The organism is Alexandriicola marinus (assembly GCF_004000435.1).
GTDB classification, from domain to species: Bacteria; Pseudomonadota; Alphaproteobacteria; order Rhodobacterales; family Rhodobacteraceae; genus Alexandriicola; species Alexandriicola marinus.
Genome location: NZ_RBVZ01000001.1, coordinates 223,869 through 339,211, shown reverse-complemented (window position 1 = coordinate 339,211; position 115,343 = coordinate 223,869). Strand labels below are relative to the sequence as shown.

Annotated in this window: 100 protein-coding genes, 2 tRNA genes and 1 pseudogene (1 of these 103 only partly in view); 51 read left to right on the top strand and 52 right to left on the bottom strand. The window is 64.3% G+C overall.

Features of this window, described 5'->3' with window-relative positions; all coding sequences use genetic code 11:
• The 3 genes from rsmH to EP376_RS01670 all read right to left on the bottom strand — a co-directional run.
• On the bottom strand, positions 1–293 hold the start of the coding sequence (gene rsmH, locus EP376_RS01680) for a 16S rRNA (cytosine(1402)-N(4))-methyltransferase RsmH (protein ID WP_127653798.1). The gene continues 685 nt to the left of window position 1, outside the view; the window shows 293 of its 978 coding nt (coding positions 1–293); it begins with the start codon at positions 291–293; its stop codon lies off the left edge, out of view.
• Positions 294–296: 3 nt separating this feature from the next.
• Positions 297–800 carry a division/cell wall cluster transcriptional repressor MraZ gene (gene mraZ, locus EP376_RS01675; RefSeq protein WP_127653797.1) on the bottom strand — a complete coding sequence of 168 codons (504 nt, stop codon included), beginning with the start codon at positions 798–800 and terminating at the stop codon, positions 297–299.
• 651 nt (positions 801–1,451) lie between these two features.
• Positions 1,452–2,549, bottom strand: a complete 1,098-nt coding sequence (locus tag EP376_RS01670; RefSeq protein WP_127653796.1) for an Mrp/NBP35 family ATP-binding protein — start codon at positions 2,547–2,549, stop codon at positions 1,452–1,454.
• 306 nt (positions 2,550–2,855) lie between these two features.
• On the opposite strand from EP376_RS01670, the gene EP376_RS01665 reads away from it, so the two are divergent.
• From EP376_RS01665 to EP376_RS01655, 3 genes are all read left to right on the top strand, one after another.
• Entirely contained in the window at positions 2,856–3,074 is a 219-nt protein-coding gene (locus tag EP376_RS01665) for a DUF1127 domain-containing protein (protein ID WP_127653795.1), read from the top strand.
• Positions 3,075–4,361: 1,287 nt separating this feature from the next.
• Entirely contained in the window at positions 4,362–5,510 is a 1,149-nt protein-coding gene (locus tag EP376_RS01660) for an MFS transporter (protein ID WP_238928548.1), read from the top strand.
• Between the two features lie 31 nt (positions 5,511–5,541).
• On the top strand, positions 5,542–6,144 hold the full coding sequence (locus tag EP376_RS01655; protein ID WP_127653794.1) for a LysE family translocator: 603 nt from the start codon (positions 5,542–5,544) through the stop codon (positions 6,142–6,144).
• A 3-nt stretch (positions 6,145–6,147) separates the two neighbouring features.
• Here the strand turns inward: EP376_RS01655 and EP376_RS01650 are convergent, their stop codons facing one another.
• Positions 6,148–8,547 (bottom strand): ATP-dependent helicase, encoded by a 2,400-nt coding sequence (locus tag EP376_RS01650; protein ID WP_127653793.1) that lies wholly within the window; start codon positions 8,545–8,547, stop codon positions 6,148–6,150.
• A gap of 149 nt (positions 8,548–8,696) precedes the next feature.
• On the opposite strand from EP376_RS01650, the gene EP376_RS01645 reads away from it, so the two are divergent.
• A complete protein-coding gene (locus EP376_RS01645; RefSeq protein ID WP_127653792.1) occupies positions 8,697–9,110 on the top strand; it encodes a hypothetical protein in 414 nt (137 codons plus the stop codon).
• Positions 9,111–9,135: 25 nt separating this feature from the next.
• Here the strand turns inward: EP376_RS01645 and EP376_RS01640 are convergent, their stop codons facing one another.
• The gene (locus tag EP376_RS01640) at positions 9,136–9,546 is read right to left on the bottom strand and encodes a hypothetical protein (protein ID WP_127653791.1); all 411 of its coding nucleotides are present in this window, start codon (positions 9,544–9,546) and stop codon (positions 9,136–9,138) included.
• A 177-nt stretch (positions 9,547–9,723) separates the two neighbouring features.
• On the opposite strand from EP376_RS01640, the gene EP376_RS01635 reads away from it, so the two are divergent.
• The 3 genes from EP376_RS01635 to EP376_RS01625 all read left to right on the top strand — a co-directional run bounded on the left by EP376_RS01635 (position 9,724) and on the right by EP376_RS01625 (position 14,207).
• Complete coding sequence (locus EP376_RS01635) at positions 9,724–13,164, top strand: pyruvate carboxylase (RefSeq protein WP_127653790.1); 3,441 nt, start codon at positions 9,724–9,726, stop codon at positions 13,162–13,164.
• A complete protein-coding gene (locus tag EP376_RS01630) occupies positions 13,148–14,035 on the top strand; it encodes an NmrA family NAD(P)-binding protein (protein WP_203330893.1) in 888 nt (295 codons plus the stop codon). Before EP376_RS01635 ends, EP376_RS01630 begins: the two co-directional genes overlap by 17 nt.
• Before the next feature lie 97 nt (positions 14,036–14,132).
• Positions 14,133–14,207: transfer RNA gene (locus tag EP376_RS01625), tRNA-Gly, on the top strand.
• A 71-nt stretch (positions 14,208–14,278) separates the two neighbouring features.
• On the opposite strand, the gene EP376_RS01620 is transcribed toward EP376_RS01625, so the two are convergent.
• The 7 genes from EP376_RS01620 to EP376_RS01590 all read right to left on the bottom strand — a co-directional run bounded on the left by EP376_RS01620 (position 14,279) and on the right by EP376_RS01590 (position 22,903).
• Entirely contained in the window at positions 14,279–14,806 is a 528-nt protein-coding gene (locus tag EP376_RS01620) for a glutathione peroxidase (protein ID WP_127653789.1), read from the bottom strand.
• A gap of 33 nt (positions 14,807–14,839) precedes the next feature.
• The gene (locus tag EP376_RS01615) at positions 14,840–15,850 is read right to left on the bottom strand and encodes a cytochrome d ubiquinol oxidase subunit II (protein WP_127654693.1); all 1,011 of its coding nucleotides are present in this window, start codon (positions 15,848–15,850) and stop codon (positions 14,840–14,842) included.
• 13 nt (positions 15,851–15,863) lie between these two features.
• A complete protein-coding gene (locus EP376_RS01610) occupies positions 15,864–17,255 on the bottom strand; it encodes a cytochrome ubiquinol oxidase subunit I (protein ID WP_127653788.1) in 1,392 nt (463 codons plus the stop codon).
• Between the two features lie 175 nt (positions 17,256–17,430).
• On the bottom strand, positions 17,431–18,384 hold the full coding sequence (locus EP376_RS01605; RefSeq protein ID WP_127653787.1) for an ABC transporter ATP-binding protein: 954 nt from the start codon (positions 18,382–18,384) through the stop codon (positions 17,431–17,433).
• Positions 18,381–20,267 (bottom strand): dipeptide/oligopeptide/nickel ABC transporter permease/ATP-binding protein, encoded by a 1,887-nt coding sequence (locus EP376_RS01600; RefSeq protein WP_127653786.1) that lies wholly within the window; start codon positions 20,265–20,267, stop codon positions 18,381–18,383. Before EP376_RS01600 ends, EP376_RS01605 begins: the two co-directional genes overlap by 4 nt.
• On the bottom strand, positions 20,264–21,211 hold the full coding sequence (locus EP376_RS01595; protein ID WP_127653785.1) for an ABC transporter permease: 948 nt from the start codon (positions 21,209–21,211) through the stop codon (positions 20,264–20,266). Before EP376_RS01595 ends, EP376_RS01600 begins: the two co-directional genes overlap by 4 nt.
• A gap of 117 nt (positions 21,212–21,328) precedes the next feature.
• Positions 21,329–22,903 (bottom strand): ABC transporter substrate-binding protein, encoded by a 1,575-nt coding sequence (locus EP376_RS01590; protein WP_127653784.1) that lies wholly within the window; start codon positions 22,901–22,903, stop codon positions 21,329–21,331.
• A gap of 97 nt (positions 22,904–23,000) precedes the next feature.
• Here EP376_RS01590 and EP376_RS01585 point away from each other — a divergent pair, with 97 nt between their 5' ends.
• The gene (locus EP376_RS01585) at positions 23,001–23,660 is read left to right on the top strand and encodes a DUF1028 domain-containing protein (protein WP_127653783.1); all 660 of its coding nucleotides are present in this window, start codon (positions 23,001–23,003) and stop codon (positions 23,658–23,660) included.
• A gap of 13 nt (positions 23,661–23,673) precedes the next feature.
• Here the strand turns inward: EP376_RS01585 and EP376_RS01580 are convergent, their stop codons facing one another.
• Positions 23,674–24,435, bottom strand: a complete 762-nt coding sequence (locus tag EP376_RS01580) for a FadR/GntR family transcriptional regulator (protein WP_127653782.1) — start codon at positions 24,433–24,435, stop codon at positions 23,674–23,676.
• A gap of 91 nt (positions 24,436–24,526) precedes the next feature.
• On the opposite strand from EP376_RS01580, the gene EP376_RS01575 reads away from it, so the two are divergent.
• From EP376_RS01575 to EP376_RS01565, 3 genes are all read left to right on the top strand, one after another.
• On the top strand, positions 24,527–25,735 hold the full coding sequence (locus EP376_RS01575; RefSeq protein WP_127653781.1) for a M20 family metallo-hydrolase: 1,209 nt from the start codon (positions 24,527–24,529) through the stop codon (positions 25,733–25,735).
• 198 nt (positions 25,736–25,933) lie between these two features.
• Positions 25,934–26,788: a phytanoyl-CoA dioxygenase family protein gene (locus tag EP376_RS01570; protein WP_127653780.1), complete on the top strand. Its 855-nt coding sequence runs from the start codon at positions 25,934–25,936 to the stop codon at positions 26,786–26,788.
• Positions 26,785–27,750, top strand: coding sequence for a glycosyltransferase family 2 protein (locus tag EP376_RS01565; protein ID WP_164744837.1), 966 nt, complete (start codon positions 26,785–26,787; stop codon positions 27,748–27,750). Before EP376_RS01570 ends, EP376_RS01565 begins: the two co-directional genes overlap by 4 nt.
• A gap of 134 nt (positions 27,751–27,884) precedes the next feature.
• Here EP376_RS01565 and EP376_RS01560 read toward each other — a convergent pair.
• Together EP376_RS01560 and EP376_RS01555 are read right to left on the bottom strand one after the other, a co-directional pair.
• Positions 27,885–27,960: transfer RNA gene (locus tag EP376_RS01560), tRNA-Thr, on the bottom strand.
• Between the two features lie 43 nt (positions 27,961–28,003).
• The gene (locus EP376_RS01555; RefSeq protein WP_127653778.1) at positions 28,004–29,659 is read right to left on the bottom strand and encodes an ABC transporter permease; all 1,656 of its coding nucleotides are present in this window, start codon (positions 29,657–29,659) and stop codon (positions 28,004–28,006) included.
• Between the two features lie 114 nt (positions 29,660–29,773).
• On the opposite strand from EP376_RS01555, the gene EP376_RS01550 reads away from it, so the two are divergent.
• The gene (locus EP376_RS01550; RefSeq protein ID WP_127653777.1) at positions 29,774–30,649 is read left to right on the top strand and encodes a hypothetical protein; all 876 of its coding nucleotides are present in this window, start codon (positions 29,774–29,776) and stop codon (positions 30,647–30,649) included.
• 19 nt (positions 30,650–30,668) lie between these two features.
• Here EP376_RS01550 and EP376_RS01545 read toward each other — a convergent pair whose 3' ends face one another.
• Positions 30,669–30,926 carry a DUF2312 domain-containing protein gene (locus tag EP376_RS01545; RefSeq protein WP_127653776.1) on the bottom strand — a complete coding sequence of 86 codons (258 nt, stop codon included), beginning with the start codon at positions 30,924–30,926 and terminating at the stop codon, positions 30,669–30,671.
• Positions 30,927–31,054: 128 nt separating this feature from the next.
• On the opposite strand from EP376_RS01545, the gene EP376_RS01540 reads away from it, so the two are divergent.
• Positions 31,055–31,270, top strand: coding sequence for a hypothetical protein (locus EP376_RS01540; RefSeq protein WP_127653775.1), 216 nt, complete (start codon positions 31,055–31,057; stop codon positions 31,268–31,270).
• Positions 31,271–31,285: 15 nt separating this feature from the next.
• Here EP376_RS01540 and EP376_RS01535 read toward each other — a convergent pair whose 3' ends face one another.
• On the bottom strand, positions 31,286–32,620 hold the full coding sequence (locus EP376_RS01535; protein ID WP_164744836.1) for an enoyl-CoA hydratase/isomerase family protein: 1,335 nt from the start codon (positions 32,618–32,620) through the stop codon (positions 31,286–31,288).
• A gap of 214 nt (positions 32,621–32,834) precedes the next feature.
• Between EP376_RS01535 and EP376_RS01530 the strand changes: the two genes are divergently transcribed.
• Positions 32,835–33,260 (top strand): protein tyrosine phosphatase family protein, encoded by a 426-nt coding sequence (locus tag EP376_RS01530; protein ID WP_127653773.1) that lies wholly within the window; start codon positions 32,835–32,837, stop codon positions 33,258–33,260.
• Between the two features lie 173 nt (positions 33,261–33,433).
• Here the strand turns inward: EP376_RS01530 and EP376_RS01525 are convergent, their stop codons facing one another.
• The 5 genes from EP376_RS01525 to EP376_RS01505 all read right to left on the bottom strand — a co-directional run bounded on the left by EP376_RS01525 (position 33,434) and on the right by EP376_RS01505 (position 39,287).
• Complete coding sequence (locus tag EP376_RS01525) at positions 33,434–34,417, bottom strand: FliM/FliN family flagellar motor switch protein (RefSeq protein ID WP_127653772.1); 984 nt, start codon at positions 34,415–34,417, stop codon at positions 33,434–33,436.
• Positions 34,418–34,507: 90 nt separating this feature from the next.
• A complete protein-coding gene (locus tag EP376_RS01520) occupies positions 34,508–37,195 on the bottom strand; it encodes an ATP-binding protein (protein WP_127653771.1) in 2,688 nt (895 codons plus the stop codon).
• Positions 37,192–37,521 carry a hypothetical protein gene (locus tag EP376_RS01515; RefSeq protein ID WP_238928546.1) on the bottom strand — a complete coding sequence of 110 codons (330 nt, stop codon included), beginning with the start codon at positions 37,519–37,521 and terminating at the stop codon, positions 37,192–37,194. The genes EP376_RS01520 and EP376_RS01515 overlap by 4 nt, the downstream gene beginning before the upstream one ends.
• Before the next feature lie 3 nt (positions 37,522–37,524).
• Positions 37,525–37,893 (bottom strand): response regulator transcription factor, encoded by a 369-nt coding sequence (locus tag EP376_RS01510; protein WP_127653770.1) that lies wholly within the window; start codon positions 37,891–37,893, stop codon positions 37,525–37,527.
• Between the two features lie 95 nt (positions 37,894–37,988).
• Positions 37,989–39,287, bottom strand: coding sequence for a helix-turn-helix domain-containing protein (locus tag EP376_RS01505; RefSeq protein WP_127653769.1), 1,299 nt, complete (start codon positions 39,285–39,287; stop codon positions 37,989–37,991).
• A 223-nt stretch (positions 39,288–39,510) separates the two neighbouring features.
• On the opposite strand from EP376_RS01505, the gene EP376_RS01500 reads away from it, so the two are divergent.
• From EP376_RS01500 to aat, 10 genes are all read left to right on the top strand, one after another.
• Positions 39,511–40,875 (top strand): substrate-binding protein, encoded by a 1,365-nt coding sequence (locus EP376_RS01500; protein ID WP_127653768.1) that lies wholly within the window; start codon positions 39,511–39,513, stop codon positions 40,873–40,875.
• 75 nt (positions 40,876–40,950) lie between these two features.
• The gene (locus tag EP376_RS01495) at positions 40,951–41,982 is read left to right on the top strand and encodes a branched-chain amino acid ABC transporter permease (RefSeq protein WP_127653767.1); all 1,032 of its coding nucleotides are present in this window, start codon (positions 40,951–40,953) and stop codon (positions 41,980–41,982) included.
• Between the two features lie 3 nt (positions 41,983–41,985).
• Positions 41,986–43,185: a branched-chain amino acid ABC transporter permease gene (locus EP376_RS01490; protein ID WP_127653766.1), complete on the top strand. Its 1,200-nt coding sequence runs from the start codon at positions 41,986–41,988 to the stop codon at positions 43,183–43,185.
• 12 nt (positions 43,186–43,197) lie between these two features.
• Complete coding sequence (locus EP376_RS01485) at positions 43,198–43,956, top strand: ABC transporter ATP-binding protein (RefSeq protein ID WP_127653765.1); 759 nt, start codon at positions 43,198–43,200, stop codon at positions 43,954–43,956.
• Positions 43,957–43,985: 29 nt separating this feature from the next.
• Positions 43,986–44,741, top strand: a complete 756-nt coding sequence (locus EP376_RS01480) for an ABC transporter ATP-binding protein (RefSeq protein WP_127653764.1) — start codon at positions 43,986–43,988, stop codon at positions 44,739–44,741.
• Between the two features lie 98 nt (positions 44,742–44,839).
• Positions 44,840–46,789: an acetate--CoA ligase gene (acs, locus tag EP376_RS01475; protein WP_127653763.1), complete on the top strand. Its 1,950-nt coding sequence runs from the start codon at positions 44,840–44,842 to the stop codon at positions 46,787–46,789.
• A gap of 269 nt (positions 46,790–47,058) precedes the next feature.
• Positions 47,059–47,409 carry a hypothetical protein gene (locus EP376_RS01470; RefSeq protein ID WP_127653762.1) on the top strand — a complete coding sequence of 117 codons (351 nt, stop codon included), beginning with the start codon at positions 47,059–47,061 and terminating at the stop codon, positions 47,407–47,409.
• Between the two features lie 151 nt (positions 47,410–47,560).
• Complete coding sequence (gene accB, locus EP376_RS01465) at positions 47,561–48,049, top strand: acetyl-CoA carboxylase biotin carboxyl carrier protein (RefSeq protein WP_127653761.1); 489 nt, start codon at positions 47,561–47,563, stop codon at positions 48,047–48,049.
• A gap of 10 nt (positions 48,050–48,059) precedes the next feature.
• Positions 48,060–49,403: an acetyl-CoA carboxylase biotin carboxylase subunit gene (gene accC / locus EP376_RS01460; RefSeq protein ID WP_127653760.1), complete on the top strand. Its 1,344-nt coding sequence runs from the start codon at positions 48,060–48,062 to the stop codon at positions 49,401–49,403.
• A gap of 25 nt (positions 49,404–49,428) precedes the next feature.
• Positions 49,429–50,076: a leucyl/phenylalanyl-tRNA--protein transferase gene (aat, locus tag EP376_RS01455; protein WP_127653759.1), complete on the top strand. Its 648-nt coding sequence runs from the start codon at positions 49,429–49,431 to the stop codon at positions 50,074–50,076.
• Here aat and EP376_RS01450 read toward each other — a convergent pair.
• From EP376_RS01450 to EP376_RS01410, 9 genes are all read right to left on the bottom strand, one after another.
• Complete coding sequence (locus tag EP376_RS01450) at positions 50,040–50,399, bottom strand: DUF2155 domain-containing protein (protein ID WP_127654691.1); 360 nt, start codon at positions 50,397–50,399, stop codon at positions 50,040–50,042. The two genes, aat and EP376_RS01450, sit on opposite strands and share 37 nt — an antisense overlap.
• A 5-nt stretch (positions 50,400–50,404) precedes the next feature.
• Entirely contained in the window at positions 50,405–50,782 is a 378-nt protein-coding gene (locus EP376_RS01445; protein WP_127653758.1) for an NADH:ubiquinone oxidoreductase subunit NDUFA12, read from the bottom strand.
• 144 nt (positions 50,783–50,926) lie between these two features.
• Entirely contained in the window at positions 50,927–52,189 is a 1,263-nt protein-coding gene (gene clpX / locus EP376_RS01440; protein ID WP_127653757.1) for an ATP-dependent Clp protease ATP-binding subunit ClpX, read from the bottom strand.
• 116 nt (positions 52,190–52,305) lie between these two features.
• Positions 52,306–52,929, bottom strand: coding sequence for an ATP-dependent Clp protease proteolytic subunit (locus EP376_RS01435; RefSeq protein ID WP_127653756.1), 624 nt, complete (start codon positions 52,927–52,929; stop codon positions 52,306–52,308).
• 124 nt (positions 52,930–53,053) lie between these two features.
• Complete coding sequence (locus EP376_RS01430; RefSeq protein ID WP_127653755.1) at positions 53,054–54,223, bottom strand: beta-barrel domain-containing protein; 1,170 nt, start codon at positions 54,221–54,223, stop codon at positions 53,054–53,056.
• The gene (locus EP376_RS01425; RefSeq protein WP_238928617.1) at positions 54,223–56,328 is read right to left on the bottom strand and encodes an ATP-binding cassette domain-containing protein; all 2,106 of its coding nucleotides are present in this window, start codon (positions 56,326–56,328) and stop codon (positions 54,223–54,225) included. Before EP376_RS01425 ends, EP376_RS01430 begins: the two co-directional genes overlap by 1 nt.
• Positions 56,329–56,630: 302 nt before the next feature.
• Complete coding sequence (locus tag EP376_RS01420) at positions 56,631–57,938, bottom strand: TolC family protein (RefSeq protein WP_164744835.1); 1,308 nt, start codon at positions 57,936–57,938, stop codon at positions 56,631–56,633.
• A gap of 110 nt (positions 57,939–58,048) precedes the next feature.
• Entirely contained in the window at positions 58,049–60,892 is a 2,844-nt protein-coding gene (locus EP376_RS01415; RefSeq protein ID WP_420837115.1) for an Ig-like domain-containing protein, read from the bottom strand.
• 103 nt (positions 60,893–60,995) lie between these two features.
• Entirely contained in the window at positions 60,996–61,916 is a 921-nt protein-coding gene (locus EP376_RS01410; protein ID WP_127653752.1) for a YihY/virulence factor BrkB family protein, read from the bottom strand.
• 157 nt (positions 61,917–62,073) lie between these two features.
• On the opposite strand from EP376_RS01410, the gene EP376_RS01405 reads away from it, so the two are divergent.
• The 8 genes from EP376_RS01405 to EP376_RS01370 all read left to right on the top strand — a co-directional run bounded on the left by EP376_RS01405 (position 62,074) and on the right by EP376_RS01370 (position 73,039).
• Complete coding sequence (locus tag EP376_RS01405) at positions 62,074–63,126, top strand: LacI family DNA-binding transcriptional regulator (protein ID WP_127653751.1); 1,053 nt, start codon at positions 62,074–62,076, stop codon at positions 63,124–63,126.
• A gap of 123 nt (positions 63,127–63,249) precedes the next feature.
• Positions 63,250–63,891, top strand: coding sequence for a nucleoside/nucleotide kinase family protein (locus EP376_RS01400; protein WP_127653750.1), 642 nt, complete (start codon positions 63,250–63,252; stop codon positions 63,889–63,891).
• 38 nt (positions 63,892–63,929) lie between these two features.
• Complete coding sequence (glgB, locus tag EP376_RS01395) at positions 63,930–66,125, top strand: 1,4-alpha-glucan branching protein GlgB (protein ID WP_127653749.1); 2,196 nt, start codon at positions 63,930–63,932, stop codon at positions 66,123–66,125.
• 26 nt (positions 66,126–66,151) lie between these two features.
• Positions 66,152–67,417, top strand: coding sequence for a glucose-1-phosphate adenylyltransferase (gene glgC, locus EP376_RS01390; protein WP_127653748.1), 1,266 nt, complete (start codon positions 66,152–66,154; stop codon positions 67,415–67,417).
• A gap of 13 nt (positions 67,418–67,430) precedes the next feature.
• Entirely contained in the window at positions 67,431–68,858 is a 1,428-nt protein-coding gene (gene glgA, locus EP376_RS01385) for a glycogen synthase GlgA (protein ID WP_127654689.1), read from the top strand.
• On the top strand, positions 68,855–70,987 hold the full coding sequence (glgX, locus tag EP376_RS01380; RefSeq protein ID WP_127653747.1) for a glycogen debranching protein GlgX: 2,133 nt from the start codon (positions 68,855–68,857) through the stop codon (positions 70,985–70,987). The genes glgA and glgX overlap by 4 nt, the downstream gene beginning before the upstream one ends.
• Positions 70,984–72,615: an alpha-D-glucose phosphate-specific phosphoglucomutase gene (locus EP376_RS01375; protein ID WP_127653746.1), complete on the top strand. Its 1,632-nt coding sequence runs from the start codon at positions 70,984–70,986 to the stop codon at positions 72,613–72,615. Before glgX ends, EP376_RS01375 begins: the two co-directional genes overlap by 4 nt.
• A 94-nt stretch (positions 72,616–72,709) precedes the next feature.
• Positions 72,710–73,039: a protein tyrosine phosphatase family protein gene (locus tag EP376_RS01370; RefSeq protein WP_127653745.1), complete on the top strand. Its 330-nt coding sequence runs from the start codon at positions 72,710–72,712 to the stop codon at positions 73,037–73,039.
• Here EP376_RS01370 and EP376_RS01365 read toward each other — a convergent pair whose 3' ends face one another.
• The 15 genes and pseudogenes from EP376_RS01365 to EP376_RS01295 all read right to left on the bottom strand — a co-directional run bounded on the left by EP376_RS01365 (position 73,040) and on the right by EP376_RS01295 (position 91,207).
• Entirely contained in the window at positions 73,040–73,606 is a 567-nt protein-coding gene (locus EP376_RS01365; RefSeq protein WP_127653744.1) for a PqiC family protein, read from the bottom strand. It abuts the gene before it with no gap.
• A gap of 5 nt (positions 73,607–73,611) precedes the next feature.
• Complete coding sequence (locus EP376_RS01360; protein ID WP_127653743.1) at positions 73,612–76,614, bottom strand: MlaD family protein; 3,003 nt, start codon at positions 76,612–76,614, stop codon at positions 73,612–73,614.
• Entirely contained in the window at positions 76,611–77,294 is a 684-nt protein-coding gene (locus tag EP376_RS01355) for a paraquat-inducible protein A (RefSeq protein ID WP_127653742.1), read from the bottom strand. Before EP376_RS01355 ends, EP376_RS01360 begins: the two co-directional genes overlap by 4 nt.
• A complete protein-coding gene (locus tag EP376_RS01350) occupies positions 77,291–77,926 on the bottom strand; it encodes a paraquat-inducible protein A (protein ID WP_127653741.1) in 636 nt (211 codons plus the stop codon). Before EP376_RS01350 ends, EP376_RS01355 begins: the two co-directional genes overlap by 4 nt.
• Before the next feature lie 71 nt (positions 77,927–77,997).
• On the bottom strand, positions 77,998–78,927 hold the full coding sequence (locus EP376_RS01345; protein ID WP_127653740.1) for a metal ABC transporter permease: 930 nt from the start codon (positions 78,925–78,927) through the stop codon (positions 77,998–78,000).
• Positions 78,927–80,129 carry a metal ABC transporter permease gene (locus EP376_RS01340; RefSeq protein WP_127653739.1) on the bottom strand — a complete coding sequence of 401 codons (1,203 nt, stop codon included), beginning with the start codon at positions 80,127–80,129 and terminating at the stop codon, positions 78,927–78,929. The genes EP376_RS01345 and EP376_RS01340 overlap by 1 nt, the downstream gene beginning before the upstream one ends.
• Positions 80,126–80,950: a metal ABC transporter ATP-binding protein gene (locus tag EP376_RS01335; protein ID WP_127653738.1), complete on the bottom strand. Its 825-nt coding sequence runs from the start codon at positions 80,948–80,950 to the stop codon at positions 80,126–80,128. The genes EP376_RS01340 and EP376_RS01335 overlap by 4 nt, the downstream gene beginning before the upstream one ends.
• Positions 80,947–81,926 (bottom strand): annotated as a pseudogene (locus tag EP376_RS01330) (metal ABC transporter solute-binding protein, Zn/Mn family). The gene EP376_RS01335 and the pseudogene EP376_RS01330 overlap by 4 nt, the downstream one beginning before the upstream one ends.
• Before the next feature lie 120 nt (positions 81,927–82,046).
• The gene (locus EP376_RS01325) at positions 82,047–85,649 is read right to left on the bottom strand and encodes a hydantoinase B/oxoprolinase family protein (protein ID WP_127653737.1); all 3,603 of its coding nucleotides are present in this window, start codon (positions 85,647–85,649) and stop codon (positions 82,047–82,049) included.
• An 80-nt stretch (positions 85,650–85,729) separates the two neighbouring features.
• Positions 85,730–85,924 carry a DUF2065 family protein gene (locus tag EP376_RS01320; protein ID WP_127653736.1) on the bottom strand — a complete coding sequence of 65 codons (195 nt, stop codon included), beginning with the start codon at positions 85,922–85,924 and terminating at the stop codon, positions 85,730–85,732.
• A 4-nt stretch (positions 85,925–85,928) separates the two neighbouring features.
• Positions 85,929–86,834 carry a protease modulator HflC gene (gene hflC / locus EP376_RS01315; protein WP_127653735.1) on the bottom strand — a complete coding sequence of 302 codons (906 nt, stop codon included), beginning with the start codon at positions 86,832–86,834 and terminating at the stop codon, positions 85,929–85,931.
• Positions 86,835–86,837: 3 nt separating this feature from the next.
• Positions 86,838–88,025: an FtsH protease activity modulator HflK gene (gene hflK, locus EP376_RS01310; RefSeq protein ID WP_127653734.1), complete on the bottom strand. Its 1,188-nt coding sequence runs from the start codon at positions 88,023–88,025 to the stop codon at positions 86,838–86,840.
• Between the two features lie 83 nt (positions 88,026–88,108).
• Entirely contained in the window at positions 88,109–89,563 is a 1,455-nt protein-coding gene (locus EP376_RS01305) for an FAD-dependent oxidoreductase (protein WP_127653733.1), read from the bottom strand.
• Positions 89,564–89,658: 95 nt separating this feature from the next.
• Positions 89,659–90,447: a ribose-5-phosphate isomerase RpiA gene (rpiA, locus tag EP376_RS01300; protein WP_127653732.1), complete on the bottom strand. Its 789-nt coding sequence runs from the start codon at positions 90,445–90,447 to the stop codon at positions 89,659–89,661.
• A gap of 88 nt (positions 90,448–90,535) precedes the next feature.
• Complete coding sequence (locus EP376_RS01295; RefSeq protein ID WP_127653731.1) at positions 90,536–91,207, bottom strand: DUF2238 domain-containing protein; 672 nt, start codon at positions 91,205–91,207, stop codon at positions 90,536–90,538.
• 28 nt (positions 91,208–91,235) lie between these two features.
• Here EP376_RS01295 and EP376_RS01290 point away from each other — a divergent pair, with 28 nt between their 5' ends.
• The 4 genes from EP376_RS01290 (at position 91,236) to EP376_RS01275 (ending at position 94,352) form a co-directional block, all read left to right on the top strand.
• Positions 91,236–91,955 carry an endonuclease/exonuclease/phosphatase family protein gene (locus EP376_RS01290; protein WP_127653730.1) on the top strand — a complete coding sequence of 240 codons (720 nt, stop codon included), beginning with the start codon at positions 91,236–91,238 and terminating at the stop codon, positions 91,953–91,955.
• A 99-nt stretch (positions 91,956–92,054) separates the two neighbouring features.
• Complete coding sequence (locus EP376_RS01285) at positions 92,055–92,582, top strand: glutathione S-transferase family protein (RefSeq protein WP_127653729.1); 528 nt, start codon at positions 92,055–92,057, stop codon at positions 92,580–92,582.
• Positions 92,582–93,955: an L-serine ammonia-lyase gene (locus EP376_RS01280; RefSeq protein WP_127653728.1), complete on the top strand. Its 1,374-nt coding sequence runs from the start codon at positions 92,582–92,584 to the stop codon at positions 93,953–93,955. Before EP376_RS01285 ends, EP376_RS01280 begins: the two co-directional genes overlap by 1 nt.
• Positions 93,956–93,983: 28 nt before the next feature.
• A complete protein-coding gene (locus tag EP376_RS01275; protein ID WP_127653727.1) occupies positions 93,984–94,352 on the top strand; it encodes a hypothetical protein in 369 nt (122 codons plus the stop codon).
• A 13-nt stretch (positions 94,353–94,365) separates the two neighbouring features.
• On the opposite strand, the gene EP376_RS01270 is transcribed toward EP376_RS01275, so the two are convergent.
• A complete protein-coding gene (locus EP376_RS01270; protein WP_127653726.1) occupies positions 94,366–95,079 on the bottom strand; it encodes a thiamine diphosphokinase in 714 nt (237 codons plus the stop codon).
• A gap of 111 nt (positions 95,080–95,190) precedes the next feature.
• Between EP376_RS01270 and EP376_RS01265 the strand changes: the two genes are divergently transcribed.
• Positions 95,191–97,749 carry a hypothetical protein gene (locus tag EP376_RS01265; protein ID WP_420837114.1) on the top strand — a complete coding sequence of 853 codons (2,559 nt, stop codon included), beginning with the start codon at positions 95,191–95,193 and terminating at the stop codon, positions 97,747–97,749.
• Positions 97,750–97,885: 136 nt separating this feature from the next.
• A complete protein-coding gene (locus EP376_RS01260; RefSeq protein WP_127653724.1) occupies positions 97,886–98,734 on the top strand; it encodes an AraC family transcriptional regulator in 849 nt (282 codons plus the stop codon).
• Here the strand turns inward: EP376_RS01260 and EP376_RS01255 are convergent.
• Together EP376_RS01255 and EP376_RS01250 are read right to left on the bottom strand one after the other, a co-directional pair.
• Positions 98,714–98,989 carry a DUF2842 domain-containing protein gene (locus EP376_RS01255; protein ID WP_127653723.1) on the bottom strand — a complete coding sequence of 92 codons (276 nt, stop codon included), beginning with the start codon at positions 98,987–98,989 and terminating at the stop codon, positions 98,714–98,716. The genes EP376_RS01260 and EP376_RS01255 overlap by 21 nt on opposite strands.
• Before the next feature lie 3 nt (positions 98,990–98,992).
• The gene (locus tag EP376_RS01250) at positions 98,993–100,285 is read right to left on the bottom strand and encodes an adenylosuccinate synthase (protein ID WP_127653722.1); all 1,293 of its coding nucleotides are present in this window, start codon (positions 100,283–100,285) and stop codon (positions 98,993–98,995) included.
• A 138-nt stretch (positions 100,286–100,423) separates the two neighbouring features.
• On the opposite strand from EP376_RS01250, the gene EP376_RS01245 reads away from it, so the two are divergent.
• The 3 genes from EP376_RS01245 to EP376_RS01235 all read left to right on the top strand — a co-directional run bounded on the left by EP376_RS01245 (position 100,424) and on the right by EP376_RS01235 (position 103,069).
• On the top strand, positions 100,424–100,819 hold the full coding sequence (locus EP376_RS01245) for a DUF6524 family protein (protein WP_127653721.1): 396 nt from the start codon (positions 100,424–100,426) through the stop codon (positions 100,817–100,819).
• Positions 100,820–100,896: 77 nt separating this feature from the next.
• Positions 100,897–101,259: a preprotein translocase subunit SecG gene (gene secG, locus EP376_RS01240; protein WP_127653720.1), complete on the top strand. Its 363-nt coding sequence runs from the start codon at positions 100,897–100,899 to the stop codon at positions 101,257–101,259.
• Between the two features lie 166 nt (positions 101,260–101,425).
• Positions 101,426–103,069: a CTP synthase gene (locus EP376_RS01235; protein ID WP_127653719.1), complete on the top strand. Its 1,644-nt coding sequence runs from the start codon at positions 101,426–101,428 to the stop codon at positions 103,067–103,069.
• An 18-nt stretch (positions 103,070–103,087) separates the two neighbouring features.
• Here the strand turns inward: EP376_RS01235 and EP376_RS01230 are convergent, their stop codons facing one another.
• Positions 103,088–103,744: a hypothetical protein gene (locus tag EP376_RS01230; RefSeq protein WP_127653718.1), complete on the bottom strand. Its 657-nt coding sequence runs from the start codon at positions 103,742–103,744 to the stop codon at positions 103,088–103,090.
• 186 nt (positions 103,745–103,930) lie between these two features.
• Here EP376_RS01230 and EP376_RS01225 point away from each other — a divergent pair, with 186 nt between their 5' ends.
• The 5 genes from EP376_RS01225 to EP376_RS01205 all read left to right on the top strand — a co-directional run bounded on the left by EP376_RS01225 (position 103,931) and on the right by EP376_RS01205 (position 107,474).
• Positions 103,931–104,374: a tellurite resistance TerB family protein gene (locus tag EP376_RS01225; RefSeq protein WP_127653717.1), complete on the top strand. Its 444-nt coding sequence runs from the start codon at positions 103,931–103,933 to the stop codon at positions 104,372–104,374.
• Between the two features lie 3 nt (positions 104,375–104,377).
• Positions 104,378–105,133, top strand: coding sequence for a phosphate/phosphite/phosphonate ABC transporter substrate-binding protein (locus EP376_RS01220; RefSeq protein ID WP_127653716.1), 756 nt, complete (start codon positions 104,378–104,380; stop codon positions 105,131–105,133).
• 97 nt (positions 105,134–105,230) lie between these two features.
• On the top strand, positions 105,231–106,004 hold the full coding sequence (locus EP376_RS01215; RefSeq protein ID WP_127653715.1) for an ABC transporter ATP-binding protein: 774 nt from the start codon (positions 105,231–105,233) through the stop codon (positions 106,002–106,004).
• Entirely contained in the window at positions 106,004–106,723 is a 720-nt protein-coding gene (locus EP376_RS01210; protein ID WP_127653714.1) for an ABC transporter substrate-binding protein, read from the top strand. Before EP376_RS01215 ends, EP376_RS01210 begins: the two co-directional genes overlap by 1 nt.
• Positions 106,724–106,748: 25 nt before the next feature.
• On the top strand, positions 106,749–107,474 hold the full coding sequence (locus EP376_RS01205) for a transporter substrate-binding domain-containing protein (protein ID WP_127653713.1): 726 nt from the start codon (positions 106,749–106,751) through the stop codon (positions 107,472–107,474).
• A gap of 57 nt (positions 107,475–107,531) precedes the next feature.
• Here EP376_RS01205 and EP376_RS01200 read toward each other — a convergent pair whose 3' ends face one another.
• Positions 107,532–108,602 carry an NAD(P)/FAD-dependent oxidoreductase gene (locus EP376_RS01200; protein WP_164744833.1) on the bottom strand — a complete coding sequence of 357 codons (1,071 nt, stop codon included), beginning with the start codon at positions 108,600–108,602 and terminating at the stop codon, positions 107,532–107,534.
• 134 nt (positions 108,603–108,736) lie between these two features.
• On the opposite strand from EP376_RS01200, the gene EP376_RS01195 reads away from it, so the two are divergent.
• The 4 genes from EP376_RS01195 (at position 108,737) to EP376_RS01180 (ending at position 112,573) form a co-directional block, all read left to right on the top strand.
• Positions 108,737–109,624: an ABC transporter permease gene (locus EP376_RS01195; RefSeq protein WP_127653711.1), complete on the top strand. Its 888-nt coding sequence runs from the start codon at positions 108,737–108,739 to the stop codon at positions 109,622–109,624.
• Positions 109,621–110,430, top strand: a complete 810-nt coding sequence (locus tag EP376_RS01190; RefSeq protein ID WP_127653710.1) for an ABC transporter permease — start codon at positions 109,621–109,623, stop codon at positions 110,428–110,430. Before EP376_RS01195 ends, EP376_RS01190 begins: the two co-directional genes overlap by 4 nt.
• 110 nt (positions 110,431–110,540) lie before the next feature.
• Entirely contained in the window at positions 110,541–111,224 is a 684-nt protein-coding gene (locus EP376_RS01185) for a type 1 glutamine amidotransferase (protein WP_127653709.1), read from the top strand.
• On the top strand, positions 111,221–112,573 hold the full coding sequence (locus EP376_RS01180) for a glutamine synthetase family protein (protein ID WP_127653708.1): 1,353 nt from the start codon (positions 111,221–111,223) through the stop codon (positions 112,571–112,573). Before EP376_RS01185 ends, EP376_RS01180 begins: the two co-directional genes overlap by 4 nt.
• 184 nt (positions 112,574–112,757) lie before the next feature.
• Here EP376_RS01180 and EP376_RS01175 read toward each other — a convergent pair whose 3' ends face one another.
• Positions 112,758–113,840, bottom strand: a complete 1,083-nt coding sequence (locus EP376_RS01175) for an alcohol dehydrogenase family protein (protein WP_238928545.1) — start codon at positions 113,838–113,840, stop codon at positions 112,758–112,760.
• 123 nt (positions 113,841–113,963) lie between these two features.
• On the opposite strand from EP376_RS01175, the gene EP376_RS01170 reads away from it, so the two are divergent.
• The gene (locus EP376_RS01170; RefSeq protein WP_127653707.1) at positions 113,964–115,268 is read left to right on the top strand and encodes an NAD(P)/FAD-dependent oxidoreductase; all 1,305 of its coding nucleotides are present in this window, start codon (positions 113,964–113,966) and stop codon (positions 115,266–115,268) included.
• The last annotated feature ends 75 nt before the right edge of the window (positions 115,269–115,343 follow it).

Below are 115,343 nucleotides of genomic sequence, written 5' to 3'. Positions count from 1 at the left end.
AGAACGATCCCGTCAAGCGGTTCGCCTGCCAATTCATCAAGTCGCGAAAACGTGCCCTGCTGCATCACCAGCCGGTCGCCGTAACCCGCCGCCCAACCGGCGGCCAGATCGAAGGCCAGTGGATCGCGGTCGACCGCGATCACCTTGTCTGCGCCCGCATCAAGAAGCCTGCGCGTGTAGCCACCCGCACCGAAGGTGCCGTCCAGCCAGACCCCTGTCACCGGCGCGACAGTCTCGATCAGAGGATCGATCAGAACAGGTATATGCGGGGGATCGGCGGCAGCACTCCCCATTGGTCAGCCTCCGTTCGGGGTGTCTAGCAGGCTCAGGGGATCGAAATCATCTGGCAGCGTTTCGAGCCATTCGTCGGTCTCGGCGGCCTCGACCTCATCATAGGTGGCCGCGTTCCAGATCTCGAAATAGTCGCCCATGGCGACCATGACGGCCTCGCCGTCCAGCCCGATCTGCTGGCGCAGGCGCTGTGGCAGGACGATCCTGCCATCCTTGTCGACCTCGGTGTCCCAGGACTTGCCCAGGATCATGCGCGCGGCGCGTTTGCGCTCGACCGAACCGCGCGGCAGGCGTTTGATGCCCTCTTCGATCTCTTCCATGGCTTCGATCGTGTAGGCATGAAGACAATTCTTGAGGTGGGGCCCATGCAGCACAACGAGGCGGGGCAAGGGATGTTCGGGGCAGCGGGGATCGCCATCGGCGAGCACGGCACGAAAATCAGCCGGGATCGACACCCGGCCTTTCGCGTCAACCTTCTGGTTGAACTCGCCTCTGAAACTGAGAGCCACCGAACGAAGCCCCTTTTATCCTGTCCCCCGGCGGGTGGCCGGATGTGAAAACGGCGGATCAAGCTGCTGCCACTGCTTGATCCGCCGCCATACCCCTTTCGGGGTTAGTCCGACTGCGCGCGCCACCTGGGGGGATGTCTGCTCGCTCGCGCGCCGGATCTCTTTGTTCGGAAAGGAGGGGCGCCTGTATGAAGCTGCCTCGTTTACCTGTGGGATTCTTTTGATGTCCCTTGTGAGTGTCTGCCCTCGTTTCCTTGGGTAAATGAATGACATGAGCCCGCCGGCCGATCAAGGGAATTCATGGAACTTACTGGGAAGTCACAGCTGATTTCGAAAAGAGACACGATTGAAACAATTTTGATTGACCCACAAAATGTTGATAACCCGTCAAATCACATCAATATCTAGTATATCTTTCGCGCAAGAGGCCGAACGAACGGCGGATTTTCCCCATTTCGACGCGTTCCACGAATTCCCGGTCACCTGCGCAAGACTGGCAAGGATCACATCCTGCCTCGCAGATTCCCTCGAATCAATGGTGCAAACCAAGCTGATTCAGCTGATTCCTGCCAATCAGCCGGCAGGTTCCATGCATTCCCGATAGCGAGTGCCATGATTTCCCGACGAGGTCGGGCAATCGGACCGCGGGCGTCAGGCCATCCCGCCCTGGATCAGACCCCGGGCGATCCGGCGATAGGCATCGGACATGATCCCCTCGCCCGCCGCGATCGGCGTGCCCCCATCACCGGCCAGCCGGGTGTCGAGGTCGATCGGCAGACTGCCCAGAAGCGGGACGCCCATCTTCTCGGCCTCCACGCCGACGCCGCCATGGCCGAAGATATGCGCCTCGTGTCCGCAGTTGGGACATATGTATAGAGACATGTTCTCAACCAGCCCGAGGATCGGCGTCTTGAGCGTGCCGAACATGTCGATGGCCTTGCGCGCATCGAGAAGCGCCACGTCTTGCGGGGTCGATACGACGATCGCGCCGGTCAGATGCGTCTTCTGGCACAGGGTCAGCTGCACATCGCCCGTTCCGGGCGGCAGATCGACAATCAGGATGTCCAGCTCGCCCCATTCGACCTGACCGAGCATCTGTTGCAGCGCGCCCATCAGCATAGGGCCGCGCCAGACGACGGCCTTGTCGGGATCGACCATCAGGCCGATCGACATGGTCGTCACGCCATGCGCATGAAGCGGGATGATCGTCTTGCCATCGGGGGATTTCGGACGCTCGGACACGCCCATCATGCGCGGAACGCTCGGCCCATAGATATCGGCATCCAGAAGACCGACCCTGCGCCCCTCCCGGGCCAGCGCGACGGCAAGGTTGGTCGAGACGGTGGATTTCCCGACGCCCCCCTTGCCCGATCCGACGGCAATGATCCGGTCCACACCCGGCACCGGTGCGGGGCCGGCCTGTGGCGTGGGGTGTCGCCCGATCTTGAGAGAGGGAGGCTCGCCCTGCGCGGCGGCAGGCCGCGCGGGCGCGCGCGGGGTCGAGGGGCCATGCGCAGTGACAAGAACGGAGACGGTCTCCACTCCCGGCAGGGCCGCGACCGCGGCTTCGGCTGCCTTGCGGACAGGCTCGAGCGCGCGGGCCTCGTCGGGGCTGGGCGCCTCGATGATGAAGCGGACGGTCGGACCCTCGACGGCAAGGGCCCGGACCATATCGCGTGACATCAGATCGCCGCCGCCCGGCAGGGCGATGCGTGACAGGACCTGTTCGATTTCTGCGCGGTCGGTCATTCGGGCCTCCATCCTCGGTTCGCGAGCGTTGTGCCCGATGCGCGGGCAGCCTGCAACGTAACCCTACGTAAGCCTTTGCCGTCCCGTTTCAAAAGCGGTGAATTCCCATGCGAACCGCCCGAAAAATAGGTCAATTATGCTTATGCATTTGCTGCATAGCAGCATTGACGAACCGTCTATTGTGCAACTGCAGCAAAAGCCTAATTCTGGCTCACGACAGCGCTAACAGGGCGCATGGATGTGGCCGAAGAAAACGCGGCCGAGCAGTAAGGCGGACAGAGGTCCGTGCATCAGGAGTAAACGCATATGGCATATGCAACCGACATCTTCACCCCCGGCATCACGCTGGGCGAACGATTCAACACGCTGCGTCAGGCTATCGCGGAGAAGCGCGCCCAAAACCGCGCCTATCGCACAACCTTTGACGAGCTTGACCGGCTGAGCGATCGCGAACTCGCCGATCTGGGCATTGCCCGTTCGAACATCCGCGGGATCGCCTACGAGGCGTCCCAAGCGGCGCGCTAATGGATTTCGGGGGCGCCTCCTCCTCCCTTAATGGCGCCTCCGGCTCGCAGATCACCGGCTCCTCCTCCTCCCTGCCGGTGACCTGTATCAAGGTGGTGCGGTGCCCCTCTCCTCCTCCCTGGGGCACCGCAACTACCGAAAAACAGAATACGGATCGCCTCCTCCTCCCTTAACGGCGATCCGGACGGCAGACCGGGCCTCTCCTCCTCCCTGGCCCGGACCCTGCAAAAGGTGATGCGGTGCCCCTCTCCTCCTCCCTGGCCCGGACCCTGCAAACGGTGATGCGGTGCCCCTCTCCTCCTCCCTGGCCCGGACCCTGCAAACGGTGATGCGGTGCCCCTCTCCTCCTCCCGGGGCACCGCAGCTACCAAAAGACGGAATACGGGTCGCCTCCTCCTCCCTTAACGGCTATCCGGACGGCAGAGCGGGCCTCTCCTCCTCCCTGGCCCGGACCCTGCAAACGGTGATGCGGTGCCCCTCTCCTCCTCCCGGGGCACCGCAGCTACCAAAAGACGGAATACGGATCGCCTCCTCCTCCCTTAACGGCGATCCGGACGGCAGACCGGGCCTCTCCTCCTCCCTGGCCCGGACCCTGCAAAAGGTGATGCGGTGCCCCTCTCCTCCTCCCTGGGGCACCGCAGCTACCGACAGACGAGAAACGGGGTCGCCTCCTCCTCCCTTAATGGCGCCCCGGACGGCAGACCGGGCCTCTCCTCCTCCCTGGCCCGGACCCTGCAAAAGGTGATGCGGTGCCCCTCTCCTCCTCCCTGGGGCACCGCAGCTACCGACAGACGAGAAACGGGGTCGCCTCCTCCTCCCTTAATGGCGCCCCGGACGGCAGACCGGGCCTCTCCTCCTCCCTGGCCCGGACCCTGCAAAAGGTGATGCGGTGCCCCTCTCCTCCTCCCTGGGGCACCGCAGCTACCGACAGACGAGAAACGGGGTCGCCTCCTCCTCCCTTAATGGCGCCCCGGGCGGCAGACCGGGCCTCTCCTCCTCCCTGGCCCGGACCCTGCAAAAGGTGATGCGGTGCCCCTCTCCTCCTCCCTGGGGCACCGCAGCTACCGACAGACGAGAAACGGGGTCGCCTCCTCCTCCCTTAATGGCGCCCCGGACGGCAGACCGGGCCTCTCCTCCTCCCTGGCCCGGGAACTGCACCAAGGTGATGCGGTGCCCCTCTCCTCCTCCCTGGGGCACCGCATTTTCCCCATCCCCGTTACACCCCCGACAGACCCGCGCTTGAGTTTCAGGCGGCGCGCTGTAGTGATGTGCGCGAGGGAGGAGCAGATGACACAAATGACCGTTCCCGACCGGAGCGCGACGGCGCCCGCTCGGCTTGCCACGCGGCTGTCCTTCCTTGCGGGGGGCTTTGCCGTCTCGTGCTGGGCGCCGCTGATTCCCTTTGCAAAGAACAGTGTCGGCGCCGATGAGGCGCTTCTGGGTATCCTTCTTCTGTGTCTGGGCATGGGCTCGGTCATCGCGATGCCGCTCACCGGGATCATCTCGGCGCGGCGCGGCGCGCGGCCGATGATCCTGCTGGGCGGGTTCGGCATGGGCCTGACCCTGCCCTTCCTCGCGCTGGCCGGACACCCCGTGAGCCTCGGCGCCACCCTGTTCGTCTTTGGTGCCGCGCTCGGAACGCTCGACGTGGCGATGAATGTTCATGCCGCCGAGGTCGAACGCACAGAGGCCCGGCCGCTGATGTCGGGGTTTCACGCGCAATTCAGCATCGGCGGCTTTGCCGGTGCCGGGTCCATGACCGCGCTGCTATCCTTCGGACTGTCGCCGATTCTGGCCGCGTTGATCGGCTCTGCGCTGACGTTGGGCGCGATGGCCCTTGCGGCCCCCCGCCTGTTGCGCGCACGCGGCGGCGATCCCGATCCCTTCGTGTTTCCCCGGGGGCTTGTGCTTCTGCTCGCCGTTCTGGCTGCGGTCGCCTTTCTGGTGGAGGGCGCCATCCTCGACTGGGGCGCGCTTCTCCTGATCGAACGCGAGATGACAGAGGCCCGGAGCGCCGGCCTCGGATACATGCTGTTTTCCGTCGCCATGGTCGCCGGAAGGCTCAGCGGCGACTGGACGGTCGCCCGGTTGGGCGAAGGTCCGATCCTTGTGGGCGGCGGTATTCTGACCATGGCCGGGCTGGCCGTCTGCCTGCTGGCGGCGACGCCCGCGATCACGCTGGCGGGATTCGTTCTGGTGGGACTTGGGGCCGCGAACCTCGTGCCGGTCGTCTTCAGCATCGCGGGTCGGCAGACGATCATGCCCGCGGGCCTCGCGATCGCATCGGTCACCACGACAGGCTATGCCGGGGTTCTGCTGGGCCCCGCGATCGTGGGCTTTGCCGCACATCAGACCAGCCTGCCGACGGCGTTCTGGGTTCTGGCGCTGATGATGGCGATCTATCCGCTGACCGCCGGCATCGTGCGCCGCGGCTGATGGCTCTCGCCCGGCGATCAAGGATGACCTGATGACTCTCGAGATGATCACGGCCCTGATGGGCTTTGCCCTTGCCACCTCGATCACGCCGGGGCCGAACAACCTGATGCTTCTGGCGTCGGGCGCCAATTTCGGTCTGCGCCGGACAGTGCCGCATATGCTGGGCATCAGCCTCGGCCACGGGTTCATGATGATCATGGTGGGCCTTGGCCTTGCCGCGATCTTCGAGGCCTATCCGCTGCTCAGGCGCGCGATGATGGTGGCAAGCCTGCTGTATCTCGCTTGGCTTGCCTGGAAAGTCGCCAATGCCGCCCCGCCCGGCGAGGCGCAGATCGAAGGCAAGCCCCTGACATTCCTTCAGGCAGCCGGCTTTCAGTGGGTCAATCCCAAGGGCTGGTACATGGCGCTGACCGCAATCGCGGCCTATACGCCGCCCGAGGCCGGGGCGCTTGGCGCGGTGATGGTGGCGGCGATCTTTTCGGCCACCAACCTGCCCGCGATCCTTGTCTGGGCGGGGTTCGGCACGCAGGTGCGGCGGCTCCTGCGCAAGCCCGGCCACCTGCGGCTGTTCAACCGGACGATGGCTGTCCTGCTTCTGCTGACGACGATCCCGATCGTGCGCGGGCTGGTCTGAGGCTCAGAACGGCACGTCGTCGGCCTGATCGGCCGGGACGACGAAACGGGCCACGACCTTCTTGTCGCCCGCCTTTTCGAACGCGATATCCAGCTTGTCGCCCTCGATCCCCGCGACCCGGCCATAGCCGAATTTCCGGTGAAAGACCCGCTCCCCTTCGGTAAAGGACGACACGGCGTCCAGATCGATCGTCATGTTCCGCGCCTCCGAAGGCTGGGACATGCCGCGTTGTGCGCTGCGGGCCTGAAGACGTTTCCAGCCGGGGGAGTTGTAGACATCGGCACGGCTGGCCTTGTCCTGAAGGTTCGATCCCATCGCGGCCTGCGCTGCGGGCGATGCGCTGGCCGACATGCCCGCCGCACCAAAGCCACCGCCATAAAGCCCCGGCGGCGTCAGCACATCCACATGCGCCTCGGGCAATTCGTCGATGAACCGCGAGGGCAGCGCCGATTGCCATTGGCCATAGACGCGGCGGTTGGCGGCAAAGGAAATCGTGCAGATCCGCTCGGCTCGCGTGATGCCGACATAGGCCAGCCTGCGCTCCTCCTCGAGGCCCTTGAGACCGCTTTCGTCCATCGACCGCTGCGAGGGAAACAGCCCGTCTTCCCATCCCGGCAGGAACACCGCCGGAAATTCGAGCCCCTTGGCCGCGTGCAGCGTCATGATCGAGACCTTTTCGCCCTGCTCCTCGGTGCCGTTGTCCATGATCAAGCTGACATGTTCGAGAAAGCCCTGAAGGTTGTCGAAGCCTTCGAGCGCCTTGACCAGTTCCTTGAGGTTTTCGAGCCGGCCGGGCGCCTCGGGCGTCTTGTCGTCCTGCCACATCGTGGTGTAGCCGCTTTCGTCGAGGATCATCTCGGCCAGTTCCACATGGGTATCGGCCTCGGCCACGACCTGCCCGTGCCAGCGGTCGATGGCCTGAACGAGAATGCCCAGTTCCTTGCCGCCCTTGCCCTTGATCAGCCCACCCTCGGCGCACAGGCGCGCGCCTTCGACGAGGTTCACCCCGTTGGCACGCGCGGTGCGCTGGATCGTCTGAACGGCCTTGTCCCCAAGGCCCCGGCGCGGCGTGTTGACGATCCGCTCGAAGGCCAGATCGTCATCGGGCGACACGGCGAGCCGGAAATAGGCCATCGCATCCCGAATCTCGAGCCGTTCATAGAATCGCGGGCCACCGATCACCCGATACGGCAGGCCGATGGTCAGGAACCGGTCTTCGAAGGCGCGCATCTGGTGCGACGCCCGCACGAGAATCGCCATGTCATCAAGGCTCATCGGGTCATGCCCCCGAGAGCCGCCCTGCATGGCCTCGATCTCCTCCCCGATCCAGCGGGCCTCCTCCTCGCCGTCCCAATGGCCGATCAGGCGCACGCGGTCGCCCTCTTCGCCGGTGGTGAACAGCGTCTTGCCCAGCCGGCCCTTGTTCGCGGCGATCACGCCCGAGGCCGCGGCGAGGATATGTCCGGTCGAGCGGTAATTCTGTTCGAGCCGGATCACCTCGGCGCCCGGAAAATCCGTCTCGAAGCGCAGGATGTTGCCGACCTCGGCGCCGCGCCAGCCATAGATCGACTGATCGTCGTCGCCCACGCAGCAGATGTTGGAATGCCCGCCCGCCAGAAGCCTGAGCCACAGGTACTGGGCAACGTTCGTGTCCTGATATTCGTCGACGAGGATATAGCGGAACCAGCGGCGATATTGCGCCAGCACATCCTCATGCGTCTGAAAGATCGTGACGACATGCAACAGCAGGTCGCCGAAATCGCAGGCATTTAGCTCCTTGAGGCGCTGTTGATAGGCGGCATAAAGCCGTGGGCCCTTGCGATCGAACGCGCCGCTGTCGGCCACGGGGAGTCGGTCCGGCGTCAGGGCGCGGTTCTTCCAGCCGTCGATGATCCCGGACAATTGCCGCGCGGGCCAGCGCTTTTCGTCAATCCCCTCGGCCACGATCAGCTGTTTCAGCAACCGGATCTGATCATCGGTATCGAGGATGGTGAAATTCGATTTCAGCGCGGCAAGTTCGGCATGCCGGCGCAACAGCTTGACACAGATCGCGTGGAACGTGCCGAGCCATGGCATGCCTTCGACCGTTTCGCCCAGAAGCTGGCCGATGCGCGATTTCATCTCGCGCGCGGCCTTGTTCGTGAACGTCACGGCGAGAATTTCGTTTGGCCGCGCGGTCCCCGTGGCCAGAAGATGCGCAATTCGTGCGGTCAGCGCCCGCGTCTTGCCGGTGCCCGCGCCCGCCAGCATCAGAACCGGACCGTCGAGCGTTTCGACGGCCTGCCGTTGCGGCGCGTTCAACCCGTCAAGATAAGGCATGGGCCGGGCGGCCATAGCCATCTGCGACAGCGACGGCCGCGCGACCGCCGCTTCGAAGGCATCATCTTCTTCGTAACTGCTCATTGCGCAAGAATAGCGGCATCGCGCGCAAAACGAAAGACGTGTTCGCGCTATGTTCGCACCCATCTTTCCGGTGGCCAGCGGAATTCCGGACTGTTCAACGCGCGGCCCCCTCTCTAGCCTCCGACCCAGTCTTCCAGTGGAGAACCGATATGATCCTTCGCCCCGCCGCACTTGCGGTCCTCGCCCTCGCCTTTGTCGCCGCGCCAGCGACGGCGCAATCCATCGCCATCGCCCAGGCGCCCGAACAATCGAGCGGGGTCGGATTCGGCACGACGATCGAAGAGGCGATCGCGGGAGCCAAGTCGGAATGCGTCGCGGGCGGCGCCATGGCGGAGGATTGTTTCGTCACCACCGCCTGCGATTATGCCGGCTGGACGGCAGATTTCTTTGTTCAACACACCGAGGGAAACCACTGGCACGAGACGTTTTGCGGCCTGCCGGAGGAAGGCTCGCCACAGCTGATGGAACAGGTCGTCTGTGACAGGGAAAGCCGGCCATACCTGCTGGAATGCGCGCTTGTTCAGGTCTGGTCGCCTGAGGGCACGGCACAGATGGAGTGGTGATCGGCGAAACCTCGGACAGGCCCGGCTAGTTCAGCGCCAGAGTGTCATCGCGGAACAATATCGCGCGTTCCTGCCGGAACGGCCATGTCATCTGCCACCTGACGAGGAATGCCTCGTCCACCGTCAGGAACGACACGCCAGCAATCCGGGCGACCGTCTCGATCTGGTATTCAACCGCCTCTTCGACGCCATTTGTGTCGATCACGACGATCATCGGCTCTTTTCCGGTCAGATCTGCCGCGAACAGGACCTGGTGCAGGCTGTCGAGGCTGGACCGTTTGGCATCGAAACCCACCTCGATCACATGGGATGACGTCTCGCAATCGACCCTAACATAGTGATCCCGCCCAGCGGCCACGTAGTCATGGCGCACCTCCGGCTCGCCGCCCATGATCAGGCTGCACAGGATCGCTGCGAGTTCGACTTCGTTGGCCATGACAAAGGTTAACAAATCGTTAACGCCGCGAATAGCCACCCGCCCGATTTTTCCGGGCAAACGATTGCGGGCGAGAAACCGTCGGCGGCCCTGCCCTTCCCCTACCCAGATATACCCATTTACGGCGCGCGGAATCCTTCATAAACCGTTTCTGCAACTGCAAAGAGGATCCCTGCCGTGGCCGATTTCGAAAAAATCCTTATCGCCAATCGCGGCGAAATCGCGATCCGGATCATGCGGGCCGCCAACGAGATGGGCAAGAAAACCGTCGCGGTCTATGCCGAGGAAGACAAGCTGGGCCTGCATCGGTTCAAGGCGGACGAAGCCTACCGGATCGGAGAAGGTCTCGGCCCGGTCGAGGCCTACCTCTCGATCGAGGAAATCATCCGGGTGGCAAAGATGTCGGGCGCGGATGCGATCCACCCCGGCTATGGTCTTCTTTCCGAGAACCCGGATTTCGTCGATGCCTGCGATGCGGCAGGCATTACCTTCATCGGACCCAAGGCCGACACCATGCGCGCGCTTGGGGACAAGGCCTCGGCGCGCAAGGTCGCGATCGAGGCCGGCGTGCCGGTCATCCCCGCGACCGAGGTTCTGGGCTCTGACATGGACGCGATCCGCAAGCAGGCGAGTGAAATCGGCTATCCCCTGATGCTCAAGGCATCGTGGGGCGGTGGCGGGCGCGGCATGCGCCCCATCGCGAATGAAGACGAGCTGGAGGACAAGGTCCTCGAAGGCCGGCGCGAGGCCGAGGCCGCTTTTGGCAATGGCGAGGGATATCTGGAAAAGATGATCCTGCGCGCCCGCCATGTCGAGGTTCAGATCCTCGGGGATCGCGAAGGCAACATCTATCACCTGTGGGAACGCGATTGTTCCGTTCAGCGCCGCAACCAGAAGGTCGTGGAACGTGCGCCCGCCCCCTATCTGTCGGAAACCCAGCGTGAGCAGCTGTGCAACCTCGGCAAGAAGATCTGCCAGCATGTGAACTACGAATGCGCCGGCACCGTCGAATTCCTGATGGATATGGACAGCGGCGACTTCTTCTTCATCGAGGTCAACCCGCGGGTCCAGGTCGAACATACCGTCACCGAAGAGGTGACCGGCATCGACATCGTGCGCGCGCAGATCCTCATCGCCGAGGGCAAGTCGATCGTCGAGGCCACCGGCTGCGCCAGCCAGTATGACGTGAAGCTTGACGGCCATGCGCTGCAATGCCGGGTCACGACCGAGGATCCGCAGAACAACTTCATCCCCGACTACGGGCGCATCCAGATCTATCGCTCGGCCACGGGTCCGGGCATCCGGCTTGATGGCGGCACGGCCTATTCGGGCGCCGTGATCACACGGTTCTACGATTCGCTCCTGACCAAGGTCACGGCCCGCGCGCCCACGCCCGAGATGGCGATCGCGCGGATGGACCGTGCCTTGCGCGAATTCCGGATCCGGGGTGTGTCGACCAACATCGCCTTTGTCGAGAACCTGCTGAAGCATCCGACGTTTCTCAACAACGAATACCACACCAAGTTCATCGACGAGACGCCCGAGCTGTTCGATTTCCGCAAGCGCAAGGACAGGGCCACCAAGCTTCTGACCTACATCGCCGATATCACGGTCAACGGTCATCCCGAGACCGAAGGCCGGGTCCGTCCGCATCCCGATCTGAAATTGCCGCGCCCGCCGATGAAGCCGCCGGTCGATTGGCATCCCGGAACCCGGCAATTGCTGGAAGACGAGGGCGCCAAGGCCGTGGCCGACTGGATGAAGGCGCAAAAGAAGCTGCTGATCACGGACACCACCATGCGCGATGGGCACCAGTCGCTTCTGGCCACGCGCATGCGGTCGATCGACATGATCACCGTCGCGCCGACCTATGCCGCGAAGATGGGCGATCTGTTCTCTGTCGAATGCTGGGGCGGCGCCACGTTCGACGTGGCCTACCGGTTCCTGCAGGAATGCCCGTGGCAGCGCCTGCGCGAGATTCGCGCGGCCATGCCCAACGTGCTGACCCAGATGCTCTTGCGGGCTTCGAACGGGGTCGGCTACACCAATTACCCCGACAATGTCGTGCAGTTCTTCGTGGCACAGGCCGCGGAATCCGGCGTCGACGTATTCCGCGTGTTCGACAGCCTCAACTGGGTCGAGAACATGCGCGTGGCGATGGATGCGGTCGTCGAATCCGGCAAGATCTGCGAAGGCACGATCTGCTACACCGGGGATATGCTCGATCCCGACCGTTCGAAATACGACCTGAAGTATTATGTCGGAATGGCTAAGGAACTTGAGGCCGCGGGCGCGCATGTGCTGGGCCTCAAGGATATGGCGGGACTTCTGAAACCCGTCGCGGCCGATCGCCTGATCCGCGCCCTGAAGGACGAGATCGACATTCCGATCCATTTCCACACCCACGACACCAGCGGCGCCGCGATCTCGACCATCATGGCCGCGGCCATGGCGGGCGTCGATTGCGTGGATGCGGCGATGGACGCGCTGTCGGGCAACACATCCCAGCCGACGCTGGGATCGGTGGTCGAGGCGCTGCGTCACAGCGAACGCGACACCGGGCTGGATATCGCGGCGATCCGCGAGATCTCGAATTACTGGGAACAGGTCCGTGCCCATTACGCCGCCTTCGAATCCGGCCTTCAGGCCCCGGCCTCCGAAGTCTATCTCCACGAGATGCCCGGCGGTCAGTTCACCAACCTCAAGGCGCAGGCCAGATCGCTTGGCCTTGAAGAGCGGTGGCACGAAGTGGCCCAGACCTATGCCGATGTGAACCAGATGTTCGGCGACATCGTGAAAGTCACGCCCTCGTCAAAGGTGGTGGGCGACATGGCGCTGATGATGGTGAGCCAGGGCCTGACCCGCGCGGATGTCGAAAGCCCCAAGGTCGATGTGGCCTTCCCCGACAGCGTCATCGACATGATGAAAGGCAACCTCGGCCAACCGCCGGGCGGCTGGCCTGCGGCGATCCAGAAGAAGGTTCTCAAGGGCGAGACACCCTTGACCGACCGGCCCGGAAAACATCTCGAGCCGGTCGACCTCGAGGCCGTGCGCAAGGACGTGTCGGATCAGCTGGGCGTCGAGATCGACGACGAGGATCTGAACGGATACCTGATGTATCCCAAGGTCTTTACCGATTACATGGAACGGCACGCCGTCTATGGCCCCGTGCGCACCCTGCCCACGCGGACCTTTTTCTACGGCATGGAGCCGGGCGAAGAGATCACCGCCGAGATCGACCCGGGTAAGACGCTGGAAATCCGGCTTCAGACCGTGGGCGAAACCCATGACGACGGCGAAGTCCGGGTGTTCTTCGAGTTGAACGGACAGCCGCGCACGGTGCGCGTGCCGAACCGGAAATCTGCCGCCGTCTCGGCCAAGAAACCCAAGGCCGAAATTGGCAACCCGGCCCATATCGGCGCGCCGATGCCCGGTGTGGTGGCCAGCGTCGTCGTTCAGGCCGGTGCTGCCGTGAAGGCGGGCGATCTTCTGCTGACGATCGAGGCGATGAAAATGGAAACCGGCATCCATGCCGAACATGAGGGAACCATCAAGGCCATTCACGTGACCCCCGGATCGCAGATTGACGCCAAGGATCTTCTTGTCGAGTTCGAGTGATCTCCGCCGGACCGGCGAGCCTGACGCGGCCGGCCCGATGCTTGTCACGGGAAGTTCCGGCAACACCGGGCGCGAAGTCATGCGCGCCGCCGCGCAGTCGGGTTTTCCGGTCCGCGCGACCCACAGGCCCGGCTCCGCCTCGGTCGAAGGGTCGGTGCCTTTCGATTTCGCCGAACCCGAGACTTGGGACAAGGCACTTGAAGGTGCCTCGAGCCTGTTCCTGATGCGCCCTCCACCGATCGCCGACATGAAAACCACGCTGATCCCGTTCATCGCTGCCGCCCGTCAGGCGGGCATCGGGCGTATCGTGTTCCTGTCCGTCACCGGCGCGGATACGGCGCGTTGGGTGCCGCATCACGCGGTCGAAGCGGCCCTGGTCTCCGGCCCAACCGACTGGACGATCCTGCGCGCGGGGTTCTTTGCTCAGAACCTTCAGGACGCCTATCGCAAGGATATCCGCGAGAGGGACAGGCTTCATGTTCCGGCCGGTCGCGGCAAGGTGGCATTCATCGATCTGCGCGATCTCGCCGAGGTGGCGGTGCTCGCCGCGCAGGGGCGCATACCGGCCGGACAGGCGCATGAACTGACCGGTCCGGGGGCGATTACCTTCCACGAGGTCGCGGCCGAACTGAGCCGCGCGCTGGGACGCCGGATCAGCTACCGGCCCGCCGCGATCCTGCCCTATCTCTTTCACCTGCGCAGAGAGGGTCGGCCTTGGATGGCCTCGATCATCCAGACCTATCTGCATGTGGGCTTGCGTTTTGGACAGGCAGAGACGGTGAGCCGCGCGATCCCCGATCTTCTGGGCCGCGAAGCCACGCCGATCCGGGATTACATCGCCCGAAACACGGCAATCTGGCAGCGGGGCTGAGCCGCGTAATCCCGCATCGCTTTTTCCACCGATCAGCATCATTTTGGGGTTGCAGCGCGTTGCGACTCTTTATATCTGACGCTCTACGAAACGGAGAGCGGGCGTAGCTCAGGGGTAGAGCATTACCTTGCCAAGGTAAGGGTCGTGAGTTCGAATCTCATCGCCCGCTCCAGTTTCGAAATACTCCCCAGAACAAATCGAGCCGTAGTGCAGACGACATCTGTGCGTTGGCGCACCGTCTTGTCAGGACGGCGGCAGATACGCCTCGATCGCGCCGGTGATGGTGCGTGCGTCAGGTCTCACAACCGATCGCCAACTGCCCGCGACGCTGCCGTCAGGGGCGATCAGGACCTTGTTGAAATTCCAGTCTGGCACAAAGCCCGCCTCTTCGCGAAGGGCGGCAAAGACCGGATGCGCGTCGGGGCCTGTGATCGTGGTGATCGTCGTCATCGGCATGTCGATGCCATATTGCAGTTCGCAGAATTCCTTGACCTCGGCCTCGGTCTCAAGCTCCTGGTTGAAGTCATCCGACGGCACGGCAAGCACCACAAGGCCGCGGTCGCGATACCTGTCGTACAGATCCTGCAAACCGCGATATTGCCGGGTGAAGGCGCATTGCGAGGCGGTGTTGACGATCAGAACCGGCTGTCCCGCCCAGTCGGCGACTGCCAGGGTGCCGCCGTCGATCGACGCGAACGGCGTGTCGAGATCAAGCGCGGCTGCAGGCGTCGCAAGCGCGAGAAAGACTGCGGAAAAGGCCTGTTTCAGCATTCCGGTTCACCCCTGATGAAACGCGTCGATCGCTCAATCATAGCGCAAGTCCTGCGCCTTTCCCCCGAAGATACGATAGGCGAGGATCGAATAGCCCGAGATGATCGGCAGAACGACCAGCGCCCCACACAGGATGATGAAGAGGCTCTCGGGCGCGGCGGCGGCCTCGTAGATGGTGATCTGTTCAGGAACCACATAGGGGTAGAACGAATAGGCCAACCCGAAAAAGGCCAGAACGAACAGGGCCGATGTCATGGCAAAGGGGATCCAGCAATGATCCTGCGGCAGGTCCGGCAGTTTCCGCAATGCGATCCACAGCCCGATCACCAGCCCCACCGACAACAGCGGCAGCGGCGCGAGCAGGAAGATCTCGGGAACCGAGAACCAGTGATCCCAGATCCGTTCACTTACCAGCGGCGTCGCGATCGAGATCGCCCCGATCCCAAGGACCAACCCCCAAAGGCCGCCGCGCGCCCAGTCATAGGCCTTTTGCTGCAGCGCCCCTTCGGTCTTGAGGATCAGCCATGCGGCGCCGATCGCGCTGTATCCGACCGACAGGAACACCGCCGTCAGCGCGGCGAAGGCATGGGCGGCCGGGGTGTTCGACAACCCCATCACATAAAGGCCCAGCATGTAGCCCTGCGACAGCGACGTCATGGCAGAGCCAGTGAAGAACAGCCTGTTCCAAAGCGGTTTGCGCGGTGCGGGCACCTTGGCGCGAAACTCGAAGGCGACACCGCGCAGGATAAGCCCGATCAGCATCACCGCGACCGGCAGATAGAGCGCCGTCAGGATGGCCCCGTGCGCCACGGGAAAGGCCACCAGCAGAAGGCCCACCGCTAGAACGAGCCATGTCTCGTTGGCATCCCAGAACGGGCCGATGGACGCCACCATCTTGTCCTTCTCGGCCGAGGTTGCCAGCGGCGTCAGCAGCCCCACCCCCAGATCGAACCCGTCAAGAACGACGTAGATCAGGATCGACAGGCCCATGAGCCCTGCGAAGGCGAGGGGCAGCCAGACGGCCGGGTCCCCGAAAAGGGTCATCATCACGTCTCTCCTATTCTGCCGGCAGGCCCTGGACGGCCCCGGTCGCGGGACGGCCCTCGGTCTTGTCATGGTCCTGCCCGACCTGACGGCGCGCGAGGTAGACCAGCGTTCCGATATAGGCGACCAGCAAGGCCGCATAGACCACGAGATAGGCGATCAGGGTCGAGGCCACGAGCGCCGGCGCCACGTCGCCCACCGCCGCCTTGGTGTCGAGCACGCCGGTCACGAGCCACGGCTGGCGTCCGATTTCGGTCGTGTACCAGCCCGCAAGCGTCGCGACCCAGCCCGACAGGCCCATCGGGACCAGCGCCCAGATCATGATGCGGGGCAGGCCCTCGATCCCCCGGCCCCGGCGCATGAAGAAAAGCGCGGCCCAGGACATCACCAGCATCGCCATGCCGGTGGCCACCATCACGCGGAACGACCAGAAAACCGGCGCCACGGGCGGATGCTGGATCGTGCCATCCTCGGCCACGAAATCGTTGAGCCCCGGCACCACACCATCGGCATGGTGCTTGAGGATCAGGCTCGCGCCGTTGGGGATGCCGATTTCGAACCGGTTCTCGCGCGCGGCCTCATCGGGGATCGCAAAGAGCAACAGCGGCACATTGGATTGCGTTTCCCAGTTGCCCTCCATCGCGGCGACCTTGGCCGGTTGGTGTTCGAGCGTGTTCAGCCCGTGCATGTCACCTGCGAGGATCTGAATGGGGATCAGGACGGCCCCCATCACCATGCCCAGACGCAGCGTCTTGCGCACGTCTTCTCCGCGATCCCCCATCAGCCAGCGCAAAGCCGAGAGGCTGGCGATCAGGAAGGCCACCGTCAGGCCCGAGGCCAGCAGCATGTGGACAAGACGGTAGGGCATCGACGGGTTGAAGATGATGGCGAACCAGTCGGTCGCAAAGGCCACGCCGTCGCGCATCTCGAAGCCTGCCGGTGTGTGCATCCACGAATTCAGGACAAGGATCCAGAAGGCCGACATCGTCGTGCCGAACGCCACGAGGATGGTCGCACCGGTATGCGCCCAGCCGGGCACGCGGCTGAAGCCGAAGAGCATGATGCCAAGGAACACGGCCTCGAGGAAGAAAGCCGTCAGAACCTCGTAGGCCAGAAGCGGCCCCGCGATATTGCCCACGCTTTCCATGAAGCCGGGCCAGTTCGTCCCGAACTGGAACGACATGGTGATACCCGAGACGACGCCCATCGCGAACGACAGGGCGAAGACCTTCACCCAGAAGAAATAGGCCTTCATCCAGGCCTCGTTTCCGGTGCGCGCAAAGCTGAGTTTGAAGAACACGAGCACCCAGCCCAGCGCGATGGTGATTGTCGGGAACAGGATGTGAAACGAGATATTGGCCGCGAATTGAATCCGCGACAAAATGAAACCGTCAAGCATATCCATCCTGTATCTCCATAGGCAACGGCGGGAGGCTCCCCGCTTGTGACTTGAGATAGGGGCGAAACCGCCGCCCGGTATGCGGCGGTTGGGCGCATGACATACCGGTCGCACCCCTGCCTGTTAATCACGATTTTTCAGTAACTTATAATAGGTTACTCTGGCCTTTTCGCGGACCCTGTCACAAAGGGTTGTAACAGGCCACCTGAACCCCGTCCGATTGCCGCTCCAGCGGGGGCGCCGCTGTGGCGCAAACGGCGGTCGCATTGGGACAACGGGCGCGAAACGCGCAGCCCTCGGGCGGGTTCATCGGGTCGGGCAATTCGGTCTCGCGCCCCTCGGGCGCCGCAAGTGCGCGGCCCACGACCGGCGCGCTGTCGGCCAGAAGTTTGGTGTAGGGGTGGCGCGGCGCGGAAAAGACGCGATCGGCGGGGCCGACCTCGACCACCGCACCGAAATAGAGAACCGCGACCCGGTCGCTCACGGCTTCGACCACGGCAAGGTCATGGCTGATGAAAAGGTAGGTCAGGCCGAATTCGGCCTTGAGCCGGGCCAGAAGATTCAGCACCTGCGCCTGGATCGACACGTCAAGCGCGGAGACCGGCTCGTCAAGGACAAGGATGCGGGCATCGGCGGCCAACGCGCGCGCGATCCCGATCCGCTGAGCCTGCCCGCCGGAAAACTCGTGCGGATAGCGGTCGAGGAATTCCTCGCGCAGATTCACCGCCTCGAAGATCTCGGAGATCCGCGCCTTTCGGGCGGCAGCGTCCATCTTGTGCAGGTGGCGCAGCGGCGCTTCCATGATCTGGCGAATGGTCTTTCGGGGGTTGAGACTGCTGATCGTATCCTGAAACACGTATTGGATCTTGCGCCCGAAGATCGCCGGATCGGCATTGTCCAGCGGCGCGCCGTCGATCTCGATCGTGCCGGAGCTGGGCGGCAGGAGGCCCACCAGCATCCGGGCGAGCGTGGATTTCCCGCACCCGGATTCCCCGACGATGCCAAGCGTTTCGCCCTCGGTCACATCCAGAGTGACAGGCTGGACGGCCCGAACCCGGCCCTTGGGCGGACCGATCAGCCGTTTGCCGACTTCGAAGGTCTTGGTCAGTTCGGTCAGGCGCAGCGCGATGCTCATCCGGCGGCCTCCTCGGGGATCGGTTCGGGGTCTATGCAGCGCACACGCCGGACGTCGGAGCTGCGCGCAAGCGCGATCTCGCCCGTTCGGCAGGCCGGCTGCGCCTTGTCGCAGCGGGGCGCGAAGGCACAGCCATCGGGCAGGTCGTTGACGGCTGGCGGCAGACCAGGGATCGCGGCCAGTTCCCGCCTGCCCTCGCCCAGTTCGGGCACGCAGGCCATGAGCCGCGCGGCATAGGGATGGGCCGGCGCGTTCAGGATCGCATCCGTCGGCCCTTCTTCGACGATGCGGCCCGCATACATGACGGCGACCCGGTCGCACAGCTGCGCCACGACGCCGAAATCATGGGTGATGAAGACGATGGCGAGCCCACGTTCCCGGCGCAGATCATCAAGAAGCGACAGGATCTGCGCCTGCACGGTGACGTCAAGCGCGGTCGTGGGCTCATCCGCGATGATGACCTCCGGGTCATTGGCCAGTGCCATCGCGATGCCCACACGCTGGCGCATCCCGCCCGACAATTCGTGCGGATAGCTGTTCGCGCGGTCCTCGGCATTGGGGATGCGGACCGATTTCAGAAGATTGACCGCGCGGGCGCGGGCCTCGGCCTTGCTGACGTTGTGGTGGCAGGTGATCGCCTCGGCCAGCTGATCGCCCACCGAATAGAGCGGGTGCAGCGTGGCCAGCGGATCCTGGAAGATATAGGCGATCTCGTTGCCGCGCAGGCGGCGCAGGTCCTCGTATCGGGCGCCGATCAGGTCGCGCCCCTTGTAATGCACGGCGCCGCCCGTGATCACACCCGGCGGCGAGGCGACAAGGCCCATGATCGACAGGGCCGTCACCGACTTGCCCGAGCCGCTTTCCCCGATCAGGCCGAGGCATTCGCCGGGGCGCACTTGCAAATCGACACCGCCCACTGCGCGGTAGATGCGCGACTTGACATGAAACTGCGTCTCAAGCCCGCGCAGCGCCAGAAGCGCGTCGTCGGAGGCCTCGGGCACCGGCCCTTTGCGGCGCACCAGCGTTGCGGCCATGGGCCGGGTCAGCGCGCCCGAACGCAGCCGCGGATCAAGCGCTTCGCGCACCCCGTCGCCCAGGAGGTTCACCGCCATGACGATGATCAGGATCATGACGCCCGGCACGACAGAGGTGTGCGGGTTGGTGATCAGGGCCGAGCGCGCCTCGCCCAGCATGGAGCCCAGATCGGCCTTGGGCGGCTGGCTGCCGAGGCCGAGGAACGACAGGCCCGCGGTCTCGAGGATCATCCAGCCCACGGTGGTCGACATGGCGATCACGATGACGGGGATCACGTTGGGCAGGATCTCGGTCAGGATGATGCGCAGATCGCCCATCCCCGACAGGCGCGCGGCATCGACGAATTCCTTGTTGGCGATGCCAACGGTCACGCCGCGGATATTGCGCGCGAAGAAGGGGATGTTGACGGCGGCCACGGCAATCAGCGCGTTCATCAGCCCCGGCCCGAGCGCCGCCACGATCGCCAGCGCCAGAAGGATGTAGGGAAAGGCCATCAGCATATCGACGCCGCGCATGATGACATTGTCCGTGCGCCCGCCGTAAAAGCCCGCGACAATGCCGATCGCGGCCCCCAGCGTGGCCGCGATCACGGCCGCCGCTATTCCGACGGCAAGGCTCAGCCGCGTGCCCCACAACAGCCTGCTCAGAAGGTCGCGGCCCAGGTGATCGGTCCCGAGGAGCGCGCCTTCGGTAAACGGCCGCTGGAACCGCTGGGACGTGTCCGTCACATCCGGATCCGCCAGCGGCAGGATCGGTGTAATCAGCGCGAGGATCATCACACAGCCCATGACGATCAGGCCGACAAGCGCCAGCCGGTTGCGGGCGAGGAGTGCGAAAAAGGCCCTCATGAGCGGATCCGCGGATCAAGCAGGGTTTGGGCCACGTCCACCGCGATGTTGAACATCACGTAGCAGGCCGCGACGAAGACGACCCCGCCCTGCACCAGCAGGATATCGCGTTTGAGGATCGCATCGACAAGCATCCGGCCGACGCCGGGCCATTGGAACACGATTTCGATATAGACGGCGCCCGACAGCACGAAGCCCGCCTGAATGCCCAGAACCGGGATGATCGAGACCATCGCCGCGCGCAGCGCATGGCGCCAGATGACCGACCGCTCGTGCACGCCTTTCGCGCGCGCGGTGCGGATGAAATCCTGCCGCAGCACCTCGAGCATCGCGGAACGCGCCAGCCGGGCGATCACGCCCGTGGCCACCACGGCAAGCGCCAGCGCAGGCAATGTCAGATGGCTGATCAGGGCGGCCAGATCCCGGTCTCCATAGATCGGCCACATGCCAGAGACCGGGAACATCCGCAGGTTCACCGCGAAGATCAGGATCATCATCATGCCGAGAAAGAACGACGGGATCGAGATGCCCAGAAGAACAACGAAGGTGATCGCCTTGTCGGCCAGACCGTATTGCCGCGAGGCCGAGACCACGCCCGCCGCCACCCCGACAAGCGAGCACAGGATGAATGACGTGCCCGCCAGAACCAGCGTCGCATTGAAGCGTTCGAGAACTTCGTCGATTACAGGCCGGTTCAGGGCGAACGAGCGCCCGAAGTCCCCGGTCAGCATGTTGCCGAGCCAGATGAAATACCGCTGCACCATCCCCTTATCGAGACCGAGGTCGCGGTTCAGCCGTTCGACATTCTCGGGCGTGGCGTAGGAGCCCAGGATCGCCGTCGCCGGGTCGCCCGGGATCAGCGCCATGATCACGAAGACGATGATCGAGATGCCCAGCAGGACCGGGATCGCGGAAATCAGCCTCTTGAGGATATAGCCGGCCATGATGCGCCGTTGCCCCGCTTGCGTTGTGTGAATTCGTGTTTCCGAAGGAAACGGGGCGGATGTTCGTGAACACCCGCCCTCAGGATCGGCCCGGAGGTCACCGGGCCGAACGGGAGATCAGTTCTTTACCACGTCATCCAGAAGCAGGAAGAACGACGGCTCGAGCGAGAAATTCTCGACATTGGCCGAGGTCACGGCGTTCTGCTTCCAGTTCGCGACAAAGACCCAAGGGGCATCTTCCTGAACGATGACCTGCATCTGCTTGTACAGCTCCGCCCGTTCGTCCTGCGTGGTGGCGACGCGTGCCTGCTCAAGCAGAGCGTCGACCTCGGGGTTGGAATAGTAGCCCGAGTTGAACCCGCCCTGATCGGGCCAGGCGGCGGTGCGCAGCGCAAGGAAGGGCAGCGTGTCGGGATCGTTCGTCATCCACGCCATTTCGGCCATGTCGGCCTTGCCCTCGAGGCCCGGGTTCACCTCACCAAGGAAGGTGTTCCACTCGTAGGTCTCGATCGTGACGTCAAAGCCCACGGCGGCCAGATCGGCCTGGATCGCGGTGCCCATGGCCACTGGATCGAGCATGCCCGATCCGCCCTCGGTGACAAAGAATGTCAGTTCCGCACCCTCGGCCCCGGCTTCGGCGATCAGCTCGCGTGCGCGCTCTGGATCATAGGGATAGGGCTCGAGGTCGGGATTGTAGGCCCAGGCAAAGGCGGGCGGCGTGGGGCCGGCGGCCACTTCGGCCGTGCCTTCCAGAACGTCGTTGACGATGGCTTCCTTGTTGATCGCGTAATTCGCGGCCTGACGGACGCGGACATCGGCGAAGGGGCCTTCCTTGGCGTTCAGAATCAGGAACCAGACATGGGGGCCGGCCTGTTCATGCACCGTATAGCTGTCGCCCTGGAATTCGCTGAGCGCGACGGGCGGCACCTCGACCATCAGATCGATGCCGCCGGCCAGCATCTCGGCGGTGCGGGTGTTGGCGTCGGTGATCGGACGAAAGACGACGGCATCCAGCGCCGGAGCGCCGTCCCAATAGTCGGGGTTCCCTTCGACAACGACCGCCTCGTTCGAGCGCCATTCCCCGAAGGTGAACGCACCTGTCCCCGACGGATTGCGTCCGAAATCGGCGCCATGTTCCATCACCGCGGCGGGCGACACGATCAGGCCTGTCGGATAGGCAAGGTTCGACAGGAAGGGGGCGTAGGGTTCGTTCAGGGTGAACTTCACTGTCAACTCATCCAGCGCCTCGACCGTTTGCACGGACGAGAAGAAGAAGGCGAGCGGGAACGGGCCGGTCTCGTAATAGGGATGGTCCTCGTTGAGCATCCTCTCGAAGTTGAAGACCACCGCCTCGGCATCGAGCGAGGAGCCGTCATGGAACGTCACGCCCTCGCGCAGGTTGAAGGTGTATTCCGTGCCGTCTTCGCTGATTTCCCAGCTTTCGGCGAGCGACGGGGCCACCTCGAGCGTGCCGGGCGCATAGCGGACGAGCCCGTCATACATGTTCATCAGGATGCGGAAGTCGTTGACCGCCGTCACTGTATGCGGATCGAGCGATTTCGGCTCGGCGATCTGGCCCACGATCAGCACGCCGGGCGGCGTCTGGGCAAGGGCCGGCGCCGCGCCGAGGGCGAGGCCCGCGGCCGCCGTTGTGGCCAAAAGGGCCCGGCGGGTCATCTTCAGGACATTCATGGCTGTTCCTCTCTGTTGGATCATCAATTTATCATGATTAATTGCAGTCACGCAAATTCTCATGATAAATTCAAGAGCATTGTCACAGGAGCCCGCGATGACCTTCTCGATTCTCACATTTGACCGAAAAACAGGCGTCTTCGCGGGGGCCGCGGCCACCGGGTCGCTCTGTGTCGGGGGCTGGGTCCTGCGCGGAGATATCGAATCAGGGATGGTTGCGAGCCAGGGCACCGCGCCCAGCACGTTCTGGCGCGACGAGGGTCTCAGACGCCTGCATTCGGGTCAGAGCAGTGAGGCGGTCGTCAGATCGCTGACCGGGGCGGATGGCGGTCGCGATCACCGCCAGATGGCCGCGCTTGACCGGTCGGGGGGCACGGCGGCCTTCACCGGGGCGCGCAGCATTCCCTATGCGGACGCGATCCTCGAGGATAACCTCGTCGTGGCGGGAAACATGCTGGCGGGCCCCGAGGTTCTGTCCGCGATGCGGGATGCGGCGCAGGGCGAATACCCGACGGCAGCGGCGCGCCTCTTTTCGGTGTTCGCGGCAGCGCAGGCGGCCGGCGGGGATTCGCGGGGGCTGCAATCGGCGGCCATGCTGATCCTGTCCCCCGACTCACCGCCGCTGGACGTGCGAATCGACCATTCCGACGACCCGATCGCCGCCCTTCATTCGCTTTACGAAAAAACGCAGTCCCAACCCTATTATGGCTGGCTCGACGAGGTTCCGGTCCTGCGCGACAAGACCCGCGCGCCCTGACGCGCAACGGGGCTCAATCCTCGATGAATTGCCGCTTGAGATGGACTTCCTGCGCGACCATCATCTCTTCGGCGCCCTTCATGTGCGACGCCATGATCCGGGCGGCGGCCTCACCATCGCCTGCACGCAAGGCCGCCACGAGATCGATCTGGTGACGGCGGCCACGTTCCCAAAGCGTGCGGTTCGGCGGCTCGTAAAGCCGTCGATAGACCGTGAGGTCCGTGAGGATGCGCGCCATGAACCCGATGACGAAGCCCATGAGCCGGTTCTCCGCGAAATCCGACAGCCGGGCATGGAACGCAAGCGACGCGATGTGCTGTTCCTTTTCCTGCTCGGCAGTCTGGGCAGGTTCGGGATACCGCTCGGCCAGAGCCTCAAGCTCATCCAGCTGGGCGCCGGTCAGCGATCCCGCGAGAGAGCGGACCATCTCGGGTTCGAGCGCGCGGCGCATCTGGTAGATGTCGCTGATCGAAAGGTCCTGAAAATAGAAGTAATTCGCCAGAAGCGACCGGGCGCGTTCGGCCGAAACCTTGCCAACGAAACTGCCCCCGCCGGGGCCCGTGCGTGTCACGACCAGGCCCTGTGCCTCGAGGATACGCATGGCCTCGCGCACCGTGCCCTTCGACACGCCAAAAAGGGCGATCATCTCGGCCTCGTTGGGCAGCTTGGCGCCTTGGCGCAGGTCCCGCTCGACGACCCATTGCTTGATCTCGTCGGCGACCCTGACCGGGCGCGACCGCCGCGGCCGCGGCGTCGTTTCGACTACACCATCCATGCGCCACACCGTTGGTTCCACTGGAGATGTCATAGACTTTGGTCTGCGCAAAGTGTAGCACAAATTTATCATGATAAATGACGGAGGCAGGATGGATTGGGGTCTGGAAGCACAAGACAGGCTGAACGAGATCGCCGGGTGTAGCCTGACCGGACCCGGTGTGACCCGGTTTCCATTCACGCCCGAACATGCGGCTGCGCGCAAGATCATCGAGGGCTGGATGACGCGCGCGGGCCTCGAGATCCGGCTTGATGCGGCGGGCACACTGATCGGCCGGACGGGGCCCGCCGATGCGCCCGCCTTCCTGATCGGCTCGCATCAGGATTCGGTGCGCGGCGGCGGACAATACGACGGGATCATGGGCGTGGCACTGGCCTGCCTCGCGATCGAGGCGCTGAACACCCGCGGTACGCCCCTGCCCTGCGCGATCGAGGTTCTGGCCTTTGCCGACGAGGAAGGCGTGCGCTTTCCCACGGCACTTCTTGGCCCGCGTGCGCTGGCGGGCACGGTGGACCCTGAGGTCTTCACGCTCGAGGATCGGGACGGGATCAGCCTTGGTACAGCGCTCGATGCCTTTGGCGGGGCGCAGGGCGATGTCGTGGGTCTTGCGCGTGACCCGGGCTCGGTTCTGGGCTATCTCGAGATCCATATCGAACAGGGTCCGGCGCTGGAACAAGCCGATCAGCCGCTTGGCGTCGTCACCGGCATCTGCGGGATCGAACGCAACGCCGTGCGGTTTGCGGGACAGACCGGCCACGCGGGCACGGTGCCGATGGAGGGGCGCCGCGACGCCCTTGTCGCGGCGGCGGATTTCGTCACCGCGATTCACGATACGGCCCGCAACTGGCCCGGGCTTCGCGCCACGATCGGATCGATCTCGGTCTTTCCCGATGTCGTCAACGCCATCCCCTCAGAGGCGCGACTGACACTGGAAATCCGGCACGAGGATGATCGGCGCCGCGCCGATTTCCATGCCGAGGCGCGCGAAATCGGGGCCGCGATCGCGCAGGCGCGCAACACCGGCTTCGGGATCGAGCAGACCTATGCCCAACCGGCCGTGCCCTGCGACCCCGCACTTGTCGCGGCACTCGAACAGGCGGCGCCGGGCGCCCCCCGCCTGCCCTCGGGGGCCACGCATGATGCCTCTGCCATGGCCGACCTCTGCCCCGTGGTGATGCTCTTTGTCCGCTGCCGGGGCGGCATCAGCCACCGCCCCGAGGAATTCGCAAGCGCCGACGACATGGGCGCCGCCGTCGACGCTGCGGCCCGGTTCCTTGCCGCCCTGCCCAACCGCGACTGATCCGACCGATCGGCCCGGGAAGAGCAATGCCACGGGCTCGCAGCCCGGCCGGGACCCTCGGGGCGAAAACGCTTGATCTGTTGGGCACGACAGGCATTCTTGACGTTAGGTTTCCTGCCTTCGGGGGACTGGCGGATACCCTTGCAAACCGGGAGGGTAGACATTGTGATCGCGGTTATGAGCGAATAGGAAGTCCGCATGGAAACTGAGACCGACCACACCTACACAGTCGATGGAACACCGCTGACATTGCGCCTGAGCGGTGCCGAGGGGGCGGAATTCGGCCCAGACCGCGTTCTGGCCAGCCCCGATACCGACCCGACATGGGGCCAGCCCTGGTACCAGACCGGGTTCGCGGTCAGCCAGGTCTTCTCACCCGCCGAGTTCGCCGACCTGAAGACCGGAATTCGAAATACGCTGGTGCACATCCTCTCGGATCTGGGCGTCGATCTGGGTGACGCGCCGATCGAGCAGTATCATCGTTTTGTGGATGACGACCTGCATTACAAAGTCGTCGGTCGGACACGGGATCTGTTTCCTTCGGATTTCAATCTGGATATCGCCGCACTCCACGAGCGGCTTGGCGCCGAGCTGGGCTTTCCGGTGTCGGATATCTGGCCGCCAACCGGCGAACAGGTCCATATCATCATTCGGGTGAACCGCCCCGGGTCAGACGATTTCAATCCGGTCCACAAGGATATCTATGAAGACGTCGATCATGCGGACCGCGTGCCGCGGATGATCAACTTCTGGATCCCGATTTGCGGGGTCGGCCCCCAGAGCGCGCTGCCCCTTGCCGCGGGATCACATCTGCTCAGCGAGGCCGAGATACTCAGAACCCGCGCGGGCAGCATTATGCAGGGCAAGCATTACCGGGTGAACAGCATCCTGACCTGGGGCGGGCAGACCGCGCTGGAACGGGTGCGCATCACGGACGGCGAGGTTCTGATGTTCAGCTCCCACCTGATCCACGGGCTGGGATATAATACGCAACCCGACACCACCCGCATCGCGCTGGAATTTCGGCTGTTCGAAACAGAGCCTCCCTGTTGAACCACTCTCAAGGCAACCTGATCACCCGAAGCCTGTCGGCCCTGTTGCGTCGTCTGGGACGCAAGCCCCAACCGACGATCGCCGCACTTGTCGGGGTAAAGAACGAATTCAGCCTGATCGGCCCCTGCATCGGGAATCTTCGTGCCATCGGGGTGACCGAGATCGTGGTTCATGACGTGGCGTCTACCGACGGGACGCGCGAATGGGTGGCCGCCCAGCCGGATGTGCAACTGATCGAGACGCGCGACGACGATTCCAACGAGGTCATGGAACAGCGCGCCATGAACGCGGTTCTGGCGATGCGCTCGGACTGGCTCATCGGAATGGACGCCGATGAATTTCCCCTCCCGAAAGCGGGTGATCTGCGCGCCTGTCTGGCCGCGACCAAGGCAGACGTGCTCAAGATCCCACGCTACAACGTCGTGCTGTCCGATCAGGGTCTTCGCATGCCCCTTCCCCCTCATCCGGGGGCCTATGCACAGACGGACCTCTACATCCAGGTCGACAGGAACTTTCGCAAGAAGCTCCAGTCGAACCCGACACTGACGTGGCTGCAATTCGCGCCGGATTCCAAGATCATTTTCCGTCTGGACCGGCTGCGCAATGGCGACATCGCGGGCTTCACGGATGGGCTACACAACGTCGTTGCCGCCGAAGGGGCAACGGTTGTCACCGAAACCGCCACCGACATCGTCACAGCACATGTCGGGCTGTCGGACTACGACCGGTTTGCCAGGAAAGTGGCCCATATCCAGTCGCTGATCGCGGGCGGCATCGCCTCGAACTTCGGCTGGACCTGGAGACGCTGGGCCGCGCAGGCCGACGAGGGCACGCTTCGCGATGAATACGACCGCTCGGTGGTCGGCGAACCCGAGATCGCGGCCCTTCGTGCCTCGGGCGTGATCGCAAGCGCAGCGGACCTGCTGGAGCAGAAGCCGGACGCACCTGGCTCTGAGACCTGACTCGTCCGAAGCGGCCTTGCACCTGATGATCACCATCGCCCGCTCCAACGGTGGAGAGCAGCCCAATTTCCGTGCTACGCCTCCAGCGTTCACGAATGAAAGCTGAAGGGTAATAGTGGGTTGCCTGTTGGGAATGGTGCCCCCACACGGACTCGAACCGCGGACCTACTGATTACAAATCAGTTGCTCTACCAGCTGAGCTATAGGGGCACTGGGCAGATCATCTACTTTGGCCGTGCGATCTGTGCAAGCCTCACCTGTTCGATCGGGCGAGGAAACCGACTGCGACAAGTCCGACGAGCGTGATTGTCAGGGCCGCGGGGGCGGCGTCGGCGATGTTCTCGAGGCTTGCCTTGGCGTGAACCCGGGTGGCCAGTGTGTCATAGCCGAAGGGCCGCAGGAGGAGCGTGGCGGGCAATTCCTTCACGCAATCCACGAAGACCAACAGGAGGGCCGACCCCAGCGACGCCCGGATCAACGGCAGGTGAATGGCGCGCAAGGTGCCGCCCGCGGTGCGGCCGAGCGAGCGGGCGGCAAGTGGCAGGCTTTGCGGGACGCGGCCCAGGGCGGCATCCGCCGCGCCCTGAGCAATCGCGAAGAAGCGCACGACATAGGACAGGCCCACCGCGAAGGCCGTGCCGGTCAGGATCAGGCCCGGATCGGTTCCGGTTACGACCAGGATCGCATCGGCCAGACGGTTGTCGATGGTGGCCAGCGGGATCAGGATGCCGATCGCCAGAACCGCGCCCGGCGCCGCATAGCCGATCGCCGTCACGGGCAGCAGCAGGGCCGGAAGCCGCCGCCCGGAGAGGCGCACGCCATAGACCATGAACAAACCGCCCAGAACCGTCACGACGGCCGCGATTCCGCCGACGCTGAGCGTGTGCAGAAGCGCGCGGCGCAAGCCCGGCGCCAGCCAGTTCGACGACTCGAACGCATGGCTGAGCAGGACGGCCACGGGCACGACAAAGCCCGCCACGAACGGCAGCACGCAGGCGGCAAAGGCGATCCAGCCCCGGACGCCCGACAGCGATTGCATCATGATCGGCCGGCGTGACCGGGCGCTGGAATAGAACCGGCTGCGACGACGGCTTATCTTCTCAAGCGTGACCAGAACGACGATCAGGATCAGCAAGACGCTGGCGATCTGCGCCGCGCCGCCCAGGTTGCCCGCCTGAAGCCAGACCGAAAAGATGCCCGTCGTCAGGGTCTGGACGGCAAAGTAATCGACCGTGCCGAAGTCATTGACCGTCTCCATCATGACGACGGCCACGCCTGCGGCGATGGCCGGGCGCGCCAACGGCAGGCCCACGCGCAGGAACCGGCCGACCGGGCCGACCCCCAGCGCGCGGGCGACCTCGTATCCCGCACCGGATTGTTCGCGAAACGCCGCGCGCGCGAGGAGATAGACATAAGGGTAAAGCGCCGCCGACAGCACGACGATCGCCGCGCCGCGCGTGCGGATCTGGGGGAACCAGTAATCGCGGGATGTCTCCCACCCGAACAGATTGCGCAGGCCGGTCTGGACCGGCCCCGCATATTCGAGGAAATCAACCAGCGCATAGGCGCCCACATAGGCGGGCACCGCCAGGGGCAGCAAAAGCGCCCATTGCAGCCAGGACCGCCCGGGAAAATGATACATCGTCACGAGCCATGCGGTGACAGTCCCGATCATCGCCGTCACCAGCCCGACCGCACCCATCAGCACGAGCGTGTTGCCCATGTAGCGCGGGAGCGTGGTGCTCAGCAAATGGGGCCAGATGTTCTCTGTTGGATGGAAGGCGAACCAGACCACCGCGACTACCGGAGCCAGCACGACAAGAGCGATCACCAGCGCCCCGACAGACCAGGGATCTGGCCGGATACGTCGCTGGATGTTGCGCGAAAGCTGAGTCAAAGCGTCGGACATGGCTCGCCTTAGCCGAAACCCGATTTACTGTCCATCAAACCGGCTGTAGTGTCATGTGCCAAATGCAGAGGCCGAAAACCGGCCCGCAGGGGCAGAGAGCGTCAGGTTACCGCGATGCAGATCGTCTATCATATCGGGGCCAATTGCACGGATGGCGACAAGCTCGTCCGCTCCCTTGTGCGCAACAGCGACACGATGAAGCCAAGGGGCATCCACATCCCCTCCCCGTCGAAATACCGGCGCCTGTTGCGCGAGACGATCCAGAACCTTGCCGGTGCCTCGCCCTCCGAAGGAACGCGCGACATCCTGATCGATGCGATTTGCGACGGCGACGGTGTCCAGCGCCTTGTGATGAGCAATTCCGCCTTCATCTGCCCGCCCGTGCGGGTCTTCGAAGAGGGCATGTTCTATGGCCAGCTCGAGATGAAGATCCGGGCGCTGACGCTGCTGTTTCCCGAAGACGAGATCCACATCGGGATGGCACTGCGCAATCCCGCGACCTTCATTCCCGCGCTTTGGGAACAGTCGAAACGCAAGACCTTTGAACAATTCATGGGGGGGATCGACCCCATGCACCTGCGTTGGTCAGATGTGCTGGGGCGCATCCTTGCGACGGCGCCGCAGGCCCGCCTGACGGTCTGGTGCAACGAGGATACACCCCTGATCTGGGGCGATATCATGCGCCGGCTGATCGGCATCGACCGGGAGACGCCGTTGTCGGGCGAATATGATCTGCTCTCGACCATCATGAACCCCGCCGGGATGAAGCGGTTCGAGGCCTATCTGCGCACCCACCCTCCGCAAAGCGATGTCCAGCTGCGTCGGGTGATCGCGGCCTTCCTCGACAAATACGCCATCGTCGACGAGATCGAAGAGGAAGTGGACCTCCCCGGCTGGGACGCGCAACTGGTCGATGACCTGACCCGCGGCTACGAGGCCGAAATCGCTGTGATCGAGACGATGCCGGGGATCGATTTCATCGCCCCCTGATCGCGCGTCACGCGCCGACTTACATACCCAGCGCAGCCTTGTACATCTCGAGAACCGCCTCTTCCTCGGCGATGTCGTCGGCGTCGCGCTTGCGCAGCGCGATGACCTTGCGCATCACCTTGGTGTCATAGCCCCGGCCCTTCGCCTCGGCCATGACTTCCTTCTGAGCGTCGGCGATGTCCTTCTTCTCGGCTTCCAGCCGTTCGAACCGCTCGATGAACTGGCGCAATTCCTGCGCGGCGACTGTGCTGGACGTTGTCGTGACGTCATCGTTCATCGGGCACTCCTTCGGGGGCATCTGAGGTTTGTGCATCTGCTAGCGACTGGGCCGCCGCTTCGCAAGGTGTTGCGACAGGTCCGGGCATCGGCTAGGCGGAGGCTGTCAATCAACGAGGGCGGATGGGCATGGAAACTCTGGTCTGGATCGGAACGGTCGTGACGGTGCTGGGTCTGGCCGGCGTGGTCTGGAGCCTTGTCTCGGTCGCGCGGGCGCGCGGCGCCGGGCTGGATGACGCGGCCTTGCGCGAGAGGATGAAACGCATCCTGCCTGTCAACCTAGGTGCGTTCTTCCTGTCGTTTCTGGGCCTGATGATGGTCGTGATCGGCGTGATCCTGGGTTAAGGCAAGACCGGCGGATCAGGTCGGAAAACCGTCCGCGGTTTTCGTTGCCTCAACCAGCGGCGTCGACGGCATCCACAAGGAATCGTCGTTCTGCCAGTCGCGCAGGCGCCGCAACTGTCCGGCAAGGCCCGCGATCTGCGCCGAGATCATCGGCCCGCCAAGGCGGCGGGGCCAGCCCATGCCATGGACGGCCAGCGCATCGATATCACCGGCGCGACGGACCTTGCCCTCTTCGATCAGTCGCGCGCCTTCGGCCAGAAGGGCACCAGCGATCCGCGACCAGACCTCGGGCTTGACGGGCGCGCCCGGACTGCCCCCTGCGCCCAGCGGACCGCGGGCAAAGCCCCTTGTGACAAAGGCCGCGTCGATGTCTTCCCCCCGAACCCCATCGGCCATGAGCCAGTCGATCGCCCGCCTTTGCGCCGCACCAAGCCGCCCGATCACGATCTGACCATCGGGGCGAGGATGCCGTCGCCCGGCGTCATCGGCCACCAGAAGCATAGGCGATATTCGCCGCTCGGCCAGAAACAGAGCGCGCATCGCCCGGCTTTCGGAATGCGCGTGGCATTCGGCATGGGCCTCGGCCTCGAAGTCGAGCCCGGCGTCGAACGGCAGCAAGAGTGCTGCCTCAACGCAATCCGTGATCCGGCGGGCCGCGAGCAATGGCGCGGGCCCGAGCGCGTCGCGGGCGCGCGCGATCACGGCCATCGCGGCCGCCCCGTCGATCAGCCGGTCGCGTCTGTCCCGGATCGGCACGGGCCGGAGGCCTTCGTCGATGATACGCCGAGCGGTGGCGAACCCGGCCGAATGCGGGTCGCCCTCGATGATCCCGTCGATCAGGCCAAAGTCCAGCGCGGTCTGCCCGGCAACCGGACGCCCCGTCAGCAAGAGCCTCAGCGCAATATCGGCCCCTGCCAGACGCGGCAGACGCTGGGTGGCGCCCCCGTCCGGCGGCAGGCCGATCGCGATGTCGGGGAAACCCAACCGCGCGCTTCGCGTCGCGACCCGCATGTGACAGGCCAGCGCAAGGTCCGCCCCGCCGCCCAGCGCGCCGCCGTTCAGAACCGCGACCGACGGAATGGGGAGCCCTTCGATCCGGCCACACAGGGCACGGAGGCTATGCGCGTCGCCCCCGCCCTTACCCTGACCACCGGGCAGGCCTTCGGAAAAGACCGGGCCTTCCGCCATGAGAACGATGGCCTCGATCCGGTCACGCCGTTCGATCTCGTCGAGCCGGTCCGACAGCGCGCGCCGCAGGGGCGCCGTCAGGGCGTTGCCGGGCGGGTTGGCCAGATAGAGCAGCGCGATGTTCTCTGTTACCCGAAACCGGACCAGCGGCCGGTCGTCCATGGGCCCCTCCCTCGCCGGATCATCCAGAACGTTCACCCCTGCCCCCCTGTTGTCACGCCGCGTAATGTCGAAGACGCGCCCTGATTTGAAGGCGTGGCCCCGCGCCTTGCAAGTCCGGATCGGCGCCCATGTTGACATCTGTGCGGCGACAGGGCCTTTTTTGCCTCGCCCCGTGCCAACTGGCCGACCGGCTGCCCGCAACAGGAGCGATGCGATGGATATCCGCAAGATCACCGACAGCTATGCCGTCTCCCCCCAGATTGCACCCGAGGATTTGCCCGACATCGTGGCCGCCGGGTTTCGCACGGTGATCTGCAACCGCCCCGATGACGAGGTGCCCATGGAATTGCAGGCCGAGACGCTGCGGATCGCGACAGAGGCCGCAGGGCTGACCTTCATCGACAACCCTGTCACGCACGCAGGGCTAAACCCTGCGATGGTTGAGCTTCAGAAACAGGCACTCGACGACAGCGACGGGCCCGTCCTTGCCTATTGCGCCTCGGGAAACCGGTCCTCGATCGTGTGGTCGCTGGGCCAGGCCGGAACGCTTCCGGTCGATGAGATCATCGAGGCCACGTCCCGGGCGGGATACGATCTGTCGAGACTGCGCCCGATGCTCGAGGCGGCGGACCGATCCTGAGTTCGCGATGAGGGGATGCGACGGGCCAGTGCAATCGCATCGCCATTGTGTCGCCCCCGCGGTGCAACGCCGCCGATTGCGACGACCGGCCCCTGCCCCCCGGAGGCGTGTTACTGCCGAGATTGGATGTGCTGGACACCATCGGCGGTGACCAGCCCTCGCGATCCGGAGGCTTACGCGCGGGCATTCGGTGCCACCGGTTCCTCAGGGTCGCTAACGGTCGGATCCAGCGGCGCGACCGCGGGTCGGGAGGCCTCGGCGATCTCGGCCTCGGCCATGTCGCCCCCCCGCGCAGGCTCGATCCGAACGGCCCGCAACCCCGACACCTGACCAAGCCGCGCTTTGGCCAGTAGCCGCTGCCGCGGCCCTTCCAGCCGGACCGAGGCCAGCGTTATCCCGGTCAATGGCAGGACCTGACCCACCTGAAAGGCCTCGACATCCGAAAGCGACATCTCTGCCCGGTGAAGCACTGCATGAAGGCGCGCGGGCGCATCCATCACGTTTGCACGCAGCTCCCGCCCGAAGGTATCTGCGTGTGGCGCGGGCTCGGGTTCGGGGCCGGATGAGCGGCGCACCACCGGAAGGCACAGAGCGATCGTGCCTTCCCGCTCGCCCACCCCGAAATCCAGCGTCAGGCGCACAACCCTGTAGCGCCCCTCCGACAGGGCAAGTCCGACCGCCCGCGCACCCGACATGCGTGGCCCGCTGGAGGCGCCGTTTGTCCAGCCTTCAAGTGGCGTATCATCCGCCAGACACCTGATTTCCCTTAGAAAGGCATCTACAAGCGGCCGGCACAATTCGACGTCCCCGGCCGTGAAGGGACGGGCGTCATCCTTTGTCTCGCGCAACCGGCCCACGGTCTGGATCTCGACGAGCGCCGAGCGCGTCTCGCCGTCTAGGGCCGCATAACCGATTGTCTCGTCAAACCGGGTCACCGCAAGAAAGAGGCTTTCTTCGCCGGCGCGCGACACCGCCTCCTCGAGATTGGCGGTTTCATCCGCGACGCCAAGCACGGTCAGGGACAGACCCACAGAGGTATCCGCCGCCCGCGCCATCGAGGTGCGCAAGACGCGACCCGGCGTCATGCGACCGGGTTTTTCCGTCTTCTCGGCGCCATCAGCCTTGAGCAGGCGGCGCAGAACCTGATTTTCCGTCATGTCGGGGACCTGCCGGGATGATTTGCGCGCCGGAGAGCGCCCTGACAGGACTTTAGGGCCCAACCGGTTACCGAGTGACTAATCCGGCTTCTATTGGGCGGCCATCGCCTGGGCCTGGGGCAGCCAGACCCGAAAGGCGGCCCCGCCCTGCGCCGGCAGATAGGCGATCCGGCCACCCAGCCGCTCCATGACTTCGCGACAGATCGCAAGCCCGAGCCCCGCACCGCCCGCCCGGGCCTGATCGCCCAGCCGGGAGAATTTCTCGAAGATCACATCCTGGCTTTCGGAGGGGATACCGGAGCCATTGTCGATGAAATCGATCACATAGGCTCCGCGCAGGCGGCGCAGCTGGATTTTCAGTTCGGGCCGTTCGGCATCGCAATATTTCAGGGCATTGGCTATCAGGTTGATAAAGACCTGAACAAGCCGGTCAAGATCGGTATCCAGCTCAAGCGTCTCGCTGGCCCTGTCGCGGCGGATCAGGAGCCTGTCACCTTCGCCGCAAGCGGCCGACACGGCTCGATCAAGAAGATCGCGCAGCTGTCCCTGCTCGCGATTGATGACGCCCTGGCCGTTCTCCAGGACCGTCAGGTCCAGCAGATTGTCGAGAAGCCGCGTCAGCCGTTCCGCCTCGGAATGGATGATCTGGGCATAGCGCTCCTGCGCGTCGGGATCGAGATCACCGTCCCGCAGGATTTCGGAGAAGGACCGGATCGACGTCATCGGCGTGCGCAATTCGTGGCTGATCTGGCTGAGGAAGGCATCTTTCTGGATCGACAGCGCGGTCAGCTTCTCGTTGGCATCGCTCAGCGCACGGGCCGTGCGTTCCAGCTCGTCGGACTTGGCCTCGAGCTTGCTGGAATATTCGAGGATCTGGGCGGCCTCGTCTGCCACGGCCATCAGGTCCTGAACCGAAACGCTTGACCCTTCGGTGACCTGGCTGACCATGGCATGTGCCGTGGCGGCACCAACCGATCCTGACAGCTGACGTTCCAGCGATTGCACGAATTCCGGCGTCACATCGGGCAGAAAGCCGGTCTTGCCCTGAAGCACGGCGGCCCGTTCAAAGGCCTCCTGCGCCTCGTTCGCACCCAGTATCCGCTGCGACATGATCAGCAGATCCTCGGCCTGACCGGCGGCAGGTTTCCACGTCGGTGTGCCGGGCGAATGTTCGAACACATTGACGAACTGCGCGCCCTGCAACCTTTCGATCGGCGTGGGGAACGACACCAGCGATCCGACAACGAAGGCAAAGGTATTGAGGAACAGCGACCAGAAGGTCGCATGCAGGATCGGGTCGAGCCCCATCGTCCCGAACAGGGCCTCTGGCCGCAGGAAAGCAATGCCGAAGGGCCCTTCGGTCATCACCTGCGTCGACATGACCGCCCCTTCCCCGAAACTGGGCAGGAACAATGTCCAGAGCCAGATCACGAAGCCAAGGACAAGGCCCAGTGCCGCGCCGGTCCGGGTGGCGCCACGCCAGAAGATGCCACCGATCATCGCAGGCAGGATTTGCGCGAGCCCGACAAAGGCGATCAGCCCGATCGAGGCCAGCGCCCCGCTGCCGCCCGAGAGGTAGTAATAGATATAGCCCAGCGCCAGCACACCCGCGATCGAGAACCGCCGGGCGACAAGCACGATCGCGCGGACATCGCCCGACATCATCGCGCCGCCGGCGGGCCGGCTGCTCAGCCAAAGGGGCAGGACGATATGGTTGGACACCATCGTGGCCAGCGCGATTGTCGCCACGATCACCATGGAGGTGGCCGAGGAAAACCCGCCGAGAAACGCCAGCGTCGCCAGACCTTCCTGTCCCTGAGACAAGGGGACGGTCAGCACGAAGAGATCGGGGTTGGCGCCTTCGGGCATCAACTCAAGGCCCACGACCGCGATCGGCACCACGAAGAGGCTCATCAACAGGACATACAGCGGGAAGGCCCAGCTTGCCGTCAGAAGATGCCGCTCGCTGCTGTTTTCCACCACGAGAACATGGAACATCCGGGGCAGGCACAGGAATGCCGCCGCGGCGAGGAAGGTCAGGCCCATCCAGCGCCCGGCCGATTGGTCCCAGACCCCGATCTCGGAGGCTGCGATCCGGTCCATCACCTCCGTGGGGCCTCCGCCCAGCCCCCAGACCACAAAGATGCCCACCGCCAGCAGCGCCGCCAGCTTGACCACGGCTTCCAGCGCGATGGCGGTCACGACGCCGTTGTGCCGTTCGCTCGAATCAAGGTTCCGGGTCCCGAACAGCACGGTGAACAGCGTAAGCCCCACCGCGGCCCACAGCGCCACCGAGTTGAAATCAGAGCGTTCCCAGTCGGCCCCGGCCGCCCCGGCAAAGACGCCGAAGCTCAGGGCCAGCGACTGGAGCTGAAGCGCGATGTAGGGCGTGATGCCCACCACGCAGAGCAGGGTCACGATAACGCCCAGCGAGGTGGATTTCCCGAACCGTGACGAGATCAGGTCGGCGATCGACGTGATCCGCTGGGTGCGCCCGATCCGGACCAGCTTGCGCAGGATCCACCACCAGCCCAGCATGACGAGGCTGGGCCCCAGGTAGATCGTCAGATACTCCAGCCCCGATCGCGCCGCGTATCCGACCGCCCCGTAGAACGTCCAGGCCGTGCAATAGATCGACAGCGACAGCGTATAGATCAGCGGAGAGCGCAGCCATCTTGACGGGGCACGAAGGGCCCGCCGCTCGGCCAGCGCCGCCACAAGAAACAAAAGCGCCACATAGCCCAGCGAAATCCCGGCCAGAAGGTTGAAGTTGATCATGGCTGCCGGCCCCCGCCACGATCTTCGGCATCCGTATCGAACCGCAGTCTGCGCGACAGGAACCAGGCCAGGACGATCAGGCTGCTCCAGACCGCGAAGATATAGATCAGCATCGCCGCGTTGCCCGGTGCGCTGCCCTCCTCGGGGCCGGATCGGAACAGCGGCAGCAGCCACAGGACGGCCCCGAAGACCGGCAGCATCCGGAGCGCATCCCGCAGGCGTCGCTGACGATAGCCCGATTGTTCAAGGAAAACCGGGTTCGGCGCGTCGACATCGACGGTCGCCCGTCGGGACTGAGAGGTGGTCCGCGGGTCCGGGCCGCTCATCGGTCAGGTTCCGGCGAGCGAACGGACATGTTCAAGGATCTCGGCGTTGGAGAACGGCTTGGTCATGAAGAGATTGACGCCCAGCTGCTCGGCCAGTTCGCGATCCTTCGTCTGGCCCCGCGCCGTCAGCATCATGACCGGCAGCAGCCGTGTCTCGGGATCGGCACGCAGATCGCGCAGGATGTCATAACCGGATCGGCCCGGCAGCATCACATCGAGGATCACCAGATCGGGCGGCATTCTTCGCACCCGTTCCGCGGCGGTCTCCCCGTCGGAATGTGTATGAACCGTCCAACCATCGCGCGTCAGGATGAAACTGATCGCCTCGATGATATTCGGTTCGTCCTCGATAAGAAGAACGCGTCCCGGCATATGGCTTTTCCGGCTCCGGAGCAAATCGGAGCCGCCTCCCTGCGGAATTTATCGCGGGAAAAGAGAGCCATGTCAAAAGCCTGATTTATCCGGTCCTAGCTTCCTGTCATCGGCACCAGCGCCGGTTCGCGCCGCGCGGCGCAACGCGGCCGCGGACAGATCCGGCAGGTGCGCCCGACGGGCTGCGCCGTCGCGGCCGGCGCGTCGGCAAGAACCAGCATCGTCGCCTCCATGACGGGGGGCGCATCAAAGGACGCGGCAGCGCGCGGTTCGGCCACGGCATAGGCCGACAAACGGGGCGCCGAGCCGCCCGGAAGCGAAATCACCGCCCGCAGCGGACGCGCGGGCTGTGACAGCGCACCATAGAGCGGCAGGAGCGGACAGCCGGGCGCGGTTTGCGGCAATTCGAACCCCGGCAGGGGTTTCTGGTAGATCAGCGCTCCGGCCCCGTCGCAGATGGCGATCCCGATCGCAGGCAGGCCCGTCGTCGCGGCTTCGGGCAGGGCCGCCAGCCGCCGCATGATGCGGGCAAGCGGCGCGCCGGTGTCCTCGGCCAATGCGCCGGGATGGCAGTGATGGCGGGCGGCGGCCTCCGCAAAATGGTCCAGCGGCAGGGCCCGGGCATCGTCACGATATCTTTCGAGCCAGGGGCGCGCGACGGCGGTCACGGCCTCGCTCGGCCAATCGGTCCGGTCCATGTAGGCCCGGACATCGGCGTCGGGCAGTTCAAGCTCGGGGATATGATGGCCCCGCTCGTCGAGCCATGCGATGAATTCCTCGGCCGGACCAAGGCCCGCCGCCCCCCCGCCCTCGGGGGCCTCCAGATAGACGGCCAGCGCCTGACTGCTTTCGGCCAGACGCAGGCTGTCGTCGAAGATGTTCTTGTAGAACCGGGTTTCCCAGTCGCGGTCGAGCCCATCACTGCCCACGAGAATGGACGAGGTCGAGCGGATCGAGGTCACGACCGAAAGCACTTCGTGCAGCGCGGTTTCCAACTGCGGATCATGGGCGATCCGGTCGCTGAGCGCCGCGATCCTGTCCTCGAGCGTGTCGATCCGGGCCGCCTGCGCCGTGACAAGGGCCGCCCAGCCCGGAAAGCGCGAGGCAAAATCGACGGCGGGTTCGGCCGTGTCGATCTCTGCCCGCGCGGACCGGGCCGCCGTCTCGAGGTCGGCAACCAGCGTCTCGGCCGCGCCTTCGGCCAGCATCGACGGGTCCACGTCCAGCAGACGCGCGATATCGTTGAGAACCTTGCCGCCGATTCTGCGGCGGTTGTGTTCGATCAGGTTGAGGTAGGAGGCCGAGATTCCGGCCTCGCGCGCCAGATCGGCCTGTCGCATCCCGCGCGCCAGGCGCCTGTCACGGATCCGGGTCCCGGTCAGCTGTTTCGGCAAGGTCGGAAATCCTTGTTGTTTATCATGCACTTTCCGCAGCTGCGAAAAAACTAATTTACAGATTAACCAAGAAATCTGTTCATGTCTTTACAGAATATGTGTGCGTTCTGAGCGACTTGTTGTGAAATTTTCGGATCCGCGCCCAAATGACCCTGCGCTCTTGCGAGTGCGCTTGCCTGGTCGGAGGAGGCCAGTCAAGCGGATGACAACAGGGAGGATATGTATGTCCAAATCCAAGTTTACTCGTCGCGGCCTGCTGAAGACCGGTGCCCTCGGCGGTGCCGGCCTTGCCATGCCGACGATCTTCACCGGCGCGGTCTGGGCTGACGCCCATTCCGGGTTCACAAATGCACCGCAGGGCGACACCGTCACGCTCGGCTTCAACGTTCCGCAGACCGGCCCCTATGCCGACGAAGGCGCGGACGAGCTGCGCGCCTATGAACTGGCGGTCGAGCACCTCAACGGCGGCGGCGACGGCGGGATGATCCCGACGTTCTCGTCCCAGACGCTGGACGGCACCGGTATCCTCGGCAAGCGCGTCGAGTATGTCACCGGCGACACCCAGACGAAATCCGACGCCGCCCGCGCCTCTGCCCGGTCGATGATCGAAAAGGACGGCGCGGTGATGATCACCGGCGGATCCTCCTCGGGCGTGGCCGTGGCCGTGCAGGCCCTCTGCCAGGAAGCCGGCATCATCTTCATGGCCGGTCTGACCCACTCCAACGACACGACCGGCAAGGACCGCAAGGCCAACGGTTTCCGTCACTTCTTCAACTCCTACATGTCCGGCGCGGCCCTCGCTCCGGTGCTGGCGAACGCCTATGGCACCGACCGCAAGGCCTATCACCTGACCGCCGACTACAACTGGGGTTACACCACCGAGGAAGCCATCACCGCCTCGACCGAGGCGATGGGCTGGGAGACGGTCAACGCCGTCAAGACCCCGCTGACCCAGACGGACTTCTCGTCCTACATCGCTCCGGTTCTGCAGTCCGGCGCCGACGTTCTGGTTCTGAACCACTATGGCGGCAACATGGTCAACTCCCTGACCAACGCCGTTCAGTTCGGCCTGCGTGACGCGCAAGCCAACGGCAAGAACTTCGAGATCGTGGTTCCGCTCTATTCGCGCCTGATGGCGCGCGGCGCAGGTGCCAACGTGAAAGGCATCTTCGGCTCGACGAACTGGCACTGGTCGCTGACCGATGCGGGCTCGCAGGCCTTCGTGCGGTCGTTCGGCACCAAGTATGGCTTCCCGCCGTCGCAGGCTGCACATACCTGCTACGTTCAGACGCTGCTTTATGCAGATGCCGTCAACCGTGCCGGCAGCTTCAACCCCTGTGCGGTGGCCGAAGCTCTCGAAGGGTTCGAGTTCGACGGACTTGGCAACGGCCCGACGCTTTATCGCGCCGAAGACCACCAGTGCTTCAAGGACGTGCTGGTCGTGAAAGGGAAAGAGAACCCGGAGAACGAGTTCGACCTTCTCGAGATCGTCGAGATCACGCCGGTCGATCAGGTCACCTATGCGCCCGACCACCCGCAGTTCGGTGGTGCGGAAGCGTCCCTCGGGACCTGCAACCCCGGCGCCTGATAGCATGCGCTCCGGCAGGACGGGGGCCCTCCCCGTCCTGCCAATCAACCCAACTCCAGCCATGAAGGTGGGGACATGGACGCCATCATCCTCCAGATTCTCAACGGCCTCGACAAAGGCTCGGCCTATGCGCTGATCGCGCTTGGCCTGACACTCATTTTCGGCACGCTCGGCGTTGTGAACTTCGCCCACGGCGCGCTGTTCATGATCGGCGCCTTCTGCGCCGTCACACTTCAGCGCCTGCTGAGCCTCAGCCACGAGGTGGTGGACGAAACCCGCACCGACTTTCTGGGCAACCCGCTCAAGGTCGAGGTGCCCTATCTTCAGGACTGGCTTGGCGCAGAGACCGCCGCCGCCGTGATCTCCTGGTCGGTGCCACTTGCGATCCTGTTTTCGATCCCGATCATGATCGTGGTCGGCGTCGCCATGGAGCGGGGTCTGATCAAGCACTTCTACAAGCGCCCCCATGCCGACCAGATCCTCGTGACCTTCGGCCTCGCGATCGTGCTTCAGGAAGTGATCAAGTATTACTTCGGCGCCAACCCGATCCCGACGCCCGCCCCCGAGGCCTTTACCGGCTCGTTCGATTTCGGCGCGCTGATCGGGATGGATCCCTACACGATCATCTATCCCTACTGGCGCCTGGTCTATTTCGCATTCGCCATGATCATCATCGCCGGTGTCTTTGCCTTCCTTCAGTTCACCACCTTCGGGATGGTCGTGCGCGCCGGCATGGCCGACCGCGAGACCGTGGGACTGTTGGGCATCAACATCGACAAGCGCTTTACCATCATGTTCGCCATCGCGGCCTGTGTCGCGGGTCTAGCGGGGGTAATGTATGCGCCGATCAACGCGCCCAATTACCACATGGGAATGGACTTCCTCGTCCTGAGCTTCGTCGTTGTCGTCGTGGGCGGCATGGGATCGCTTCCGGGTGCCGTGGCCGCAGGGTTCCTGCTGGGCATCCTCGAGAGCTTTGCCTCGATGGCCGCGGTGATCGACATCCTGCCCGGTATCAACCAGATCATCATCTACCTGGTGGCGATCATCATTCTGCTGACCCGTCCTCGGGGCCTCATGGGCCGCAAGGGCGTGATGGAGGAATAAGCCATGCTCGGTCTCGGTAAAAAAGACTTCTCACTTCTGATGCTTGTTCTGGTGCTGACGATGCTGGCGCCGTTCATCCTGAACCCCTTCCCCGAAGGGTCCGGCATGGCGCAGTTCAACGCGGGCTATCCCGACCTGATGCAGCGCTTCGTGATCTTCGGCATCTTCGCGATCGGGTTCAACATCCTGTTCGGCCTGACGGGTTACCTGTCCTTCGGTCACGCGGCCTTCCTCGGTGTCGGTTCCTACGCGGCGATCTGGATGATGAAGCTGGTCTCGCTGAACGTGATCCCGGCCATGATCATGGGCGTCATCTTCGCGGGCCTCTTCGCGCTGGTCGTCGGGTTCATCAGCCTGCGACGCTCGGGCATCTACTTCTCGATCCTGACACTTGCCTTCGCGCAGATGTCCTATGCGCTCGCCTATTCGGTTCTCACGCCGATCACCGGCGGCGAGACGGGGCTTCAGCTCAAGTCCACCGACAACCCGATCCTGTCGAACCTCGCCGAGGGCGAGATCGGCCGGGCCAGCCTCTTTGGTCTGGACATGCGCGCCAGCATCGAGCTGGAGATGGGCAACTGGCTGTTCACGCTCAACATGGGCTACTATGTGGCCGCGTTTGTCATGCTGATCGCCTTCTACATCGCGATCCGCATCTTCCGCTCGCCCTTCGGCGTCATGCTGCGGGCGGTGAAATCGAACCAGAACCGGATGAACTACACCGGTCTGAACCCCCGCCCCTACACGCTTGCCGCCTTTGTCATCTCGGGCATGTATGCCGGCCTGGCCGGTGGCCTGATGGTCGCGATGGACACGCAGGTGGGCCCGGAGCGGATGTTCTGGACGGCGTCGGGCGAGGTTGTCCTGATGACGATCCTCGGCGGTGTCGGCACCCTGATCGGGCCGGTTCTGGGCGCGGGATTGATCAAGTACATGGAAAACATCATCTCCAAGATCAATTCCGACATCCTGCACACCTGGTTCGCCTTCCTGCCCGACGGGCTGGAGGATCTCGTCGTGACCCTGATCTACCCCTTCATCGGCAAGGGCTGGCACCTGACGCTTGGCATCGTGTTCATGCTTGTCGTGATCTTCCTGCCCGGTGGTCTGGTCGAGGGCGGACAGCGCATTGCGCGGCTGTTCGGCAAGCGGCGCAAGTCCGAAGACGGCTCCTCGGCCGGCAAGACGACCCCAGCGGAATAAGGAGAGACTGAGATGGGAATTCTCGAAGTCAAAGGCGTGAACAAGCGCTTCGGCGGTCTCCAGGCGCTGGGGGATGTGAACCTCAGCGTGCAGGAGCAGACGGTCCATGCGATCATCGGGCCGAACGGGGCGGGCAAGTCCACGCTTCTGAACTGCCTTGTCGGCAAGCTGATCCCCGACAGCGGATCGGTGATGTTCGACAACCAGTCCGTGCTGGGCCGCAAGCCGCACGAGATCAACCAGATGGGCATCAGCCGGGTGTTCCAGACGCCGGAGATCTTTACCGATCTGACGGTTCTGGAAAACATGATGATCCCCTGCTTTGCCAAGCGTGACGGGGCATTCCGTCTGCATGCGCTGGAAAGCCTGGGCCACGAGAAGGGCATCCGCGAAATGGCGGAGACCATGCTCGAAGAGGTCAACATGCTCGACAAGCGCAATGCGCATGCGGGCTCTCTGAGCCGGGGCGACAAGCGCCGGCTGGAGATGGCGATGTGCCTCGTGCAGGAGCCGCGTCTGCTGCTGCTGGACGAGCCCACCGCCGGCATGGCGCGCGCCGATACCAACAACACGATCGACCTGCTCAAGGAGATCAAGGAAAAGCGCAAGATCACCATGGCGATCATCGAACATGACATGCATGTCGTGTTCAGCCTTGCCGAACGGATCACCGTGCTGGCGCAGGGCACCCCCCTGGTCGAGGACACGCCCGACAACATCAAGGGCCATCCGAAGGTGAAAGAAGCCTATCTGGGCGAGGCCGCCCACTAGGGTCAGCCGGTACGCGAAGGAGATTTGCGATGAATACCCAAACGGGGTTCGACCCCAACGCCAACCACGCATCCACCGCCCCGGCCTATCTTTCCGTCTGGGACATCGAGGCCTATTACGGCGAGAGCTATATCGTTCAGGGCGTCAGCTTCAACGTTCACGAGGGCGAGATCCTCGCCCTTCTGGGCCGCAACGGTGCGGGCAAGACCTCGACCCTGCGCACCATCGCGCGGCTGGGCGATCCGGAACTCAAGCACGGCGAGATCTGGCTGGATCACAAGCCACTGCACGAGATGAAATCCTACGAGGCCGCCACCAACGGCATTTCGCTGGTGCCCGAAGATCGCCGGATCATCCCCGGACTGACGGTCGAAGAAAACCTCAAGCTGGCGCAGATCGCGCCGCCGCACGGCTGGTCGATCGACCGGGTCTATGACCTGTTCCCGCGGCTGGGCGAACGGCGCAAGCAAGAGGGCGTGACGCTCTCGGGCGGCGAACAGCAGATGCTGGCGATCGCTCGCGCACTGTGCCGGGACATCAAGGTTCTGCTTCTGGACGAACCCTACGAGGGCCTCGCCCCGGTGATCGTGCAGGAAATCGCCAAGACGCTGAACATCATCCGCGAACAGGGCATCACGACGATCATCGTTGAACAGAACGCGGTCGCGGCCCTGAAACTGGCGGACAGGGCTGTGATCCTCGACACCGGCTCCGTCGTATTCGACGGAAGCGCGAAGGAAGTGCTGGAAAATGAACAACTCAGGGCGCAGTATCTGGCCATCTGAGCGCCGCCCCTGCCCGAAAGGCGGGGGCGCTTTCACTTCAAGACCCTGCGGGAGCCCATATTCCCGCGCAATACAAGACTGAGTTCAAGGGACGACCCATGACCGACGCAATCTATCCCCCCAGCCCGGAAATCGCCAAGGCCGCCCATGCGGACAAGGCGAAGTATGACGAGATGTATGCCGCCTCGGTGGCCGATCCCGACGCCTTCTGGGGCAAGGAAGGCAAGCGCATCGACTGGATGAAACCCTATACGCGGGTCAAGAACACCAGTTTCCAGCCCGGCGAAGTCTCGATCAAATGGTTCGAGGACGGCACGCTGAATGTGGCGGCCAATTGTGTCGACCGGCACCTCGCCACCCGCGCCGAACAGACCGCGATCATCTGGGAACCGGATGATCCGAACGCCGAGGCGCGCCACATCACCTATGCCGAACTGCATGAACAGGTGTCGCGCTTCGGCAATGTTCTGCGCGAGATGGGCGTGGCCAAGGGCGACCGGGTCGTTCTTTACCTTCCGATGATCCCCGAGGCCGCCTATGCGATGCTGGCCTGTGCGCGGATCGGCGCGATCCATTCCGTCGTCTTCGGCGGGTTTTCCGCCGATGCGCTGGCCGCGCGCGTCAATGGCTGCGATGCAAAGGTCGTCGTGACCGCGGACGAGGCGCCGCGCGGCGGCCGCAACACGCCGCTCAAGGTCAATGCCGATCGCGCCTTCGACAAGATCGAGGGCGAGACGAAGATGCTGGTCGTCCGGCGCACGGGCGGCGACATCCCGATGACGGAGGGCCGGGACTTCTGGCTTGACGAACTCGAGGCCGGTGTCTCGGCCGATTGCCCACCGGAAGAGATGAATGCAGAGGATCCTCTGTTCATCCTCTATACCTCCGGCTCCACGGGCCAGCCCAAGGGCGTGGTCCACACGTCAGGCGGCTATCTGGTTTATGCCGCGATGACCCATCAATACGTCTTCGACTACCACGATGGCGATATCTTCTGGTGCACGGCGGATGTGGGCTGGGTCACGGGCCACAGCTATATTGTCTATGGCCCGCTGGCCAACGGGGCGACGACACTGATGTTCGAGGGTGTGCCCACCTACCCGGATGCCGGCCGGTTCTGGGCTGTCTGCGACAAGCACAAGGTGAACCAGTTCTACACCGCGCCCACCGCGATTCGCGCACTCATGGGTCAGGGCAAGGAATGGGTCGAGGGGTACGATCTGTCGAGCCTGCGCATCCTCGGCACCGTGGGCGAGCCGATCAACCCCGAGGCCTGGGATTGGTACAACGAAGTGGTCGGCAAGGAGCGTTGCCCCATCGTCGATACATGGTGGCAGACCGAAACCGGCGGCCACCTGCTGACCCCCCTGCCCGGAGCCATCGCGACCAAGCCCGGCTCGGCCACCCTGCCCTTCTTTGGCGTGCAGCCCGCCATCCTCGATCCCACCAGCGGCGAAGAGATCGCCACGACCGAGGCCGAGGGCGTCCTGTGCTTCAGGGACAGCTGGCCCGCCCAGATGCGAACCGTCTGGGGCGATCACGACCGGTTCGAGAAGACCTACTTTGCGGACTACAAGGGGTATTACTTCTCGGGCGATGGCTGCCGCCGCGACGCCGATGGCTATTACTGGATCACCGGCCGCGTCGATGACGTGATCAACGTCTCCGGCCACCGGATGGGTACGGCCGAGGTGGAAAGCGCGCTGGTCGCCCATCCCAAGGTCTCGGAGGCAGCGGTCGTGGGATACCCGCATGACGTCAAGGGTCAGGGCATCTATGCCTATGTAACGCTCATGGCCGGCGAGGAACCCACCGAAGAACTGCGCAAGGAGCTTGAGGTCTGGGTCCGTGGCGAGATCGGCCCCATCGCCAAGCCCGACCTGATCCAATGGGCGCCCGGCCTGCCGAAAACCCGCTCGGGCAAGATCATGCGCCGCATCCTGCGCAAGATCGCCGAGAACGATTATGGCGCGCTTGGCGACACCTCGACCCTGGCCGATCCGTCGGTCGTCGACGACCTGATCGACAACCGGATGAACCGCAGCTGACACCGCTCTCCAGTCAGCAGCAGGGGCCGTGCCGCGAAAGCAGCGCGGCCCTTTTTTCACCCTTCGGCGTTAAGGATCCCTTTACCAGTTCAGACTTTTTCGGATCCGCAATCGGGCCCGGTAATGCTATCTTCAATTCCAGTTCGGGAGGGGCGTCTTGGACAGGTACCGGAGCCGCTGGCCGCGGCACCGGACCCAACGCCGCACCCGTCCCGACGCCTCGTTCCAGGTCGATCGCAACAGGATCGCATCAGCAAGAGGATAGAGGCATGGAACTTCAGATCATCAACGATATCGCCACAACCGCGCCGGGCCCTGCCCTGCCGCGAGCCCCGGAAAAAATCGTTCCGTCCATGACAAAGACGCAGACCGGCACCGGCCAGGAAGATGCAATGACGCCCGGTTCGGACAGATCTCAGGCCGGGCTGGTCGTCGAGGCCATGGTTCGGGTCTCAAAGGAAGAGACGGGACAGAATGTCCGCGGGCCTGAGCGCGTTCTGAAGCCTTGGGGAATCGCCATGTTGCCAGACGACACCCGTGACCCGGCGCAGACGCCCGGGGCCGAGGCAACGCAGCCGACAGATGAGCCCACCGCACCGCTGTCGCCCGATCCGCGCTGATCCCGCAATCACGGACCTGACGTCCGCAGCCGCTTCCTTCCCGGCCACCCTTGCCCTATAAGCGTGGTTTATAATGCGCCCGAACGGGGACGATGAGGCCGGAAAACGGCCCGCTCCTGCGGTTCGGGAAGGTTTTGGGCTGAGGACAGACATGAGCAAGAACAACACGCATGACAGCGATGTAGCGTTTATCCGGTCGCTTGCGGAACTTCTGAGGGAAAACGACCTGACCGAACTTCAGGTCAAGCGTGACTATGGCGAAAACGACGGGCTGAATGTCCGCGTCAGCCGGCATGTCCAGCAGGCAGCCCAGATCGCCGTGCCCCCGGCAGCCCCCGCGCCCGCCGCTGCCCCGGCCGCAGCCCCCGCGCCCGCAGCGGCCGAATCCGGTGACCCGGCCGAGCATCCCGGCGCGGTCACCTCGCCCATGGTTGGCACCATCTATATGCAGGGCGAGCCCGGCGCACCGGCCTTTGTCTCGGTAGGACAGGCGGTTCAGGAAGGCGACACGCTTCTGATCATCGAAGCGATGAAGACCATGAACCACATCCCCGCCCCGCGTTCGGGAACGGTAAAACGGATCATGGTCGAGGACGGCGCCCCGGTCGAGTTCGGCGCTCCCCTGATGATCATCGAATAAGGGACCTCCCATGTTCGACAAGATATTGATCGCCAACCGCGGAGAGATTGCCCTTCGCGTCGTCCGCGCCGCGCGCGAAATGGGTATCGCTTCGGTCGCCGTCCATTCGACCGCCGATTCCGATGCCATGCATGTCCGGATGGCTGACGAGGCCATCTGCATAGGCCCGCCGCCGTCGGCGCAAAGCTACCTCAGCTTCCCGGCCATCATCTCGGCCTGCGAAATCTCGGGCGCGCAGGCGATCCATCCCGGCTACGGATTTCTCAGCGAGAACGCGGCCTTCGTTCAGGCGGTCGAAGATCACGATCTGACATTCATCGGCCCCACCGCCGAACATATTCGCGTCATGGGCGACAAGATCACTGCCAAGGACACGATGAAAGCGCTTGGCGTGCCCTGCGTCCCCGGATCGGATGGCGGCGTACCGACGCTCGAGGATGCAAAGCGGATCGGGGCCGAGGTCGGCTATCCGGTGATCATCAAGGCCACTGCCGGTGGCGGCGGACGCGGCATGAAGGTGGCCCGCAATGATGCCGAAATGGAGCGGGCGTTCCTGACGGCTCGGTCCGAATCGAAGGCCGCCTTCGGCAATGACGAAGTCTATATCGAGAAATATCTGCAGAAGCCGCGTCATATCGAGATCCAGGTCTTCGGCGACGGCAAGGGCAATGCCGTCCATCTGGGAGAGCGGGATTGTTCCCTCCAGCGGCGGCATCAGAAAGTGCTCGAAGAGGCCCCCGGCCCCGCCATCAGCGACGAGATGCGCGCCGAGATCGGCAAGACCTGCGCCGAGGCCGTTGCCAAGATCAACTATATCGGCGCCGGCACGATCGAGTTCCTTTACGAGGACGGGAATTTCTACTTCATCGAGATGAATACCCGGCTTCAGGTCGAGCATCCTGTCACCGAGGCGATTTTCGGCGTCGACCTTGTTCGCGAACAAATCCGGGTCGCGGCAGGATTGCCGATGTCGTTCACGCAGGACGACCTCAAGATCAATGGCCATGCGATCGAAGTGCGGATCAACGCGGAAAAGCTGCCGCATTTCTCGCCCTGCCCCGGACGGATCACCCAATACCACGCCCCAGGCGGGTTGGGTGTGCGGATGGATTCGGCGCTCTATGACGGCTATTCGATCCCGCCCTATTACGACAGCCTGATCGCAAAGCTGATCGTGCAGGGACGCGACCGCCCCGAGGCGCTGGCCCGGCTGGCCCGGGCCTTGGGAGAGTTGATCGTGGATGGCGTAGATACCACCGTCCCGCTGTTCCACGCGCTCTTGCAGGAGAACGCGGTTCTATCCGGCGACTACAACATCCACTGGCTGGAACGCTGGCTCGAGGAGAACATGTAGCCCCGGCCCAAAGGACCCGGAGGACATGAAGGACGATTTCCCCCTGACACCGGAACTTCTCGTTCAGGCCTACGCGGCCGGGGTCTTTCCGATGTCGGAGAGCCAGACGGACACCGAAGTCTTCTGGGTCGATCCGAAACGGCGGGGCGTCTTCCCGCTTGATCGATTCCATGTCAGCCGCAGCCTTGCGCGGCGTATCCGGCGTGGCGAATTCTCCGTGACGGCGGATCAGGATTTTCCCGGTGTTCTGGCCGGCTGTGCAGACCGCGAAGAGACGTGGATCAGCGAGACGATCGCGCGGCTCTATGTCGATCTGCATCACCGGGGGCTTGCCCATTCGATCGAGGTCCGGCAGGACGATCACCTGGTGGGCGGGGTCTATGGCGTCGCGCTTGGTGGCGCCTTCTTTGGCGAGAGCATGTTCTCGCGCCGCACCGATGCATCAAAAGTGGCCCTGGCCTATCTGGTCAGCCGGCTGCGGGCGGGCGGTTTCGTTCTGTTCGACACGCAATTCCTGACCTCGCATCTGGCAAGCCTTGGCGCGGTCGAAATATCGAGGGCCGAATACCGGGCCCGCCTGTCCGAAGCCTTGTCAGTAGAGGCGGATTTCCATCGTCAGGGGCCGCATCCCTCGTCTCAGGAGGTGCTGCAGCGCTGGGGCCAGACATCATAGCGCGGATGCTCCATCGCGCTGATCGACGGCTCCGACGCGATCATCCAGCCGCGAAACACCGGCTCGGGATCGTCGCGATACTGGATCGTGACCATGGCATAGGCATCGCCCGAGGGATTGTTCGCAGGGTAGCGGCATTCATCGAGGGTGATCCGCAAAAGGCCAACCTGCCCCGTCTCGCCGTTGCGCAGGCGAATGTCGCGGACCTCGCTCGTGATCTTGTCCAGCACGCGCAGGACACCGCCCGGTGCCGTCGAGGCCTGTTGCGCCGACAGCGGCGCGATGGACAACGACAGGAATGCTGCTGCCAGAACAAGACGCATCGGCGTCACTCCGGGGTCCACGCCTCGTAATCGGACCGCGGTGCCGGATCGGCATTTCGGATCGAACCGGCGGGCGCATAGGCCGCGGCCGTTCCCGTCAGATTCGGGACATGCGGCTTTTCCCAGCTCTTGTGAGGCAACGGCCGTTCGGTGGGGGGTTCGTTCCATGTCCGGTGCAGCCAGCCATGCCAATCCGGGTTCACGCGGCTGGCCTCGGCCTCACCGTTGAAGATGACCCAGCGCTTGCTGTCATCGGCGTTGCGGTAATAGATGTTGCCCTCGGCATCCTCACCGACCTTTTCCCCCTTGCGCCACGTGAACAGCTGGGTGTTGAGCGTTTGCCCCTGCCACCAGGTGAAGATGCGGGTAAAGAGATTGGACATCTGAGGACTCCTGAGCGTTCAGACGCGTTTTGCACCATGCCGCGGCTCAGGTCCAGTGCCCATGCCGGACAATGGCGGCCAAGCGCCCGGACCGAAAGAAAACGGGCGCCCAAAGGCGCCCTGTTTCCGTTTTCTGAAAGGACCTCAGCCCGCTGTGGCCGAATCCTTGGACTCTGCATGGATCATCAGAGGTGCCGCCTCGGAGCCGACAGCCTCTTCGTTGACCACGACTTCCGTCACGCTGTCGAGACCGGGAAGCTCGAACATCGTATCAAGAAGGATTTCCTCCATGATCGAGCGCAGACCCCGCGCGCCCGTCTTGCGGTCGATCGCGCGGCGCGCGATGGCCTTGAGGGCATCGTCGGTGAAGGTCAGCTGCGTGCCCTCGATATCGAACAGGCGCTGATACTGCTTGACCAGCGCGTTCTTGGGCTCGGTCAGGATCGTGACAAGCGCCTCTTCGTCAAGGTCACGAAGCGTCGCGATCACAGGCAGACGACCGACAAATTCGGGGATCAGGCCGAACTTCAGAAGGTCTTCGGGCTCAAGCTCGGTAAAGATCTGGCCGATGCCCCGCTCTTCCTGACCTTTCACGTCGGCGCCAAAGCCGATGGCCGATCCCTTCCCGCGCTGCGAGATGATCTTGTCGAGGCCCGCGAAGGCGCCACCGCAGATGAACAGGATGTTCGTGGTGTCGACCTGCAGGAATTCCTGCTGCGGATGCTTGCGCCCGCCCTGCGGGGGCACCGAAGCCACGGTGCCTTCCATGATCTTCAGCAGCGCCTGCTGCACGCCCTCGCCCGACACGTCACGCGTGATCGACGGGTTGTCGGACTTCCGGGTGATCTTGTCGACCTCGTCGATATAGACGATGCCGCGCTGCGCGCGTTCGACATTGTATTCGGAGGCCTGCAACAGCTTGAGGATGATGTTCTCGACATCCTCACCCACATAGCCCGCCTCGGTCAGGGTCGTGGCATCCGCCATGGTGAATGGCACGTCCAGGATGCGGGCGAGCGTCTGAGCAAGCAGCGTCTTGCCGCAGCCCGTGGGGCCGATCAGCAGGATGTTCGATTTCGCAAGCTCGATATCGGCGGCTTTTGCCGAATGGTTAAGCCGCTTGTAGTGGTTGTGAACCGCAACGGAGAGCACACGCTTCGCGTGCGACTGGCCGATGACGTAATCGTCCAGAACCTCGCAGATCTCCATCGGCGTCGGGACGCCGTCGGAGGATTTGAGACCCGCCGTCTTTGTCTCTTCGCGGATGATATCCATGCATAATTCGACGCATTCGTCGCAGATGAACACGGTCGGACCCGCGATGAGTTTGCGAACCTCGTGCTGGCTCTTGCCGCAAAAGCTGCAATAGAGGGTATTCTTGCTGTCGCCGCCGGATGCGTTCGCCATCTCGCTCCTTCGGGCCCGGTGGCCCATCTGTCTGTCGTTTCGGACTGCGCTGGCTCAACCCTAAGACAGCCCGCCACGCTCCACAACGTCAAAAAGGCCCCACACCCGGGACGAATTCAGCTCTCTTCAGCCTTGTCGCGGTTCGAGACGATCTCGTCGATCAGGCCCCAATCCTTGGCTTCCTTCGGATCCATGAAATTGTCCCGCTCGAGCGCGGCTTCCACGTCTTCGAGCTTCTTGCCGGTGTGATGGACGTAGATTTCATTCAGCCGCCGCTTGAGCTTCAGCGTCTCTTCGGCGTGGATCATGATGTCCGTCGCCTGACCCTGATACCCGCCAGAGGGCTGGTGCACCATGATGCGGCTGTTGGGCAGGGAGAACCGCATGCCGTTCTCGCCGGCCGTCAGCAGAAGCGACCCCATGGATGCCGCCTGCCCTACGACGAGGGTCGAGACCTTCGGCCGGATGTACTGCATCGTGTCGTAGATCGACAGGCCGGAGGTCACGACACCGCCGGGGCTGTTGATATACATGGAGATTTCCTTCTTGGGATTCTCCGCCTCGAGGTGCAGGAGCTGCGCCACCACCAGCTGGCTCATGCCATCATGAACGGGGCCGTTCACGAAGATGATCCGCTCCTTGAGCAGACGCGAAAAGATATCATAGGCCCGTTCGCCGCGGCTCGTCTGTTCGACGACCATGGGAACGAGGTTCATGTAGGTCTCGACTGGATCACGCATATGCTCTCGCCTCATTGTGCAGCCTGCTGGCTGACTATTCCCGAATGACTTTCGAGAGTCTTAGTGGGCCGTGGGAGGGGCTTCAAGGTCGCCTCGACGATTGCCGTCGAACAGGCACCGGCGATCAGGGCTCACGCAGCGCCTCGCGCGACCGGTAGAGCGGCTTTGTCAGGTATTGCAAGACGGTCTTTGCGCCGGTGTGCAACTCGACCGCGGCCTGCATGCCGGGGCGGATCTCGATGTTGCGTTGCCGCTCGTCGCGCTGGCTCATGTCGACGCGCAGCGTGGCGCGATAGGTGGGGGGCAGATCGGCGCGGCGTTCGTCCTCAAACGTGTCGGCCGAGATCACCATCACTTCACCCGAGAGCGACCCGTAAACCGTATAATCATAGGCCGTAAGCTTGATCGTGGCCTTCTGGCCGGGCACGACATTGGCGATATCTTCGGGCCGGATGCGGGCTTCGACGAACAATTCGTCGCCCAGCGGGATGATCTCGAAGATCTCCTCGCCCGGACGGATGACGCCGCCGATCGTGTTAATGCTGAGGTTGTTGACCACCCCGCGCATGGGCGACGTGATGATCGTCCGGGTCAGCTGATCCTCGGCCACGCGAAGATCCTGACGCAGCTGCGCCAGTTCCTGAAGCGTCTCGGAATAGGCGCTGGCCCGTTCCAGCTCGGTGCCCGTCACGATCTCGTTATACCTGATCTCGGCATCCGAATGCGCGTTGCGCGCCCGCGTCACCTCGATCAGAGCGGCGATCTCACGGTTCAGAAGGTCTTCCATGACATCCAGTTCGCGCTTGGTCTCGGCCACGATGCGGGCGGCGCCTTCGGTGCGGCTTTCGTAATCGGCCTGCCGCGCCGCCAGTAGCGCGCGTTCGGAGGCAAGGATCTCGGGGCTGCGCGCTGCGATATCGGCGGGCACGTCGAAATCATGGGCGCCGGCCAGTTCGGCCTCGAGCCGCATCCGCCGGATATTCGCGGCGTCGATCTGCTCTTTCAGATCATCCACGCGCGACTCGAAATTCGTGGCCCTCAGCCGCGCCAGCACATCGCCCGGTTCAACGATGTCACCTTCGGAGACGCGCAGCTCTGCAAGGATCCCGCCCTCAAGATTCTGGATGATCTGTGGCCGATTGGCCGAGACGATCTCGCCTTCGGCGCGAACAATCTCGTCGATCCAGGCGAATTTTGCCCACAGGAGAAACAACAGGACCGTCGCCCCCACAAGCCAGATGATCAGGCTGGGGCCGCGCAGGCGGCGTTCGAATTCACCCTCCCAGAGCGCCATCAGCCATCATCCTTTCCGCGACCCAGATGGGCCAGCACCTCGTCGCGCGGGCCATCGAGCACGAGCCGCCCCGCCTGCAGGACGACGACCCGATCCGTCAGCGTCAGGATCGGCATGCGGTGCGTCGCGATCAGCGCCGTGCGTCCGTCGAGCCATTCCGCCATCCGCGACACGATCGCGGTTTCCAGCGCCTGATCGAGCGCGGCCGTCGGCTCGTCCAGAAGACAGATCGCCGGGTCCTGCAACCACAGGCGCGCCCAGCCGATGGATTGCTGCTGACCCACCGAAAGCCCGGCTCCGCCATCGCGGATCTCCATGTCGAGCCCCTTGGGATGGGCGCGCACGTAGGGGCCGATCCCGGCAAAATCGAGCGCTTCGAGCAGCCGGTCGTCATCGCGCTCCAGAAGCGTGAGGTTGAGGTTGTCGCGCAGGGTGCCCGCGAAGAGCCGCACCTCCTGACCCAGATAACCGATGGCGCGCCGCAGATCGCGCGGCATCACCTGCCCCATGTCGACGCCGTCGATCAGGATGCGCCCGCCGGTCGGCTGGTAAAGCCCTGACAGAAGCCGCAGGAGCGTCGATTTGCCTGACCCGTTGGAGCCCAGGATCGCGATCTTCTGGCCCGGCTCGATCGCGAGCGCCGCGATATCGACGGAGCGGGTTCCATCTTCGTCATAGGCATAGGCCACATCGCGCAACTCGAACGCCCCGCGGATCGTCTCGCGGCGCAGGTACATCCGGTCTTCGGCCTCGTCCTGTTCGGAACAGGCCACCTGATCGAGCGCCTCAAGCGAGGCCTGCACGTTCGACCAGCGGGCAAGCGTCGCGGCCAGCTGCGTCAGCGGGCCCAACGTGCGCGAGGTCAGAATGCCCACGGCGATGATCGTGCCCACCGTGAACTCGCCGGTAAAGACCATGAAGGTGCCGGCGACAACGGCGGCGACATAAGTCGCCTGCTGGACGCCCTGGCTCCAGAATGTCAGCGTCGAGGCCAGCTTGCGCTGTTCCGACGTGGCATGAGAACCGAGCGCCGTAAGTTCCGACCAGACCCGCCGAAACCGGTCCTCGCCGCGATGGGCCTTGATGGTGTCGGCATTGTAGATCGCCTCCTGCAACAGGCGGCTCGATTTGACCGAGGCCCCTTGCGAGGCCCGGGTCAGCTCGATCATCCGCTTTTGCAGAAAGAACGACGGAAGGACCATCAGGATCCCGCCGGCAAACAGGACCCAGACCACGTTGCCGCCGATCGAGGCCACAAGCGCGAGAAAGAGCACGATGAACGGCAGGTCGGTCAGAGTGCCCACAGTCGAGGCGGTAAAGAATTCGCGGATCGAGCTGAATTCCCGAACCGCGGCAAAGGTGCTCGATGGTGCGCTGGCGGCATTGCCCGAACGCATCCCGAGGATCCGGTCCATCAGAAGCGACTGGACCTTGATCTCGATCTGGCGGCCCGCGCCGTCCATCAGCCGTGCCCGGGCGATCCGCAGGAACGCCTCCAGCAACATCGCGATCCCCGCCCCGATCGCGAGCACCCACAGAGTGGCGGTCGATTGATGCGGGATCACCCGATCATAGACCTGCAGTGAGAACAGGGCGACGGCCACGGCCAGAAGGTTGGCGACGAACGATCCCAGTGCCACTTCAAAGATGTGGCGGCGGAACTGACCGAGTTGCCCCCAGAACCAATGTGCCTCACGGCCCTTTTCAGCATGACGCCGGCCCAGCTCTGCCACGCCCACATCGGCGCGGATGATCGTCCCGGCAAAGACGGCGGAGAATTCGTCCAGCGCGACCTCGGCCCGGTTCGCCGTCCGGGTGGTGTCATAGACGATCAGCCCACCGCGCGTCTGTTCGAGGACCAGCACGACCTGACCCGAGGTCATCTCGGCAAGCGCGGGCCACAATCCGGGCTCGAGCTTCGAGGGTCGCGCAATGCGCGTCATCAGCCCGGCAACCGTCAGGGCGCCCGAGATCACCTGCGGCGAGATTTCGTCGCCCCCGTCACGTGACATCCGCTCGAGGATATCGCGGCGCGACACGTCGACGCCAAGGATCCCTGCGTAAACGGCCGCGAGTTCGGCCCGGGCCTGAACCTTGTCTGCCAGACCGCGGCTGGCCTGCTTGCCGTCGGATGGATCATCTTCGGGCGGGACGTCGGATGGCTCGTCGAGGGGAGCGTTTTCGGGGACGTCTTCGAGCGCGGGATCGATCGTGGTGTGGATGGCGGGGTCGGTTGGTGCGTTTTCCCGCGTCGGCGGGTCCGCGACGACGGGGCCGGGGCTGTTGGCCGCCACGACGTCAAGCGTCAGGCCCAGATCACGTTTGGGTTCTTCGGCCTCGACCTCTTCGATACGGCGCAGGCGTGCGCCTGTCGTGCGGGTGATGTCGAAGGCAAGGACAGGTCCGCTCACATCTTGTCTCCATCCACCAGAAGGCCCAGCCTTTCAGCGATGCCGAGTTCGGCGAGCACCATGTCATAGCGCAGGCCGACGGCTGCGCGATCGGCGCGGATCTTGGTCTCGAACACGCCGACGACCTCGCTCACGCCGCGTTGACCCGCGCGCTGCTGTTCCGCGAAAAGCTCGTAGTTTTGCGTGGCCTGATCGGCCAGCCGCACCGCTTCGGCGTGCTGGCGTCGCAGGCTTTGCAGCCGCCCCTCTAGCGCGGCGATGGCCCGGGCGGCGGCCTCGCGTTCGGCGCCGACGCGTGCGGCGGCGGCCTGTTCCTCGGCCTCGATGGCCCGCATATTCGCGCCGATCCCGAAGCCGATCCCGTCGGAGCCCGCGTTCACGGCAAGGTCACGTCCCTCCGTGCCGACCGATCCCCCGAGGCTTACCCCAGGCAACAGACCCGCCTGCGCGGCCTTTGCGCTGGCCACGGCACGCGCGCTTTCGGCGCGGGCGCGCATCACGCTCAGCGCTTCGGCCGTCAACGACGGCCTGCCCAGTGACGAAATCCCGGACAGGCCCGCGACCGGCACGGCGGCCATGGCCTGCAATTCGCGCATCGCCGAGGCGGCCGTTTCCCGATCAGAGGCCATGTCGGCGGCCATCTGGTTCAGTTTCTGTGTCACGACCTGAAGATCGGCCCGGTCGGAAATGCCCGCGTTCACGCGTTCGCGCATGACATAGGCAAAGTGGTTCATCCGCTCCATCGCCTGCGCGGTGACATCGGCGCGGGCGCTGGCAGCCTCGGCCTGCACATAGAGTTCCAGTGCCTGCATGACGCGGGCGTTGCTGTCCTCGGCCAGCGCGACGGCAGTGACCTCGACATCATGCTTGGCAAAGTCGCGCTCGGCCTTGCGGGCGCCATGATCGACAAGCGCCGCATTCAGAACGAGGTTCGCCACCACCGAGCCCAGAGACGTCAGGCTCACACTCGGGCCCAGCGTCGGCAACCAGTTGTAGCTTTCAGCCTCGGCGCGCAGCAGCGCGGCGCGCAGATCGGCCTCGGCGGCCCGGGTATTGGCGGCCATGACCGCATCGGCCACGTCGCGCAGAGGCCCCGGCTCAAGCACCGACCGGCGCACCAGAAGTGCCTCGATGATCGGTGAGGTGGTTCCGTCCTCCATTTCGGGGTCGAGCATGAAGGCCTGATCCGGCGCTGCCAGCCCCGCACCGGGTGTCCCGTCCGCACGGCCCACGCTGGCCTGATCGACCTGGTCGCATCCCGCGAGGCAAAGCGCCATGGCCAGGATTGCGGACAATCCTGTCATGTTGCGTGATCTTCCCGTTCCCGCTGTCACGAAGGGTCTCCCCTGCCCACTCGATACCCGCATCATGGGGTCGACGGGGCCGGTTTTCCCGGCCCTCGTCTCGCTGTGCATCAGGTGATGACGTTGATCGTCTCGTCGATGATCAGCGTCCCGCCATTGTCGCCCAGGTCGTAGTGGACATAGGTCTTGCCCGCGATCTCGGACGTCTCGGAGTTCGAGCTGGCGCCTTCGATCCGCACGGTGTCGTCTGCACCACCGTGAATGGTCAGCGTATTCGAATGCGCACACAGCGCCTCGAGATCGCTGGCCGACAGGGTCAGTTCGGCCTCTTCAGCGAATTGCAGATCGATCGCTTCGAGATCGAAGCCGTCATATCCGCTGTTGCTGACGTCGACGACATTGGTGCCCTGTTCTTCGAGAACGAAAAGCGTCGCTGTGGAGTTGCCGCTCTCATCGCTTGCGTTGATCACCAGCTGAGAGCCGTTCGGCACCGGGGCGTCGAAATCGAAGCTCAGCTCGTTGAAGGCCGTGTCGACCTCCTGATCATGCGCCACGTTCGTGACACCGCCATCGGCGGAGACCGCGAACAGGTCGACCTCTTCATCGGTCAGCGTCGTCGAGATGCTCCGCACACCTTCGCCGGCGCGGGTATAGCTTTCGACAAGCGGTGCCTCGGGCGGGTTGGTATCGACAAGGAAGGTGTCGGTGATCTGGTCGGTATTGCCATGGGCATCCGTGGCCGCGATCGTGACTTGCGCCTCGTATTCGCCCGCGGGGATTTCACCCGGAGCGAAGGTCACCGACCAGTTGCCGGAATTCGACACCGTGGCTTCGCGGGTCAGGCCCTCGAATGTGACAAAAACCGTAGAGCCCACTTCGACCGTACCGGTCAGCGTGATGCCGTCGCCCGCCTCTTCGCGGTTGACGATGTTGTCGCCCTCGACCGGATCGTTCGAGGTCAGTTCGTTGACATAGGTGTCAACCTCGACCTGGTGCGACACGCCCGCCACGTTGCCCGCGACGTCGGTCGCGGTCACGGTGATGTTCTGCATCGACTCGCCGGCCGGAATTTCCGATGCAGCGAAGCCCATCGACCATGTGCCATCCTGCGTCGCGACGGTGGTCCGGGTGATGCCCGCGAAGGTCACCGTCACGATGGCTCCGGCATCGGCCGTCCCGGTCAGAAGCGTGCCGTCAAGCGCCTCCTGGCCGTTGATGACGTCATTGCCCTCGACCGGCTGATCGATCGAGACGTCGATTTCCGTATCGACCTGGAACGTGTCGGTGATCGTCGCGGAGTTGCCGGCCGCATCGGTCGCGGACACGATCAGGTCGGCCTCGTATTCGCCGGGCGGCAAGGCGCCGGCCGGATAGGTCACCGTCCATGACCCGCCCGAGACTTCGGCCTCAAGCGTGACACCGGCCAGCGTTACCGTCACGCTCGAACCCGCCTCGACGGTGCCCGACAACGTGATGGTCTGGCCCTGTTCGACGTCATTGACGATGTCATCGGCCGTGACGGGACCGCTTGTCACCGACAGATCGTTGACGAAGGTATCGATATCGACCGTCCCAGATGTGGTGGCCACGTTGCCTGCCCCATCCGTCGCGGTCACGGTGATGTCTGCACCGTATTCACCCGAGGTGATCAGTTCGGCCTCGTAGGTCACCGACCAGTTGCCGTCTGCGTCGGCCGTCACGGTTGCCTCGAGCCCGCCGGCGTTGACGACGACAGTCGCGCCCGGCTCGGCAGTGCCGGTCAGGGTAACCCCTTGGCCTGCTTCGGCATTGTTGATGACATTGTCAGCCGTGATCGGCCCGTCGAGTGTAACCTCGTGGACGGTGTCCACGTCGAAACTTCCGTCCGTCGTGGCAGTGTTGCCAGCCTCGTCCGTCGCTGTGACCGTCACGTCCTGAACGTATTCACCCTGTGGCAGATCGCCCGGCGGGATCGTGACCGTCCATTCCTCGCCTTCGACATCGGCCTCGTAATCGGTGCCATTGATCGTCACGACGACGGTGGACCCTTCTTCGGTCGTCCCGGTCAGGACAACGCCTGCGGCCTCTTCCTCGGCGTTGACGACCCCATCGCCCCCGACCGCGTCTTCGTCGAAGGACACGACGGTGTCGTCATCCACCGGTGTGTCGTCATCGTCGTCGTCGTCGTCGCCACCGCCAGTGCTGTCGTCATCACCACCACCGGTCGTGTCGTCATCGCCGCCACCGGTCGTGTCATCCCCACCGCCGGTCGTGTCGCCGCCGCCACCGCCGGTCGTGTCATCCCCACCGCCGATCGTGTCGTCGCCGCCACCGCCGGTCGCGTCGTCGCCGCCGCCACCGCCGGTCACGTCGCCGTCACCGCCCGTTACATCGTCGTCACCCGCGTCGTCGGTGGGATCATCCGTAGTCGTATCTTCATCCGGTCGGGTCCCGTTGTCGTCGAGAACCGTACCGGCCGCCGCTGCCGCGGCACCACTGGCCAGAAGCGCAGGAACGACCGGGAAACCGGCGAGAAAGCCGGTGGCAAGCATGCCCGTTTCCGCCTCTGGCGCACCGGCCAGCAGGACAGGGCTGTCACCGAGGAAGTAGAGGTCCTCGTCCGGCCCCCATTTTCCGTAGACATCTGCTTCGGTGTAGGTCGAGAAATAGACGCCGCCCTGCCCCTCGACGAGGTTGACCTCGGTCAACCCGCCTCCGGTCGAGAGAAACAGGTCGTTCGCGGCGCGGCCATCGATACCGAAGAAGTTATCGATGACGATCACCTGACCGTCGACCAGCGTTATTTCCAGAGAGGTCCCACTTCGCCCGTAGGAAAGGATTTGTCCCTGATTCAGATTCAGGGAAATATTCGAACCGGGTTCAACCAGAAGAGGCTGACTGTTACCCGCACCACCTACAAACCCACGATTCAACCCGCCCGCACCATCGCGGACGACGAACTCTATCGTCGACATACCAACTACTCCGCCTCAAAAACCGTCGCGTTTAGCCGCGCGGCACGTTGTTTGACCTGACGTTAGCCACAAGACGGAGCGATTTCTACAGAAAAGTTGACGTCTACGTCTCCGCCCCGCGATGCGACGCCGGATCATCGGAGGTGTGAGTCCGTTTTGCATCACTTTCGTTGGCAGGCGGGTCAGAGGTTGCCCTGTTCAGGCCTGCCGAGGCCAGCTCGACATTCAGGACCGCACCGAAGAGCACGAGATAAGTGCTGATATAAAGCCACATCATCATTGCCACGACTGCGCCGATCGACCCGTATACCTCGTTGTAGCTGCCGAAATTCGACAGGTAGGCAGAGAACCCCATCGACGCGATCAGCCATGTAACGACAACGAATATCGAACCGGGCGTGATCCAGGCCGTTCGCTGATCGGCCCGGTTGGGACCGAACCGGTAGAGCAGGCCCAGCGCCGCCATCAGAATGAACAGCGCAGCCAGCCAGCGCACCGCCGACAACAACAGCCCCACGCCCACCGGCAGCGGCAGGAACGCCAAAAGGATCGGCGACACAACCACGACCAGAAGCGCGAGAACCGCGATCCCGATCAGACAGATCGTGAGCATCAGTGCCACGGCATAATGCCTCAGCCCGCTCCGGTTCCGGCCACCATGAATGACGTTCAGCCCGCGCATCAAGGCCGCCACCCCGGCGCGAGTGGACCATAGCGCAAGTCCCGTCGACAGCGCGGTTGCCCACCCAAGCGTCTCGCTGCGCGCGCCCAGAAGGCGCATCAACTGCGCATGGAACAGATTATACGCTTCGGCGGGTATGACATCCTGCATCAATTCCAGCTGCGTCTCGACGACGGCCGGATCCGCGACCAGCCCGAAGATCGCGATCAGCGCCGCCATCGCGGGAAAGATCGCGAACATGCCGAAGAAGGCGACACCGGCCGAAATCAGGGTCAGATTGGCGCGTTCCGCGGCAAGGTAGACCGACCAGAGCGCCTTTGCACCGCCGAAAAGACGCAGCATCGGACCGACCCTGCTCCGGGTGTCTTGCATGGGTTCCATACCCCTTCGATATGTGGCTTGCGGGCCATCTTCAACCGGATGGAGGTGTCGAAGCTTGCGAAAGCGGCGCAGAATGTGCAACCTGACACCAAAATGAGGCCCCCGGGAAAGGTCGGCCATGGCAGACGGAGCAGTCGGCGCCACGCGTCGAAAGAGGCAAGGCACCTCGAATGGAAAGACGACCTTGCGCGAGGTCGCGGAGCACGCGGGCGTATCGCCGGCGGCGGTATCGCGCGCCTTCACGCCCGGCTCGCCGATCTCGGACGCGCTGCGCGCCCGCGTGATCGAGGCGGCCGAAGGCCTCGGTTATCGCCCGAACCGCATGGCCGCGGGGCTGGCCGGCGGCAGAAGCGGGCTCGTGGGTATCGTGGCGGATGGCTTCGCGGACCCGGGCCTCCTTGACCTGCTCGATCATGCGACCCGCGCGATGAAGGGCCATGGGCTGATCCCGATCCTGTTGAATTCCGAAGGTCAGGAAAGCTTCGAGGACATCCAGCGCATCGTGCACGATTACGGGATCGAAGCGCTGCTTCTGCTGTCGCCCGGCCTGTCGCGACGGTTCGTGCAGGGCGTCCAGAAATCTGGCATCCGCTATGCCCATGCCTTCGAGGCCCACAGCGCCGACCCGGCCGCCGCACAGGCGGGCGTGCGCGACATACTGGCCGCGCGGCTGGCCGCCGCGACATTCGCAGAGCGCGGCTATGTCGCCCCCGCGATGATCGCCGGGCCAGAAGGAACACGTCATTTCCGGGAACCCGCGAACGGGTTCACCACAACGCTCGACCGGCTGGGCCTCCCGAACCGGGTGGTTCATGCCGAAAGCTGGTCCCCGGACGCCGGCGCCCGCGCCATGGCGGGCCTTCTGGCCCAAGGGGCCTGCGACGCGGTGTTCTGCGCATCCGACACGCTGGCCATCGGAGCCCTTGGAGCGGTTCGCGCCGCGGGCCGCGCGGTGCCCGAAGACATCGGGCTGATCGGATATGACGACCTGGCGGCGTCGGCCTGGCCGGAGATCGACCTGTCGACCATCGCGTTCCCGAGGGCCGAGATCGCGCGCTACTGCGTCGATTTTCTGGCGCGGCTGCGCGACGACCCCTCCCTCAAGCCCGAAGCTTTCGTCGCGGAGCCCCTGCTCGTCGAGCGATCGACGTTGCGGTCGGCACGGGTCTGACCCGACGCTAAAGCCCTTTCGCCCTTTTCAGTTATCGCTATCATCGCTTACAGACAGGGTTGAACTGACCGTGCGGCCCCGACCGTTTCGTGTCACGCGTTACAGGAAGACAGCTGACAGAACATGCGAGATATCACCGAACACGTGAACCTTCTGGCGGACCCGATCCACGAGATGCGCACCGGTAGAGACCGGATCATCGTCGGCCTCGCCGGCGCCCCCGGCAGCGGGAAATCGACGCTGGCCAGTGAACTCGCCAGACGGTTGAACGGTCAGAAATGTCCGGCCATGGTTGTTCCCATGGACGGGTTCCACCTCGATAACGCCATTCTTCAGGACCGTGGCCTTCTCAACCGCAAGGGGGCCCCCGAAACCTTTGATGTCGAGGGCTTCATCCTCGCGGTGCAGCGCCTGAAATCGGGGCGGGAGGTCGTTCTGCCGATCTTTGATCGTCAGCGGGACATCTCGATCGCGGGGGCGCTTTCGGTGCCGCCCGATTGTCCGGTCGTGATCGTCGAAGGCAATTACCTGCTTTACGACAGGGCGCCCTGGACTGAACTTGCGGCGTGCTGGGACCTGTCGGCCCGCCTTCATGTCCCGATGCCGGAAATCCGGTCGAGGCTGATACAACGCTGGCTGAATCACGGCCTGTCGCGGGCCGCCGCGACCCGCCGCGCCGAAAAGAACGATATCCCCAATGCCCAGTCGATCATCGGCCATGCATTGCCCGCCGATCTGACGCTCGAGACATTCCGGGTCGCCTGACGGCCCCCGCTGCCGCCCCTTGAAGGAAAGGCCAGATCATGAGCACGTCCCCTGCCCCGCCGCCAATCCCGGACGACGATGTCAGGCGACTTCTGACCGCGAGCCATGATGACCCCTTCGCCGTGCTCGGGCCACATCGCCACGGGCGCAGCAGGTGGGTCACGGCGATCGATCCCGGTGCGCATGCGCTTGCCGCCGTGGTCGACGGGCGCAAACATGATCTGCCCCGGCTCATGGACGCCCTGTTCTGCGGCAAGGTTCCGGGGACCAAACCCTACCATCTGCGCGGCACCGGCGCGGATGGCCAAAGCTGGGACTATGAAGATGCCTACCGCTTCGGACCGGTCCTGTCGGCGGATGACGAATACCTGATCGCCGAGGGCACACATGAACGCCTGTGGGAGGCTCTCGGCGCCCATGTCATGGAAATCGACGGCATCCGTGGCACGCATTTCGCGGTCTGGGCACCGGCGGCGCGTCGTGTCTCGGTCGTGGGCGATTTCAATGCCTGGGATGGGCGTCGCCACCCGATGCGCCGGCGCGGCACCTCTGGCATCTGGGAGATTTTCGTCCCCGGCGCAGGGGATGGCGCGCCCTACAAATACGAGATCATGGGCAATGACGGCGTGGTGCAACCTCTCAAGGCCGATCCGGTGGCCTTCCGCGCCCAGCACCCGCCCGAGACCGCAAGCGTCGTCGCCGATATCTCGGGCTATGGCTGGAAGGATGCCGGGTGGATGTCGGCGCGCGATGCCCGCAACCGCCGCGACCAGCCGATTTCGGTCTACGAGGTGCATCTGGGATCATGGCGCAGGCGCCATCAGGAGGGCGGGCGGCCCCTGTCCTACAGGGAACTGGCCGAAGAGCTGGTCGAATATGCCTGCGACATGGGCTTTACCCATCTGGAATTCCTGCCGGTGTCGGAATTTCCGTTCGACGGGTCGTGGGGCTATCAGCCGATCGGACTTTATGCGCCGACGATCCGCTTCGGCCCGCCGCATGAATTCCGCGATCTGGTCGATGCCGCCCACCGGGCCGGTCTTGGCGTGATCCTCGACTGGGTGCCGGGACATTTTCCGACCGACGAACATGGTCTGGGCCGGTTCGATGGCACCGCGCTTTACGAATATCCCGACCCGCGCGAAGGGTTCCACAACGACTGGAACACGCTGATCTACAATTACGGGCGGACCGAGGTTCAGAATTTCCTCGTCGCCAACGCGCTTTACTGGCTGGAGGAATACCACATCGACGGGCTGCGCGTGGATGCGGTGGCCTCGATGCTCTATCGCGACTATTCGCGCGCGGACGGGGAATGGGTGCCCAACCGCGATGGCGGACGCGAGAATTACGAGGCAATCGCCTTTCTTCAGCGGATGAACCGGCTGGCCTATGGCAAGAATCCCGGGATCATGACCGTGGCCGAGGAATCCACCTCGTTTCCGGGCGTGTCATCCCCCGTCGATGCCGGGGGGCTGGGCTTTGGCTACAAGTGGAACATGGGCTGGATGAACGACACGCTCGATTACATCGAGCGGGAACCGGTCTACCGAAAATATCACCACCACCAGATGACCTTCGGCATCGATTATGCCTTTTCCGAGAATTTCATCCTGCCGATCAGCCATGACGAGGTCGTGCACGGCAAGGGGTCGATGCTGGCCAAGATGCCCGGCGACGAATGGCAGAAATTTGCAAATCTGAGGGCCTATTATGGGTTCATGTGGGGTCATCCGGGCAAGAAACTGCTATTCATGGGCTGCGAATTCGCCCAGCCCGAGGAATGGAACCACGACGATGACATCAACTGGGACGCGGCGCAGCGCCCGCCCCACCGTGGCGTCCAGACACTGATCCGCGATCTCAACCGGCTGTATCGCGACACGCCCGCGCTTCATGCCCGGGATTGCGAGCCGTCGGGGTTCGGCTGGATCGAAGGCGGCGATGCGGAACATTCCATGCTGAGTTTCGCCCGCTTCGGCGCCGAGGGCGATCCGCCCTGCGTCGTGGTCTGCAATTTCACGCCCGTCGAACGGCACGGCTACCGCGTGGGCTTGCCGAAGGGTGGATATTGGCGCGAAGTGCTCAACACGGACAGCGATGCCTATGGCGGCGCGAACCGTGGCAATCTGGGCGGCGTGGATGCGGAGGAGCATCCGTACCAGGGGCAGCCCTGTTCGGCGGAAATGACGGTCCCGCCACTGACGACCCTCATCTTCGAGGCCGTATCATGACCGGAGACACCAAAGGGAGGACGACGATGCAGCAGAGCAGACGACTGACGAACAGGTCGATGGCCTTTGTTCTGGCCGGTGGCCGTGGGTCCCGGTTGAAAGAGCTGACGGACCGACGGGTGAAACCGGCAGTCTATTTCGGCGGCAAGGCGCGGATCATCGATTTCGCCCTGTCGAACGCGATGAACAGCGGTATCCGCAAGATGGCGATCGCCACCCAATACAAGGCGCATTCGCTGATCCGCCATTGTCAGCGGGGCTGGAGCTTCTTCCGCGCCGAACGCAACGAATTCCTCGATATCCTGCCTGCCTCGCAGCGCGGCGGCGACGAAACATGGTATCAGGGCACCGCCGATGCGGTGACCCAGAACATCGATATCGTCGACAGCTATGACGTGGATTACGTCGTGATCCTCGCGGGCGATCATATCTACAAGATGGATTACGAGATCATGCTGCGCCAGCATGTCGAATCCGGCGCCGACGTGACGATCGGATGCCTGACCGTGCCCCGGATGGAAGCAACCGCCTTTGGCGTCATGCATGTCGATCAGGGCGACCGGATCACGCAATTCCTTGAAAAACCGGCCGATCCGCCGGGCATTCCCGGCGACGAGGACAGGGCGTTGGCCTCGATGGGCATCTATGTCTTCAGCTGGCCGTTCCTGCGGGACCTGTTGCAGCGGGACGCCGAGAATCCGAATTCGAGCCATGATTTCGGCAACGATCTGATCCCCGACATCGTGGCCAACGGCAAGGCGATGGCGCATCGGTTCGATACCTCCTGTGTCCGCAGCGATCCGCAGGCGCCGGCCTACTGGCGCGATGTCGGCACGGTCGATGCCTTCTGGCAGGCCAATATCGACCTGACGGATTTCACACCCGAGCTGGACCTCTGGGACAGCAACTGGCCGATCTGGACCTATTCCGAAAGCGTCCCGCCCGCGAAATTCATCCACGATGAAAAGGACCGGCGCGGTGTCGCGATCTCGTCGATGGTGTCGGGCGGCTGCATCATCTCGGGGACCGAAGTGCGCAATTCGCTGCTTTTCACGGAAGTGCACACCAATTCTTATGCGGTTCTCGATCAGGCTGTCGTAATGCCCTACGTCACCGTCAATCGCTCTGCCCGGCTGCGCCGCGTGGTGATAGACCGGGGCGTCATCATCCCCGAGGGCCTTGTCGTGGGCGAGGATCCCGCCGAAGACGCGAAGTGGTTCCGGGTGACGGAAAAGGGCGTGACCTTGATCACGCAGAATATGCTCGATGCCCGGGCGGCAAAACTGGAGTGAGATCACCAAGACGATGATCAGGGTTTTATCAGTTGCCTCGGAATGCGCGCCGCTCGTCAAGACGGGCGGGCTTGCCGATGTGGTGGGCGCGCTTCCCGCCGCCTTGGCCCCCGCAGGGGCCGAGATGCGTGTGTTGTTGCCCGGTTACCCCGCCGTTCTTTCCGCCCTCGAGGACGGGAAAGTAGCCTTCGAGGAGCCCGACCTTTTCGGCGGGGCGGCCCGTATTCTGACGGGTCATGCCGCCGGTCTGAGCCTATATGCCATCGACGCGCCGCACCTGTTTGACCGGGGCGGTTCGATCTATCTCGACACGTCGGGACGGGACTGGCCCGACAATCCCGAACGTTTCGCCGCGCTCAGTTGGATCGGGGCGCGGATCGGCATGGGGGCCGACCCGGGCTGGACCCCGCAAATCCTGCATTGCCACGACTGGCAGGCGGGCTTCGTTCCCGATTACGTCGCTGCCATGGACGGGCCGAAACCCGCCACGGTTCTGACGGTGCACAACATCGCGTTTCACGGGCTGGCCGCTGAAAGCCTGATCCCCGAGCTGCGGCTCGATCCTGACCGGTTCGACCGGGACGGGTTCGAATTCTGGGGCAAGGTCTCGGCCCTGAAGGCCGGTCTGATGGCCGCCGACAAGCTGACCACGGTGTCGCCCACCTATGCGGAAGAGCTGATGACCGAGGATTTCGGCATGGGTCTTGACGGGGTGATGCGGTATCGGCGCGACGATCTATCGGGCATCCTGAACGGCATCGACGAAGATGTCTGGAACCCGGCGACGGACAGGCACATCAAGACGTTCAAGACCCCGCGCGGCAAGGCCGCCGCCAAAACGGCGCTGTGCCGCGAATTGGGGCTGGGCGAGGCGCAAGGCCCGCTCTGTGTTGTCGTGACCCGCCTGACAGAACAGAAAGGGATCGATCTCCTGCTCGAGTCGCTCCCGAACCTTCTGGCCCGCGGCGGGCAATTGGCCGTCCTCGGATCGGGCAACCCCACCTTCGAAGAGGCGCTCAGGACCACGGCGAACCACCCGTCGGTGGCCGTCAGGATCGGCTATGACGAGGCGCTGTCGCACCGGATGATTGCCGGCGGCGATGCGATCCTTGTGCCGTCGCGCTTCGAACCCTGCGGCCTGACCCAGCTTTACGGGCTGAGGTATGGCACGATTCCGCTGGTGGCGATGACGGGCGGGCTGGCCGATACGGTGATCAACGCCTCGCCCGCCGCAATGGCCGTGGGCGTGGCAACCGGCATCCAGTTCCAGCCGGTCACGGCCGACAGCCTGCGCGCCGCGTTCAACCGGCTTTGCGATCTGTATGCGGTGCCGGATGTCTGGCAAAGGATGCAGCGAAACGCGATGAAGCAGCCCGTGGGATGGGAAGGCTCTGCCGCCGCCTATGCGCAACTCTACGGGGAGCTGGCGCGCCCGGCATGACCAAACAGACATTCTCGGTTCAGCCCGGTCGCCCCGAACCGCTCGGCGCGACATTCGATGGCGATGGCGTGAATTTCGCCATCTTCTCGCAACATGCGACGCGGATCACGCTGTGCCTGTTCGATGAGAACGGTCAGGAAAACCTTCTGGTCAACATGCCGGAAAACAGTGGCCATGTCTGGCATTGCTACATCCCGGGCATTCGCCCCGGCCAGCAATACGGATACCGCGCCCACGGCCCCTACCGGCCCGATGAAGGGCACCGCTTCAACCCGCACAAACTCCTTCTCGACCCCTACGCCAAGCAGATCACCGGACATCCGATCTGGCACGAGGCGCTGATGGGCTATGACGTGCGCGCCAAGCATCTGGACCTGACGCTCGATACCCGCAACTCCGCCCCATACATGAGCCGCGCGATCGTGACAGACACGTCCTTCAGCTGGGGCGACGACGCGCCGCCGCGCCACCCGATGGAAGAGACGATCCTCTACGAGGCGCATCCCAAGGGCCTGACGGCGGGCCGGTCCGATATCGATCATGCCGGGACCTTTCTCGGCCTCGCGTCGGAGGAAATGCTCGATCACCTGACCTCGCTCGGTGTCACGGCGATCCAGCTGATGCCCGTCCACGCCTTTCTCGATGAACAACATTTGCTGACCAAGGGGCTCCGGAATTACTGGGGCTACATGACCATGGGCTTCTTCGCGCCCGAGCCCCGCTACATGTCCGGCACCGAGATCGCGGAGTTTCAGCATGTGGTCGCACGCCTGCATTCCGCCGGGATCGAGGTGATCCTGGATGTCGTCTATAACCATACCTGTGAAGGCAACCAACTGGGCCCGACGCTTAGTTTCCGGGGCCTCGACAATGCGAGCTATTACCGGCTCGCCGAAACGCCGCGCTATTACATCGACGATACCGGAACCGGCAATACGCTGAACCTTGACCACCCGATGGTCCTTAGGCTCGTCATGGATTCGCTGCGCTACTGGGTCGAGGTGATGCATGTCGACGGGTTCCGGTTCGACCTTTGCGCCGCCCTTGGCCGGACCGAAACCGGGTTCGATCGCCGTGCCCCGTTCTTTCAGGCGATCCGGCAGGACCCGGTGCTGGCCGGCGTCAAGATGTTCGCCGAACCGTGGGATACCGGCCCCGGCGGCTATCAGTTGGGCGCCTTCCCGCCCCCGTGGCACGAGCACAACGACAAGTTCCGCGATCAGGTCCGGGGCTTCTGGCGCGGCGACGACGATATGGCCCGCAGGCTTGCCCAGCGGGTCGCGGGATCGGCGCTGCGCTTCGATCACGATGGCCGGCCCGCGACCACATCGGTGAATTTCGTCACCGTCCACGACGGGTTCACGCTGATGGACCTTGTCAGCTATGACGCCAAGCACAACGAGGCCAACGGCGAGGACAATGCCGACGGCCACAATCACAACCTCAGCGACAACATGGGCGTCGAAGGCCCGACCGATGATCCTGGGATCAAGGCGGCCCGTGCCCGCAGGCGGCGCAACATCATGGCGACGCTGCTGCTGAGCCAGGGCACGCCGATGATCCTTGCGGGCGACGAACTGGGCAACAGCCAGTCGGGCAACAACAACGCCTATTGCCAGGACAACGAGATCGGCTGGATCGACTGGGGGCCGGACAACCGGGGCGCAGAGCCGGAATTTCTCGAATTCTGTCGCCGGATCATCAAGTTCCGCCGCGAACATCCGATCCTGCGCCAAAAGCGCTGGTTGCATTCGCGCAGCCGGTTTCTCGACGGTGTGCCGGATCTGTTCTGGCGCCGCCCCGACGGTGGCCTGATGACGGATGCCGACTGGTCGGATGGCAGCCTGAGCCATGTCATCGCCGAATTGCGCACTGCCTCCGGCACGCCGGAATATGCAGCCCTCGAATATGCGATCTTTCTGGTGTTCAATGGAGGGGACGATCTGACGGTCACCCTGCCCGAGCCCGGAGGTCGCCGGGTCTGGGTGCGCCACGTCGACACCGCCGCCCCCGAGGCTGGGCCCGATGTCGTCGGTGGCACGATCGAGGTCGCTGGCAACAGCGTCGTGGCCCTCGTGCAGGAGGCGCGGGAGCAGGGCGGCCAATCGGAAGATGGAGGAACGACATGACGATGCGGACAATCGGCACCAGCCCCATCGCGGGGCAGAAACCGGGCACCAGCGGCCTGCGCAAGAAAACCCGCGTCTTCATGGAGCCGGGATTTCTGGAGAACTACGTCCAGTCCATCTTTGACGGGATCGGAGGCGTCGCGGGCAAGACGCTCGTTCTGGGCGGCGACGGGCGGTATTTCAACGAACGGGCCAGCCAGATCATCCTCAAGATGGCGGCCGCCAATGGTGCTGCGCGGGTGATCGTCGGACAGAACGCGCTCTTGTCGACGCCTGCCGCGTCGAACCTGATCCGCAAGCGCGCGACGGATGGCGGCCTGATCCTTTCGGCCAGCCACAACCCCGGCGGACCGGACGAGGATTTCGGCCTGAAATACAACACGCCCAACGGCGGCCCTGCCCCCGAAGGTGTGACGGACCGGGTCTTCGAAGCCACCACGGCGATCCGCGAATATCACATCCTCGAGACCGATGACGCCGACCTGTCGGCCATCGGCACCGCCAAGATGGAGGCGATGGAGATCGAGGTCGTCGACCCCGTGGCCGACTACGCCGAACTGATGGAAGAGCTTTTTGATTTCGACGCCATCGCTGATTGGTTCGCCTCCGGTCACACGATCCGGTTCGACGCCATGCATGCGGTGACCGGCCCCTATGCCAAGGCGATCATCGAAGATCGTCTGGGCGCGGCCAAGGGCTCTGTGGTCAATGCGGTACCGTCAAAGAATTTCGGCGGCGGCCATCCCGATCCGAACCCGATCTGGGCCAAGCCGCTCGTCCATCACATGATGGGTGCGGATGCGCCCGATTTCGGCGCCGCCTCCGACGGGGACGGCGATCGCAACATGATCCTCGGCCGGGGCATCTATATCACCCCGTCCGACAGCCTCGCGCTGTTGGCCGCGCACGCGCATCTGGCGCCGGCCTATGCGGGCGGGCTCAAGGGCGTGGCCCGCTCCATGCCCACCTCGGCGGCCGTCGACAGGGTGGCCGAGGCCCTGGGCATCGAATGCTTCGAGACGCCGACGGGATGGAAATTCTTCGGCAACCTGCTCGACGCCGGGCGCGCGACGCTGTGCGGCGAGGAAAGCGCCGGCACCGGGTCCGATCACGTGCGCGAGAAAGACGGGCTCTGGGCCGTTCTTCTGTGGCTCAATATCCTTGCCAGTACCGGCCAGTCGGTTTCCGACCTGATGCAGGCCCATTGGGCGCGGTTCGGGCGCAACTATTATTCCCGCCACGATTACGAGGATGTCGAGGCCGATGTCGCCAACGCGATCTTCGACGATCTGCGCGGGCAGCTGGGCACCCTGCCCGGCCAGACGGCCGCAGGACTGACGATCACCACGGCCGACGAATTCGCCTATGATGATCCGGTCGACGGGTCCCGTTCGACGGGTCAAGGCATCCGGATCGGGTTCGAAGGTGGCGGTCGGGCCGTGTTCCGGCTGTCGGGCACGGGCACGGTCGGGGCCACGATCCGCATCTACCTTGAACGACTGGAAACCGACCCGGATCGCATGAACGCCGATCCGCAGGATGCGCTGGCCGATATCATCGCCGCGGCAGAGGCCGTGTCGGGTGCGCGCGCGAGGTCCGGACGGCAGGGCCCCAACGTTGTTACGTGATCCCTCTTTCCCGGTGCGGCATTAGCCCCCATATTGGCGCGATCCGGGCCAAGAGACCCGCGAAGAATGCAACCAGAACAAACGGAATACCAAAATGTCCTTCAAAGCCGTTAGCGACAAGGTCGCCGTCAGCCCGCAGATCAGCCTCTCGGTCCTTGACGAGTTGAAAGCCGAAGGCTTCACGACCGTCATCTCGAACCGCCCCGACAACGAAGAGCCCGGCCAGCCGTCATTCGCGGATGTGAAAGCCGCGGCAGAGGCCGCGGGCCTCGAAGCGCATCACATACCGATCCGCCCCGGTCAGGCCACGCCCGCAGATGTCGCCGCATTCGGCAAGGCCATCGATGACGCGGGCGGCAAGGTTCTGGCCTTCTGCAAATCGGGCGGACGGTCGCAAAGCCTGTTCGAAGCCAGCCGCCGCTGATCAGCGCAGGCCGTCGCGGGCGATGCGGGTGGCAAGCTGTGCCATCGCCTGCCCGCGCGCGGCGGCAATCTCGCGCGGCCCGGCATCGGGCGCCAGCGGAATGCTGATCGCGAAGTCGATGGCCCGGTCCCGGCCGACACCATCGAGTGTGGCGATGAACGCCTGCCCCGAGAGGCGAAACGCGCCAAGCCGGCTTGCGATGAATTCATCGACGCGCAATTCGACCCGAACCTGCGGATAGCTGTCGAACGGCCACGGCTCGGACGCGACCTGTGCCCCTGTCACGGCGGCCAGCGCCCGGGTCAGTTCCTGCGTCGAGGCGCGCGACGGATCGTCGGCCCACAGCAGGGCCGAGGAGCTGGTCAGTGCGCCCTCCTCGGTTTCGACGAAGATTTCCTCGAGCTGGGCATAGGTCGGCAAGATGATCTCGCGCACCTCGACCGAGCGGTAGGAGATCGCCACGCTCTCTTCGGGCGGGACCGCGGGCACGGCATAGCGCAGGGCCGGATCGGTGCTGCATGCAGCCAGGGCCGCAAAGGCAATTGTCGGGAAAATCAGCCGTTTCATATCGCCTATCGTCCAGTCAAGAGTGAATTGGGGCGCCGCTCGATCGCGCGCGCCAAGGATGCCACAGCTTCGGCCGCGCGCGAGATTTCTGCAAGCGCGGCTCGGGCGTCGCGGATCGCCGGAGAGGTGCCTTCGAACCCGGCAAGGGTCGTGTCGGCCTGACCCAGAAGGCGGCTCGCCCTGTCGAGAAGTTCGGGCAGACGGTCCATCGCACCGGATACCTCGTCCGCGGCATTGCGTGCCGAGACCAGCGCCTCGTTGACGTTGCCGACAGCCCCGCCTGCGCGCAGCTCGGACAGGATCGCACCGATCTCTTCGAGGGCGGTCGCCAGTTCATCGGGCAGGCGTTGCGTCCCTTCCGAGCCGAGAAGCGCCTCGGCGGTGGCTATAAGGCCGCTTACCCGGTTGACCAGTTCGCCAAGTTCAAGCGATTCCGCCTCGGCGGCGAGCGCATTTACCCGGTCAACGATCTGCGGAACCCCGGCGATGGACGTGTCCAGCGTATCGAGCGCGCGCGCCGCGCTGTCGACCGCCGCCACGAGCCGCGGCCCGGCATCCGAGGCGTTAAGCTCCGAGACCAGCCCCCGAACCTCTTTCAGCGTCAGGTCAAGCTCGACCGCGAGATCACCCAGCTGCGCCGGCAGGGCCTGCGTCGCGTCAGATCCGACAAGCTGCAGGAGACTTTCCGACATCTCGGTCACGTCGTTGACCATGTCCTGAAGCGGCACGCCCGCCACCTCTTCGGCCACGGCCTCGATATCCGCGATCAGATCGGGCACGCCCTCGATCGAGGCGTCGACCGTCAGGAGCGTCTGTTCCACGGCGCCGACCGCATCAAGAAGCCGGGTCGCCGCATCATTGGCGACCAGCGATGCCGTCACCGTCCGGATTTCGCCAAGCGTCGCCTCAAGCTCCCCGGCAAGCGTTCCGATCTGCCCGGGCAGCGCCCGTGCCTCTGGCGATCCCAGAATGCCGCGCGCGTCTTGGGACAGGCCGGTGACTTCGGTCACAAGCTGGTCAAGCGGCAGGTCGTTCGCCGTTGCGGCCAGTGCCTCGATCTCGGTCACAAGCGCCGGCACACCCGCAAACGACGTCTCGACCGCGCCAAGCGTGGCCGTCGCCGCATCGAGCGCCGAGACCAGACGGTCGGCGGCCTGAGCATCCGACAGGCTTGTCGTCAGACGCGCCACATCCGCGGCCACGGTCTGCAGATCGCGGGCCAGAAGGTCGATCCGTTCGGGCAGGCTTTGGGCTGCGTCACTGGAAATCAGGGCATTGGCCGAGGCGGTGATCTCGGACAATTCGGCGACAAGCTCCTCCACGGCGAGGCCATTGGCCTTCTCCGCCAGAAGCTCGAGTTCTGCCACAAGGCTTGGCACTTCGGCCATCGAGGCGGCGACGTCGTCGGTAATGCGCGAGACGGAATCGAGCGCGGAGCCGAGGTTCGCGATAAGCTGCTGTTCCTCGATCGAGCTGAGAATGACCTGAACCCCGCCGACGGTTGTTTCCAGCTCGCCCATGATCGCGCCCAGCTGGCTCGGCAGATCCTGCACCTCGTCGGAACCGACGACGCCCCGGATATCGGCCAGAAGGGCCGAAACCTCGACAGGCACCTGCTGCGTCTCTGGGCTGCCGATCAGGCGGGAGGCCGAGTTCAGGAAATCCGTGGCCCCCTCGAGCAGTTCCTCGATCGGGAGGGCATTGATCCGGGCCAGCGTGTCTTCGGCGGAGGATTGCACATCCGCGATCTGGCTCTCGGTCGAGGGGATCAAGGGATATGGATCGAAGGCAAAGTCCAGTGTATCGGCTTCGGCATCAGCAACCGTCAGCAATTCGACCTTGAGGCTGCCGGTCAGGATCGACGCCGTGACAAGCCGGGCCCGAAGGCCCGCTTCGACCTGGCTGGCCAGAAAATCGAGCGTCAGCTGATCGGCCCCCTCGCCTTCCAGCCCGATACGTCCCGGCTGGATTGCGAGGATCGTCTGCAGCCGGACCCGTTGTTCGCCATCCGGGTCGAGATCGACGATCCCGTTCACGGCACGGACCTGCCCGACGCCGAGGCCGTTCAGTTCGACGCGGGCACCCGGGTTCAGACCAGCGACGTTCCCGTCGAACAGCGTCGCAACCAGAAGCGCATCCTCGTCTTCGGGCTCGAAGATGCTCGACTGGGCGGACGCTTCATCTGAAAAGACCGTGTAGTCCGCGCCCTCCTGTGCCAGTGGCGCGCCGGAGACGAATGTATCGAACGTCAGCCCGCCCGCGATCAGGGACGCGATCGATTCGAAGTCGATCGCCGCACCCGCCGCACCCAGCGAGACCGAGAACCCGGACGTGTCCCAGAACCGCGTGGCCTCGGTGACGAGGTTGTCATAGGGCGCATAGACAATGGCCCGCGCCTCGACAGAAACGCCGTCTGCCGACACCCGCGCCCGGCCGACCTGACCAACCTCGACCCCCTTGTAGAGGATCGGCGTGTTGCCCATCAGGGACCCATCCGAGGCGCGCAGGACCAGTTCCAGCCCCTCGACGCCCCCCTGCCTGAGCGGAGGTTCGGTCAAACCCTCGAACTGCAGGGCCGATGGCCCGGCCTCTTCGTCCCAGATGCCTTCGATATAGACACCCGACAAGACCGTATCTAGGCCACTGACCCCCTGGGTCGTGACCTCGGGCCGGACGATCCAGAAGGCCGCATCCTCATCGAGGTAGGGTTCGAGGTCCTTGCGCACCCGGATGCTCACCACGACTTGCGACAGGTCGGAGGTGAAGTTCACATCCTCGACCATCCCGACGGCCACATCGCGAAAGCGGAGTTCGGTTTCATTTCGGGTGACGCCGGAGATGTCGTCAAAGGTCACCTCAATCAGGGGCCCCTGATCGGAATAGCTTTGCCACGCCACGCCCAGCGCGATGATCAGCGCGGCCACCGGCACCAGCCAGACGACCGAAACCCGGTCCCAGATGCTGCGCCGCGCGGACACGATATCGATGTCGGGGACCTGATCGCTCACGGGGTGGGGCTTCCTTCTGTGGGCTGGGGGTCACGGGGCGCGTGGGGCGTGCTGCGTTCGATCCCGTCCCAGATGATGCGCGAATCAAACGCCTGCGCCGACAGCATGGTAAAGATGACCGACAGCGCAAACGACAGGCTTGCAGGCCCGGGATTGACCGTCGCCGCATAGTCGAGTTGCACCAGCGAGGCGAGGATCGCAACGACGAAGACATCGATCATCGACCAGCGCCCGACATATTCGACGATCTCGTAGAGTTGCTGGCGCGCGCTGGCCGAAACGGGGGTCGCCGATTGCGACGACATCGCCAGAAAGGCAATGCAGAGGAACTTGGCGACCGGGATCAGGACACTTGCCACAAGGATGACGATCGCGATGCCGTAGGAGCCGTGCTGCATCAGCTCGATCGCGCCGCCGACGATCGTCGCCTCCTGGGTTTCGACGAGGGTCTGGGTCCTCAGCATCGGATAGAGGTTGGCCGGGATATAGGCCGCGACGCCCAGAACCCACCAGGCCCAGACCCGGCTGATGCTCGTCGTGTCGCGCGACCGCAGCGTGGCCCCGCACCGCCCGCAGAGCTGCGTATCTAGGGGCCAGACCTTCGAACAGCGACGGCAGCCCACGAGGCCCGCCTCCCGCGCCGTCAGCCGCCCTTCCACGGGTTGGGGACGTCCGCTCATGCCTGACGGTCCGTTTCGTCAAGCGACTGCCAGATCGACCAGCGGCACATCTGGTTATCCTGAACCGCGATGATCACGACAAGCGCCGCGAACATGTAGAAGGCCGGCCCGAACCCGATCTGGGCAAGATCAGCCACCTTGACCAGCGCCACGGCGCAGCCGATCGCAAAAATCTCGGCCATCGACCATGGCCGCAGCGCCTCGGCGAGGCGAAAGGCCGTGGCGGCCGATTTATTGGGCGGCCGGTCAAAGACCACGGGCCACAGAACATAGAGGATCAGCATGACCCGCATCAGCGGGATCAGGATGATGAAAGCCGCGACACTCAGCGACAGGATAAGGAGCGGGCCGTCGGTGAAGGCCAGCGCCGAATCGATCAGGGTCGCGGAATTGTGAAAACCCGATCTCGATATCTCGAGAAACGGAAACCACAGCGCACCGAAGACAAGGATCACGACGCCAAGCGATAACATGACGATGGTCATGCCCGCGCGGCGGCGCGGCGCGACCAGAACGGTGTGACAGCGCGAACAGATCGCGCGCTGCCCATGTTCAGGCATCTGCACGCGATACAGCGCATCGCAGCCATGGCACGCGATCAGATCATCGGTGTGAGTGATTTTTTGTGTCATCTGGGCAGCCCGACAAGCATCGAACCACCTTACCCGCCTCGATGGGGAATGGCCATGGGGGCATCGGCAGATCAGGCGGAGCCCCGCCCTTCCCCCAGACGGCGGCGGCGCGGCGCAAAGAGGCAGGCCAAGGCGAGGATCACCCCCGAAACCGTGGCGATCATGCCGGCCGCGCTGACCGCGTCATAGAGCCCGAACCACAGCGGACCGTAGCCCGCGAAAACATAGCCCACGATTGCCGACAGTGTCGCGAATGCGATGCTCCAGGCCACCTGCACTCCGAACCTGTCGGTCATCAGGCGTGCCGCGGCGGGCGGGCAGATGAACATGGCGATCACGATGATCGAGCCCACCGCATCAAAGGCCGCCACCGCCGCCACCGCCGCCGCCACCACGAGGCCGAAGCCTATGGCGGCCACGGGCAAGCCGATGGTCCGGGCAAAGCCCTCGTCGAAGGTCGTCAGGACAAGCGGCCGCCAGAACAGCCATGTCAGCACCACGACGATCAGGCAGGCGATGGCGATCCGTCCAAGCTCCGGCGGCAGACCGGCCAGCGCCGCGGGATCGGTCAGCGATGCCCAGCCGTCCGCCTCGAGCCAGATCAGGCTTTCGAGGCTGCCCATCAACGCGTGCTCCACATCCAGATGCACACCGCTTGTATCGGTCCGCTCCAGCATCAGGACACCGCCCGCAAACAGCGTCGTGAAGACGACGCCCATCGCGGCCCCCGCCTCGATCCGGCCCAGCCGCTTGATCGCCTCGATCAGGGCGACCGCGATGACGGCCGCGGCGCCGGCGCCCAGCAACATCGGAACGGCGGCAATCGTGCCCGATACCAGAAACGCCAGAACGATCCCGGGCAACACGACATGGCTGATCGCATCGCCAATCAGCGCCTGCCTGCGCATCAGAAGGAAATTGCCCGGCAATGCGCAGGCGATAGAGGCCAGAACACCGATGAGGATCGGTGTCAGGCTCAGCTGAACGAATTCGGCACCCATCAGGTCTGGCCCTCGGCGATCAGGCGGTCGAACCCGGCGATCTCGTCGGGGGTGAATACGCTCTCGATCGGGGTCAGCCCATCATAGCGCCCGGTAAGCGCGGTATCCTTGTGGCGGGTTCGGGCCACCTCCCACCGCCATTCGTCGCGCACGGCCCGGGCGGCCGCGTCCTGCCCGGCCTCCGTCGCCACGCCATCGGCGCGAATAAGGCCCTCGCTCCGCAGCAGGCGCAGGGTCACGGGATCATGGATCGGCTCGGACCGGGCCAGCGCCAGAAGCCCCTGCCTGCGGTGCACCCGCGCCTGGAACCGGCGATGTCGGATCAGCGCACCCACCACGCCCCGAAGCGGCGCGAAGAGAAGCGACAGAACGAAGAGAGCGGCCGCGAAGAGCACGATCACCGGCCCCGTGGGCACATCGGCATATGCCGCCGACATGGCGGAACCCGCGAACCCCGACAGGCCGCCGATGGCACCCGATATCCAGATCAGGGACGCGCTCCGCTCGGTCCAGAACCGGGCGGTGACTGCCGGCACGATCAGAAGCGCCACGATCAGGATCAGGCCCACGATCTTGAGGCCGATCACCGTGACCGCGAGAACAAGCCCCATCATCATCAGATCGGTCAGGCGCACGTTCACGCCAAGAGAGCGGGCATAGCCCTCGTCAAAGGCCACCAGCGTCATCGGGCGGCGCAGGATCCAGACCGCCGCGACGCTGAGCGCGCCGCCCACCGCGATCGTCAACGCATCCGCCAGAAGCATCCCCGCTGTCGATCCCAGCAGAAAACTCTCAAGTCCCGCCTGCCGCCCGCCGCTCATGGTCTGGATCACGGTCAGAAGCACGATACCGAAGCCGAAGAACACCGACAGGACGGCCCCGATGGCCGCATCCTCGCCCAGCCGGGTCCGGGCCGTCATCCAGTCGACGATCAGAAGCCCGATGCCCGCAGAAATGGCCGATCCAGCCAAAAGACCGGCCAGATTGCGCCCGTCGCCGCCCAGCGCCACCATGACGATGAAGGCCAGCCCGACACCGGGCAGCGTGGCATGGGCCATCGCGTCCGATACCAGCGCGCGTTTGCGCAGGACCATGAAACTGCCCGAGGCGCCGGCCGCCACGCCAAGCAGCATGGCACCGATCGCCACGAGCGTGGCGTTATAGCCCAGTTGAAGCGTCAGCGCCTGAAAGAGGGGTGTCATACCGCGCCGCCAAGTTCCAGTTGCTCGATCTGCGCGGCCGCCAGCCGGCCGCCATAGGTCGCGGCCAGCGTATCGGAGGTGAAGGCGGTTCTGACCGGGCCTTCAGCGATCCGGCGCACATTCAACAGAAGAACCCGGTCAAAATAGCTTTGGACGGTGGTCAGGTCGTGATGGACGGCGACCACGGATTTCCCTTCGGTCTTAAGCGTCTTGAGAACATCGATGATCGCGGCTTCGGTCGCCGCGTCGACACCGGCGAAGGGCTCGTCCAGCAGGTAGAGGTCGGCTGCCTGTGCCAGGGCACGGGCCAAAAAGACGCGCTGCTGCTGCCCGCCGGATAATTGCCCGATCTGGCGATGGGCGAAATCTGCCATGCCGACCCGGTCGAGCGCGTCCTGCGCCGCATCCCGGTGATGACCGCGGATGCGCCCCAGAAGGCCAAGCTCCCGGTAGAGGCCCATCATCACAACGTCGATCACCCGGGTCGGGAAATCCCAGTCGACGCTTGCCCGCTGAGGCACATAGGCCATACGGCCCCGCGCCCGTTCGAGCGGCTGGCCATGCACCCGCACCTCGCCCGACACGCGCGGGACGATATCGAGTGCCGCCTTGAGAAGCGTGGACTTGCCAGCGCCGTTCGGGCCGATGATCGCGGTCATCGCGCCCTGTTCGAAATCGGCGTCCACGGAAAAGATCGCGGGCTTTTCGCCGTAGGACACGGTCATCCCGCGCAGGGACATGGCGGCCACAGGGCCGGGTTTCGCCTCGGGGGCGACGGCCCGGCCGCCATCGGCCGCCAGTTTCAGTTCGGCAGGTGTCATGATGCGACGAGTTGTCCTTTCCAGCCACCTTGTGGCGCCTCACCGCCCAACGCACGGGCGATCGTGGTCACGTTGTGGTCGATCATGCCAAGATAGGTGCCCTCGTAGGTACCTTCCTGGCCCATCGCGTCGGAGAACAGCTCGCCCCCGATCGTGACCTCGTGCCCCCGCGCCGCCGCGCCCTCGATCAGGGCCCGGACAGACCGGTCGGAGACCGAGCTTTCCACGAAAACCGCACCGATCCCACGCTCGACAAGAAGAGTGACCAGCTCGGCGATGCGGCGAACGCCCGCCTCGCTTTCGGTCGAGATGCCCTGAATGCCCATCACCTCGAAGCCATGGGCCGCGCCGAAATACTTGAACGCGTCATGGGCCGAGACCAGAACCCGGGCACTTTCGGGAACGGTCGACAGCACTTGCGTGCTGTAGCGGGACAGATCGTCCATCTCGGCCCGGTAGGCCGCCGCATTGGCGGCAAAGAGGTCCGCCCCGGCGGGATCAGCCTCGCTCAGCGCGGCCGCGACCGCGTCGATCACATGGGTCCAGAGATGCGGGTCCATCCAGACGTGAGGATCGAACTTGTCGGCGTAGTCGTCATGGGAAAGAGCGCCTCTTGCGGAACCGCCTCCCCCACCGGAACAACCGGGGTCGACCCGGCCAGATCGGCGAAGAAATCGACCATCTGCGCCTCGAGGAAGAGGCCGTGCCACAGCACGAGGTCGGCACGCGTCATGGCCACGATGTCGCTCCGCGTCTGCCGGTAGGCGTGCGGGTCGACGCCCGGCCCCATCAGTGCGCGCACCGCGACACGGTCACCGCCGATGACGCGGGCGGTGTCGGCGATCATGCCCGTCGTTGCGACCACCTGTATCTGTTCCGCGGCGCGCGCGGCGGCGGGCACGGTCAGTGCAGCAATCCCCGCCATCACGGCGCGGCGGGACAGGCTGATGGAAGACAAGGTCGAATGAACGGACATCGAAGGGCCTCCTGTGGTGACAATCGTGAAAATGCGACTTATTCGCAATCTTGTCAAGTAAGTTGCGATTAATTCGCAACAAGGGGGTCTTTGGGGGATTTCAAGGGCCTGCCGGCCCCGTCACGCGTGTCCGAGGCCGCCGGATGTGGGTGTGACGACGGTCACCGCCTCCCCCGGCTCCAGTCGGGTCTGATCGCAGGCATTGAGCACCTCGACCGTGCCGTCCTTGCGGCGCACCTCGGTGCGGCCGACCTGCCCGTCCCCGCCGCCATCGATCCCGCGCGGCGGGCGCGCGCGATGCGACGACAGGATCGCGCAATCCATCGGCTCGAGAAACCGGGTCGTGCGCCGGGTTCCGTCACCCCCATGCCGGGCGCCCTGCCCTCCCGATCCGGGACGGAGGCAGAATTCCTCCAGCAGGACCGGATAGCGCAGCTCCAGCACTTCCGGATCGGTCAACCGCGAATTCGTCATGTGAACATGCACACCGGAGGTTCCGTCGAAGGTCCGGCCGTCGTTCATCCGACCCGCCGGGCTCCCCGAACAGAGCGTCTCGTAATACTGGTAGGTGGCGTTGCCGTAGGTGAGGTTGTTCATCGTGCCCTGGCTGTTCGACAGGGCGTCCAGCGCCTCGAAGAGCACGTTCGTCACATGCTGCGACGTCTCGACATTGCCGGCGACGACGGCACGGGGATAGCTGGGGCGCAGCATGCAGCCTTCGGGGATCACGATATCGATGGGCCGCAGGCAGCCCGCATTCATCGGGATCGGCGCCTCGACCATCACGCGAAACACGTAAAGGACTGCCGCCCGCGTCACCGGTTCGGGGGCGTTGAAATTGTTGTCGGTCGCCTCCGACGTGCCGGTGAAATCGACCGTTGCGCGCCGCGCCTCCCTGTCGACACGGATCGCCACGCGGATCACCTGGCCGGTATCGGTTTCATAGCTGGCCTCGCAATCCTCCAGCTTGCCGATCAGACGAGCGACCTCCTCGGCGGCATTGTCCTGCACATGGCCCATATAGGCCTGCACCACATCGAGCCCGAATTCCCCCACGATCCGGCGCAACTCGGCCGCGCCACGGGCATTGGCGGCAACCTGCGCCTTGAGATCGGCGATGTTCACATCCGGATTGCGCGCCGGATAGGGATGATCGGTCAGGACCTTGCGCAGGCCTTCATCATCGAAACGGCCGGCCTTGACCATGTGCAGGTTGTCGATCAGCACGCCTTCCTCGTCGACGACCTTGGCAAGCGGGGTCATGGAGCCCGGCGCCGTGCCGCCCACATCGGCATGGTGCCCGCGCGAGGCGACCCAGAACAGGATCGTCTCGCCGTCTTCGTCGAAGACGGGGCTGACGACGGTGATATCGGGAAGGTGCGTCCCGCCGTTATAGGGCGCGTTCAGTGTGAAGGCATCGCCGGGGCGGATCACGGGATTGTTGCGGATCACAGCCTCGACCGAGCGATCCATGGAGCCCAGATGCACCGGCATATGTGGCGCGTTGGCCACCAGCGCACCGGAGGCGTCGAAAACGGCACAGGAGAAATCGAGCCGTTCCTTGATGTTCACCGATTGCGCCGTGTTCTGAAGCGCCACGCCCATCTGTTCGGCGATATTCATGAACAGGTTGTTGAACACCTCCAGCAGGACCGGATCGGCCTCGGCGCTGCCCGCCACATCGGCCCGCGCCATCGCCTCGACACGGCGCATCAGGATGTGATCGCGCGCGGTGATCGCGGCTTCCCAGCCGGGCTCCACCACGATCGTCTGGTTGGGTTCGATGATCAGGGCGGGGCCGGCAATCGTGGCCCCGGGGGTCAGGGCCTCGCGCCGGTGAACGGCGGCGCGGCGCCAGCTGCCACCGCAGAAGATCTCGACCTCGTCGCCCGCATCGGGGCGATGCGTGGAAGCCTCGGTCTCGGTTTCGACGCTGGCGAAATCGCGGCCATCCTCGGCCTCCACATCGACCGCATCGACGACGATGCGGCCATCGTCATAGAGAAATCCGAACTGGGCCTCGTGCCCTGCCTCGAAGGCCGCGCGGGCAGCCCAGATATCTCCCTCGTAAGGAATCGGGAGCGTCGTGTCCGCCCCGGCATAGCGCAGGTGCAGAACCGTGCGGCGCGTCGCCGTCTCGACCGGAACGCCCTGCGCCGACAGTTCGGCCTGCGTGGCGTGCCAAAGCTCCTCGGCCAGTGCCTCGATCTCGGGGAGGGCGTCATCGTCGAGCGGACGGACAAGGCCCTGCTGGCGGCTTGCCGTCACCTTCGCAAGCCCGATCCCATAGGCCGACAACAACCCCGACAGCGGATGGATCAGGACCGAGGTCACGCCCAGCGCATCGGCCACGAGGCAGGCATGCTGCCCCGCCGCACCGCCGAATGCATTGAGCAGGTAGCGCGTCACGTCATAGCCGCGCTGGACGGAGATCTTCTTGATCGCATTGGCCATATTCTCGACCGCGATGGTGAGGAAGCCTTCTGCGATTTCCTCTGCCGGGCGCCCCTCGCGGGCGGCGATGTCGCGGAATTCGGCGATGACCGCCTCTGCATCCAGCGCCGCATCCTGATCGGGGCCGAAGACGCGGGGGAAGAATTCGGGGCGCAGCTTGCCCAACATGACGTTGGCGTCCGTCACCGTCAGCGGCCCGCCCCGGCGGTAGCAGGCAGGCCCCGGATCGGCACCTGCGCTGTCGGGGCCCACCCGGAACCGGCCCGGATCGGCATGCAGGATCGAGCCGCCCCCTGCGGCCACGGTATGGATCCGCATCATCGGTGCGCGGATACGGACGCCCGCGACCTCGGTATCAAAGGCCCGTTCGTAATGGCCCGCCGAATGCGCGACATCGGTCGAGGTTCCGCCCATGTCAAAGCCGATCACCTTGTCGAAGCCGGCGATGCGCGCAGTCTCGACCATGCCGACGACCCCGCCCGCGGGGCCCGACAGGATCGCATCCTTGCCCTGGAAGGCCTCGGCCGCGGTCATCCCGCCCGACGACATCATGAATTGCAGCGTGGGCCCCGCCTCGCCCGGCGGTGTGGCGCCAAGCGCGCGCGCGACGCGGGCGACATAGCGGCCAAGGATCGGAGAGAGGTAGGCGTCGACCACCGTCGTGTCGCCACGCCCCACCAGCTTGATCAGGGGGGAGACCTCGTGGCTGACCGAGACCTGCGCAAAGCCCGTCTTGCGCACCACATCGGCCACCTGCCGTTCATGGTCAGGCGATTGCCACGCGTGCATCAGCACGATCGCCACCGCATCGATGCCATCGGCCCGCGCCGCCTCGAGTGCGGGTTTCAGCGCCTCGAGATCGGGCGCCTGTTCGACCGTTCCGTCGGCACGGAGGCGTTCGTCCACCTCGAACACCCGCTCGTAGAGTTGCTCGGGGAGGATGATTTCCTTGGCAAAGATGTCGGGCCGCGCCTGATAGGCCAGCCGGAGGGCATCGCGAAACCCCTTGGTGATCAGCAGGAGCGTCCGGTCGCCCTTGCGCTCGAGCAGCGCGTTGGTTGCGACCGTCGTGCCCATCTTGACGGTGCCGATCCGGGACGGATCGATCGTTCCGCCGAGGAGCCGCCGGATGCCTTCGATTGCGGCATCGTCATAGCTTTCGCTGTTCTCGGACAGAAGCTTCAGCGGGTGCAGCCCGCCATCGGCGTCGCGCCCCACAACATCAGTGAAGGTGCCGCCGCGATCGATCCAGAAATCCCAAAGGCTCATCCCGCATCCCTGCCTGTCCGAGAAAGGTGTCTGGCGACTTGGCTATCGCCACCGTCCGCCGGGTGCAATCCCGCCCGCGCTCAGGCGCCCAGCGCCCGTGCGATCCAGATCAGTGCCACACCCAGCGCGATCGCGCCCAGTCCGACCATGCGGCGCTGGTCGATCGGCATGCGGCGCAGAAGCTCCAGCATGGTCTCGATAGTGGAAGGGGCCAGCGCATAGGCCAGCCCCTCCACAACGAGAACAAGTCCCAGCGCGAGTAGCGCCATCTCCATGACGTTACTGCCCCGTATCTCCGACCGAGGACCGACCGCCCCGATCCGAGTTCAGCAGGTAGTCGAAGAACGAACTGTCGGGCGTGAGGACCATGGTCGAGTTGGCACCTGTCAGCGCCTGCTCATAGGCCTGCATGGAGCGGTAGAATTCAAAGAATTCCTGATCCGCGCCATAGGCTTCGGAGAAGGTCGCCGCGGCAAGCGCGTCTGCCTCACCTCGGGTGATCTGAGCATCCCGTTCCGCCTCCGAGAGGGTCTCGGTCACGGTCCGGTCGGCAAGGGCGCGAACCCGCTGCGCAGCTTCGTTACCGCGGGCGATCTCGTCCGCCGCCTCCCGCTCACGTTCGGCCCGCATCCGGGCAAACGTCGCATCGAGGTTCTGCGCCGGCAGGTTCGTCTGCTTGAGCCGGACGTCAACGACATCAAGACCAAGAGACAGTGCCTGTTCGCGGGCCTGGTCACGAATCCGGTTCATCAGGGCACGCCGCTCTTCCGAAAGGATCGTGTCGGAGGTCACCTGATCGGCACCCAGAACTTCCCGGATCTGGGAGTTGAGGATGTCGGTCAGACGCGCCTCGGCGGTGCGAAGACCACCCACGCCGACCGCTTGCCGGAACTGGACCACATCGGTGATCCGGTAACGGGCGAAAGCGTCGACGATCAGACGGCGGTCGTCCGACGGCGTGACTTCGATCGTCTGGGTGTCAAGCGACAGGATACGGTCATCGTATTTCACGACGTCCTGGATGAGAGGGATCTTGAAGCCAAGGCCCGGCTCTTCCTGAACGTTGACGATCTGGCCGAACTGAAGGACCAGCGCCTTTTCCCGTTCGTCGACAACAAAGACCGAGGACAGGGCGGCTGCGATGACGATCACAACGGCCGGCAGGAGATATGCTGTCTTTTTCATGTCTTAGTTCCCCTGATCACGAATTGCGGTCGTACCGACGCCCTGGTTCCGGGTCAGCTCGTTCAGCGGAAGGAAAGGCACGACGCCCGTGCCCGAGTTTCCGCCACCACCCGCGACGGATTCGTCGAGAACGATCTTGTTCACGTCACCCAGAACCCGCTCCATCGTCTCGAGGTAGATCCGGCGCCGGGTTACATCTTCAGAGGCCTGATATTCCTGCAGGATCGCAGTAAAGCGGCTGGCCTGACCGATGGCATCGTTGGTGACGCGCGCACGGTAACCTTCGGCCTCTTCGATGACCTGGGCTGCCTGACCACGCGCCTCGGCGAGAACGCGGTTGGCATAGGCATCCGCCGTCCGCTGCAATCTGTCGCGTTCCTGTTCCGCCGCCTGAACGTCGCGGAAGGCGTCGATCACTTCGGCGGGGGGGTCGGCCCGGTCGAGGTTGACCCGGACGACGTTGATCCCGGAATCGTATTCCACGAGCGTTGCCTGAATGTTTTCCTGCACGGTCTGGGCGATGAGACCCCGGTCCCGGTTGAGGATCGGCGCGAGGTTCGACGCTGCGATGACTTCCCGCATGACCGATTCAGACACGGCCTGAACCGTCTGCTGAGGATCGGCGAGGTTGAACAGAAGCTTCGCGGGATCGCTCACGTTCCAGACGACCTGAAAGCCGATGTCGACGATATTGGCGTCGGTGGTCAGCATCAGGCCCTGATTGTCGTTCCGGCCGCCCGAGGTTCCGATGCTTTCGGTCCGTTCGGAGGTCACGTTGACGACTTCGTAGGTCACCAGCGGCCAAGGCGCGAAATTCAGACCGGGATTGCCGGTCGACGAATAGGAGCCGAGGAACAATTCCACCGACTGTTCTTCTGGCCGGACGGTGTAGAATGACATGAACGCCCAAAGACCAAGCGCGACTAGGGCGCCGATCCCTACCGTTCCACGTGTCAGCATCGGGCCCTGCGGGCCGCCTCCGCCACTGCCGTTTACATTGCGACGTCCGCCGCCCCCGCCCATCAGGACGCGCAATTGCTCGCGGCCCTTGTTCACAAGGTCATCGATCTCGGGGATCTGCGGTCCGTCCTGTCCGGGTCCGCGCCCGCCCTGCGGTCGACGATCGTCGTCGTCGCCTCCGCCGGGGCCGCGGCCTCCCCCGCCCCAGGGGCCTCCGTTGTTACCAGCCATTAAGCTCGTCTTCCTCTTTATCTGTTCGGGCCACCGGTCGTCCGGCACCCGTCCCTTCACAAATGTGGGTCGATCCCACGAATTCAAGCGCTCCGCATCGGGTCCCGCATGGTTACCAGTTCTTCCGCCATCGTTGGGTGCACCGCGACCGTCCGGTCGAAATCCGCCTTTGTCGCGCCCATCTTGACCGCGATGCCGGCCAGCTGGATCATTTCGCCCGCCTCGTCCGCGACGATATGACATCCCAGAACCTTGTCCGTCTGCTTGCTGACGATCAGTTTCATCAGGACGCGATCAGGCTTGCCGGCAAAGGATCCACGCATCGGCCGGAACGAGGTGCAATAGACGTCGATCGGCTCCTGTTCGCGGGCCTCTTCCTCGGTCAGGCCGACGGTTCCCAGCTCGGGCTGGGTGAACACGGCCGACGGGATCAACTCGTGATCCACCGGCGTCGGGTTGTCCTTGAAGACCGTTTCCACGAACGCCATTCCCTCGCGGATCGCGACCGGTGTCAGGTTGACCCGGTTCGTCACATCCCCGATCGCGTAGATCGAGGGCACCGTCGTGCGGGAATATTCATCGACGAGGATCTCGCCGCGGCGGCCGATCTCGACCCCCGCCTCCTCGAGCCCCATGTCGCGCGTATTGGGTGCGCGGCCGGTGGCAAACAGGACGCGGTCGAAGGTCTTTTCCATCCCGTTGGTGCCTTTGACCCACATCGGCACGGGCGCCACGGCCCCGGCATCGGCCTCGTCGTGATCGTGACGGCCAAGTTCCTCGGCGGGCATTCCCATCTCGGCGCCGCTCTTTCCGCCCACTTCCGAGGCAGGGCGCATCTCGACGATATTCGTGCCGAGATGCAGATCGATCCCGCGTTCCTCCATCGCGTCGGCGATCAGGCCGCGCGCCTCGCCGTCAAAGCCGCGCAGGATCTGCGCGCCGCGATAGAATTGCGTCACCTCGACACCAAGGCCGTGCAGGATGCAGGCGAATTCGCAGGCGATATAGCCGCCGCCCACGATCAGGATGGATTTCGGCAGCTCTTTCATATGAAAGATGTCGTCCGAGACCATGCCGAACCTTGCGTTGGCCATCTCCGGCCGGATCGGGTGGCCCCCGGTCGCCACGAGGATATGTCCGGCACTGGCCGTGCGGCCATCGGCAAGCGCCACGCTGTTCGGGCCCGCCACTTTCGCGCGGCTGTCGAAGATCTCGACCCCGGACCCGTCCAGCAGCTTGCGATAGACGGCCTCGAGACGATCCAGCTCGACCTCGAGCTTTTCATGAAAGCGCGGCCATTCGAACTGACCGTCCTCCAGCTCCCAGCCATAGGCGCGGGCCTCGGGCATCATTTCGCGGAACGACGAGGCAAAGACCATCAGCTTCTTGGGCACGCAGCCCCGGATCACGCAGGTTCCGCCCATCCGGTTGTCTTCGGCCAGCGCGACGCGCGCCCCCGTCGACGCGGCGACACGGGCCGCCCGAACACCGCCCGAACCTCCGCCGATGACAAAAAGATCGTAATCGTAGTCAGACATGGGGCCTCGGCTGCGCATTTCAGGTCGTCGGTCGGGGGTATTCCACAGGACCGGGCAGAATGCCAGAGCACCCGCCCCTTGGCCCGCGGGCCGGATCAGTCGGCGATATCGCCAAAGAGGTTGTCTTCCTCGAGAAAATCGAACCTCTCGGTGTCGATCTCGCCCTTCACGATGTCGCGAACCTCGACCCGGCCGTCGCCATAGCCGATCACGACCGCGTCGCAGATATCTATGAACAGACCGTTCTCCACCACGCCGGGGATCTGGTTGAGAACAAGGCTCAGCTGCCGCGCATTGCCGATCCGGTTGAGGTGCAGATCAATGATGTGATTGCCCTCGTCCGTCACATAGGGACTTTCGCCGTTCATCCGAAGGCTGGTCGAGCGGCCCAGAACATCCATACCGATCAGCATCTCTTCGATCAGGGCCTTGGTGGTCTGCCAGCCGAAGGGGATCACCTCGACAGGCAGGGGAAAGGCACCGAGCGTTTCCACCTGCTTCGAGATATCGGCAATCACGACCATCTGGTCGGAGGCGGTCGCGACGATCTTTTCCTGAAGCAGAGCACCGCCGCCGCCCTTGATGAGGTTGAGGTTGCCGTCGTATTCGTCGGCCCCGTCGATCGTGACATCCAGCCATTTCGCCTCGTCGAGAGAGATCACGTCGATGCCCACGTCCCGCGCCAGCGCCGCCGTCCGGCTGGAGGTCGGCACGCCCTTGATCCGAAGACCCTCTTCGCGGACCAGCTCCCCCAGGCACTGGACCAGCCAGGCCGCGGTCGACCCTGTGCCAAGGCCCACCCGCATCCCGGATTCCACATAGCGGGTCGCCCGTTTCGCGGCGACGAATTTGGCCTTGTCGATGGGCGAGAGTTCTCCGGACATGGGCAGGCTCCTGTGTTGGTCGACGTCTTATAGGATCATTGCCCGCCCCGCGCGAGGGGGCGCGTGGAAGTTTAGGCAAAGTCGGTGGCTATCTGGGCAGGCGACGATGCCAGCGGCGGTAGAACCGTTTGTTGATCAGCATGAACTGCCGGATGATGCGGTTCAGAAACCCCCGCTTGCGCCCGCGCAGATAGAAGAACCCCGTGATCGCCGCGACCGAACCGCCGACCGCGTTGATGATCAGGTCGCCCATCGTGTCATCCAGCCCGGATTTCTGCATGTTCAGGCCAAAGCTGCGATCCATCGCGAATTCGAAGATTTCCCAGACGGACCCGACCGTCATCGCGACGCAGAACGAGATCAGCGCAAGTGCCCAGGGAGGGGCTGCGAAGGTATCCCCTTCGAACAGCATCAGCGTCATGAGGAACCCGAACAAGCCGAAGCCCACGGCCGAAAACCCGTGCAACGCCAGATCCCACCACCAGAACCGCCGGTAGAAATCGAACGCCTCGCCCAGAAAGATCGACGCAAAGACGAACAGGATGATCCCGAGGACGACCGGCACCGGCAACGCGATACGAAACCACCGCGCAAGAAAGATCGGCGCCATCGACAGCATCAGCGTCGCGCCCGAGACAAAGCTCAGCGACCAGCGGCCGAACAGCAGCGCCCCGATCGTCAGCGCCAGAAGCGCGCCCCAGATCACGATCGCGGCGGGCGCGTCGCTGGGCCATCTGATCAGGCTCGGGCCGTCTTTCATTTCGCGCGATCCTCCTTATCTACATATCATGCACGATCCCCGGACCCGGCGCATCCTTCGCGTCACAAGCTACAACATCCGCAAGACCCGCGGTCTTGACCAGCGGCGCGCGCCCTACCGGACCCTCGATGTCATCAACCGGCTCGAGGCCGACATCGTGGTGCTGCAAGAGGCAGATCACCGGCTTGGCGCGCGTCCAGCCGCAATTGCACATGACCTGATCGCGTCCGAGACCGATTTCAACATTGCGCCCATATCGCGCAACGAGGTGAGCCTTGGCTGGCACGGCAATGCGATCCTGCTGCGAAAGGGGCTTGGCCACGGCACGGTCCGGCATCTGAATCTGCCGGGGATCGAACCGCGCGGCGCGGTCCGGCTCGATCTCGACCTGCCGGAGCCGGTGTCGGTCATCGCGGTGCACCTGGGGCTTCTGCGGCGAAGCAGGCTTCAGCAGATGGCGGCCATCGCCGCGGCGCTTCCCGATGAGGGCCATACGATCATCGCGGGCGATTTCAACGAATGGTCGCCGAAACGGGGGCTCGAGCCTCTGGAGCCGCATTTCGCCATGCATGCGCCGGGTCACAGCTTCCATGCCGCGCGGCCGCTTGCCGCGCTTGACCGCATCGGGCTGAGTTCAGGGCTTACCCTGCGGGATGCGGGTGTGGCACAGGACGCGATGGCCCGACGGGCATCGGATCACCTGCCGATCTGGGCCGATATCGCAATCGAGGCCACAGAGCCCGCATGATGATCCGGGTCGCGGGCCCATCTGTCGACCTTGCGCAATTCCCTCGCGGGGCGTCGTTTTTCGGCGTGCCGCGGCAAGGGCCGGCGATAGTGTCCGGGCATGACCCTGCGCCTGCACTATGCCCCGGACAACGCCTCACTCTGTGTGCGCCGTGCGCTCGCACTGGCCGATGCGCCGTCCGAGGCGGCGGCAATCCTGCTTTGGCTGGCGGGTCGGTATCCGGAGGCGGGTCTCAAGCTTGACGGGCCGGGCAAGGGACGGCTCGTCTGGATGTCGAATGCGCTGGACCCTGCGCTGCGCATGATCTTCTATCCCGACAGCCGGCCGCCGACCGACGGTCTGAGCGAGGCGGGCGCCGCGCGCGCGACGGCCCTTTTCGACATCGCCGAAGCGCGACTGCCGGGGGCACCCTTGCTCGATTGCTGTCTTTGCCCGATGTTGCGCTGGTCGGTTCTTTACCCCGCGGGCAGCCGTCGCTGGTTCCACCTTGACCGTTGGCCCCGTCTGGCGGCGCGGGGGCGCCACGTCGAAGAGCGTCCAGCCGCCGCCTGCAACGCCGAAGGGCTGGGCCCGTTGCCGTTCGCGGCTCCTCGCCTGCCACAACCACCCGAAGGAAGTGCCACCTGATGTTCCTCTCCGTGTTCGACATGTTCAAGATCGGGGTCGGCCCGTCCTCGTCGCACACCATCGGCCCGATGGTGGCCGCGGCACGGTTCCTCGATCATCTGCGCGCCCTGCCCTTCGGCGTCGCGGGCCTCAGGGCATCGCTGCACGGCAGCCTCGCCTTTACCGGCGTGGGCCATGCGACCGACCGGGCCGTGATCCTCGGGCTGGCCGGGTTCGTGGCGGAAACCTATGACGCCGAACGCGCCGAGGCCGAACTGGCCCGCATCCACGCCGAAGGCACGGTCTCGCCTGACGGGTTGGGCACCCTGCAGTTCGTGCCGCAAGAGCACCTCGTCTTCGATTACGGCCCGCCCCTGCCCGGCCACGCCAACGGCCTGATCCTGCGCGGGACCGACGCACAGGGCGACGTGATCACCGAGGTGACATATTATTCCATCGGCGGCGGCTTTGTCCTGACCGAGGCCGAACTGGCGCAGGGCCGCGACACCGATGACGGCCCGCCCGTGCCCTTCCCGTTTCATAGCGCCGACGAGATGTTGCGCATGGCGCGCGACAGCGGCCTGACCATCGCACAGATGAAGCGGCGCAACGAACGCGCCCGGCATCCGAGGCGGGATCTGGACAAGGGGCTCGCACGGATCTGGCAGGTGATGACCGATTGCATCGACCGTGGATTAGCCTCTGACGGCATCCTGCCCGGCGGACTGAACGTCCGGCGCCGCGCGAAAGGCATCCACGAGAAGCTCTTGGCCGAACGGGGGCTGAACCTGACCCCACCGCACACGATCAACGACTGGATGTCGACCTATGCGATGGCCGTCAACGAGGAGAATGCTGCGGGCGGTCAGGTCGTGACGGCGCCCACGAACGGCGCGGCGGGCGTGGTGCCCGCAACGATCCGCTACTGGCTCGATCATGTGCCGGGGGCGAGCACCGCGCGCATCCCCGATTTCCTGCTGACAGCGGCGGCGATCGGCGGGCTGGTCAAGTTCAACGCCTCGATTTCGGGGGCGGAGGCCGGGTGCCAGGCCGAGGTCGGCAGCGCTGCGGCGATGGCGGCCGCGGGCCTGTGCGCCGTTCTGGGCGGCACACCCGAACAGATCGAGAATGCGGCCGAAATCGCCCTCGAACATCACCTTGGCATGACATGCGACCCGGTGAAGGGCCTCGTTCAGGTCCCCTGTATCGAGCGCAACGGTCTGGGCGCGATCAAGGCCGTCTCAGCCGCATCGCTGGCCCTGCGCGGCGATGGCCAGCACCTTGTCAGCCTCGACGTCGCGATCGAGACGATGCGCCAGACCGGCGCCGACATGAGCGAGAAATACAAGGAAACCGCCCTTGGCGGCCTTGCCGTGAACGTGCCAAATTGCTGAATATGCGGTCTTTTTGGGTTGCTCGAACATGAGGCTCCTTCTATCCTGCGGCTTTGCTGCGCCGTCGAAACCCCGCTGCGGCTCGACCAGCCTGCGCCGCGCGCTTGATCCGTTTCTCGACCCGACCTTGGGCGACATGGCCATTGATCGGGCGGGCCAGAAGCGGCCGTTTCATCCGCATATCACGGTGCCCGCGCTGCGGAGCCTGACCGCCCGAGTTTTCGAGGTCGAGGCCCCGGCATTGCTGGAAGACTGGCTGTCGGACCGCCTGAATACGCCGATTTCGTTGCCCGCGCTGAACGGCACGAGCGGGTCGCCCCCGCCACCATTGGGCGAGGCGGCGATGGACCGTGTGCGCGCGATGTTTCGCTGGGAAGCAAGACACTACGGGATTTGACACCCGTGCCAGTCTAGGCGGCGGGCGGCCAACTGCCAGACCCGTCTGCCAGCAACGCCCGACTGACAGCCGACAGGGCGGCGGTCGGGAGAATCACCAGAAGCCCGGGGGCATCCGGCGCCAGTGTGACAGGTCCGGTGGCGGCATTCGACGTTCCGACCCGCCCCATGGCCGACAGGCGTAGGCCGCGAGTGGGCCACTGCAACCCCTCGGTCTCGACGCCAAGCTCTCTCATCGGGAACAGCGACACGAGGCACCCGGGCTCCAATTCCAGTCGCAGGAAAGGCGGGCATACGAATGTCAGGGTTTCGGGCCCCAAGGCAATGCAGCGCCGGTCCGCATGACGGACCAGAACGTTGAGTCCGGCCAATTCGTGATCAAGTCGCCCGCCCGAGACGCCCAGCGCGATCACGAGCGGGGCCTCGACATGTCGCAGGGCCTTGTCGAAGTCAGTCGTTTCCTGTTCGCTGAACTCATAAACAAGATCCGCGAATTCGGTCCGGGCCGCATCGGACAGGCTGTCGAGGTCGCCGATCACCGCTGACGGGCGGCGCGACGAGCCGACAAGCCCGTTTGCGCCCCCGTCCACCGCGACAAGAGTTGGGGCAAGACTTAGGGTCGTGTTAAGAAGGGGCTCACTAATCTTCGCTCCACCAAGAAGGGTGATAGGTCGAGAAGATGAAACAATGGGCCCACTCAACGCGGATTGTTCCGGTACACGCCACATGCCGCAAAAGAGCCACTAAATGATACCGCCAAAAACCTGTTCCTGTTCCTGTTTGAGAACCAATCGATGGTAAACACATTGCTGCTGTGACTGGAAGAAAGAGAGTTAGAGATGGTCGGTTCGAGCAAAATTCTTACGGTCTCCTACGGGACATTCTCATGTACCCTCGAAGGGTTTGACGACTCCTTCTCGACAATGAAAGCGATCGCGGAATATTTTCGCGATCTGGCCTCCGATGACCGATACTTCGGAGCCGAACCGCCGACGCCGGATGCCGAGATGCTTGCCCGGATCGCCGAACGCGAAATCGCGCGCCGGGTCGAGGCCCGCACTGAAGGGACGGGCATCGTCCTGAAAGCCGGACAGGCGCTGTCCGCACCTGAAAACAAAACCGCGGCCAACGAACCCGATACTTCGGCGCCCGCGATGGTGTCACAGCCCGATGCGGAAACAGACACAGCTGATCAGCCCTCTGCCATGGCCGCCGCGGCACGGCACGATATGGTCGAGCCGGCCGAGGTCGACGAGCCGCCGGTCGAGACTGCTGCCGAAGACATCAACGCGATCTCCTCTGACGAGGAGGCCGAGGTCGCCGAGGTCCTGACTGAGGAGGAGGCGGAAGAGCCTGCCGATCATACGCCCGAGGCGGCCGAGGATCAGCCGGAAGCCGAAGAGCTTTCGTCCGATCACGACGCCGCCCCCGAAACGGGCGAGGCCGACGACACGGACGAGACCGACCCGTGGGACTATGAGGCGGCGGCATCGAAACTTGCCGAGAGCTTGGCCGCACGGCCGACGCCGCATCGCGTGACACCCACCCGGGTGATGCCCCCGCACCAGGATATCCCCGAAGACGACGCTCTGTCCGGGGATCCGGTTGATCTGCCCCCCGCCATCTCGACGCCGCCGGCGCATCCCGACCCCGAAAGCGTCGCCGCCAAGCTGGAGCGCATTCGCGCGGTCGTGGGCAAATCCAACCGGCAGGACGAGGAAACCGAGAACGAACACGCGCACGATGCTGTCGGAGCTTCGCCGTCGACGCCAATCGAAGACGATCAGCCCGTCGCGCCCGAAATGTCCGAGGCCGGGGACGAAACCGCCGATCTGCCGGTCGAGCCTGGAGAGGCGACCGCCGAGGCGCCCGTGGCAGAGGACAGTGCCGAAACCGAACAACAGAAAGCCGCGCGGCCCTTGCGCACCCGCGTGATCAAGATGAGCCTGGCCGATTTCCGCAAGACGCTCGGCCAGGGCGACATCGAGCCCGTGGCCGAGACATCTCCGCAGGACGAGCCGTCGCTGGACGTCGAGGCTCCCGAGGCGGAAAACATCGCCGCGACACCCGAGATGGTGGATGCCATCGCAGACGAGATGGCCGATGACGATGACCTCTTGTCCGAGGACGATTACGACGACCTGACCGATGAGGATATCGCCGATCTTGCCGCGCTGGACGGAACCACGCCCGAGGCCGTGACCGAATTCGAGACAGGTCTCGAGACAGAGGCCGCCCTTCTAAGCGACGAGAAAGAGGCAGAGCTTCTGGCCGAACTGGCCGAACTGGAGCGGAGCGAGGATATCGAAACGGGAACCGAACTGCTGACCCCGGCCCCCGTCGAGATGTCGGACACAGACGACGCGGTTGCGACGCACGAACCGGAAAGCATCGACGACGCAGCGGTCGCCGACGAGGCGGAGGCTGCCGAGGACGCCGTTGCGGCCGCAGCGGCCGGGCCTCTCCACACCGACGACGAGGACGTTGCAACTGTTGCGCCGGAACTCGATGTGTCCCGCGACATGATGACCGCATGGGACATGGCCGACGAGGATGACGAAGACGACCGCCTCAACCTCTTTGGCGGCGATGACGACGACGAGGACGAGCACGATCGTGCCATCCTGTCGGATGAGGGCGAGGATGAGGACGACCTTGCCTCCGATCCCCGTGCCCTGCGCCGTCAGCGGGCCTTCGAAAGCAATCCCGACGACGACAAAGCGGTTCTGTCACGACTGATGGAACATACGGATGATCAGCTGAACGATCCCGATACCAACCGGCGCCGGGAATCGATCACCCAACTCAAGGCCGCTGTCGCCGCAAAGGAGGCCGCGCGCCAGATGGGCGAGCAGGATGCGATGTCGGAGGAAACGGCGGACGAATTCCGCAAGGATCTGCGTCAGGCCGTCCGGCCCCGCCGCCCGGCCCGGGTCTCTGACCGGCCGACGACGCGCACCGAACGGCCGCAGACGGCTCCTCTCAAGCTCGTGGCGTCTCAACGGGTCGATATCGACCCCGATCAGGACGTCACCGCGAAACGGCCTGCCGCACCGGTGCGTCCGCGCAGGGTCCGCCTTGACGAGGCAAGCGAGGCCGAAGCCGCGCGCGATGCCGGCTCGTTCGAAGTCTTTGCCCGCGACATGGGCGCTCAGGGTCTGGCCGAACTTCTTGAAGCCGCGGCCGCCTATACCGCCTATGTCGAAGGCTCCGCGGATTTCTCCCGCCCGCAACTGATGAGCAAGGTCCGCGGACTCGCCGACCGCGATTTCAGCCGCGAAGAAGGGCTGCGCTCCTTCGGAACGCTGTTGCGGGAGGGCCGGATCATGAAAGTCCGCAACGGACGTTTCCAGGTGTCGGAAGAAACACGTTTCCATCCCGAACGTCGGGCTGGTTAGGGACCCCCGAGGGGGTGGTGGTAACGAGTTTGGCGCGGTGGAATTGCCCACCGCGCCTGTTTCATTTCCCGGCTATGGCCGCCCGCGCATCAATCCGTGTCAAGCGCGGCGCCGCGAATCGTGCGACGTGTTCTGCATGACATACCGCCCACCCTCCTTCCTCGCCACGACGCTCTGGCGCATCGAGACCAGCCTGTCTGAGCCGCTCGATCTTGCCCGGCTTTCGTCCGAGGTGGGGGTTAGCGGGCCGCATCTGGTCCGGGCCTTCCGCGAGGCGGTCGGGCTTCCGCCGATTGCCTTCGTCCGGGCAAGACGGCTGAGCGAAGCGGCCCGCGCCCTGGCTGGCGGGGCGCCGGACATCCTCGACCTGGCCCTGGCCTCCGGCTACGGCTCGCACGAGGCATTCAGCAGGGCGTTCCAGTCCCATTTCGGGTGCAGCCCGCGCGATGCACGCTCCCCGGAATTCCGCACCCGCATTCAAACCCGTATCATGGAGCCCCGAATGATCGACACGACCGCCCTGCCCACCCTCGACACACCGGAGATCCGAAACCGCGACACGCTCGAGATCGTGGGGCTTGCCGACCGCTTCGATTTCGAAAGCATTCCGCGCATTCCCGCCCTGTGGGCCAGCCTCGCCGGCCGGGAGGCCGAGATAGAGGGCGCCGAGCCCCACATCGCCTATGGCGCAAGCTACGATCAGGGCGAGACGGGCTTTCGCTACATTGCCGGCTATCCGGTCGCACCGGGAAGCGCCATTCCGAGGGGCATGGTCCGGGTGACGGCCCCCGCCGGGCGGTATGCGGTGTGGGTTCACGATGGCCCGGTCGGCGACATGCACAAGACGATGCGCGCGATCTTCGAAACGGGGCTTCGCGACGCGGGCCTGACATTCCGGCCCGCCCCGGAGCTGGAACGTTATGACAACAGCTTTGACCCAAGGACGGGTGCCGGGCGGGTGGAACTATGGATCCCGATCGTCTGAACCGCGCGTCGGGGCCGTGTTGTCTTGCGCATCGGGATCGGCCTGGCCGATCCCCAGGAACACACGCTTGAGCGGAAGGGCCCACAACAGGCCCAGCCCGACATAGATCCCCAGTTCAACAAGGATCGACGGTTTGTTCATCGGATCGGGATAGAGCCAGTTCATCAGGCTGACGGCCACGACGATATAGCCCGGCAACCCCAGAACGAGGATCAGGATCGAAAGCCGTTTGCGGGTCTTGTAGCTGAGCGCCATGTCCTAGTCTGCAAAAGGGTCGGTCACGAGGATCGTGTCCTCTCTCTCCGGTGAGGTGGAGAGTAGCGCGACAGGGCAATCGATCAATTCCTCGACCCGGCGGACATACTTGATGGCGTTGGCCGGCAGGTCGGCCCAGCTGCGCGCGCCTTCGGTGGAATCCGTCCAGCCGGGCATCTCTTCGTAGATCGGCGTGCAGCGGGCCTGCTTGTCGGCGGCGGTCGGCAGGTAATCCATCCGCTCTCCGTCCAGCTCGTAGCCCACGCAGATCTTCAGGGTTTCGAACCCGTCGAGAACGTCCAGCTTGGTCAGCGCGATGCCGTTGACGCCGGAGGTGGCGCAGGTCTGGCGCACGAGGCAGGCGTCGAACCAGCCGCAGCGGCGTTTGCGACCCGTGGTTGTGCCGAATTCGTGGCCACGTTCGCCAAGGCGCTGGCCGTCTTCGTCGAACAGCTCGGTCGGGAACGGCCCCTCACCCACGCGGGTGGTGTAGGCCTTGACGATGCCCAGCACGTAATCGATGCCACCCGGCCCGATGCCCGTCCCGGTTGCCGCCTGCCCCGAGATCACGTTCGACGACGTGACATAGGGATAGGTCCCGAAATCAATGTCGAGAAGCGCGCCCTGCGCCCCTTCGAACAGGATACGGCGGCCCGATTTGCGCTTTTCATTCAGGACCTTCCAGACGGGGCCGGCATAGGGCAGGATCTGGGGCGCGATGTCCTTGAGGCGCGCGATAAGCCCCGCGCGGTCGATCGGATCGAGGCCCAGTCCGCTGCGCAACGCGTTGTGGTGAACCAATGCGCGGTCGACCCGCGTCTCGAGCGTCGCGTCATCGGCGAGATCGGCCACCCGGATCACGCGGCGGCCGACCTTGTCTTCGTAGGCCGGGCCGATGCCACGGCCGGTCGTGCCGATCTTGGCCACGCTGTTCTGGCCTTCGCGGGCGCGGTCCAACTCGCCATGGAACGGCAGGATCAGGGGCGTGTTCTCGGCGATCATCAGGGTCTCGGGCGAAATCTCGACGCCCTGCGCGCGCACGGTCTCGATTTCCTCGATCAGGTGCCATGGGTCCAGCACGACGCCGTTGCCGATCACCGACAGCTTGCCGCCGCGCACCACGCCGGAGGGCAAGGCGTGCAGCTTGAACACCTCGCCGTCGATCACCAGCGTGTGTCCGGCATTATGGCCGCCCTGAAACCGGCAGATGATGTCGGCCCGCTCCGACAGCCAATCCACGAGTTTGCCCTTGCCCTCGTCGCCCCACTGGGCGCCCACGACCACAACGTTCGCCATGCCGAAAATCCTTCGAGGAATATGCTCCGGCGCCCCCTATATCGGCAGTCATCGGTCAGTGAAACCGGGTTTTGCAGTCTGGACAGCCATGAATGCCGGCGTCATCGTAAGGCCAGTTCTGGTTCGGGGATCGCGAAAATGGGGTTCATTCTGCGCTGGGTGTTCGCGCTTTTGTTGCTGGCGGCGACCTATAACCCCACGCAATTCAACTATGTCCGCTGGGCGATCGGCAACCTCGACACTCAATTGCCGATGATCGTGCTGGCCGGGCTGGTTCTGCTGGTGGGCTACATCGTCTATCTGACCGCGACCCTGCGCTCGATCGGGGCGTTCGGGATGTTGCTGATCCTCGCGATCGTGGCGGCGATCCTCTGGGTGCTGTGGGATCGCGGCGTGATCAGCCTCGCGAACCCCGGCTTCGTCACCTGGATCGTGATCCTCGCGCTGAGCCTCGTTCTGGCCGTGGGCATGCACTGGTCGATCCTCTGGCGCAGGCTGTCGGGTCAACTGGAAGTCGATGACAACGACCCCTGATAACTGGGCAAAGGGGGTTGCGGCGAAGGCCCATCGCTTCTAGATACCACACGGTTCGCAACCTGAAGGCCCGGCCCATGGAAAACGTCATCCTGCTTGTTCACCTGATGCTCGCCCTCGCCCTGATCGGCGTGGTGCTGATGCAGCGGTCCGAAGGTGGCGGGCTTGGCATGGGTGGCGGCGGCGGCGGTGGCCTCGTGTCGAGCCGGGGCGCGGCCTCGGCGCTTGGCAAGGTGACCTGGGGTCTGGCGATCGCGTTCATCGCGACCTCGATCACGCTGACGATTATCGCGGCCGAGAACGCGGCCGGCAGTTCGGTCGTCGATCGGATCACGGACGCACCGGCGCCCGCAGCGACGCCAGTCCTGCCAGATAGCGGCGACAGTCTTCTGCCTCCGTCTCTGGATGGAAATGCTCCGCTTGTTCCTCAAGCCGAATAAGGCCATGACCACAACAGGTTGAGCCACCGAAAATAAGTTGCGCATCATCTTGCGCCCGTGGTTGCCACGCGGGACCGAATCCGGTTAATCTTAAACCCCGTGATGACGGGCCACCGCGGCCCGAAGAACCACTTTGTTCAAACCGATCGCGGGGAGCCTGCAACACATGGCGCGTTTCATTTTCATCACCGGTGGTGTCGTGTCATCCCTTGGAAAGGGGCTGGCATCGGCTGCGCTGGGGGCGCTGTTGCAGGCAAGGGGCTTCTCTGTCCGCCTGCGCAAGCTCGACCCATATCTCAACGTCGATCCGGGCACGATGTCGCCCTTCGAACACGGCGAGGTATTCGTCACCGATGACGGGGCTGAGACCGATCTGGACCTCGGCCATTATGAGCGGTTTACCGGCGTTCATGCCCGCGCAACCGACAGCGTGTCGTCCGGGCGCATCTATTCGACCGTGCTGGAAAAAGAGCGCCGGGGCGACTACCTCGGCAAGACGATCCAGGTGATCCCGCACGTAACCAATGAAATCAAGGATTTCATCGCCATCGGCGAGGACGAGGTCGATTTCATGCTGTGCGAGATCGGCGGCACCGTCGGCGATATCGAGGGCCTGCCCTTCTTCGAAGCTATCCGCCAGTTCAGCCATGACAAGCCGCGCGGTCAATGCCTGTTCATGCACCTGACGCTCCTGCCCTATCTGTCGGCAAGCGGAGAGCTGAAGACGAAACCGACGCAGCATTCCGTCAAAGAATTGCAGAGCATCGGGATCGCCCCCGACATCCTTGTCTGCCGGTCTGAACATCCGATCCCGGAAAAGGAACGCGAAAAGATCGCGCTGTTCTGCAACGTGCGAAAGGAACATGTCGTTCCCGCCTATGACCTGAAATCGATCTACGAGGCCCCGCTGGCCTATCACCGGCAGGGGCTCGATCAGGCGGTTCTTGACGCGTTCGGCATTTCGCCCGCACCGCGCCCGAACCTGGCCCGCTGGGAAGACGTGATGGACCGTCTGACAAATGCCGATGGCGAGGTCCGCGTAGCGATCGTCGGCAAGTACACCCAGCTCGAGGATGCCTACAAATCCATCGCCGAGGCACTCACCCATGGCGGGATGGCCAACCGGGTCCGGGTCAAGGCGGAATGGATCGATGCCGAGATTTTCGAACGCGAGGATCCGGCGCCTCACCTTGAACCCTATCACGCGATCCTTGTGCCCGGCGGCTTTGGCGAGCGGGGAACGGAGGGCAAGATCAAGGCAGCCCAATTCGCCCGGGAACACGAGATCCCATATCTGGGCATTTGCCTTGGCATGCAGATGGCGGTGATCGAGGCCGCGCGCAACGTGGCCGGGCTGACCACGGCGGGATCGGAAGAATTCGACCACGAGGCCGGAAAGAAACGCTTCGAACCGGTGGTCTACCACCTGAAGGAATGGGTGCAGGGCAACCACAAGGTCGAGCGCAGGGCCAGCGACGACAAGGGCGGCACCATGCGGCTTGGCGCCTATGACGCGGCGCTGACCGCGGGGTCGCGCGTGGCCCAGATCTATGGCGCGACCGCGATCGAGGAACGGCACAGGCATCGCTACGAGGTCGACATCAAGTATCGCGATGCGCTTGAGCAGGAGGGGCTGTGCTTTTCGGGCATGTCGCCAGATGGCAAGCTGCCCGAGATCGTGGAGTGGAGCGATCATCCGTGGTTCATCGGGGTCCAGTTCCACCCGGAATTGAAATCCAAACCCTTCGAGCCGCACCCTCTTTTTGCGGATTTCATCCGTGCCGCGGTGGAGACATCGCGCCTGGTCTGAGCGTCGGGTCCGATGCGGTCAGAATTCCAGCTGGAACCGGTGGGTCGCCATGATCGAGGCGCTCAGCCGTGACGCGGAGCCATCGGTCCCGCCGGGGTCGGTCGATCTGGTGAGAAACCGGTCGACCTGAACCCCGCCTTCAAGGCCCCATTCCGACCCAAGATCATACCTCGCAGAAAGGCGCAGACCCGCCGTCAGCAATCCACCATGCTCTGACCCGCCGTCGTGCGCCGACATGGCACCGGGGCCGTCTGCATGACGGGTGTCGGCATATGCGTCGCCGCCAAGAAGCAACCGGGGACCCGCCCCCAATGTCAGGCGGCCGGATCGGGCCAGAACGTCTATGCCGGTCACGGCAAAGGCACCCTCGACATCGGTGCCGTATCGCAGATCGGCAAATGCGGACCAATCCCCTCCGCCGAGCCGAAGGCCGGCGCCCAATTCGATATCAGCCGGAACACCGGCCTCTGTCCCGCTCAGGTCCAGTCGCCCGCGCAATCCGAAACTGTCGCTCAGGGGCGCGTCGAATGTCAGCCGGGTGAAGCCGACAGCGCCGTCGCCCTGAGTGGCAGATCGCAGGCCTGCCCCGATCATCCCGTCGGCCACCTCTTCCGCCATCGCGGACAGACCCGCGATGTTCAGCAAGAGCGACAGGAGAAGGGCAGCGAATCTCATCGGCGACTCCGGAACTGCGATCATGCTCGCCGTTCAGAGTTACCCAATCGTTATCGGCAACATTGAGGCAAATGGGCCCGATGATCCCGACCGCGACCCCGACTGCACGTTTTTCAAGCAGGGCGCTGCGGCATTGCATCGGCCTGAGCACTTTTCTCCGGCGTCGGCGCGGCCTATATCAGACGAATGATTGCCGATTTCCTGCGCCGCTTGACGGCCCCCGCCCCAGAACCGTTGCCTGACACCGATGCCAGACTTGCGCTTTCGGCACTTCTGGTGCGGATCGCGAAATCCGACGGCGAATACGCCGCCGAAGAGATTCGGCGAATCGACCGTATCCTTCAGGCACGCTACGGGCTCAATCAGGTCGAGGCGGCAAAGCTGCGCGCCCACGCCGAGGCCATCGAGCATGAAGCCCCAGACACGGTGCGCTTCACCCGCGCGATCAAGGAGGCCGTGGGCTATGACGACAGGCTCGCCGTGATCGAATCGCTTTGGGAGGTCGTGCTTGCCGACGGGGAGCGCGACGACGATGAAAACGCTCTCCTGCGGACCGTGGCGCCGCTTCTGGGTGTGACCGATCAGGAATCGGCCATTGCCCGGCAACGGGTCGAAAACCGGCCCGCCTAACGGGTGTTCGCCTCTCTTCCGATGTATGACCGGCCGTGGAACCGGGATCAGCATGCGGGGTTCTGGTCCCTGATCCGCGATGCCCTGCGCGATCATGGCTTTGCCGCGCCAGAAACGCTTGATCAGGACACCGACCCGATGGCGGGGTGGGGCCGGTCCGATCTGGTTCTGGGCCAGATCTGCAACCTGCCCTATCGCGCGGTCTTCAAGGACAGGCTGACCCCGATCGGCACGGCGGACCATGGCATTCCGGGCGTTCGGGCCGGGCATTATAGGTCTGTCTTCGTGGTCCGTGACGACGATCCTGCCGAAAGCCTCGCCGATTGCGCGAGGTATCGCTTCGCGCTCAATGATCCCATGTCCCAATCCGGTTGGGGCGCGCCCCTCGCCACGGCCAAAGGCGTCGGGATCACACTTCGCCCGACCATCCGGACCGGTTCGCATCGGGCAAGCCTGGCGGCCGTGGCATCGGGGCGGGCAGATTTGGCAGGCATCGATATCGTGTCGTGGATGATCGACGTGGCCGAAGGCGGCGCCACCCGCGGATTGCGGGTGATCGGGCAGACGGGCACGTCGCCGGGGATGACCTACGTGACCGCCGGGGGCGCCGACCCCGCCCCTTTTGCGGCCGCGATCTCGGACGCTGTGGCGGCCCTGTCTCGGCAAGATGCCCGGGACCTGCATCTGCATGGCTTCGTTCGGCTGCCTGCCACCGACTATGAATTCGACTTGCCGGAACTGCCCGCCTATTCAGCATGATCGCATCGAAGCCAGGCGAGCCACACCAACCGGAGCGCTGCGTCGTTGCAATCGGCGCTGATTTGGGTCCTATTTGACGAAAATCAGCAGGTGAAACGTGGCAGAAGACCTTCCCGTCATCGAAATCGATGATCTGCACAAGTCCTACGGCACGCTCGAGGTGCTCAAGGGTGTCAGTCTCACGGCACCTCAGGGGCACGTGATTTCGCTGATCGGATCATCCGGATCGGGGAAATCGACGCTCCTGCGTTGCGCGAACCTTCTCGAAGACAGCCAGAAGGGCGAAATCAGGTTCCGAGGAGAGGCGGTGCGCTGGAAAGGTTCTGGGGCCGGACGTCATCCGGCCGACCGGGCACAGATCACGCGGATCAGAACGAACCTGTCGATGGTGTTTCAGCAGTTCAACCTCTGGTCTCACATGACGATCCTGCAAAACGTCATGGAGGCACCCGTTACCGTTCTTGGCCGCGACCGCGAGGAGGTCGAACACAGCGCGCGCAATTATCTCGACAAGGTGGGGATCGGCGACAAATGCGACGTCTATCCCGCGATGCTGTCGGGCGGGCAACAGCAGCGCGCGGCGATCGCGCGGGCGCTGTGCATGGAACCGACAGCGCTTTTGTTCGATGAGCCGACCTCGGCGCTCGATCCTGAACTCGAACAGGAGGTTGTGCGGGTGATCCGCGCGCTGGCCGACGAAGGCCGGACAATGATCATCGTCACCCATGACATGCGCATGGCCCGGGATGTAAGCGAACACGTCATCTTTCTTCACAACGGCCGGATCGAGGAGCAGGGCCCGCCCGAGCGCCTGTTCACCGATCCCCAGACCGAACGGCTCAAAGGCTTTCTTTCTGTAACGGCATCCTGATGCGCGCATTGAGTATTGGTTTCGCGGTGGTTTTTCCGCAGCTGTGTTCGGCGGAACAGCTGGTTGTCGGAACCGAGGCCCGGTTCCCTCCCATCACCTTCCTGGACCGGGACGGCGCGCTTGTCGGGCGCGACAAGGACATCGGCGACGAGATTTGCGTGCGTGCGGAATGGGAGTGCGAATGGATCGTCACCGATTTCGATGCACTTCTGCCCGGCCTCGAATCCGGCCGCTTCGATTTTGTCATCGCCGGTCTGTCTGCCTCCCCCGATCGCGCCGAGATCGTGGATTTCACGGAGCCTTACCACCAGCCCCAAGACAATATCGCCTACTTTGTCGGCCTTTCGGGAGAGATCGAGGTGGCGGATGCCACCATTGCCGTCCAGGCGCAGACGACCCACAGCAGTTTTCTCGAAGCGCAGGGCTTTGACGTCCGGCCCTACTCCGACTGCATCACGGCGTTGAATGCCATGATTTCGGGCGAGACAGATCTTTACTTCGGCCCGGGGCTGTTCATTCAGGACATGGTCGAGCAAGGCTATGACATGCTGGTTGCAAATGGACGGCAAAACGTCCCAAGTTCTGGCACCGCGATTGCGGTCGCGCAGGACAGGGACGACCTGCGCGAGGACTTGAACGCGATCATTGCCCGGATGTGGGAGGACGGGACCATGGACCTTCTGCACCGCAAATGGGCCGGAAACGGAACCGATACCTGACAAAAGAGTACTGGAGACCACTCACATGAAGAAACTGCTGCTTGCTTCCACCGTGTTTGCCCTTGGGGCCTCGATGGCGATGGCCGACGCGCATTCCGTCGTCCGGCTTGGCACCGAAGGCGCCTACCCTCCCTTCAACTTCCTCAATGACGATGGCGAAGTCGACGGCTTCGAACGCGAACTGGGCGACGAATTGTGTGCCCGCGCCGAACTGACCTGCGAATGGGTCACCAACGACTGGGATTCGATCATTCCGAACCTTGTCTCGGGCAACTACGACGTGATCATCGCGGGCATGTCGATCACCGACGAACGTGACGAGGTCATCGACTTTTCCGACAATTACACCCAGCCCGATCCGTCGGCCTTCCTCGCCCTGTCGGACGATGTCGATCTCGAGAACGCCGTGATCGCGGCACAGGCGAGCACGATCCAGGCGGCGCATGTGGCCTCCATGGGCGGTGCGGCCCTTCTGGAGTTCGCCTCGCCCGAGGAAACCATCGCCGCCGTGCGCAACGGCGAAGCTGATGCCGTTCTGGCCGACCGCGCCTTCCTTGAACCGATCGAAGCATCGGACGCCGAGCTGATGTTCGTGGGCGATCTGGTCATGCTGGGCGGCGGTGTCGGCCTCGGCATCCGCGAAAGCGACAACGAACTGCGCGATGCCTTCAACGCCGCGATCGCCTCGATGAAGGAAGACGGCTCCCTGAACGCGCTGATCGAGAAGTGGGAAATCGGCGAGACCTTCTGATCGCACGATTTTGCCGGATTGAGAGGGGCCGCCTGTCGCGGCCCCTTTTTCTATGGGTCAGACGAATCGTTGGGGCCGGAACGCCGCCAATAACTGCTCGGTCATGTTGCTGGGCCCATCGATCACTTCGCGGGCGAGGCATTCCCCAATCCCAGCGGCAAGCGTCATTCCGGAGTGCATGACGGCAACGCTCAGCCCTTCGGACAATCGCCCGACTGCGGGCAGCCCGTCTTCCGGCATGGGCCGATACGCCAGCCGGACCGACGCCCAGTCGAGTGTCACCCCCGGCAGGAGCGCCCGTATCCGCGCGATGGTCGCCTCTGCCGCCTCTTCGGGGGAAAGCCCGAGACTCTCGGCTTTGTCCCCCTGATGCGACACGGAAGCCGGCATCACAAGAACGCCGTCGGGCCGTTGCCGCAATTCGCCGTCGGGTGTCGCCAGCACATGGCTCAGGACGGGGGCCACGGGCCGTGTCTCGATCACATAGGCCGGGCGCGGGACCATCGGCACCCGGTGCCCGGCAGCGGCGATGAGCGCCTCTGTCCCGGTTCCGGCGCACACGAGCACCTCATCTGCGGCGATCGTCCCCACCCCGGTCTCCACTCCGATGATCCGGCCCGCGACCTCGATCAGCCCATCCACCCGGACGCCCGACACGATCCGCGCGCCATACAGGGCGGCAGCGTTGAGCAAGGCGCGGTTCAGCGGGGCGGGCTCCGCGACGCCTTCGCCCGGGAAGCGTAACGCGGCGTCGGGTGCCGCCACCGCCGGTTCCAGCTTCCCAAAGGTCACGCGATCGACCTCTTCGACTGGATAGCCTAGCGCGCTAAGGTTTGCGGCCTCGGCCCGCATCCGCTCCCCCTCGAATTCGGTGCTGAGACAGCCGGTCATGCGCACTGGCACTTCCAGTTCGGCCAGCAGACGGTCATAGGCGGCCAAGCCTTCGACGCGGAGCCGATAATGATCTTCGCCGTGATGAAAGCTCGCGTTCAGCCAGCCGAACGAGGCCGCCGTCGCGCCGGGTGCGCCGCCATCGACGATCACGACATCGGCGCCCGCACGGCCCAATCTGTAGGCAGTCGCCGCACCGATGATCCCCGATCCGACGATCACAACCCGTTTGGCCATTTCTTTCTCCGCGTGGTTTGCCCAAAGTGGTGACGGATAACCACTCATACGGCAAGGCAAGCCCCCGGCGACCCGTACAGATTGACAAGACGCGGTCCTTGGGAAACAGCTTGGAAAAGGAGACTTCGGCGCCCGTGTTCAGCTTTTGCACAGACCCTGACACCCTCGAAACGGCGCGATGGCTCGCCTGCTACCTGACGACCGGCAAACACCTGAACCTGTACTATGCGGTCGGGACGGTTCTCCTCCTGCTGGCGGTGACGGCGCCCGCGGCCCTGATCTTCGGCTTTGGCGGGGCGGTGATGGCGCGGTCGCGCATCGCGCCCCTGCGCTGGTTGGGGACGGGCTACATCTCGGTCGTGCGGGGCGTGCCGGACATCGCCTTTTTCCTGTTCTTCGTCATTGCGCTCGATCAGGCCTTCGAATGGATCCGGCATCAGGTCAAATGCCCCGACTGGCCCGATCCGATCCGTCAGGGCAATGATTTCGTGGTCTGCGCAGAGGCAAAGCTGCCCTTGTCGAACTCCGCGCAGTTCTGGCACGAGGCCTATGGGTTTTCGCTGGCGGTTCTGACCTTTGCCATCGTCTTCGGCGCCTTTGCCGCCAACGTGCTCTACGGCGCAATGCGGGCCGTGCCCCGCGCGCAGCTGGAAACCGCCGAGGCCTATGGCATGACACCGCGCCAAAGCTTTCGGCGCATCCTCGTGCCGCAGATGTGGGTCTATGCGCTGCCCGGTCTGTCGAACCTGTGGATGGTTCTGATCAAGGCGACCCCACTTCTATTCCTGCTGGGGGTCGAGGATATCGTCTATTGGGCGCGCGAGTTGGGCGGCACGAAGACGCCGCAATTCACCGATTACCCGCATGGCGACTGGCGGATGTGGTATTTTCTGGCGCTCCTGATCTTCTACCTCGCCTTTACCCGCGTGTCGGAGATTGTGCTCGACCGGATCATGGCGCGGCTGACCCATGGGCAGGCGACGGCCGCCGGAGAGGCGCAACGCAGGGCGAGGCCGGCATGAGCTGTATCGAGACGATTGCCGATTATGCCTTCCGCAGCATCGGATATGGCGAACGGCTCTTGCCGCGCAGCGATTTCACGCTGTGCCAGCAATTCACCCTGATCGGATCGGGGATGCTGTGGAACATCTATTTCGGCACGGTCGCGCTGATTGCGGGCTTCTTCCTCGCCGTCACGGTCGCGTTGGGCAAGGCATCGCACAACCCGCTCCTGCGTAAACCGGCGGAATGGTTCATCTTCGTGTTCCGGGGATCGCCTCTCTTCATCCAGTTCTTCTTTGCCTACTTCCTGTTCCTGTCGCTGAAATCCGAATGGGCGTTCTTCGATCCCTTCACCTCCGCATGGCTGGGCGCGGCGATCGTCCTGTTCCTGAACACCGCAGGCTATTCCGGCGAAATCTTCTATGGTGCGCTGCAATCGGTGCCCCGGGGCGACACCGAGGCCGCAGATGCCTATGGGTTCTCGGGATGGAAGAAATTCCGCAAGATCACGTTTCCGACGATGCTACGACTTGCGTGGCCCGCCTATACCAACGAGGCGATCTTCCTGTTTCATGCCACGACGCTTGTCTTCGTCTCGAGCTTTCCGGGAAGCCAGCAACGGGGCGACGCGCTTTATTACGCCTCCTATTTCGCGGACAAGACGTTCAACCCCTTCGTCCCCTACCCGATTCTCGCGGGCTATTTCATCCTGTTGACGCTGACGGTGATCGGGCTTTTCGGCATGATCAACCGCAGGCTCAACCGCCACCTTCCGGCGGATCGGCGCAGCAAGGTGAAATACCGGCCGCAACAGGTGCTTCGCTGACGCGGCCCCGGCCGGGTTCGAGCCAATTCGACGGCAAAGCCCCGCGCCGCCCGCTTGCCCTTGGGCACGCGGTTGGATAGCGTCCGGTCGTACCCTCAAAATGGTGATCCATGAAAATCGGCATCCTTCAAACCGGCACCTCGCCCGACGGGATGGTGGGCGAGTTCGGCAGTTACGGCGACCTGTTCAAACGGCTTCTGGCCGATCGCGGCTTCGAGTTCATCGTCTATGACGTCGAGCATATGGAATTTCCGCCCGGCCCCGAGGCCGCCGATGGCTGGCTGATCACCGGCTCCCGCCACGGCGCCTACGAGGATCATCCCTTCATCGCGCCCCTCGAACAGCTGATCCGCGATATCCGCGCCTCGGGCCGGCCGCTTGTGGGGATATGTTTTGGCCATCAGATCGTGGCGCAGGCGCTTGGCGGCAAGGTCGAGCAATATCACGGCGGATGGTCGGTCGGGCCTGTCGATTACGATTTCGGCGACGAGACGATCCGCCTGAACGCATGGCACCGCGATCAGGTCACCAGCCCCCCAGACGGGGCCGAGGTGATCGCCAGCACATCGTTCTGCCCCTATGCGGGCCTGCGTTATGGCAACGACATCCTGACGGTTCAGCCCCACCCCGAGATGACCCCCGCCTTCCTGCGCCGCCTTGTCGAGGAACGGGGCCGCGGACTTGTCCCCGACGAGCAGCTTGATGCCGCGTTGAAAGAGGCGCCAGTCGATACGGGGCCTGCCCGATTTGCAGATCAGATCGAACGCTTCCTGCGCGCCCGCGTGCTGGCATGAGCTGGATCGACAAGGTGCCCGAAGCGGCACGCAGCTATCTCGACGCCAAGCGCCTCGACGAGGTGGAATGTGTAATCGCCGATCTGCCCGGTATCGCCCGAGGCAAGGCGGTGCCGGCCCTGAAATGGGAACGACAGGGATCGTTCCACCTGCCCAATTCGATCTTTTTCCAGACGATCACAGGCGATTGGGGCGAGGCCGCCGGAAGCGAGGGGTTCACCGAACCCGACATGATCCTGCGGCCCGACCTGTCGACCGCGACCCCCGCACCCTGGGCGGAGGACGGAACGCTTCAGGTGATCCACGACGCCTTCGACCAGAAAGGCAATCCGATCGGCGCCTCGCCGCGCAACGTGCTGCGCCGGGTGGTCGACCTCTACAAGGCCCAAGGCTGGACCCCGGTCGTGGCCCCCGAGATGGAATTCTATCTGGTGGCCCGAAACGTCGACCCGGCCAAGGCCATCGAGCCGATGCTGGGCCGGACCGGACGCCCCGCCGCCGCGCGGCAGGCCTATTCGATGACGGCCGTCGACGAATACGGCCCCGTGATCGACGACATCTATGAATATGCCGAAGTTCAGGGCTTCGAAATCGACGGCATCACGCAGGAAGGCGGCGCCGGTCAGCTGGAGATCAACCTGCGCCACGGCGATCCGATCAAACTGGCCGACGAGGTGTTCTATTTCAAACGCCTGATCCGGGAGGCCGCGCTCAAGCACGATTGCTTTGCCACCTTCATGGCCAAGCCCATCGAAGGCGAGCCGGGCAGCGCGATGCATGTCCACCATTCGATCCTCGACGCGAAGGGGCGCAACATCTTTACCGGCCCGCAGGGCGGCGAGACAGATGCCTTCTTCCACTTCATCGGGGGGCTTCAGGAACATCTGCCCGAGGTGATCTGCGTTCTGGCCCCCTATGTGAACAGCTTTCGCCGCTACGTCCGCGATCATGCGGCGCCGATCAACCTTGAATGGGGGCGCGACAATCGCACTACGGGGATCCGCATCCCGCTCAGCCCGCCCGAGGCGCGCCGGATCGAGAACCGGCTGGCGGGCATGGATTGCAATCCCTACCTGTGCATCGCGGCCTCGCTGGCCTGCGGCTATCTTGGCCTGATGAATGAAATCTGGCCCGACAAACGGTTCCGGGGCGACGCCTACGAGGCCGAGGACGCGATCCCCCGCGGCCTGCACGCGGCGCTGGATCTGTTCGACGAGGCCAAGGAGATTCACGACGTTCTGGGCGCGGATTTCGCCCGCGTCTATTCCATCGTCAAACGGACCGAATACAATGAATTCCTTCAGGTCATCAGCCCTTGGGAGCGCGAGCACCTGCTGCTGAATGTCTAGCACGGTGTGATTGGGGGACCGATTTCTTGGAAAGAAATCGGATCGGAAACCTTCAAGGTTTCCGCCGCCCTAACCCGGAGGCTGTGAAGACCAAGGATGCAACTTTCGGCCGGCTCTTCCGGAAGGGCCAGGAATGGCCTGCTCTGGCCCTGTGTCGATGGATCCAATCCGCGCCGATTGGCCGTCAATGCGACGGTATCAGGACGATCTTTCCCAGATGCTGCTTTGTCTGGAATGCGGCCTGAGCTTCCGCGATCCGCTCAAGAGGATAGGTCGCGGCAACCAGCGGCCGTATCTCGCCTCGCTCGATATAGGTGACGAGGTTGCCGAACACGGGTTCGTCCCATGCCGTACAGCCGATCAGGGTGATGTCCTTGAGATACATCTCGCGCATATCGAGGCTCACGACAGGGCCTGCGATCGCACCCGACGACAGGTAACACCCACCCGGCCGCAGAAGCCTGAGCATGGTGCCGAAGCCCGATCCCGCAACGTTGTCGATCACGACATCGACGCTCTTCTCTCCCAAGACAAATAGAGGGTCCTCGGCCCGGGTCAGCACCCGACGCGCCCCGATCTCCAGAAGCACCGCTTCCTTCCCGGGGCTTGTGATCGCGATCACCTCGGCGCCCCGGCGGACGCACAGCTGAACGACAGCCGAACCCACACCGCCCGATGCTCCGGGGACGAGGACGCGCGTGCCTGCCGTCACACCCGCCCGGTGGATCATGTTTTCCGCCGTGCCGTAGGCGCAGGGGATCGAGGCCAGTTCCGCATCGCTCCAGTCGCACTCCACGGCAAAGACTTCGGCGGCCGGAACCTTGACGTATTGGGCAAAGGCGCCGTCGAAATCCGAGCCGAGCCACACCATGTCGAGACTGTCGAACCCCGACCGGCGCATGCATGACCTGACGAGAACCCGCTCTCCCATCCGACGCCCCGCCACGCCCGGTCCGATGGCCATGATCTCGCCGCAGCAATCGGTGCCCTGGATGAAGGGGAACGGCGTCGCCGCGTTCCAGCCGCCGTCGGCGCGGCCCTCCTCGCCCGGGGTCTCGTCCGTGCCGCCGGTCACCGACGACGAATACCAGCCAAGCCGCGTGTTGATATCGGTATTGTTCACGCCCGCGGCCAGGACCTTGAGCAGGACCTCGCCTTCGCACGGCACCGGTTTCGGCACCGCCCGATACTCCAGCCGGTCATAGCCCCCCGTGCCGGTCGTGACGATGGCCATCATGGTGTCGCGGTTCGCTTTGGCATCCTGCATCGTTTCACACTCCTTCGGTGGTGATCCCGATCGGGGCGGGAACCCGCTTCCAGCAGCCGCGCGACCGCCTGTCTGTCGTCGAGGGGGCTGGAACGCCCCGGGCGAAGCGGACATACTTCACCCATGAACCCCCTCTACCGCAATGATACGCCCGGCGCCTACCCGCCATCATGGTACGCAGCCTCGACCGACCTGCCCCCGCCCCGCGCCGCGCTGGAGGGGGACAGGCGTGCCGATCTTGCCGTCGTGGGCGGTGGCTATACCGGCCTCTGGGCCGCGCTGACGGCGGCGCGGGCCGGCCTCGACGTTGTGCTGTGCGACGCGCATCGCGTGGGCTTTGGCGCCTCTGGCCGCAACGGCGGGCAGGCCAGCACCGGATACAACAAGGATCAGCGCTGGCTTGAGGCGCGGGTGGGCGCGGGAGCCGCGCGCCAGTTGTGGGACATGGCCGAGGACGCCAAGACGCAGCTGCGCGATTTCTGTTTCGATCATGCGCCCGAGGCGGAATACCGACCCGGCGTGGCCTATGGCACCTATTCGGCGGGCGACGTCCGGCACGTCCACGACGATGCCGCTCATCTGGCCCGACACTATGGCTATGACAGCATCGAGCCGCTGGATCGTGCCTCGATGAGGGCGCTTGTGAAAACACCGCTTTATCATGGCGGAATACTCGATCACGGGTCGGGCCACCTGCATCCGCTGCGCTACGCGCTGGCGCTGGCCCGCGAGGCCGAGGCCGCGGGCGCCACGATCCACGAGCTGACCGAGGTGACGGCGCTGAACCCGGGCGAACCGGCGATGCTGACGACCCCGACCGGCACCCTTCGCGCGCATCATGTCATCCTTGCCGGCAACGGCTATCTCCCGGGGATCGCGCCCGCCGTGTCTGCCCGCGTCATGCCGATCAACAGTTTCATCGCCGCGACAGAGCCCCTGCCCGACAGCTGGCAGGAGGTGCTCGCCCGCGACATCGCGGTGGCCGATTCGAAGTTCGTCGTGAACTACTACCGCTTTTCCGAGGATCGCCGGTTCCTGTTCGGCGGACGCGAAAGCTACAGCCTCGGTTTCCCGACGGATATCCGCGGCGCGCTGATCCGCCGGATGGCGGCGCTGTTCCCCCAGCTTGAAGGTGTCCGGATCGATCACGTCTGGGGCGGAACGCTGGGCATCACCATGACCCGTCTGCCCGCGCTTCAGCGGATTGGCCCCAATATCCTGTCGGGCGCGGGTTTTTCGGGACATGGCGTCGCGCTGTCGGGCATGGCCGGGCGGATCATGGCCGAGGCGGTGACGGGTCAGGCGGGGCGGTTCGATGTCATGGCCTCGCTTCCGATCCCGGTATTTCCTGGCGGTGCCGCGCTTCGCGCACCTTTGCTGACGCTTGGGATGACGTGGTATTCGCTGCGCGACCGACTTGGGATCTGACGGCGCGCCAACTTGTCATGGATCGGTTACGTCGGATATGTTAGGGAAAGCCGAAACAACTTTTCGGAATATCAG

Bases quoted from the DNA above. Each gene is read 5' to 3' on its own strand.
- EP376_RS01670 (WP_127653796.1), bottom strand. From the start codon at position 2,549: ATGACCGACCGCGCAGAAATCGAACAGGTCCTGTCACGCATCGCCCTG.
- EP376_RS01665 (WP_127653795.1), top strand. From the start codon at position 2,856: ATGGCATATGCAACCGACATCTTCACCCCCGGCATCACGCTGGGCGAA.
- EP376_RS01660 (WP_238928548.1), top strand. From the start codon at position 4,362: ATGACACAAATGACCGTTCCCGACCGGAGCGCGACGGCGCCCGCTCGG.
- EP376_RS01655 (WP_127653794.1), top strand. From the start codon at position 5,542: ATGACTCTCGAGATGATCACGGCCCTGATGGGCTTTGCCCTTGCCACC.
- EP376_RS01650 (WP_127653793.1), bottom strand. From the start codon at position 8,547: ATGAGCAGTTACGAAGAAGATGATGCCTTCGAAGCGGCGGTCGCGCGG.
- EP376_RS01645 (WP_127653792.1), top strand. From the start codon at position 8,697: ATGATCCTTCGCCCCGCCGCACTTGCGGTCCTCGCCCTCGCCTTTGTC.
- EP376_RS01640 (WP_127653791.1), bottom strand. From the start codon at position 9,546: ATGGCCAACGAAGTCGAACTCGCAGCGATCCTGTGCAGCCTGATCATG.
- EP376_RS01620 (WP_127653789.1), bottom strand. From the start codon at position 14,806: ATGCTGAAACAGGCCTTTTCCGCAGTCTTTCTCGCGCTTGCGACGCCT.
- EP376_RS01615 (WP_127654693.1), bottom strand. From the start codon at position 15,850: ATGACCCTTTTCGGGGACCCGGCCGTCTGGCTGCCCCTCGCCTTCGCA.
- EP376_RS01610 (WP_127653788.1), bottom strand. From the start codon at position 17,255: ATGGATATGCTTGACGGTTTCATTTTGTCGCGGATTCAATTCGCGGCC.
- EP376_RS01605 (WP_127653787.1), bottom strand. From the start codon at position 18,384: ATGAGCATCGCGCTGCGCCTGACCGAACTGACCAAGACCTTCGAAGTC.
- EP376_RS01600 (WP_127653786.1), bottom strand. From the start codon at position 20,267: ATGAGGGCCTTTTTCGCACTCCTCGCCCGCAACCGGCTGGCGCTTGTC.
- EP376_RS01595 (WP_127653785.1), bottom strand. From the start codon at position 21,211: ATGGCCGGCTATATCCTCAAGAGGCTGATTTCCGCGATCCCGGTCCTG.
- EP376_RS01590 (WP_127653784.1), bottom strand. From the start codon at position 22,903: ATGAATGTCCTGAAGATGACCCGCCGGGCCCTTTTGGCCACAACGGCG.
- EP376_RS01585 (WP_127653783.1), top strand. From the start codon at position 23,001: ATGACCTTCTCGATTCTCACATTTGACCGAAAAACAGGCGTCTTCGCG.
- EP376_RS01580 (WP_127653782.1), bottom strand. From the start codon at position 24,435: ATGGATGGTGTAGTCGAAACGACGCCGCGGCCGCGGCGGTCGCGCCCG.
- EP376_RS01575 (WP_127653781.1), top strand. From the start codon at position 24,527: ATGGATTGGGGTCTGGAAGCACAAGACAGGCTGAACGAGATCGCCGGG.
- EP376_RS01570 (WP_127653780.1), top strand. From the start codon at position 25,934: ATGGAAACTGAGACCGACCACACCTACACAGTCGATGGAACACCGCTG.
- EP376_RS01555 (WP_127653778.1), bottom strand. From the start codon at position 29,659: ATGTCCGACGCTTTGACTCAGCTTTCGCGCAACATCCAGCGACGTATC.
- EP376_RS01550 (WP_127653777.1), top strand. From the start codon at position 29,774: ATGCAGATCGTCTATCATATCGGGGCCAATTGCACGGATGGCGACAAG.
- EP376_RS01545 (WP_127653776.1), bottom strand. From the start codon at position 30,926: ATGAACGATGACGTCACGACAACGTCCAGCACAGTCGCCGCGCAGGAA.
- EP376_RS01540 (WP_127653775.1), top strand. From the start codon at position 31,055: ATGGAAACTCTGGTCTGGATCGGAACGGTCGTGACGGTGCTGGGTCTG.
- EP376_RS01535 (WP_164744836.1), bottom strand. From the start codon at position 32,620: ATGGACGACCGGCCGCTGGTCCGGTTTCGGGTAACAGAGAACATCGCG.
- EP376_RS01530 (WP_127653773.1), top strand. From the start codon at position 32,835: ATGGATATCCGCAAGATCACCGACAGCTATGCCGTCTCCCCCCAGATT.
- EP376_RS01525 (WP_127653772.1), bottom strand. From the start codon at position 34,417: ATGACGGAAAATCAGGTTCTGCGCCGCCTGCTCAAGGCTGATGGCGCC.
- EP376_RS01520 (WP_127653771.1), bottom strand. From the start codon at position 37,195: ATGATCAACTTCAACCTTCTGGCCGGGATTTCGCTGGGCTATGTGGCG.
- EP376_RS01515 (WP_238928546.1), bottom strand. From the start codon at position 37,521: ATGAGCGGCCCGGACCCGCGGACCACCTCTCAGTCCCGACGGGCGACC.
- EP376_RS01510 (WP_127653770.1), bottom strand. From the start codon at position 37,893: ATGCCGGGACGCGTTCTTCTTATCGAGGACGAACCGAATATCATCGAG.
- EP376_RS01500 (WP_127653768.1), top strand. From the start codon at position 39,511: ATGTCCAAATCCAAGTTTACTCGTCGCGGCCTGCTGAAGACCGGTGCC.
- EP376_RS01495 (WP_127653767.1), top strand. From the start codon at position 40,951: ATGGACGCCATCATCCTCCAGATTCTCAACGGCCTCGACAAAGGCTCG.
- EP376_RS01490 (WP_127653766.1), top strand. From the start codon at position 41,986: ATGCTCGGTCTCGGTAAAAAAGACTTCTCACTTCTGATGCTTGTTCTG.
- EP376_RS01485 (WP_127653765.1), top strand. From the start codon at position 43,198: ATGGGAATTCTCGAAGTCAAAGGCGTGAACAAGCGCTTCGGCGGTCTC.
- EP376_RS01480 (WP_127653764.1), top strand. From the start codon at position 43,986: ATGAATACCCAAACGGGGTTCGACCCCAACGCCAACCACGCATCCACC.
- acs (WP_127653763.1), top strand. From the start codon at position 44,840: ATGACCGACGCAATCTATCCCCCCAGCCCGGAAATCGCCAAGGCCGCC.
- EP376_RS01470 (WP_127653762.1), top strand. From the start codon at position 47,059: ATGGAACTTCAGATCATCAACGATATCGCCACAACCGCGCCGGGCCCT.
- accB (WP_127653761.1), top strand. From the start codon at position 47,561: ATGAGCAAGAACAACACGCATGACAGCGATGTAGCGTTTATCCGGTCG.
- accC (WP_127653760.1), top strand. From the start codon at position 48,060: ATGTTCGACAAGATATTGATCGCCAACCGCGGAGAGATTGCCCTTCGC.
- aat (WP_127653759.1), top strand. From the start codon at position 49,429: ATGAAGGACGATTTCCCCCTGACACCGGAACTTCTCGTTCAGGCCTAC.
- EP376_RS01450 (WP_127654691.1), bottom strand. From the start codon at position 50,399: ATGCGTCTTGTTCTGGCAGCAGCATTCCTGTCGTTGTCCATCGCGCCG.
- EP376_RS01445 (WP_127653758.1), bottom strand. From the start codon at position 50,782: ATGTCCAATCTCTTTACCCGCATCTTCACCTGGTGGCAGGGGCAAACG.
- clpX (WP_127653757.1), bottom strand. From the start codon at position 52,189: ATGGCGAACGCATCCGGCGGCGACAGCAAGAATACCCTCTATTGCAGC.
- EP376_RS01435 (WP_127653756.1), bottom strand. From the start codon at position 52,929: ATGCGTGATCCAGTCGAGACCTACATGAACCTCGTTCCCATGGTCGTC.
- EP376_RS01430 (WP_127653755.1), bottom strand. From the start codon at position 54,223: ATGGCGCTCTGGGAGGGTGAATTCGAACGCCGCCTGCGCGGCCCCAGC.
- EP376_RS01420 (WP_164744835.1), bottom strand. From the start codon at position 57,938: ATGACAGGATTGTCCGCAATCCTGGCCATGGCGCTTTGCCTCGCGGGA.
- EP376_RS01415 (WP_420837115.1), bottom strand. From the start codon at position 60,892: ATGTCGACGATAGAGTTCGTCGTCCGCGATGGTGCGGGCGGGTTGAAT.
- EP376_RS01410 (WP_127653752.1), bottom strand. From the start codon at position 61,916: ATGCTGCGTCTTTTCGGCGGTGCAAAGGCGCTCTGGTCGGTCTACCTT.
- EP376_RS01405 (WP_127653751.1), top strand. From the start codon at position 62,074: ATGGCAGACGGAGCAGTCGGCGCCACGCGTCGAAAGAGGCAAGGCACC.
- EP376_RS01400 (WP_127653750.1), top strand. From the start codon at position 63,250: ATGCGAGATATCACCGAACACGTGAACCTTCTGGCGGACCCGATCCAC.
- glgB (WP_127653749.1), top strand. From the start codon at position 63,930: ATGAGCACGTCCCCTGCCCCGCCGCCAATCCCGGACGACGATGTCAGG.
- glgC (WP_127653748.1), top strand. From the start codon at position 66,152: ATGCAGCAGAGCAGACGACTGACGAACAGGTCGATGGCCTTTGTTCTG.
- glgA (WP_127654689.1), top strand. From the start codon at position 67,431: ATGATCAGGGTTTTATCAGTTGCCTCGGAATGCGCGCCGCTCGTCAAG.
- glgX (WP_127653747.1), top strand. From the start codon at position 68,855: ATGACCAAACAGACATTCTCGGTTCAGCCCGGTCGCCCCGAACCGCTC.
- EP376_RS01375 (WP_127653746.1), top strand. From the start codon at position 70,984: ATGACGATGCGGACAATCGGCACCAGCCCCATCGCGGGGCAGAAACCG.
- EP376_RS01370 (WP_127653745.1), top strand. From the start codon at position 72,710: ATGTCCTTCAAAGCCGTTAGCGACAAGGTCGCCGTCAGCCCGCAGATC.
- EP376_RS01365 (WP_127653744.1), bottom strand. From the start codon at position 73,606: ATGAAACGGCTGATTTTCCCGACAATTGCCTTTGCGGCCCTGGCTGCA.
- EP376_RS01355 (WP_127653742.1), bottom strand. From the start codon at position 77,294: ATGAGCGGACGTCCCCAACCCGTGGAAGGGCGGCTGACGGCGCGGGAG.
- EP376_RS01350 (WP_127653741.1), bottom strand. From the start codon at position 77,926: ATGACACAAAAAATCACTCACACCGATGATCTGATCGCGTGCCATGGC.
- EP376_RS01345 (WP_127653740.1), bottom strand. From the start codon at position 78,927: ATGGGTGCCGAATTCGTTCAGCTGAGCCTGACACCGATCCTCATCGGT.
- EP376_RS01340 (WP_127653739.1), bottom strand. From the start codon at position 80,129: ATGACACCCCTCTTTCAGGCGCTGACGCTTCAACTGGGCTATAACGCC.
- EP376_RS01335 (WP_127653738.1), bottom strand. From the start codon at position 80,950: ATGACACCTGCCGAACTGAAACTGGCGGCCGATGGCGGCCGGGCCGTC.
- EP376_RS01325 (WP_127653737.1), bottom strand. From the start codon at position 85,649: ATGAGCCTTTGGGATTTCTGGATCGATCGCGGCGGCACCTTCACTGAT.
- EP376_RS01320 (WP_127653736.1), bottom strand. From the start codon at position 85,924: ATGGAGATGGCGCTACTCGCGCTGGGACTTGTTCTCGTTGTGGAGGGG.
- hflC (WP_127653735.1), bottom strand. From the start codon at position 86,834: ATGAAAAAGACAGCATATCTCCTGCCGGCCGTTGTGATCGTCATCGCA.
- hflK (WP_127653734.1), bottom strand. From the start codon at position 88,025: ATGGCTGGTAACAACGGAGGCCCCTGGGGCGGGGGAGGCCGCGGCCCC.
- EP376_RS01305 (WP_127653733.1), bottom strand. From the start codon at position 89,563: ATGTCTGACTACGATTACGATCTTTTTGTCATCGGCGGAGGTTCGGGC.
- rpiA (WP_127653732.1), bottom strand. From the start codon at position 90,447: ATGTCCGGAGAACTCTCGCCCATCGACAAGGCCAAATTCGTCGCCGCG.
- EP376_RS01295 (WP_127653731.1), bottom strand. From the start codon at position 91,207: ATGAAAGACGGCCCGAGCCTGATCAGATGGCCCAGCGACGCGCCCGCC.
- EP376_RS01290 (WP_127653730.1), top strand. From the start codon at position 91,236: ATGCACGATCCCCGGACCCGGCGCATCCTTCGCGTCACAAGCTACAAC.
- EP376_RS01285 (WP_127653729.1), top strand. From the start codon at position 92,055: ATGACCCTGCGCCTGCACTATGCCCCGGACAACGCCTCACTCTGTGTG.
- EP376_RS01280 (WP_127653728.1), top strand. From the start codon at position 92,582: ATGTTCCTCTCCGTGTTCGACATGTTCAAGATCGGGGTCGGCCCGTCC.
- EP376_RS01275 (WP_127653727.1), top strand. From the start codon at position 93,984: ATGAGGCTCCTTCTATCCTGCGGCTTTGCTGCGCCGTCGAAACCCCGC.
- EP376_RS01270 (WP_127653726.1), bottom strand. From the start codon at position 95,079: ATGTGGCGTGTACCGGAACAATCCGCGTTGAGTGGGCCCATTGTTTCA.
- EP376_RS01265 (WP_420837114.1), top strand. From the start codon at position 95,191: ATGGTCGGTTCGAGCAAAATTCTTACGGTCTCCTACGGGACATTCTCA.
- EP376_RS01260 (WP_127653724.1), top strand. From the start codon at position 97,886: ATGACATACCGCCCACCCTCCTTCCTCGCCACGACGCTCTGGCGCATC.
- EP376_RS01255 (WP_127653723.1), bottom strand. From the start codon at position 98,989: ATGGCGCTCAGCTACAAGACCCGCAAACGGCTTTCGATCCTGATCCTC.
- EP376_RS01250 (WP_127653722.1), bottom strand. From the start codon at position 100,285: ATGGCGAACGTTGTGGTCGTGGGCGCCCAGTGGGGCGACGAGGGCAAG.
- EP376_RS01245 (WP_127653721.1), top strand. From the start codon at position 100,424: ATGGGGTTCATTCTGCGCTGGGTGTTCGCGCTTTTGTTGCTGGCGGCG.
- secG (WP_127653720.1), top strand. From the start codon at position 100,897: ATGGAAAACGTCATCCTGCTTGTTCACCTGATGCTCGCCCTCGCCCTG.
- EP376_RS01235 (WP_127653719.1), top strand. From the start codon at position 101,426: ATGGCGCGTTTCATTTTCATCACCGGTGGTGTCGTGTCATCCCTTGGA.
- EP376_RS01230 (WP_127653718.1), bottom strand. From the start codon at position 103,744: ATGAGATTCGCTGCCCTTCTCCTGTCGCTCTTGCTGAACATCGCGGGT.
- EP376_RS01225 (WP_127653717.1), top strand. From the start codon at position 103,931: ATGATTGCCGATTTCCTGCGCCGCTTGACGGCCCCCGCCCCAGAACCG.
- EP376_RS01210 (WP_127653714.1), top strand. From the start codon at position 106,004: ATGCGCGCATTGAGTATTGGTTTCGCGGTGGTTTTTCCGCAGCTGTGT.
- EP376_RS01205 (WP_127653713.1), top strand. From the start codon at position 106,749: ATGAAGAAACTGCTGCTTGCTTCCACCGTGTTTGCCCTTGGGGCCTCG.
- EP376_RS01200 (WP_164744833.1), bottom strand. From the start codon at position 108,602: ATGGCCAAACGGGTTGTGATCGTCGGATCGGGGATCATCGGTGCGGCG.
- EP376_RS01190 (WP_127653710.1), top strand. From the start codon at position 109,621: ATGAGCTGTATCGAGACGATTGCCGATTATGCCTTCCGCAGCATCGGA.
- EP376_RS01185 (WP_127653709.1), top strand. From the start codon at position 110,541: ATGAAAATCGGCATCCTTCAAACCGGCACCTCGCCCGACGGGATGGTG.
- EP376_RS01180 (WP_127653708.1), top strand. From the start codon at position 111,221: ATGAGCTGGATCGACAAGGTGCCCGAAGCGGCACGCAGCTATCTCGAC.
- EP376_RS01175 (WP_238928545.1), bottom strand. From the start codon at position 113,840: ATGCAGGATGCCAAAGCGAACCGCGACACCATGATGGCCATCGTCACG.
- EP376_RS01170 (WP_127653707.1), top strand. From the start codon at position 113,964: ATGAACCCCCTCTACCGCAATGATACGCCCGGCGCCTACCCGCCATCA.